Here is a 115343-nt window from a genome sequence, read left to right as displayed (position 1 = left end):
CGGCATTTGTGTTACTTACCGCCTAAGCCTTTCTTCGCCAGTTCTTCTTTAAAGTTATCGCGGGTAATCAGCACCACATCCGTCACTTCAGTAAACGCCGGTGGCTCTGCACCTTTCGTTACCCAGTTGTAGAGCATCTCACTTGATTTGTAGCCGTGAACGTCCGGGCTTGGCAGGAGTGAACCGTAGAACCCGGTCGCTTCGCCTTTGGAGAGTTCGCTCACGGCATCAACGCCGTTGATGCCGATACCAATCACATTCGGCGCTTTGAAGCCTTGCCCTTCGGTCGCACGTACGCCGCCCAGCACGGTGTTGTCGTTCATGCCGACAATCAGCCAGTGTTTGACTTCAGGGTGCTGAACCAGCATGGAGTTAGCGGCATCGAATGCCCCGGGGATGTCATTCGATTTAGTGGGGACCTGGTAGATCTGTTTTTCCGGGAAGCCTGCGGCTTTAAGCGCTTCCATTGAACCCGATGTACGGCGACGCGCGGTATCGAGTTCATTCGCCGTAATGGCCATTACGGCTGTGGATTTCACATCCCAACCGCGCTTTTGCATCTCCTTATACAGCTCCTGGCCCTGGCGCTCACCAATTTTGGTTGCAGCCATCATCACCAGCGGCACGGTATCCATCGGCTTACCTTTGGCGTTAGCAAACTGGTCGTCGACGGCAATGACTTTCATATCGTAGCCACGCGCCTTGGCCATAATGGCAGGCCCGAGTTTGGGGTCCGGCGTACAAATCACAAACCCTTTTGCGCCACTTGCAGCCAGGCTGTCGATGGCGTTAAGGGTCTTCTCACCATCCGGGACGGCAATTTTAATCACCTCAAAGCCAAGGTCTTTACCGGCTTTATCGGCAAATTTCCATTCAGTCTGGAACCACGGTTCTTCCGGTTGTTTGACCAGGAAACCGAGCTTCATGGATTCAGCGATAGCGGATTGTGACATAATGGCAGCCAGACCGATGGCAGCCAGCGCTTTAGTGAATTTGTGCATGGTTAACTCCAGCTTTAACGTTCTTTTATGTAGGGTAAAATCAGACGATTTTTTGTAATTCGGACGTAAAACAAGGCATTACCTTTTAGTGATAAGATCAATGCCAGTGCTGAGAGTAGTTTTAGCGGGAAATTGATTCTCCATAAGAGAGCGGCATCACACCACAGAATTACAGTAATTGCGTACATAAATTCAGCGGGAAATGACATAAAAAAACGCGGTTTTGTCGACGGGAAAAAAGAGGGATAGCAGATTAATCCATAACATCAGCTAACGAATCCTTGTTCCCGAATACCGAAGCATTCGGGAACATGATTACCATCGGTAATAAATGTGGTCAGCGTGATCGCGAACCGGAATGTCATCTCCCAGCAGGCGCGCCGCAAGCGTCAACGCAAAATCGAAAATATGCCCTAATCCTTTGCCGCTAATCAGATTGCCATCTTCAACAACCGGCGCATCGATATATTCCCCTTCCGTGACGTTTTGCCACAGATCTCCTGAGCAAACATAGCGACGCCCCTTCAGCAGACCGTTGCCGCCCAACACGCGCGCGGCCGCAGAACATACCGGGCAAATGAGCTTTCCTGCCTGATCATGACGAGATACAAACTGGATGACCGCCTCACTGGCGGCAAGATTAACGCTGCCCTGCGGCCCGCCTGGCAATACGACGGCATCGTAGAGATACGTCTGGCGCGCGGCCAACGTGCTATCCATCACCATCGGTACGTCATGATAACTCACCACCGCACGTGACTCTGCGCAGGCCAGGGTTTCGACTTCGATATTCAGGCGACGCAGAATATCAAGGGTAACAATCGCCTCCGCCTCTTCAAAACCGGGTGCCAGCAGCACCGCAACCTTCTTCATATGTAACTCCTTGCTTAATCCACATAAACGAAACAATTAATGACGACCAGTGCAGACTGTTAAATTTCTCAATTTGATTAAAACTGATCTGGCGCAAAAAATTAGCCATCAGATAATTTGTACTACTCCATCCCGATCGTGAAATTGCCTTTCAACTTGGGCAGATAATCATCAGATGCCAGACAATACCTTATTGTGGAATTTAATTTTGTGACATGAAACACCATTTCATTATCATGAAAATCATTTAATAACATAAATTTCAACCTCTTACATTCATGTCATCTATATGCCAAAACAGCAGAAGCATGAATACTGTTATGACAATATGTAAAAAAACATAAATACGCAGATTTAAGGATTTTCTTATACCAGGGCAAGCGTTATGCTGAATCTCGATCGGAGCGAATATAATTCGTGATCACTAAAGGACCGGCGGAACGGATTTATTCTGCTAACAGCTTTAATTGTACGTAGAGGTGAAGTGCAGCGGCAGCCCGCTGTACTGGCGTGAGTAACGTACATCCCCCTTTCTGGAAATAAGGATATTGATATGGCTGCAGTTGGAATTGTTCATAAACTCAATACACAAATGAATCTCGAGTTCTACGCCTCGAATCTTTACCTGCATCTCAGCGAATGGTGCTACGAGCATAGCCTGACAGGTACAGCCACGTTTCTACGCACGCAGGCGCAGGGTAACGTGACTCAAATGATGCGTATGTTCAATTTTATGAAAAGTGCCGGGGCTAATCCCATCGTCAAGGCCATGGATGTGCCGGGTGATGAACTGAGTTCCCTTGAAGAATTGTTTCAGAAAACGTTGGATGAATATCAGCAGCGTTCGAGTAAGCTCTCGCGTTTAACCAATGAAGCTGAAGCATTAAACGATGCGCCAACCATTGATTTTCTTCACGATCTGGAAAAAGAGCAGCAGCAGGATGGCGTGCTGTTACAGACGATTCTTGATGAAGTCCGCAGCGCCAAACGCGCGGGGTTGTGCATGGCGCAAACCGATAAGCACTTGCTCAACGTCGTTAACTACCAGCATCACTAATCTTCAGTTTTCATCGCGTTAATGCCGGATAACGATGCTGCGCACCTTATCCGGTCAACCTCTGATTTTCCCTGGCACGCGCCTCCCATTCTGCGAGGCGCAAAAAAACCTTTCTAAAACCTGAAACAACGGTTTATTTTAGTGGGATTCATTCTGCGGCGTGAATTTCAACTCGATCAAGGCAACCGCTTTTTGTATTGCGCGCATAGTGACCGGATCGGCCCCTGCAGGATGGCTGGAAAAATCGATGTTTTTCAGTTGGCTGGACATTTTTTCCCGAACTTCTACCGGGGCAATAACATCAAGAACATCAAGAATTTGCTTGATAACCAGCTGACAGGCAACAACGTCCGAGAGCAGTTCCTGATCGGCATTCAATGTTTGGGACATAGTGAGCTCCTTATAGAAAGGTCGTCATAGTACCTATTCAGCGATCGAAACGATAGCCGCGCACACATTACAAATGCGCTGAAAATAAAAAAGGTCCAGTCAGTTTCTTTTGAGATGGCAAGCACAACATGAGTGAACAGTTAGCGGTTGAGAACCAACGCGGTCTTTCCCCGGCAGCATTACTTGTTGCCGGGGCTTTCTTTATGGAATTTATTGACGGCACGGTGATTGCCACAGCCCTACCCGACATGGCCAAAAGCTTTGGCGTACAGGCGGTAGACCTGAACATTGGTATCAGCGCCTACTTGATCACCCTCGCGGTGCTTATCCCCGCCAGCGGCTGGATTGCGGATCGCTTCGGCGCCCGAAAAGTGTTTACCCTGGCGCTGGCGATTTTTACTCTCGCTTCGGTTTTATGCGGTTTGTCCGAAAGCCTTGAGAGCTTTGTAGCAATGCGAATTTTACAGGGTGTGGGTGGTGCGCTAATGGTTCCTGTTGGCCGTCTCGCGGTACTGCGCACCACGCCTAAACATCAGTTGATCACCGCCATAGCGACCCTGACCTGGCCCGCGTTAGTCGCGCCTATCATCGGACCACCGCTTGGAGGATTCATTACCAGCTATGCTAACTGGCGTTGGATCTTCTTTATTAACGTACCGCTGGGAATTTTGGCGATCGCGCTGGCGCTACGTTTCATCCCGGATATTCATGACGACGAGCGCCGTCCATTTGATATAGCGGGTTTTATCGCGACCTCAGTTGCGATGGTTAGCCTGGTGTATGCCATGGAGTTACTGGGAACCCAGCAGCCGCAGGGCTGGCTAACCGCCGGGCTGCTGGCGCTAGGAACCGTGACCTTTCTGTTTGCCCTGCATCATTTTCGTCGCACTACCTGGCCGATGATTCGTCTTGATGCCATGAGCGTCCCTACTTTTCGCGTCACCCTGTACGGCGGGTCACTATTTCGTGCCTCTATTAGCGCTGTACCATTTCTGCTGCCGTTAATGTTCCAGGTCGGTTTTGGCATGAACGCTTTTCACGCGGGTTCGCTGGTTCTGGCGGTGTTTGTGGGCAATCTGACGATAAAACCTGCCACCACGCCGTTGATACGCTGGCTGGGCTTTAAGAAACTACTGTTAATCAACGGTGCGCTAAACGTCCTGGCGCTGTTGGCCTGTGCATTAATTACGCCGCAGACCCCGGTGTGGGTTATTTTGTTGGTGTTGTATCTGGGCGGCGTGTTCCGCTCAATTCAGTTTACCGGCATCAGCACGCTTGCCTTTGCGGACGTCCCCGGGCCACAAATGAGCTACGCCAATACGCTGTTCAGTACGGCAACACAATTAGCGGTAGGCTTGGGCATTTCATTGGCCGCTATCGGGATCCGTATCGGCGATGAGGTGAGTGAATGGCTGGCGTTAGGCAATATTCCGGGGATCAGTTTCCGGCTGGCCTTTGTCGCTATTGCGATTATTTGTCTGGTAGGTATGGTTGATACGCTGCGGCTTGCCCATGATGCTGGAAGCGCGGTATCTAGCAAGAACAAATAGCCCGGCAGGCGAACACCGCCGGGCCAACAGGATTTAGCCAACTATCTCGCGTACAAACGCTTCGATCGCTTTGTCCTGGCAGTTTTCAAAGAAGCACTGCTGGAAGCGCGGACCAGATACGGCGGTTTTTACCAGTTCAGGATCGATAGCGCGCAGAGTGTCCAGATAGTTTTCTTTTACCACCGCCGCTTTCACCTGGTTCAGGATCCCCGCGTTACGCACCTGCGGCTCTTTACGCTCTGGTGGATACCCTTCGCCGTTACGACCAGTGAATGCTTTTTCAAACATATAGCGCACATTCAGCTCAGCACCCCAGCCAAAACCTTTGGCGAATGCCAGAGAAAGCGCATTCCCGTTGTTGATCTGAGAGAACAAGAATGCGTCTGCCGGATCGAGACAGTAACCACACACCACGCCCGGATGAATATTCAGTGACATCATTGCCCCCTGACCCGTACCGCAACCCGTAACCACAAAATCCACGGCTTTGGAATTGAGCAGGATGCTGGCCATAATCCCTAAATGGATGTAGGTCAGATGATGGTCATTTTCGTCGCTCATCCCGACGTTATACACTGGAAAACCTTTCTCATCCGCAACGGCTTTAAGCTCGTTATGAATGATGGCATTTTTGCTTGCCTGGCTGTTTTCCATCATCAATGCAATTTTCATTCTGTAATCTCCTGAATGCGCTGCGGAGGCCCGCTGAAAGTCATAACATTCAGGCCACATTACTATTTTGCAAACTCACTTTCAAATTTAATGAAATTTTGTTTTATAAAATAATGAGGTGCTCACATTTTTCCTGAGACAGCTCAGAATAGCCTCAATAAAATGACGTCGTTGCGATTAATCGCAGGTGATCTTCGGGCTATTCAAGCCATTGATGCGCCACCACATATGCCATGATAGCCTATCTCCGAACTTTCAGAGCGATCACATGAAGACCTTTATCCTTGCCCTTTTGCCGCTCGTGCTGACAGGATGCACTATTACTAAACAGGCGCAGGTCAGCGAAGCCAGTGCCATCACCGGCGTCGTTCGCCTGACCTACAACCAGGCCATGCTACAAACGGCGCGTACCGATGACTACCTTACCCAAGGCACAGCCACCAAAGAGTGTCAGCGCCTGGGCTATGCCAACGCAATGGCGTTTGGTCAGCCGGTATCTACCTGTAGCGTATATGCCGGTTCTCTGTGCTTAAATACCAAAATCACGCTCGCCTGGCAGTGTCACGGCGTTGCGGTATCCCAATCGCCTTCCTTCAATTATTAATATTTTCGACCAGCACATTATTGCTGGTCTTCTGCCTTTTCATTATTTATATTCTCCGCTTAATAGCGTTAATGCGTTTTATTCCCATTCGCATTTTTAATAAATAAATTTATTATTTTACCTTTTGCAAATAATTAAATAACAAATTATAGTGACGCCACGCTAATATATAATAACGTTTGTGGAGCACAACCATGCTGAAAACAGAAATGATCGACCAACTGAATGAGCAAATGAACCTTGAATTATATTCATCTCTGCTCTACCAACAGATGAGCGCGTGGTGCAGCTATCACAGCTTTGAAGGTGCCGCCGCGTTCCTGCGCCGTCACGCCCAGGAAGAGATGACGCATATGCAGCGTCTGTTTGACTACCTGACCGATACCGGCAGCTTGCCGTGTATTAACACCGTTCCTTCCCCCTTTGCTGAATATGCGTCTCTGGACGAACTGTTCCGTGTTACTTACGAACACGAGCAGTTGATCACCCAGAAAATTAATGAGCTGGCACACGCGGCAATGACCCACCAGGATTATCCGACGTTTAATTTCCTGCAATGGTATGTTGCCGAGCAGCATGAAGAAGAGAAATTATTTAAATCTGTCATTGATAAGTTATCGCTGGCAGGGAAAAGTGGCGAAGGTCTTTATTTCATCGATAAAGAACTGGCTACGCTTGATACACAGAATTAATGTTGTGGGGTAATGAAGGCAACCCGCCATCATTACCCGCTAAAATCAGTGACGGCAGATCTTGCTTTCGTGCGTAGAGAAGCCGTCTTCTTTTGCAATAAATTTTCCCTTCGCCGCTAAAAACGCCACCAGCTCGGCTGCCGACATATCCGCCGCAGAACAGGTGTGAAAACGAGCCTGCTCGCCAAACCGTGCCGTAATCGCCGCTTCAAGGCTGGCATGTGAATACTGCTCGCCAGATTCAATTATCATGTTGAGCACTTCGTGACCGTGAATAGATTCCATACTACCTCCTCAATAAAGTCCGTAGCCTAATGTGAACGGCACGGCCTTGCTTTGCGCTAACGCAGGTTTACCCGCAGATAAATATCATTTGTGATACATCTTAACGCGCCAAACATCGTAAAGATTAATGTACATTCATTGTAACGGTGATTTGACGAAAATAGCGTTTTGCCTTAACCTGCGCCGCAGATATAACCGTTGATTATCTCTGGGACAGAGGAAAGCGTGAAAAACAGAACCCTGGGTAGTATTTTTATCGTGGCGGGAACCACGATTGGTGCCGGTATGTTGGCAATGCCGCTGGCCGCGGCAGGCGTGGGGTTTAGCGTCACGCTGGTATTGTTAGTGAGTCTTTGGGCGCTAATGTGCTACACCGCGCTGTTGCTGCTTGAAGTGTATCAACACGTACCGGCAGACACCGGGTTGGGTACGCTGGCAAAACGTTATCTTGGTCGTTACGGACAATGGGTAACGGGCTTTAGCATGATGTTTTTAATGTACGCGCTGACGGCGGCGTATATCAGTGGCGCTGGTGAGTTGCTGGCTTCCAGCATCAGCGACTGGACCGGGACAACGCTCTCCCCGACAACAGGCGTACTGCTGTTCACCTTTGTTGCCGGTGGCGTGGTTTGCGTTGGCACATCTTTGGTCGATCTGTTCAACCGTCTGTTGTTCAGTGCCAAGATAATCTTCCTGGTGGTGATGCTGGCCCTGTTAATGCCGCATATCCATAAAGTAAACCTGCTTACGTTACCGCTTCAGCAGGGGCTGGCACTGTCTGCAATCCCGGTTATCTTCACTTCGTTCGGTTTTCACGGCAGCGTCCCCAGTATCGTCAGCTATATGAACGGTAACATCCGTAAACTGCGTTGGGTGTTTATCACCGGTAGTGCCATTCCGCTAGTCGCCTATATCTTCTGGCAACTGGCCACGCTTGGCAGTATTAACTCCTCAACGTTCATGGGGCTGTTAGCCAACCACGCTGGTTTAAACGGTTTATTACAAGCATTACGTGAAGTCGTGGCTTCGCCGCACGTCGAACTGGCGGTGCATCTGTTTGCCGACCTTGCGCTGGCAACCTCTTTCCTCGGCGTCGCATTGGGATTATTTGACTACCTGGCCGACCTCTTCCAGCGCCGCAATACCGTAGCAGGAAGAATGCAAACCGGCGTGGTGACCTTCCTGCCGCCGCTGGCATTCGCGCTGTTCTATCCGCGTGGTTTCGTCATGGCCCTGGGGTATGCGGGCGTTGCCCTGGCGGTGCTGGCGCTGCTCATTCCCTCGATGCTGGCATGGCAGAGCAGAAAAAAGAATCCACAGGCTAACTACCGCGTGGCAGGGGGTGCTCCGGCGCTGGCGCTGGTATTTTTGTGCGGCATTGTGGTGATAGCCGTACAGTTTTCAATTGCAGCAGGATTACTACCGGAAGTGGGTTAAAACAAAAGGGGCTTAACGCCCCTTTTTCTTAATGCAAACAGCACTGCTTATATTTTTTACCGCTACCGCACGGACAAGGGTCATTGCGCCCTACCTTGGCATCCACTTTGACCGGTACTTTAATCGGCGTTTCCTGAGGATGCGCCATCCAGTAAGCATGCAGATCCAGCGCCGCCAGGCGGATGGCATCCACGCTCTCTTCGAACGCTTCTGGCGTCATTTTCTCAACGACCGCAAAGTTTTCTTCCGTACCGTGCAGCGCAATAGCCTCGAGCGCCGGTTTTAACGAGTCTGGTAACGCGGACCAGTCCGACAGCGCGACGCCGCGCATATAACCAAAACACCACTCTTCAACGATGGTCAGTTCATGCTCGTCAATTTCACGCAAACCAAACAGCGGCTCAAACTGCTCAGGATATTCATCCAGGCGATCGGCCGTATCCGCCATATGTTGAAACGCCAGGTTCATGAAACGCGTCATTTCTTTTTCGGAGGACCAGCGAGGAACATATTGCGCGCCGCCCCAAATAGCGACCAGCCACTGCTCCGGTTCAATTTCATACGGTGAACTCAGTACCGCCGTCAGTAAACCATCCAGTTCTGACACATCCAGAATAGCCTTATCTGTATTGTACTTAGTCAGTACATCATCCAGCCATTCCAGTTCGCTCTCGTTTAATGGTCCCGTTTTCATAACGCTTTTCCTTAGTCAAAAAATCTTGCCTGTGATCATCCTACATGGCTGGAGGGATAACAGATATAAATGGGCATTTGCGGCTTACAGCAGCCGCCTGTTCAGGTTAACAGGAAAAGAGGGGAATTCCGGTAGTTAACGCACAAAAGAGAACACTAAGCCGCCGGGCATCATACCGGGAAAACACAATAAAACCACCCGCAGGTGGTTTACTGTTGTTCAATACGGTTGAGCGTTGCGGTATAGCCCGTTTTCGCTACTGCGTTAAGTAGAGTATCGGTTGGGAAACCTTCTGGCACGATGGCTTCTGCCTGCCGGGTTTTGAGAGAGGATTTTGCTTTAATCACGCCGTCGGTTTCACGTAGCGCCTGATTGACCGAAATAACGCATAACGAGCAGGTCATATTTTGTATATCCAGCACCACTTTTTGATTGGCCGCCTGAGCCCACAGCGGCAACAGCAAGCATGCAACTAACGCGAAGATCTTCATTCAAATACCTCATAAAACCAGGCAACAAGCGTTGGGTAAAATAGCACCGGTAAAATCAATGCCAGCGCGCACCAGTAGAGAACGCGCGCTTGCTTCAGAGTTAACCACCCGGAGCACCACAACCGTTTGGAAAAATAGAGCCGCCAGAAGACACGCAGTAATAATCCCAGGGACAGCAGTACCAGAGGAGTTCGCAAAAACTCAAACCGGGTGAAAACGGCGAAGCTCGCCGCCGAAATACCAAACAGCAGGTAAAGTAGCGGTCCAACACAGCATAAGCCAGCGGTGACGGCGGCCGCAGCAGCCGTCAACAGGGTAATCCCCGCACCTTTAGCGTTGTTCTGTGGCGACATAGCTGTAGGAGAACGCTTTAGGATCATAAAAATTGATCGGGTCGCCATCGACTTCAGCGTAAGGATAACCAAAGTTATTCATGGCCCCCTGCTCCGTTGCCGGATACAACTCGAAATCACGTCCGTAGTTGAATCCAACCCAGTTCATTTCCCAGTTACCAAACAGGTAAGCGTTAACCGCCTGGACATCGGCATCCTGATGCGTTTTTTTCTCTGCCAGACGCATTTTGGTCACGTCAGCAGGATCGCACGGTAACCAACCGTAACCTGCCAGATAGAACTCAGCACGGCAGTGTTGACCGCCGCTCACATTGGCAACGCCTGCACTGTCGGCTGTGCCAAAAGCACTTTTCGAGTAACGTTCGAGCTTATTGGCCTTGCCCAGACGGATGCCAAACAGTTCGCGCGCCGGAATACCGCTGGCCCGCGCCAGAGCAACAAAAACGGAGCTCATGTCGGTGCATTTTCCTTTGAGCTTACCGCTTTTTAATATCTCCGCCACATCCCCCGTGCCGCAGCCAATAACGTCGTTGTCACGCTCCATATGGCTGCTGACCCATTCGTAAATCAGGCGCGCTTTTTTCAGCGGATCCTGCTCATTACCGGTGATTTTACGCGCGGTTTCCAGGACCAGTCCATCAACTGGGGTATGTGCCGTCGGCCACAGATACGGTTTTACATCCAGCGGATAAATAATCTGCTCAGGTGCCTGCCAGTTTTTCAGCGCGTCCTGCTTCAGCGGTTCCCAGTCGGCGGTTTCAATGTCGATATCAACGTTAACCAACAATTCACCCTGCGAGTCAGCCCAGGTGGCAAACAGCGTTTTCGCGCCATAGGTATTATTGGTGGTGACGTACGCCTGCTTATAGTTTCCGCTAAAGGCAAGCGCCGTCATTTGTTGAAACGCGGTATCCACCGGTAGCGGGATCCACAGTTTCACCACGCCGCTCGATCCCTTAGGAGGATTAAGTTTATACGTTTGAGATAAGACAAAGCGTCGACGAGCTATTGTCGCAACGGATGGCTCCGCGGCACGTACCGTCTGGCTAATGACTGCAGGGCCGACTAATCCGGCGGCGGAAAGGAGAACGCTATTTTTGAGAAACTGACGACGTTGCATTGCTGTCTGTCCAGGTTGTAAGAGTTGAGCTACGGCTAAAGGGGAAACCGTACGCGATCATCACAGCAGACAGAGGCTGGCATAAAAAGGCGAGTCGATGGAGATTATTCATCAATAACAGACCTGTTAACTGTGAATGAAGTGAGAAACTGCAAGGTCGCTATTAAGCCATTTACAGCCAAAAAAGTACAGCAGCGGAGATACGTTCAGACTATATACACAGTCGTTGCCAGTTTGCGGGCTAACCCTCTTGCCCCCTCGCGCATGACCGTATTGTGATTCCAGCGAAATACAGGTGCTGCAAGCGGGGCGAGATAATTCATCCAGCGGATCGTGGTACGCACATTCCAGTCATATCTGACAATAGTCGCTGTACCATTGGCAGTAAAAGACCATACCCCTCGCCCTTCCACCGCGCCGCTGGCTTGTCCTTCAAGCAATGTGCAAGGCCGTATTTTCAACACATTGATATCAAAGGTTAAGCGATAAGGAAGCGCCCCTTTCCAGGTATAACGATGCAACGCCCCAATACCCCGTAAATCCCCTTTCCTTATCTCAACGATGCGTTCCAGACTTCCCCACCATTCAGGCCACCTGTCCGGATGGGAAAAAACATCCCATACCTCCTGAACTGAAGCCTCAACCCGCCAGATTGTGGAAAACTGATAGTCAGCCATAGTGCAGGCTCCCTCAAGGCGTGAAAAAATTGACGGGGAAACGGGTGTTAATAACCATAGCATCCAGAAGAACAGTTTCTAATCGCTGCCCATCTGGCGCATAGCTGATCACTTTGGCAGGGAGTCCGTGATAATTATCCAGCCAGATGTCGTAGCGGTGAACGCAACTCGCGGAGAAAATGAGACGCGCATAACCGCCCTCTGTATCGGTACTATCTGCAAACTGGAGTCATCAGCTGTCGACTGTTTTTATTATAGTTCTTAATTGCGCGGCACTCCTCTCCCGGCCCCTCAGACTCTGTACAGGCAACAGGCTTAAACTGTTCATTTTCTATTCAGATGAGATGACGACATAAGACTATACTTTAATAGCCATACTTTTAATGGGTATTAATCATGAAACTGCCACCGGTATTTTCATGCGCCGTCCTCGTATTGCTGCTGGCGTCATCGTCTGCCGCAGCCAGCGCGTTACAAAACCAGGCCGCAAGAGAGCAAGAGTTAAGCGCGGCACTTCTTGCAGGACATGGCGTCATCATCATTAGCGAGGCGGATGATTTCGCTTTCACATTCAGGGCACGTAACCGAATCCACAGACATTTGGCGATTCAGGATGGCATTGGCGATCCCATAATGATGAATGGTTTTCAGGACCACAACTATAATCCCGCCCGGGATGGCTTTATCAACAACCCTGCCCGGGGAAGGTTTATGTTTAATGCACCGATTCGTCGATAGATTGATTGGCAATGGGGAGTGTGTAGCGGGCGGCTTAACGTATCTGGCAGGCTTACTTGACGCAAAATATCTATGGTTCGTCAAAAGCCGGCACAAAAAAACCACCCGTAGGTGGTTTCGCGACACTGCTTATTGCTTTGATTGTTCTATTCTTTCCCATGGTACCGGTGTGGGATTTGCCCCCACACAGCACGAACGCCGAGCAGTTCAGGATATTTTTCAAGAAGTTAATATGTAACTTACTTCTGCGTAAACACCTTTGTTAATCAGATATGCGGGATCGGAAGTCCGGCAACAGAAAACTGGTGATTCGATTATTTTTAACCTGCGTGGTTAAGCTTGTTGCAGACCGTTCAAATCGTTAAGCATCCGCTTGAGACATTTGATTTTATTCTTATCGCGAACTGATTGCGAAAGCTTACTGAGTTGAAAAAACGTTTTGTCACCAAACCCGTCAATGACTTTGAAGCGATAATCCTGACGCTCGCTATCCCAGGCATAAACAATGTTTTTACAATGCAGGGAGTTAATAATGACTTTGGTGCTGACAAACCATGCTAAAAAAGCATTCAACTTCTGCAATTTGCTGTCATCGAGTTCTTTTTTGAGAGCAAGCTGATAAAGAGTTTGAGCAAGGTTGCCATGCTCATCGCACTCCTTCACAGTGATCTGCCCTAGACCTTTATTTGTTTCAACAAGACCTTCGATCTTTTGCATATAAAGAGAGTCTGTTTGATGGCCAGGCTTGCATTCTTTGAGGTCCCGGAAGACTTCCCGTAACTTGCTTTTATAGTTCGCAATATCTGAAATAACGATTTTGATCAGCAGGTTACTATCCTGTGGATGCTGAAAGACGTAACGATCGTTACCTCGTGCAAGTAAGTCTTCATCTGTCAATACAAGCTCTTGTTTCATGATAGTTTTTGACTCTTACCCTAAGGGAAATGAAATTGCCTCAACTGACCTGCATCGGTAAGTTCTGCTAATCAAAAACTATTATGTATATATTTATTTCAATAATTGATAAACGAAATGCATTCGGAGTGAGACAAATGTCTCTTCAGGCAAGTGGGCAGGCTAATGAACCTGTTTTGATCCCCCGCAAATACGCTTCTCCAGTCGTGAACGAGGGTTATCAGCAAAGAGCAGGCACCGGTATGAAGTCAACAGGCACCCGATAATATTAAGCGGAAAGATTACTTAACCCGTTTCCCTGTTTCGTCAATGACCTTTTCGCCATCCTCTTTGGTAAAAGAGCCTTTCTGAGCTTCAGGTAAAATATCCAGCACAATTTCTGAGGGACGACAAAGACGCGTGCCAAGCGGCGTCACTACAATCGGCCGATTAATCAGGATCGGATGCTGAATCATAAAATCGATCAACTGCTCATCAGAAAACTTATCTTCATCAAGACCAAGCTGCTCATAAGGTTCAACGTTCTTCCGCAGCAATGCGCGTACTGAAATGCCCATATCTGAAATCAGTTTGGTCAGTTCATCACGAGTCGGGGGCGTATCGAGATAATAAATAATAGTTGGTTCGTTACCGCTGTTACGGATCATCTCCAGCGTGTTACGTGAGGTGCCACAGGCCGGGTTGTGATAGATGGTAATGTTGCTCATATCAATATCTCATTACAAAGTGACAGAGAGCCGCCACGCCAGCGCGGCCAGAGTGACGAATAGCACGGGCAGAGTCATGATAATGCCGGTGCGGAAGTAATATCCCCAGGTGATGGTCATATTTTTCTGTGCCAACACATGAAGCCACAGCAGAGTTGCCAGACTGCCTATCGGGGTGATTTTAGGCCCTAAATCGCAGCCAATCACATTGGCATAAATCATCGCCTCTTTGACGACGCCGGTCGCAGCACTCCCGTCAATGGACAATGCACCAATCAGCACCGTCGGCATATTGTTCATCACAGACGACAGGAAGGCAGTCAGGAAGCCGGTACCGAACGTGGCAGCCCATAAACCTTTGTCTGCCAGCATATTGAGTACGGCAGAAAGATACTCAGTGAGTCCTGCATTACGCAGGCCGTAGACGACCATATACATACCCAGCGAGAAAATCACGATCTGCCAGGGCGCCCCGCGCAGCACTTTTCCGGTATTAATAGCGTGGCCACGCTTGGCTACCACGAACAGCACCGCAGCCCCAACTGCTGCTATCGCGCTTACAGGGATCCCCAGCGGCTCCAGAACAAAGAAACCGACCAGCAGGAACAGCAGAACAATCCAGCCCGCCCTGAACGTCGCCGGATCTTTAATCGCACTGGCAGGCATCTTGAGCAGTGAAACGTCATATCTGGCCGGGATGTCGCGGCGGAAGAAGAGATGGAGCATGACCAGCGTGGCAGCAATGGCCGCCAGGTTCACAGGAACCATCACGGAGGCATACTGTGTAAAGCCCAGGCCGAAGAAATCCGCCGAGACAATATTGACCAGGTTAGAGACAATCAGCGGCAGGCTGGCTGTATCTGCGATAAATCCTGCAGCCATGACAAAGGCCAGCGTCGTCGCCTGGCTGAACCCCAGGGCGAGTAGCATCGCAATCACAATCGGCGTCAGTATCAGTGCTGCACCGTCGTTAGCAAACAGCGCAGCAACAGCAGCGCCAAGCAGTATTATCCAGGTAAACAGCAGGCGACCACGCCCGTTACCCCAGCGGGAGACATGCAGCGCGGCCCATTCAAAGAAACCGGACTCATCGAGCAGCAGGCTGATGATAATCACCGCGATGAATGCCGCTGTTGCGTTCCAGACGATATTCCAGACTACGGGAATATCATCAATGTGGATGACCCCCGTCCCCAGTGCCAGTAAGGCTCCGATACTTGCGCTCCAGCCAATGCTGAGACCTCTGGGCTGCCAGATGACCAGGACCAGCGTCAGTATAAAAATACTCCCTGCCAAAAGCATTTTAGATTCCTTTATATATGATTATGTGTATGTAAAAAATTCTCTCAACAGGATGTGCAGGCTGATTTTTTCAGCCATTCACCCACATCTTTCCTCAGACACTGCCAGGACGTCGTGATCGTCTCAGCGGCCCACGCTGGCATGTGGGGAGACAGACGGTAGTGAATCCATTTGCCTTCCCGGCGGTCAAGCACCAGCTCTGCTTCACGCAGAATAGCCATGTGGCGAGAAATTTTAGGCTGTGATTCAGAGGTCGCCGCGCATATATCGCACACGCACAGTTCGCCGGATTCCCGGAGAAGCATAACAATGGCGAGACGGGTTTCATCCGACAGGATTTTAAAAAGCTGAACTGGCTGTAGCATTTTTTACTCCGTTCCCTTTAGAATACATATATGATAAATCATATGTGTTTAATTTGAAATCACAGAACCTCCCGGAGGAGTAGAAAATGGAACACTTTCCTGCACTGAATGCTGATTGCTTCGATCAGCAGATTGCTGAACGCCTGCAGCTCCAGGAGCCGCCACGCATACTGATCCTGTATGGCTCGGTAAGAGAGCGTTCTTACAGTCGTTTTGCCGCAGAAGAAGCAGGACGCCTGCTGACGGCGATGGGAGCGGAAGTAAGACTGTTTAATCCCTCAGGTTTACCCCTGCCGGATGATGCCCCAGATACGCACCCAAAAGTCACCGAGCTGCGCGAGCTGGTCAGATGGTGTGATGGGATGGTGTGGAGTTCCCCGGAGCGGCATGGGGCAATGAGTGCGGTGATGAAGGCACAGATCGACTGGATACCCTTAAGCGAAGGGGCCGTTCGCCCTTCACAGGGAAAAACACTGGCGGTGATGCAGGTCTGCGGCGGGTCTCAATCTTTTAACGCCGTGAACCAGATGCGTATCCTTGGGCGCTGGATGAGGATGTTCACGATCCCTAACCAGTCCTCAATAGCCAAAGCCTGGCAAGAATTCGATGAGAACGGGCGAATGAAACCTTCGTCCTGGTATGATCGTATCGTCGATGTCGCCGAGGAGTTGTTTAAAATCACGCTGCTGCTCAAGGGGCAAACCGATTACCTTGCCGATCGCTACAGCGAACGAAAAGAGAGCCATCAGGAGCTTTCATCCCGCGTCAATCAAGCGAAAATATAACGTCCTTTTTTACTGAGCTCAAAAACGTCCGCTTTTTGCTGGGCGTTCAACGCTGGATGCAACAATGTTAATTCTTTGCTGGCTGCGAACCGATAAGCCAGCTCCTTTTGGAAAATACTGTCTGAGCAATCTGTTCATATTTTCATATGAACCACGCAGCCAGGGAGATTGAGGATTACAGAAATAAATTTGGGAAGCCGCCCTTATCATCAGGCTCTTTGCGATACCTTTTCTTTATATTTACATATCCAAAACATCATAAAGTTAAGATTTTTTGGACAAATTAGGGTATGGTTGAAGTTCATCCACTCAAGGAAAAGCCTATGTCAGAACGTAAAGACTCTAAATCACGCCGCAACTATCTTGTCAAATGCACCTGCCCAAACTGTACCCAACAATCTGAACACAGTTTTTCAAGAGTTCAAAAAGGTTCTCTTTTAATCTGTCCTCATTGCAATAAAGTATTCCAGACAAACCAAAAAGAAGCAGCCTGAATCCGTTTTAGACTCTATTTCTGGAACAGAATCAACACATCTGTATTTTAAGATTTATCAAGCTACAGATAATAGAAAACCCGCTGGCTGCGGGTTTAGTATTTTCATATTTAAAAATAAAAAATATGGTGATATCTGGGAAAAGCTATCTTCTTGCGTATGTTGTCGTGCAAAGCAAGTGGTTAGACTTTTCGTGCAGCGAACCTACACGTACTCACAATGGTCAGCATACTTTCTCATGCAAAAGAGAGATGAAATATGCTGACCGTTGCCCTGAATGCCGGATCAGTAACATTTCATCTCTACTGACCCAACAATACATCCATTGCTTCTGTCAGTATGTCTACTCAGGCTTTAGCCTTCTTCGTTATCGCATACAGACAATAAAGGATTTACTCTGTAATAACTACATTGCCAGCAACCGGACCTTTAGTACCATTCTCAATGGAGTATGAGACTTTTTGCCCTTCAAACAAGGTGCGGAAATTATCGCTCTGGATAGCAGAAAAATGTACAAATAAATCTTTACTACCGTCAACAGGAGAAATAAAACCGAATCCCTTATCGGCATTAAACCATTTTACTAAACCATTCATCTTTTTTGACATTTTGTATTCCTTAATTTGGCCTTCCGGCGAACATGGTTTTATTACAGAAACTACTTAGTGCTTAGTGGGGAGACTCAAAGAAGGGATAAATATAAAACACCTGAAATGAGAACTGCTTTAGTAAACTACTTTGTATTTTGTCTGTTCTTCAAACCGACGCGACCATTAACGCACGGGCGTATATAATAATCAATGTTTATTTTAGCTATCCAGATCTCACGATTGCTGAAAAATATTTCTGGCATTATCCAGGGGTATGTGTATAGTGCAACACGTTATTAGCTTTAAGGAATTTTTTTGTCTCGTAAAATGACAGGAATTGTCAAAGCCTTTGACTGCAAGAGCGGTAAAGGCCTTATCTCCCCCTCCGATGGTCGCAAAGATGTACAGCTTCACATTTCAGCCTTAAGTCTCCGTGACTCAGAAGTACTCATCCCCGGATTACGCGTTGAGTTTTGTCGAATAAATGGTCTTCGAGGCCCCTCGGCTGCGAACGTTTATCTCTCATGACCTGTAGCCGCCCCTCCTGACTTGGAATCATAAAAGAGAATTTCAAAACAGGGAGAGTTTCATATGTATCAGAAAATCTATCTCAACGACTGGCTGACAGGCCTTAAGAGCTCATGCTGCACGCTGATAGTGACTCTGCTTGTTTTCATCTAACCTGTTAGTTCACCGCATACTGATGGTGCAAATAGACCGGTAAGAGTTGCAATAGCGTTGGCGTATCTGTGTTGCGCCCGTCAGGGTGATATGCTTGCGTTACACCCCAAATGCCTGTGATGCACAAAGGATGAAAGCCAGGGGATTTCTGATCTTGAAGGTTCGCTGAGCGAGAAGCGGGAAATTTCAGGCACAAAAAAACCACCCGTAGGTGGTTTCACGACACTGCTTATTGCTTTGATTATTCTTTTCTTTCCCATGGTACCCGGAGTGGGACTTGAACCCACACAGCGCGAACGCCGAGGGATTTTAAATCCCTTGTGTCTACCGATTCCACCATCCGGGCTCGGGAAGAAATTGGAGGCGCGTTCCGGAGTCGAACCGGACTAGACGGATTTGCAATCCGCTACATAACCGCTTTGCTAACGCGCCGAAATCTTCTGGCTTTTCAGCCGACATCCGCTATTGCCGATGTCTTTAATTTGGAGCGGGAAACGAGACTCGAACTCGCGACCCCGACCTTGGCAAGGTCGTGCTCTACCAACTGAGCTATTCCCGCATCACCAAGTAACTTTGTTAATCACTTGATTTTGTTATCGTCTGGCAATCAGTGCTGCCGTTCGATGCGTTGCATTCTACTTACCTGACGCAATGAGTCAACGATATTTTTCACCACTGACGATCGTTTGCTGAAATTTGCGCCGAAACGATCACTGTTCAAGCAAATCTCCCCACGCAGCGCTCAAATACTGGAACATTGACCACAACGTCAGTATCGCGGCAACGAAGAAAAGTGCGATCCCGGCGTACTCTACCCAAATATTTGGACGCCACAGCAGCCATGCGAGCGCGGCCATTTGCGAAGTGGTTTTCACTTTGCCGATCCAGGACACCGCCACACTGCTACGTTTACCCAGTTCAGCCATCCACTCACGCAGCGCAGAGATAATAATTTCACGCGCGATCATCGTGGCGGCAGGAAGCGTTACCCACCAGCTGTGATAGTGCTCGGTCACCAGCACCATCGCGATAGCCACCAGTACCTTATCAGCGACCGGATCGAGGAAGGCGCCAAAACGCGTGCTTTGGTTCCAGCGACGCGCCAGATAGCCGTCAAACCAGTCGGTGACCGCCGCAATACAGAAGATCAGCGCACAAACGAAGGGAGCCCAGGTGAATGGCAGATAAAAAGCCAATACAAAGAATGGGATCAGGATGACGCGAAACAGCGTGAGCAACGTAGGGATATTAAATTGCATATGACGGATAACTATCTGTTGTCAGTAAAATTACCCCTATGTTGCTACAGAGGGCCTAATGTTTCAACGAGTAGAAGATCTTTTCTGCCAGAGCTTGCGAAATACCCGGCACTTTTGCAATTTCTTCAATACTCGCGTTACGAAGACCTTGCAAACCGCCCATATATTTCAACAACATCTGCCGACGCTTCGGCCCGACACCTTCAATAGTCTCCAGCGTGCTGGTACTTTTCACCTTCGCCCGTTTTTTACGGTGCCCGCTAATCGCATGATCGTGAGATTCATCGCGGATATGCTGGATAACGTGCAATGCAGGCGAATCCGGCGGAAGGCTAAAGCCCTCACCTTCCGGCTCAAAGAACAGCGTTTCCAGACCAGCTTTACGATCGGCCCCTTTTGCCACGCCCAACAAAAGCGGGTGCTGTTTGTCCCAGGGAACGTCCAGCTCAGCAAAAACGGCTTTCGCCTGCCCCAGTTGACCTTTCCCGCCGTCGATCAATATGACGTCCGGAATCTTACTTTCTTCAATCGCCTTACCGTAGCGCCGACGGAGAACCTGATTCATTGCCGCATAATCATCACCAGGCGTAATACCCGTGATGTTATAGCGGCGATACTCGGCGCGCAGTGGTCCATTGGCATCGAATACCACGCAGGAGGCTACCGTCTGCTCGCCCATCGTGTGGCTGATATCAAAGCACTCCATGCGTTTCACTGCGGGTAACTTGAGTACTGATGCCAGCGCCGTCAGGCGTTGAGTAATGGTCGACTGCTGGGAAAGTTTTGTGGTTAACGCCACCGCCGCGTTGGTACGCGCCAGCTTCAGATACCGCGCGCGATCGCCTCGCGGTTTCGTCTGAACGTTGATCTTCCGCCCGGCCAGCTCAGACAAAGAGTCCGCCAGCAGGGTTTTATCACTAAGATTAAAATCGAGCAGGATCTCACCGGGTAAGGTGCGCATCTGACTTCCCTGCAGATAAAACTGTCCGACAAAGGTTTCAACGACCTCGCCGAGTTCTGTTCCACCTGGGACTTTCGGGAAATAGCTACGACTGCCTAACACTTTACCCTGGCGAATAAACAGCACGTGCACACAGGCCATGCCGGCGTCAAACGCCACGCCGATGACATCCAGATCGTCTCCGGTATTAGAGACAAACTGTTTTTCGGTCACGCGGCGTACGGCCTGAATTTGGTCACGAATGCGTGCAGCCTCTTCAAACTCGAGATTTTGGCTGGCCTTTTCCATCCGGGCGATCAGTTGCGTTAATACCTGATCGTCTTTTCCGGACAGGAACAGACGAACGTAATCAACCTGCTGCGCATACTCTTCCTCACTCACCAGGCCCGCCACACACGGACCGAGGCAGCGGCCAATCTGATATTGCAGACAGGGCCGCGAGCGATTGCGATAAACACTATTTTCGCACTGACGAATAGGGAAGATTTTCTGCAGCAACGCCAACGTTTCGCGTACGGCGTAGCCGTTAGGAAACGGTCCAAAGTACTCGCCTTTGGCATGCCTGGCCCCGCGATGCATTGCCAGGCGAGGATGGGTATCGCCGCTGAGGAAAATAAAAGGATAGGATTTATCGTCGCGCAGCAAAACGTTATAACGCGGCTGATACAGCTTGATGTAGTTGTGCTCAAGCAATAACGCCTCGGTTTCGGTGTGCGTTACCGTGACATCAATCTGCTGTATTTGCGCGACCAGTGCTTCGGTCTTACGCGATGCGAGGTTGCTACGGAAGTAGCTGGAAAGCCTTTTTTTCAGGTCTTTCGCTTTCCCGACGTAGATGACCGTCCCGGCGTCATCATACATACGATAAACGCCGGGCTGACTGGTCACGGTTTTCAGGAACGCTTTGGCATCAAACTGATCGGTCACTGGCTTGTTAATGTCTCCGCATTACACAGGCCATGGCGAATTGCCAGGTGAGTCAGCTCAACATCGCCGTGAATGTTTAATTTACTGAACATTCGATAGCGATAGCTGTTCACCGTTTTAGGACTAAGATTCAGTTGCTCTGAGATCTCATTGACCTTCTGACCTTTGGTGATCATCAGCATAATCTGCAACTCACGTTCAGACAAACTGGCAAACGGGGTTTCCGTTTTCTCAGGCTCAATCTGGCTAAGCGCCATCTGCTGAGCGATATCGGAGGCAATATAACGTTGGCCAGAATAAACCGAACGAATCGCACTCACGACCTCCTGGGGCGCAGCCCCCTTACTGAGATAGCCCGCGGCTCCCGCCTGCATGACTTTTGCAGGTAACGGGTTTTCGGTATGGACAGTCAGCATGATCACTTTAATGTCAGCCGTTGAACGCGCAATTTTACGCGTTGCCTCAAGGCCACCAATACCGGGCATATTCATGTCCATCAGCACAACGTCAACGGAATTTGAGCGGCACCATTTTACCGCATCTTCACCGCAGCACGCCTCACCGACAACTTTAATGCCTTTTATATCTTCAAGAATGCGTCGTATCCCTGCGCGCACCAGTTCGTGGTCATCAACAAGAAAAACGTTGATCAAAGGAATATCTCCAGAATAGGGATAACGCTACCGATAGTTAATCGGTCCTATGTTAACGGGTTTTATCTCAACTTTGAAATGTAAAAATCGCCGTCTTTCGATTTTGCTCTCGTTTTTGGAAATTAGAAGGTACGACGAGTGGAAACTTTCTGTTATGGCAACCTTTTGCCACGGTTATATCTGCATAGCTGTTTCAGAATAGTGACAAAAAATTCATATTCGTCCGTTGAATGCAAAATAGGCAGCTAAAGTTGTAACAATAATTAACGAGTAAAATACTCGAAATAAACAACAGATGGAGAAAATATATGCAGTGCAACATGTTGTTTATTTTAATGTCCGCGGCTTATGTTTGCGCAGAAAACAACCGCTGATATTTTTAGCCTCGCTTATGGTATACTCCGGCGCCTTAAGATTTGACATCGCACTTTTTCATTGAAACATAACGAGGAAAATAAATGAGTACGCCTGACTTTTCCACTGCTGAGAATAACCAGGAACTGGCCAACGAAGTCACCTGCCTGAAAGCCATGTTAACGCTGATGCTGCAGGCAATGGGCCAAGCCGATGCAGGGCGCGTGATTCTTAAAATGGAAAAACAGATCGCGCTGATTGAAGATCAATCACAGGCTGCGGTATTTTCCAGCACTGTTAAGCAAATTAAACAGGCCTACCGCCAGTAATAAGAACCCGGCTGACAGCGATGCTCTCAGCCGGGTTTGCGTCTGACACTCAGAACGATAATTTACTCAGATCAGCCCGGTTGCCGCGGCATAACAGGCGATCTGCGTTTTGTTGGGTGCATTAAATTTCTTTTGCATATTTTTCTGGTGAAAGTTAACGGTATTTTCAGAAATCGACAGAATTATCGCTATCTCTGAAGAGGTTTTCCCCTCTGCCGTCCATTTCAATATCTCTTTTTCCCGCTTGCTAAAGCGCATCTCTGGCGCCATGACCATGTCATCTTGCAGCCGCGTCAGTACCGACAAGCTTTCCCGCACCAGCAGTTGCATCCTGAGCTCTACCTCATCGTTTGCAAAGCGACTATTACGGACACTCGCACGCGATACCGATAAAAAACCCAACGCCCGATTAGGCAACATTAAGCATTGCGTCATCCCTTTACGTAAACCGTGATTGCGCGCGGCATCCCACAGGGGCTGTGCATCGCGAAATAAGGTATCGTTCCAGGGTAAATGCCCCTGACTGAAGTTTTCAGGCTTCAGCACCGGATCAATAGCGAAATAATTCTCGGACTGATAATGCGCCACCCATGCTTTGGGATAGGTCGTGTGAAGCGACGTTTTAGGTCGGGTAAAAGGTACGGGATGACGAACACAGAGCGCGTAAAAATCGAACTCTAAATGCTGCGTCTGTTGTTGTAATTCATTATAGACATCCTCTGCCGTCGCCATTTCCTGAAAGCGTAACAGCATACTCCGTCGCCAGGTGAAGAAATCATGACCCTGCATACAAAGTGGTAATACCCCTGAGATTGATAATCATCCAAACATATGAAACAAGCTAACACATAAATGTATTTTATATATGCAAATTATCGGACAAATGGTCAATTACTTGAGCATTACTCAACGACGGCAGGAAGTAAAAGTATTGGGAGTTAATAATAAAGCAATAATTATAAATAGTTATGCGAACAGCACTCGTCAAAAAACAATTTCGACGAGTGCTGCATGCACTATTTATTGCATCAGAAACTTTTCAAGAAACTGACGGGTTCGCGGTTGCTGCGGATGCGTGAATAAGGATTTAGCGGGCCCCTGCTCCACTATCCGTCCTTGATCCATAAATATCGCCCGATCGGCAACGTCGCGCGCAAAGCTCATTTCATGCGTCACAATCACCATGGTGCGTTTTTCCTGCGCCAGTTGGCGGATGGTGTTAAGTACCTCACCAACCAGTTCAGGATCAAGCGCGGAGGTAGGCTCATCAAAAAGAATAACCTCAGGTCGCATCGCCAACGCCCGGGCAATAGCCACGCGCTGCTGCTGCCCGCCGGACAAACGCCGCGGATAGCTGGTTTCTTTACCAGCTAACCCGACTTTCGCCAGCAGTTCGCGCGCTCGGGCTGTCGCTTCGGCTTTCGGTTCGCCTTTAACAATCACCGGACCTTCAATAATGTTTTCCAGCACCGTGCGATGCGGGAACAAATTAAAGTTCTGGAACACAAAGCCCACGTGCTGGCGCAACTGACGAATCAGACCTTTCTGCTGAGTTAACGAACGCGCGGTATCAATGGTAATCTCACCCACCTTAATGGTGCCCGCCTCCGGTTGCTCCAGCAAATTAATGCTGCGCAGCAGCGTCGTTTTGCCCGAACCGCTCGGCCCGATAATCGCCACAACTTCACCGGGTTTGACGTCAAGATCGATCCCATGCAGCACCGTTTGCCCATGGAATTTTTTGACCAGGTTTCTGACTTCGATAGCACTCATTTCGGCTCTCTCTCCTGGCGATTCAGTTGCTCTTCAAAATAGTTTTGCAGTGCAGAAAGCACCGTCGCCATCACCCAATAAATCAACGAGGCTGCCAGATACATCGTGAATACCTCCAGCGTACGCGAGGTAATCAACTGCGCCTGACGGAACAGTTCCGGTACCTGAATAGTCGCGGCCAGAGAGGTGTCCTTCACCAGGCTGATAAAGCTGTTACTCAGCGGCGGGAGCGCAACCCGCGCAGCCTGCGGCAGGATTGCCCGGCGCATGGTTTGCCACCGCGTCATACCAATACTGGCACCCGCTTCCCACTGCCCTTTGTCGATGGAGGAGATTGCCGCACGCAGCGTTTCCGCAGCGTAGGCCGCCGTATTAAGCGATAAGCCAATCATCGCCGCCGGAATAGGATCAAGCTCAATACCAAACTGCGGCAGACCGTAATAGATCATGAACAGCTGGGCAATCAACGGCGTTCCGCGAAAGATAGAGATATAAAAGCGCGCCAGCCAGCGCACAGGCAGCAGCGGCGACAGACGCATCAGCGCCAGGATAAAACCCAGCACGAGACCAAAGAACATCCCACCGATACTCAGTTGCAGCGTAAAAACTGCGCCCTTGAGCAGATACGGCAGAGAATCAATCACCAGTTGGATACTTTCATGCATTAGCGTTTTTCTACCTGGTCGTTACACGTGAGGATGGTAGGCAAACAGCGCAGGCGCCCCACCAGTATGAATAAAGAGAATTGGCCCTTCATCTTTGAAGCGCTTCTGGCTAATGCCATCAATCAGACCCGCCATCGCCTTGCCGGTATACACCGGATCTAACAAAATGCCTTCCAGACGCGCCAGCAGTTTTACCGCCTCCATGCCCTCTTCGTTTGGCGTACCGTAGCCCGGCGCATAATAATCGTCCCATAACAGGATTTCCGCTGAGGCCGTCAGTTCCAGCTCCCGGGCAATATCCTGCTGCAGTGCAACAACTTTGGGCTTTTGATCCGCCACGCTGCGTGAGACGGTCACGCCGATGAGTTCGACGTCTGGCATCAATTGTTCCAGGCCCACGGCCAGTCCGGCATGGGTTCCCGCACTGCCCGAGGCCACCACTACGGAAGAGAGCGAAACGGCCCCTTCACACTGTTGGGCAATTTCCAGCGCACTTTCCACATAGCCCAGCGCACCCAGTGCATTGGAACCCCCAACCGGGATCACATACGGGCGAAACCCTTGCGCTTCAATCCGCGTCGCCAGCGCCTGCAGCTGTGCATTCGGATCGGTCAGCGCATCGCACATTTCAATTTGCGTATTAAACAGGTCCAGCAGCAGACGGTTGCCATTGGTGAGATAGTTTTCGGCAGTGGTGCCTATCGGATTTTCCAACAACGCCACGCAGTGCAGGCCTAGCTTAGCGGCGACCGCCGCCGTCTGGCGAACATGGTTAGACTGAATCGCACCCGCGGTTATCAGCGTATCCGCGCCTTCACGCAGCGCGTCTGCGGCCAGAAACTCCAGCTTACGCAGCTTATTGCCGCCCATAGCCATCGGCGTGACGTCATCGCGTTTAATGAAAATATCGCGCCCGAGATAATCTGAGAGGCGCGGAAGATATTCGAGTGGCGTTGGCGCGCCAATAAATTCCAGACGTGGAAAGCGCGTTAAATTATGCAGCGGCATACAGCCTCCGGTATTCGTTGTTGTGATGTTCTTTTATTATGCACGTTCAGGCGCAATGAAATAAAAAAAGGCGCTGTTAAAGGCGCCTTTTTTCATCAGATGACGATTATTTCGTCACATCTGCTCCAAACCATTTTTCAGACAGGGCTTTCAGCGAACCGTCTTTCTGCATTTCAGCAATGGCTGCATCCACCGCTTTCAGCAGATCTTCATTGCCTTTACGCAGCGCCACGCCGGACTCCTGGCGGGAGAATGCTTCACCGGTAACGGCCAGCGTATCCTTGGTTTTTTTCACCAGATCCAGCGCGGCCAGACGGTCAACCAGGATGGCGTCGATACGACCTACGCGCAGATCCTGATATTTGGTCGGGTCATCATCATAGGTACGAATATCCACGCCCTGCACGTTCTGGCGCAGCCACTCTTCATAGTTGGTTCCCAGACCCACGCCGACTTTTTTACCTTTCAGATCGGCAGCAGTCTTAATAACGCCTTCATTGCCTTTCTTCACCAGCGCCTGGATACCAGAGACCGTATACGGGGTAGAGAAATCGTATTTTTTCTTACGTTCATCAGAGATAGTCACCTGGTTGATGACCACGTCAATGCGTTTGGAATCAAGAGAAGCCAGCATACCGTCCCATTTGGTCGGCTTCAGCGTGGCTTTCACTCCAAGATGCTTGGCCAGTTCCTCGGCAAACTCCACTTCGAAACCGGTCAGCTTGCCGTCATCGCCCTGAAAACTAAACGGGGGATAGGTCCCTTCCAGGCCCACCAGCAGCGTGCCGCGCTCTTTAACTTTATTTAACAGACCTTCATCTGCATAAGTCTTCACGCTCATTCCGGCGACAAGTGCAACAGCCATTACACCCATCAGAGCCTGACGTCCCAGAAGTGCTAATTTCATAGTTACCCCGAATATTGTCATTAGTGACTATCATTTATGACTACAGTGTAAAGCGTTTGCCGTGATCCACAAACACGACTCTGTTACACCTTATTCGTTTTTAATATATATCAGAACTGGCTGTCCAGGAGGATTTCTGCATATGTCCCATATGCGTATGGGCTTTAAACTGCTCATACTTACGCAAGGCGATGCGGTAATTGTTGGTGCTGGTTTCCGGTAGCCACGGGGCAAGGTTTTCGTCGAGAAACCCTTCCTGCAGCAGGTCGTGAGAGATATTTTGTTCGGTCAGATGATTCCCGAGGCGACGCAGGCGCACAACGTATTCGCGTACCGTGCCGTGACTCATTTCGGTCTGCTCGAATAAAAATTGCTTGAAGCCGATAATGTCAAAAAAGTCGCTCTGCTCTTTGCAGTGCAAATCACCACAAAAACGACACAGCGCCACCCACTCTTTTTTCTCCTGTTCCCACTCTGCTTCATTCAGCAACGTGTCCAGTCGGGCGATGGCGATTTTATTCACAATTTGCCCGCGGCGAACCAGCGTGATCCTGTCGAGCAACTTAAAGCAATGGGCGCAATGCGTCTGGCTGTGTTTGAAATCTTTGAGGTAGCGGCTTAGGGGCCGTCTTTTTGATTGCTGCACCGTCATGAGAACTCCTGGTAGTCAATTCGTAATGCGGCATTGTTCAGGGGTAATGATGTACCCCTATAGCTTACCCAGCTTGGTGCGTAGACGTTTGATGGCCTGACTGTGCAACTGGCTTACCCGTGACTCCCCCACTTCCAGTACCGCGCCAATCTCTTTCAGATTCAGCTCTTCCTGGTAGTACAGCGTTAACACCAGCTTTTCGCGTTCCGGCAACGCTTCGATCGCGTCCATCACGCGCTGGCGGAGGTTACCCTCAAGTAGCTGCTGTAACGGGTTTTCCTGCTGATGTTCTTCCGTCACCAGCTCAATACTATCGCCATGCTCTTCCCGCCACTCGTCATAGGAGAAGAGTTGGCTATTATTGGTATCAAGCAACATCTGACGATACTCTTGCACAGGAATAGCCAGACGCTCCGCCACTTCGGTTTCCGTCGCGTTACGCCCTAATTCCTGCTCCAGTTGCCCCATCGCCTGTGCCACTTCGCGAGCATTGCGCCGAACGCTACGCGGCACCCAATCCCGGCTACGTAGTTCGTCCAGCATCGCTCCACGAATACGCTGCACTGCGTAAGTGGTAAATGCCGTTCCTTGCAAAGCGTCATATCGGTCGACTGCATTCAATAACCCGATGCCGCCCGCTTGTAGCAGGTCATCCAGTTCTACGCTCGCCGGCAAACGCACCTGAAGGCGCAATGCTTCGTGACGCACCAACGGTACATAACGCTGCCACAGCGAGTGTTTATCCATTACACCTTCAGCGGTATACAGTGAATTCACGATAAACAGCCCTGCGTTAAATGAGTTATCGGCATGATTATCCGTTTCTGCAGGGGGTTCTATCGGAGGAATAAGGCTATAAAAGAAGGGTTATTTCACTTATGTAGCTGATGGCGTTATTTCGAATAAGAAATAATCAAGAATAAATCAAATAGTTAGCCTGCGAGGGATGCGTTTTCACGCATCCCCGTTAAAATTATGTCAAGAGATGAATCATCGACAGGTCATCACCTGTTCTGACGGTCTCGATGTGCTTGTGGAAGTTCTCATGCACGGTAGGATTATGCTGACTTAGTGAATGGAAACTATAGACGATATTGATCGCATCTTCCTTCTCCAGGTACGTTCTTTCGTAGGCGCTCGCGGCGATCAATATTTTGATAAAATAATACTCAACGCAGATCATGTACAAGGTACGTAGTGGATCTACATTTTTTTGATTCGGGAAATTATTCTCCCAAATCTTATACAAAATGAAGTTTTTAAGATCGAATCCACTCTCACCTTGCTGTTCATAAACCTTCTGCCATGTGGACTCAAGTTTAGCGACCCACTCCCCAACAGAGTGATTTTCTTCTTGGGTCAATGTTCTCAGGAGACACTGGATATAATAGTTGAGCACTCCATTAGCACGGCTTACCGGAAGACTGCGGAAATAATCCTGAAGCAAGAGCACTAAAGTGACCTTAACATTGTTATCCGCTGAAAATGCCGAAAATTCTTCTTTTAACTCACCTGACTGAATCTGGGTCATAATCGCGTGATAAATTTGCTCAACTTCAGACAGCGCCACATTATCAATCTGATTAAACTTCTTAACGCATAAAGTAAGTTTAATAAGCGCATATAGCCCTACATTCACATCACTCCCTGCCTGTTCCACAAGGCTCAGACAGAAAAGATTAAGCAGTTTTTGTTGCTGAGAAAATACCGGTGCAGTATAAGCATTAGGAACAATTTTACTGCTCTCATACAGAACCATCGCATTGGGATCAGTCAGGACTAAACTCGCTACTTCCGGACACGACAGATTTAATGTTTTTCTCACATCGTTTTTGTAGATACGTTCACTTCGCGGAAATGTTTTACATGTCGTGCTTAATGCTTCGGCGCCAAGCGTTTTTTGGACCTGGCAAAGGCTGTCTTCGGTCAGATAAGGACAGTTCCCGCTAGCTTCATTAAGTTTGATTAATCCCCAGTTATCTATATCTTTTTTTAGGAGAATGATGTTCTCCTTTGCAATTCCCCTAATACTATCGTCTTTACTGGAAATATATTTTTTCACCGTTGACCTATCCAGAGTTATACGCCATGTTTTACAGCAATGATCGCGGCATTGTGTTCCAGAGCATTGGAAGGCCTTAACAAAAGCCGGTTCGGTAACGGTTATTTCTTGCATTATTCAGACTCCAGTATAGAAAAAAGGCAGCTTTCGCTGCCTTTATTGTCTCTGACTACTAAGTAACCCAATCGATGGATTAACGCAGTAAAGAGAGTACGTTTTGCGTGGTCTGGTTAGCCTGTGCCAGTACAGAAGTACCTGCCTGCTGCAGGATCTGCGCACGAGACATGTTAGACACTTCGGTCGCGTAGTCGGAGTCTTCGATACGGCTACGGGCAGAGGACAGGTTGTTGACAGTGTTACCCAGGTTGGTTACTGCAGATTCAAAACGGTTCTGCACCGCACCCAGAGAGCTACGGAATTTATCAACATCAGACAGCGCATCATCGATTTTCTTCAGCGGATCAAGGCTGATATCTGGAGTAACTGCCGCACCTTTAGTTACTGCGCCAGTTGTACCGTTAATGTTTGCAACAGTGTAAGCCCCAGCTGCGTCTTTAACGGCATACTTAGTTTGACCCGCATCTTTATACGAAATCATACTTTCACCAGCAGCCAGACCCGTAGTGACTACTGCGACATTCTTACCAACGGTCGCTGCTGCTGTTGCACCGGTAGCAGTACCTTTAGTGGTACTATCGAAAGTGACTTTACCAGTAGAATTGTCAAGCGTTGCGTCATAAACATCAGCACCAACTTTAACAAAATACTTGCCAGTGGTATCAGTAACCAGTGTCTGACCAGTAGTAATACCCCCCGCTTTCTTATCGACAATATCAGCTTCTGGTGGAGTAACTTGGACGTTAACTTTGGAACCATTAGCAACTGTCGTTGCAATTTTAGTTACATCCAGATCATCTAGTTTCAGTGTTTGGCTGTTGATTTTTTTCAAGTCAATAGTGATGGTTTCACCGTCTTTTGCACCAACCTGAATAGTCAACTGGCCGTCCTGGTTCAGAACTTTTTTACCGTTGAAGTCGGTCTGCTCTGAAACACGGTTGATTTCTGCCAGGCGCTGATTAATTTCGTCCTGGATAGAACTCAGGTCAGACTCGGAGTTGGAGCCGTTCGCTGCCTGTACGGACAGTTCACGAACACGCTGCAGGTTGTTGTTGATTTCAGACAGCGCGCCTTCAGTGGTCTGTGCAACGGAGATACCGTCGTTGGCGTTACGGGAAGCCTGAGTCAGACCTTTGATGTTAGCGGTGAAACGGTTTGCAATCGCCTGACCAGCAGCATCGTCTTTCGCGCTGTTGATACGCAGACCAGAAGACAGACGCTCGATAGCGGAGCCCAGAGCGGACTGAGATTTGTTCAGGTTGTTTTGGGTCAACAGCGACAGGCTGTTTGTATTGATGACTTGTGCCATGATCTTTTCCTTATCAATTACAACTTGATGTTATTGGGCTGTTGCCCACGGTTTCTCACCGTAACCCATGTATCGGCACCTTAATTTCGAACTTTAGAAAATTTTTACTTTCTGTCGTTTTTTTTCTTAGTCCGCGAAATACCCTCTATATGCACCACTATTCCGCGCATTATTTTGACAAAACTATCATTAAACTTTGCGCGCAGATTGCCGATAACCCGCATAACAATTGTTTGCAATCACAAGGAATCGGGCATGGCTTCATTTACATCATTAGGCGTAGGCTCAGGCTTACCACTGGACACGTTGCTAAACAACCTGACTATTGCTGAGAAAAAACGTCTAAATCCAATTACTCAGCAACAGACCGACAATACTGCCCGTCTGACGGCTTACGGTACGCTAAAGAGTGCGCTGGAAAAGTTCCAGACGGCCAATACCGCGTTAAATAAACCGGAGTTGTTCAGAAGCAGTAATGTGACGAGCAGTACTGAAGACCTAAAAGTCACCACCGAAGCAGGCGCGGCACCGGGTATTTATACCATCAGCGTCACGCAACTGGCACAGGCACAATCGCTGAGCACCACATCGGTGGCCTCAAATAAAGAGGCTCTGGGTGATGGCTCCGCCACGCGTACCATTAAAATTGAGCAGCCGGGCCGTAAAGAGCCGCTGGAGATTAAACTCTCCCAAGATAAGACCACGCTGGATGATATCAGCAAGGCAATTAACGATACCGATAGCGGTATCTCCGCCAGTATCGTGAAGGTGAAAGACGGCGAGTTCAAACTGGTGCTGACCGCAGCAGAAGGTATGGACAGCAAGATGACCATCTCTGTTGAGGGCGACAGCAAGCTTAACGATATGCTGGCTTACGACAGCACGACCGGTACAGGAAAAATGACTGAGCTGGTTCAGGCCCAGAACTCCAAGCTCACGATGAACGGTATCGATATTGAACGTCAAAGCAACAAAGTCACCGATGCCCCGCAGGGTGTTACGCTGGAACTGACCAAAAAAGTTACCGACGCGCGCGTAACGGTGACGAAAAGCAATGAGAAAGCCACGGAAGCGATTAAAGGTTGGGTGGATGCCTATAACTCACTGATCGATACCTTTAATACGCTGACCAAATATAAAGCCGTAGATGCAGGAGCGGAAGGTCAGGACAAAGACAACGGCGCGCTGGTCGGTGATAGCGTAGTACGTACGATTCAGACAGGCATTCGTGCACAGTTTGCTAACTCCGGTGCTGAAGGTGCCTTTAAGACACTGAATGAAATCGGCATCAAACAAGATGGCAAAACCGGCAAGATGTCCATCGATGATACCAAGCTGAAAAAAGCGCTGGATGAAAACACCGCCTCTGTTCGCGAACTGCTGGCTGGCGACGGTAAAGAAACCGGCATCACCACCAAAATTGCCGCTGAAGTAAAAAGCTATCTCGCCGATGACGGCATTATCGATAATGCGCAAGACAGCATTAACGCCACGCTGAAAAAACTGACCAAACAATATCTGTCAGTTAGCGCCAGCATTGACGACATGGTTGCGCGTTATACGGCGCAGTTTACCCAGCTTGATAGCATGATGAGCAAACTGAATAACACCAGTACCTATCTGGGCCAACAATTTACAGCGATGAATAAATCCTGATAACACGAGGTAAGCATGTATACCGCGAGCGGTACCAAAGCCTATGCACAGGTCAGCGTGGAAAGCGCCGTGATGAGCGCCAGCCCACATCAGCTGATTGAAATGTTGTTTGATGGCGCGAACAGCGCCCTGGTGCGCGCTCGCCTGTTTATGCAACAGGGTGATATCGTCGCCAAAGGTGAAGCGTTAAGTAAAGCCATTAATATTATCGACAATGGCCTGAAGGCAGGACTTGATCAAGAGAATGGCGGCGAAATCGCCACCAATCTGTCTTCTCTGTATGACTATATGATTCGCCGTTTACTGCAAGCTAACTTGCGTAATGATTGTCAGGCCATTGAAGAAGTCGAAGGGTTACTCGGCAACATTGCAGATGCCTGGAAACAGATCTCACCGAAAGCATCTTCCCAGGAGTCTCGTTAATGACCTCAGCCGTGGAGTTTATCAACCGTTGGCAGCGCATCGCGCTGCTCAGTCACTCACTGCTGGAACTGGCGCAGCGCGGTGAATGGGACCTTTTACTGGAACAGGAAGTTACCTATCTGCAAAGTATTGAAGTGGTCATGGAAGAGCAAACTCCACCAGGCATTACGCGAAGTATTCAGGATTTAGTGGCCGGGTACATTAAACAGACGCTGGATAACGAACAACTGCTCAAAACATTGTTGCAGCAGCGTCTGGATGAACTCAGCAATCTCATCGGTCAGTCGACGCGCCAAAAGACGCTAAATAACGCTTATGGCCGTCTTTCCGGCATGCTGTTAGTTCCCGACGCCCCCACTGCCCCACAATAATTTCCCGTCTCGTCTGAATAATCTTCCATACTCCAGAGGTCGGCCAAACGACTTCTGGAGCTCGGAAGATGAAAAATCCCACGTTATTGCAGTATTTTCACTGGTATTACCCCGAGGGCGGTCAACTCTGGCCAGAACTTGCCGAACGCGCAGGTGGACTCAATGACATCGGCATCAATATGGTGTGGTTACCTCCCGCTTATAAAGGCGCATCCGGCGGCTATTCCGTTGGCTACGACTCCTACGATCTGTTTGATCTGGGCGAATTCGACCAAAAGGGAACCATCGCTACCAAATATGGCGATAAAAACCAGCTGCTGGCGGCGATAGACGCGCTAAAACACAATGATATTGCCGTACTGCTCGACGTGGTGGTTAACCACAAAATGGGCGCAGATGAGAAAGAGAATATTCGTGTCCAGCGGGTTAACGCCGAGGATCGCACGCAAATAGACGATGAGATCGTCGAATGCGAAGGCTGGACGCGCTACACCTTCCCTGCCCGCGCAGGCAAGTACTCGCAATTCATTTGGGACTTTAAATGCTTCAGCGGTATTGACCATATCGAAAACCCAACCGAAGACGGCATTTTTAAAATCGTGAACGACTACACCGGCGAAGGCTGGAACGATCAGGTTGATGATGAGTTGGGTAATTTTGATTATCTGATGGGCGAAAACATCGATTTTCGCAATCACGCGGTCACCGAAGAGATCAAATACTGGGCGCGTTGGGTGATGGAGCAAACCCAGTGTGACGGCTTTCGTTTAGATGCCGTGAAACATATTCCGGCATGGTTTTATAAAGAGTGGATTGAGCATGTGCAGGAAGTCGCCCCCAAGCCGCTGTTTATCGTCGCGGAATACTGGTCGCATGAAGTCGACAAGCTGCAAACCTACATTAATCAGGTGGAGGGGAAAACTATGCTATTCGACGCCCCTTTACAGATGAAATTCCACGAAGCCTCCCGTCAGGGACGCGATTACGATATGAGTCAGATTTTCACCGACACCCTGGTGGAAGCCGATCCGTTTCATGCCGTCACGCTGGTGGCCAATCACGACACTCAGCCCTTGCAGGCGCTGGAAGCCCCTGTCGAAGCGTGGTTTAAGCCGCTGGCCTATGCGCTGATCCTGTTGCGCGAAAACGGCGTGCCGTCAGTGTTTTATCCTGACCTCTACGGAGCGCATTACGAAGACACCGGCGGCGATGGCGAAACCTATCCTATCGACATGCCGATCATTGAACAGCTTGATGAACTGATCCTCGCGCGCCAGCGCTTCGCACACGGGGTACAGACGCTCTTTTTCGATCACCCTAACTGTATCGCTTTTAGCCGCAGCGGAACGGACGACGATCCCGGCTGTGTGGTTGTTCTGTCTAACGGCGATGACGGGGAAAAGACCATCAATCTCGGTGCGAATTACGGGAATAAAACCTGGCGCGACTATCTGGGAAATCGCGAAGAAAGCGTGGTCACCGATGAAAACGGTGAAGCGACGTTTTATTGTAACGGCGGTAGCGTCAGCGTGTGGGTGATTGAAGACGTGTTATAAAGCTCAACCCCGGTGGCCGTTGGCTACCGGGGCGTATAGCTTATGGCAGTGGCGTGGCCAGCGGCGTTTTCTTTAACGCGTCAGCACATTCCTGCGTCGGGCGGTCGACCCGCTGCAGCGTCATACCGTCATATTCCAGCGTATTGCCTTCCCGCTCAATCTCATACAGCTCGCGTTTCACCGTCACGTTGGTGAGATCGCCAGAGATCATCGTCAGTTTCCCCGGCAGCGCGATCACTCGCTGCCACTGGCGACAATCCAGCGTGTCGCCCTCTTTTGTTACCACCAGGCTGGCAATCGCTTCCGGGCTCACCAGACTGCGTTGCGGACCTTTTGACTGCCAGTATCCTTCCAGACCGGCTGGCGCTGGCGTTTTCACCACGTCGTTATAATTTTCTACTTCGGCGCATCCGGTAAGCGCCAGAAATACAGCAACGATTGCTAATTTTTTCATCATTCATCCTGCATGCGAAGAAAATGGGATTGTGGCATTAAAGGCCTGATGTCGCCAGCCTTTCGGCAGTGTCGAGAAAGATTGATCCAGACGGTGTTACCTCTTATTACTCATAGTCAAAAATTCTGATCGGTGTAGTATCCACACTTCTTGTTACATACCTTCTGAGTTCAGAGGCACAACGCATGTCATGGCAACACTTCAAACAGGCCTGGTTAATTAAATTTTGGGCCCCCGCCCCTGCGGTCATCGCAGCGGGTATTCTCTCTACCTACTATTTCGGCATTACGGGAACCTTCTGGGCCGTTACCGGCGAATTCACTCGCTGGGGTGGTCAAATCCTGCAACTGTTTGGCGTTCACGCCGAAGAATGGGGATACTACAAGCTGATCCATCTCGAAGGCTCACCCCTGACCCGCATTGACGGCATGATGATCCTCGGTATGTTCGGGGGCTGTTTTGCTGCCGCATTGTGGGCAAACAACGTCAAATTACGCATGCCGCGCAGTCGGGTGCGCATTATGCAGGCGATAGTCGGCGGAATGATTGCCGGATTCGGCGCCCGGCTGGCAATGGGCTGTAACCTGGCCGCATTCTTCACCGGTATTCCACAGTTCTCGCTACACGCCTGGTTTTTCGCCCTGGCAACGGCTATTGGCTCATGGTTTGGCGCACGCTTTACCCTGCTGCCGATGTTTCGTATTCCGGTCAAAATGCAGAAAGTCTCCGCCGCTTCTCCGTTAACGCAAAAGCCGGATCAGGCCCGTCGCCGTTTCCGCCTCGGCATGCTGGTGTTTATCGCCATGATCGGCTGGGCGCTCCTCACTGCGATGGATAAGCCCAAACTTGGTTTGGCCATGCTGTTCGGCGTCGGGTTCGGACTGCTGATTGAACGGGCGCAAATCTGCTTCACCTCCGCCTTCCGCGATCTGTGGATTTCCGGTCGCACCCATATGGCGAAAGCGATCATCTTCGGGATGGCGGTCAGCGCCATTGGTATCTTTAGCTACGTGCAACTGGGCATCGAGCCTAAAATCATGTGGGCAGGTCCGAATGCGGTGATCGGCGGCTTGCTGTTCGGCTTCGGCATTGTTCTGGCGGGCGGGTGTGAAACGGGCTGGATGTACCGCGCCGTTGAAGGCCAGGTGCATTACTGGTGGGTGGGTCTGGGCAACGTTATTGGCTCGACCATTCTGGCCTACTACTGGGATGATTTTGCTCCCGCGCTTGCCACCAGTTGGGACAAAGTGAATCTGCTCAACACCTTCGGCCCGCTCGGTGGCCTGCTGGTAACCTATCTGCTGTTATTTACCGCGCTGATGCTCATCATCGGCTGGGAAAAACGCTTCTTCCGTCGCGCTGGGCTGACGCCTGCCAAGGAGTCTGTATGAAAAATATCGTGCCTGATTATCGCCTCGATATGGTCGGCGAGCCGTGTCCGTATCCGGCTGTCGCCACACTGGAAGCGATGCCGCAATTGAAGAAAGGTGAGATTCTGGAAGTGGTGAGCGATTGCCCGCAGTCAATCAACAATATTCCACTGGATGCGCGTAATCACGGCTATACGGTGCTGGATATTCAGCAGGATGGTCCAACGATTCGTTATTTAATTCAGAAGTAATGCGATTCTCCCGTTGCCCGACGCAGCGGGAGAATGTTCGGCTTGCTACACCTGCATCGACATCACTTCCTGATACGCCGACACCAGTTTGTTGCGCACCTGGATCCCCATCTGCATCGATACCGACGCTTTTTGCATATCGGTCATCACATCGTTCAGCGCAATACCCGGTTCACCGAGGGTAAATTTCTCAGCCTGCACACGGGACGCGGTTTGTACATCGCTGATCCTGTCTAACGCCGCATGCAGTTGACCGGCAAAGCTCACGGTCGGTTGTGGCTGCATATCCTGCATTTTTGCTGACATCGCCGTGGTCTGTAGCTGGCCGATGACCCCTTCAATCCCCTGTATTGCCGACATTCTGATCCCCTGGATAATTTTTTACGTAGTTGAGATTACCAGTTAGTCAATAAGATAAAGGCGTTAAATAACGATAAAAAACCACGGTTTTTAACGCATAGAAAAATTCGAAACCGCAAATAATGAGACCGTCAATTTTTCGAGTTTGCTGACCCGGGAGTGAGTCTTGTTCCACTTTGCAAAAAACGCCGTCCACGATAAGCCACGAGGTGCGAGATGAGTGCGACAGCATCGACTGCAACCCAGCTTAAACCTCTCGAGTGGTTAAACCGCCTGCGCGCGAATCCCAGAATTCCTCTGATTGTGGCGGGAGCCGCTGCCGTCGCGATCATCGTGGCGATGGTCCTGTGGGCCAAAGCGCCTGACTACCGCACGCTGTTCAGCAATCTTTCCGATCAGGATGGTGGCGCGATCGTCACCCAACTGACGCAGATGAACGTTCCCTACCGTTTTACTGAGGGAAGCGGCGCCATTGAAGTTCCTGCCGATAAAGTCCACGAACTGCGTTTACGTCTGGCGCAGCAAGGTCTGCCCAAAGGCGGCGCGGTGGGTTTTGAACTGCTGGATCAGGAAAAGTTTGGTATCAGCCAGTTTAGCGAGCAGGTCAACTACCAGCGCGCGCTGGAAGGTGAATTAGCCCGTACGATTGAAACGTTGGGACCGGTAAAACGCGCCCGCGTGCATCTGGCTATGCCGAAACCGTCGCTGTTTGTGCGTGAGCAAAAAGCGCCTTCAGCCTCCGTCACCGTCAACCTGGAGCCGGGTCGCGCGCTGGATGAAGGTCAGATCAGTGCGGTCACGCATCTGGTTTCCAGCGCTGTTGCAGGCTTGCCGCCGGGCAACGTTACGCTGGTCGACCAGGCGGGGCATCTGTTAACCCAGTCGAATACCAGTAGCCGCGATCTTAACGATGCGCAGCTGAAATACGCCAGCGACGTCGAAGGCCGCGTTCAGCGTCGTATCGAATCGATTCTGTCGCCGATTGTCGGCAACGGTAACGTACATGCGCAGGTTACCGCGCAGCTGGATTTTGCCAACAAAGAGCAAACCGAAGAACAGTACCGTCCAAACGGTGATGAGTCCCAGGCCGTGCTGCGTTCTCGTCAGTTGAACGTCAGTGAGCAGGTCGGTAGCGGAGCACCAGGCGGCGTCCCGGGCGCGTTGTCAAATCAGCCCGCTCCGGCAAATACTGCGCCAATCGCCACCCCACCCGCTAATCAGCAAAACGCGCAAAATACGCAAAACGCACAGACGGCGAATAACAGTAATAATGCCGGCCCGCGCAATACTCAGCGCAATGAAACCAGCAACTATGAAGTTGACCGCACCATTCGCCATACCAAAATGAACGTTGGCGATGTGCAGCGTCTCTCGGTGGCTGTCGTGGTCAACTACAAAACGTTACCAGACGGCAAACCGTTGCCGTTAACCGCCGAGCAGATGAAACAGATTGAGGATCTGACCCGCGAAGCGATGGGATTCTCCGACAAGCGTGGCGATACCCTGAACGTGGTGAACTCTCCCTTCACGGCGACCGACGATTCCATGGGCGAGCTACCGTTCTGGAAACAGCCGTTCTTTGTTGATCAGTTAATGTCCGCAGGTCGTTGGTTGCTGGTTCTGTTGGTGGCGTGGATCCTGTGGCGGAAAGCCGTTCGTCCGCAGTTGGTCCGTCGCAGTGAAGAAGCGAAAGCCGTACAAGAACAAACGCGTGTCCGTCAGGAAACCGAAGAAGCGGTAGAAGTTCGCCTCAGCAAAGACGAACAAACCCAGCAGCGTCGTACTAATCAGCGTCTGGGAGCAGAAGTCATGAGTCAGCGTATTCGTGAAATGTCAGATAACGATCCGCGCGTCGTGGCGCTGGTCATTCGCCAGTGGATGAGTAACGATCATGAGTAATCTTACCGGTACCGATAAAAGCGTCATCCTGCTGATGACCATTGGCGAAGATCGCGCGGCGGAGGTGTTTAAGCACCTTTCCACGCGCGAAGTTCAGGCGCTCAGTACGGCGATGGCCAACGTTCGCCAGATTTCCAACAAGCAGTTGACGGAAGTGCTGGCCGAATTTGAACAAGAAGCCGAACAGTTTGCCGCGCTGAATATCAACGCCAACGAATATCTGCGCTCCGTGCTGGTGAAAGCGCTGGGCGAGGAACGTGCCTCCAGTCTGCTGGAAGATATTCTGGAAACCCGCGATACCACCAGCGGCATTGAAACGCTTAACTTTATGGAGCCGCAAAGCGCCGCCGACCTTATCCGCGACGAGCATCCGCAGATTATCGCCACCATTCTGGTGCACCTCAAGCGGGGCCAGGCCGCCGATATTCTGGCACTGTTCGACGAGCGTTTACGTCACGACGTGATGCTGCGTATCGCCACCTTTGGCGGCGTACAGCCTGCCGCGCTGGCAGAACTGACCGAGGTTCTCAACGGCCTGCTCGATGGCCAGAACCTCAAGCGCAGCAAAATGGGCGGCGTGAGAACGGCGGCAGAAATTATCAACCTGATGAAAACCCAGCAGGAAGAAGCGGTTATTACCGCCGTACGCGAATTCGACGGCGAGCTGGCGCAGAAAATTATCGACGAGATGTTCCTGTTCGAGAACCTGGTGGATGTCGACGATCGCAGTATCCAGCGCCTGCTGCAGGAAGTGGATTCCGAATCGTTGCTGATTGCCCTGAAAGGTGCCGAACAGCCGCTGCGCGAGAAGTTCCTGCGCAACATGTCGCAACGTGCTGCCGATATTCTGCGCGACGACCTCGCCAACCGCGGTCCGGTGCGTTTGTCGCAGGTGGAAAACGAACAGAAAGCCATTCTGCTTATTGTGCGTCGTCTGGCGGAAACCGGCGAGATGGTGATAGGCAGCGGCGAGGATACCTATGTCTAACGAACTGCCGTGGAAAGTCTGGACCCCGGACGACCTCGCCCCACCGATAGCGGAGTTCGTACTGGCTGAGCACAGCGAAAACCCGCTGTCAGAAGAAACAGCAGAACCAGAGCTTTCCGCAGAGCAACAGCTTGAACAGCAGCTCGCACAGCTGCAACTGCAGGCCCATGAGCAAGGTTATAACGCGGGTCTGGCGGAAGGTCGACAAAAAGGCCACGAACAAGGTTATCAGGAAGGCCTGAGTCAGGGGCTGGAGCAAGGCCAGAACCAGGCGCGCGCTCAGCATGCGCCGATCCATGCCCGCATGCAGCAACTGGTGAGCGAGTTTCAGAATACGCTGGACGCACTGGACAGCGTAATTGCCTCGCGTCTGATGCAAATGGCGCTGGAAGCTGCGCGTCAGGTTATAGGTCAGACGCCTATTGTGGATAACGCTGCGCTGATTAAACAAATCCAACAGCTGTTGCAGCAAGAACCGCTGTTTAGCGGTAAGCCGCAGCTACGCGTACATCCGGACGATCTCCAGCGTGTGGAGGAGATGCTCGGTGCGACCCTCAGCCTGCACGGCTGGCGGCTGCGCGGTGATCCGACGCTGCATCACGGCGGCTGTAAAGTCTCTGCCGATGAAGGCGATCTGGATGCCAGCGTCGCCACGCGCTGGCAAGAACTCTGCCGTCTGGCAGCGCCGGGAGTCGTGTAATGACCACTCGCCTGACTCGCTGGCTCAACACGCTGGACAGCTTCGAAGAGAAAATGTCGCTGCTGCCTGCGGTGCGCCGTTACGGTCGCCTGACCCGCGCCACTGGGCTGGTGCTGGAGGCCACTGGATTACAGTTGCCTCTGGGCGCCACCTGCGTTATTGAACGCCAGGACGGCAACGAAACCCAGGAGGTCGAAAGTGAAGTCGTGGGCTTTAACGGTCAGCGTCTGTTTCTGATGCCCCTCGAAGAGGTTGAAGGCGTTCTGCCCGGCGCACGCGTGTACGCAAAAAACATTGCCGGAGAAGGTCTGCAAAGCGGGAAGCAATTACCGCTTGGCCCTGCATTGCTGGGTCGTGTGCTTGACGGTAGCGGAAAACCGCTCGACGGTCTGCCCGCCCCGGATACCACCGAAACCGGGGCGCTGATTACGCCGCCGTTTAACCCGCTACAACGCACCGCGATTGAACACGTCCTGGATACCGGCGTACGTCCCATCAACGCGTTGTTAACCGTCGGTCGCGGTCAGCGTATGGGACTTTTCGCGGGCTCCGGTGTCGGTAAAAGCGTTCTGCTCGGCATGATGGCGCGCTATACCCAGGCCGATGTTATCGTCGTGGGTCTGATTGGCGAACGTGGTCGCGAAGTTAAAGATTTTATTGAAAATATTCTCGGTACCGACGGTCGTGCACGCTCGGTGGTGATTGCCGCTCCCGCAGATGTCTCGCCGCTGTTACGTATGCAAGGCGCGGCCTATGCCACGCGTATCGCCGAAGATTTTCGCGATCGTGGACAGCACGTATTGCTGATTATGGATTCCCTCACCCGCTACGCGATGGCGCAACGTGAGATCGCCCTTGCGATCGGAGAGCCGCCGGCAACGAAAGGTTATCCCCCCTCAGTATTCGCCAAATTACCGGCGCTGGTCGAACGCGCCGGGAACGGTATTCACGGCGGCGGTTCCGTTACCGCGTTTTACACGGTACTGACCGAAGGTGACGACCAGCAGGACCCCATTGCGGATTCCGCGCGCGCGATTCTGGACGGCCACATTGTGCTGTCCCGTCATCTGGCCGAAGCGGGTCACTATCCGGCCATCGATATTGAAGCCTCGATCAGCCGCGCCATGACCGCGCTTATTAGTGAACAACACTATGCGCGGGTACGAAACTTTAAACAGCTGCTATCCAGCTTCCAGCGCAACCGCGATCTGGTCAGCGTGGGGGCGTATGCCAAAGGCAGCGATCCCATGCTGGATAAAGCCATCGCCCTATGGCCACAACTGGAAGCATTCTTACAGCAAGGCATTTTTGAACGGGCGGACTGGGAAGATTCTCTGCACGCGTTAGAACTGATTTTCCCTGGTGTGTGAGTAAGCAGGAGAGCATAGGTCATGGCACAACATGGTGCATTAGCCACACTGAAAGACCTGGCTGAAAAAGAGGTAGATGACGCCGCTGTCTTATTGGGAGAGATGCGTCGTGGCTGTCAGCAGGCGGAAGAGCAGTTGAAAATGCTGATCGATTATCAGCATGAGTATCGCAACAATCTGAACAGTGACATGGGTCAGGGGATTACCAGTAATCGCTGGATCAATTACCAACAATTTATTCAGACGCTGGAAAAAGCGATTGAGCAACACCGCCAACAGCTCAATCAGTGGACGCAGAAAGTAGACCAGGCATTGAACAGTTGGCGCGACAAAAAACAACGTTTACAGGCGTGGCAGACTCTGCAGGACAGACAAACCTCGGCGGCGTTACTGGCCGAAAACCGCCTGGATCAGAAAAAAATGGATGAATTTGCTCAGCGTGCAGCTATGAGGAAACCCGAATGATTACTTTACCCCAACTGATTACCACCGACACCAACGTAGCCGCAGGTCTTCAGTCAGGCAAAGCGGTTGATTCACCCGAGGATTTTTTAGCGCTGCTGGCGGGTGCATTAGGTGCGGACAACGCGCAGGGTAAAGACGCCCCGCTGTCGTTTGCCGACTTACAGGCGGCCGGTAGCAAACTGCAAAAAGGGTTACTGCAAAAAAATGGCGATTCAGCACCGTCGCTCAAGTTGACCGAACTACTGGCGCAAAAAGAGATGCACACTGATGCTTCTCTTGTCGACATGACAGACGCTCAGCAACTTTTGTCTGCCCTCACGCCCTCACTGAAAGTTAATGCCCTGACGACTCTGGGCAAAGTCGCTCAGCAGGATGAAAAAAACACCGCACTGAGCGATGAGGATCTCGCCAACCTGAGCGCGTTGTTCGCCATGCTGCCAGGACAACCGCAGACCACGCCTGCCGTCGACAGCGCGCCAGCCCCCGTTGATGCGACGCTTTCGGCGTTGTCACGAGGTTCGGTACACAGCGCTATCGCCGATAATGCTGGCGAATTGCTGCCAGGTGATGCCAAAAAAGGCAAAGCGGATATTGCAACGCCTGCCAGCAGCGTAGATCAGACAAACAATCCGACATTAACCCCGTTGACGGCAGCGGCGACGACCAGAGCAGAAATTGAAAGCTCCCCTTCGCCGACCAGCATTGGCATGACGACGGCGCCGTTAAGTGGCCCGCAGTCCCACGCTCAGCCGTTACCGACCGCCGCACCTGTGCTAAGCGCGCCATTGGGTAGCCAGGAATGGCAGCAATCACTGAGCCAGCACGTCACTCTGTTTACTCGCCAGGGCCAGCAAAGCGCAGAACTGCGTCTGCATCCACAGGATCTGGGCCAGGTGCACATTTCCCTCAAGCTGGATGACAACCTCGCGCAGTTGCAAATGGTATCGCCACACAGTCACGTGCGCGCTGCGCTGGAAGCTGCATTACCGATGCTGCGTACGCAGTTGGCTGAAAGCGGGATCCAGCTTGGGCAAAGCAGTATCAGCAGTGAAAGCTTTGCCGGTAATCAGCAGTCTTCCGGGCAGCAACAGCAGGCGGGTCGCGCTCAGGGACAAGACATTTTTGCCGCTGAAGATGACGCCGTACTGGCAGCGCCAGCCTCACTGCAAGCCGCAGCACGCGGTGATGGAGCAGTAGACATCTTCGCCTAACGCCAGAGGTAGCATGATTATCCGCGTCTTTTCCACGCTTTGTCGTGGACAGGACACGGGATAATCAGCCCATAAGCTGTACCGAAACAGGAAGCCCGTATCTGATGACTGACTCCGCGATTAACAAAAAAAGTAAACGCGCTATTTGGATCCCTCTGCTGGTATTGATTACCCTCGCCGCCTGCGCAACTGCGGGTTATAGCTACTGGCGCATGCAGCAGCAGCCGTCCGCCAGCGTCAAAGCGGAACCGGCTCCACCGCCAGCCCCGGTATTCTTTGCGCTGGATACCTTTACCGTCAATCTGGGTGATGCGGACCGTGTACTGTATATCGGTATCACGCTGCGCATGAAAGACGAGGCAACGCGTTCACGTCTTAACGAATATCTGCCGGAAGTGCGCAGCCGCTTGCTGCTGCTGTTCTCTCGTCAGAACGCGGCTACGCTCGCCACCGAAGAAGGTAAGCAACAGCTCATTGCCGCCATCAAAGAGACGCTCGCGACTCCGCTCGTTGTTGGGCAACCCAAACAGGTTGTCACCGACGTTCTTTATACAGCTTTTATTCTGCGGTAAAGACATGGGCGACAGTATTCTTTCTCAGGCTGAAATCGACGCATTGCTTAATGGCGATAGCGAAACTAAAGACGAACCCATTTCCGGTATCGCAAAAGAAAGCGATATTCGTCCTTACGATCCCAACACCCAGCGCCGCGTAGTACGTGAGCGTTTACAGGCGCTGGAGATCATTAACGAACGCTTCGCGCGCCAGTTCCGTATGGGATTATTTAACCTGTTGCGCCGTAGCCCGGATATTACCGTGGGTGCGATCCGTATCCAGCCATACCACGAGTTTGCGCGCAACTTACCGGTTCCGACCAACCTGAACTTAATCCACCTGAAGCCGCTGCGCGGTACGGGTCTGGTGGTGTTCTCACCGAGTCTGGTATTTATCGCCGTCGATAACCTCTTCGGCGGTGATGGCCGCTTCCCGACGAAAGTGGAAGGCCGTGAATTTACCCATACCGAACAGCGCGTTATCAACCGCATGCTGAAGCTGGCGCTGGAAAGCTACAGCGACGCGTGGAAGGCCATCAATCCGCTGGAAGTGGAATACGTTCGTTCCGAGATGCAGGTGAAATTTACCAATATCACCACGTCTCCTAACGACATCGTGGTCAATACCCCATTCCACGTTGAAATTGGCAACCTGACCGGTGAATTTAACATCTGTCTGCCATTCAGCATGATTGAACCGTTGCGTGAGCTGCTGGTGAACCCGCCGCTGGAAAACTCGCGTAATGAAGATCAGAACTGGCGCAATAATCTGGTGCGTCAGGTTCAGCATTCTGAGCTGGAGCTGGTGGCAAACTTTGCTGACATTCCGCTGCGGCTATCCCAGATTTTAAAACTGAAACCCGGCGATGTACTGCCGATTGAAAAACCCGACCGCATTATTGCTCATGTGGACGGCGTGCCTGTACTGACCAGCCAGTATGGCACGGTGAACGGTCAGTATGCGTTACGCGTAGAACATCTGATAAACCCGATTTTGAATTCGCTGAATGAGGAACAGCCCAAATGAGTGATATGAATAATCCGTCCGATGAGAACACTGGTGCATTGGACGATCTGTGGGCTGACGCGTTAAACGAGCAAAAAACCACGCCCACCAAAAGTGCGGCCGATGCGGTATTCCAGCAGTTAGGTGGCGGCGACGTCAGCGGTGCCTTGCAGGACATCGACCTGATCATGGACATTCCGGTCAAACTGACCGTCGAATTGGGCCGAACCCGCATGACCATCAAAGAGCTGCTGCGTCTGACGCAGGGTTCGGTCGTCGCGTTGGATGGGCTGGCGGGCGAGCCGCTGGATATCCTGATCAACGGTTACCTGATTGCCCAGGGTGAAGTGGTGGTTGTCGCAGACAAATACGGCGTACGTATCACCGACATTATTACCCCATCTGAACGCATGCGCCGTCTGAGCCGTTAATCATGAATACCCAGGCTACAGTTTCTCAGCCAGCCGCCGTACCCGGCTCACCGCTGGTTCAGGTAAGCGGCGCGCTGCTTGGGATCATCGTATTGATCCTGGCTGCAGCCTGGGTGATTAAGCGTATGGGGTTTGCCCCCAAAAGCGCCGGTACGCGCGGACTGAAAGTTGCGGCAAGTACCTCACTGGGTCCACGTGAGCGCGTGGTGATTGTTGAGGTTGAAGATGCGCGCCTGGTACTGGGCGTCACGGCCTCGCAAATTAACGTGCTGCACACCCTGCCCCCGGCGCCTGCTGATACAGAAGAAAAACCGGCCTCCCCCGCGGATTTCCAGGCCATGATGAAGAGTTTGCTTAAGCGTCCCGGGAGATCCTGATGCGCCGTTTGTTATCCATCACGCTGGCAGGCTTATGGCTTTTCAGCCCAGTAGCCCTCGCCCAGCTCCCGGGTCTGGTTAGCCAGCCGCTGCCTGGCGGCGGACAAAGCTGGTCTTTACCCGTGCAAACGCTGGTGTTTATCACCTCGCTGACGTTCCTGCCCGCCATTTTATTGATGATGACCAGCTTCACCCGCATCATCATCGTTTTCGGTCTGTTACGAAATGCGCTGGGAACCCCTTCGGCCCCCCCGAACCAGGTGCTACTGGGCCTGGCGCTATTTTTGACCTTTTTCATCATGTCGCCGGTAATCGACAAAATCTACGTCGACGCATATCAGCCGTTCAGCGAAGAGAAAATCTCTATGCAGGAAGCCATGGAGAAAGGCGCACAGCCGCTGCGCGAGTTTATGTTGCGCCAGACCCGTGAAGCCGATCTGGCACTCTTCGCGCGCTTAGCAAACAGCGGTCCCCTACAGGGACCAGAAGCCGTACCGATGCGGATTTTGCTTCCAGCCTATGTCACCAGCGAGCTGAAAACGGCATTCCAGATAGGCTTTACCATTTTTATTCCGTTTCTGATTATCGACCTGGTCATCGCCAGCGTGCTGATGGCGCTCGGGATGATGATGGTCCCCCCGGCCACGATCGCGCTACCGTTCAAGCTGATGCTGTTTGTGTTGGTAGACGGTTGGCAATTGCTTGTCGGCTCGCTAGCTCAAAGCTTTTACAGTTAGAGGCGCGAAATGACACCTGAATCGGTCATGATGATGGGCACAGAGGCGATGAAAGTCGCCCTGGCCCTTGCCGCACCTTTGCTGTTGGTCGCCCTCGTCACAGGTCTTATCATCAGTATTTTGCAGGCGGCGACCCAGATAAACGAAATGACGCTGTCCTTCATTCCCAAAATTGTCGCGGTTTTTATTGCCATCATTGTTGCCGGCCCGTGGATGCTTAACCTGCTGCTCGACTACGTACGTACGCTGTTCAGCAATATCCCCTACATCATCGGGTAGATGACATTATGCTGCAGGTGACCAGCGTTGAGTGGCTCCACTGGCTGAATCTTTACTTCTGGCCTTTGCTGCGCATCCTGGCGCTCATCTCAACGGCTCCAATTCTCAGCGAGCGCGCGATCCCCAAACGAGTAAAACTGGGGCTGGGGTTAATGATAACCGTCGTTATCGCTCCGTCGATTCCCCCGGTAGACGTCCCTATCTTTTCTATCGTGGCGCTATGGCAGGCAATGCAACAAATCCTGATCGGCATCGCTCTGGGCTTCACTATGCAGTTTGCGTTCGCGGCAGTACGTACCGCCGGGGAATTAATTGGTCTGCAAATGGGTCTCTCCTTCGCAACCTTCTTTGATCCCGGCAGCCGTCTGAATATGCCGGTACTGGCGAGACTGATCGACATGCTCGCCATGCTGTTATTCCTGACTTTTAACGGCCATTTGTGGCTTATTTCGCTGTTGGTGGATACATTTCATACCTTGCCAATCGGCGGCAATCCGGTGAACAGCAATGCGTTTCTCGCGCTGGCGCGGGCGGGTAGCCTGATTTTCCTCAACGGGCTAATGTTGGCCCTGCCGATAATGACGCTGCTACTCACCCTAAACCTCGCACTCGGTCTGTTGAATCGCATGGCTCCTCAGCTGTCGATTTTCGTCATCGGTTTTCCACTCACCCTCGCCGTGGGTATTTCATTAATGGCGGCCCTGATGCCATTAATTGCGCCATTTTGCGAGCGATTATTCAGCGAAATTTTTAATTTGTTGGCTGATATTGTCAGCGAAATGCCCGGAAAATAATAACCCTTAATTTTTATCCTGTTTTACTAAGGATTGTCCTAAATTTAAAAAGCGACAACATCCACCAGGATATCTCTGTCGCGGTTTATTTATTATTGACTCACTCACATAACGCAACATTTACTTTACTTTAAGATGTTTCCTGGCAAATTATACGCAACTTTACGGGATAGTAATTTCGCCTGAAAAACAGCGAAAGCGTCATCTTGGGTCGTTATTATTCCGTTTAGTTGTGATGAAAATAATCAGGTAAGGGGAATTATCGTTACGCATTGAGTGAGGGTATGCCATGTCAACGATTATTATGGATTTGTGCAGTTACACCCGGCTAGGGTTGACCGGATATCTGGTAAGTCGGGGGGTGAAGAAAAGGGAAATCAACAACATTTCCAACGTTGAGGAGCTCAGTCTCGCCTGTGTCTCTCAACAGCCCGCTGTGGTGTTTATTAATGAGGACTGCTTTATCCACGATCCTGCTAATAGCCAGCAAATAAAGCAAATCATTAATCAGCATCCCGGCACATTATTTATTGTGTTTATGGCAATTGCCAACGTGCATTTTGATGAGTATCTATTAGTCAGAAAAAATTTATTGATTAGTTCTAAGTCGATTAAACCCGATTCACTGGATGAACTCCTTGGCGATATTCTGAAAAAAGAAGTAGATTTTGTCATTGATGTGAATCTACCGACATTATCATTGAGCCGTACCGAGTCCAGCATGCTTCGCATGTGGATGGAGGGTCAGGGAACAATACAGATATCCGACCAAATGAATATCAAGGCCAAGACCGTGTCATCCCATAAGGGGAATATAAAACGAAAGATAAAAACGCATAATAAGCAAGTTATCTATCACGTTGTGAGACTCACCGATAACGTTACCAATGGTATCTTTGTGAATACGCGCTAACACGTTCTGACTGGTGGCGAATCCACCAGTCAGGATCATGCAGCAAAACTCACCTTATTCTACTTTTTCCACGAAGATACCATCCTGATGACCTGACTCATTAAAGAACCAGATACCGAGCGGGTAGTCTTCCAGCGAAACCAGGTACATGGTGCCTTCACTAAACTCTTCGATAGCCAGTACCACGCCCGGTCGACGAGGACCGCCGTCCGTTTTGACTGTGACCCGATCATTCACCTTCATAGTTTTCCTCCTGTGGCTTTGTGCCAGTGTAGAACAATTTCCTTTTTCTGGCAGCGCCCGCCTCGCGCGATTGCGGGTTTTATCGACGGTCTATACTTAAGTTGTGCGTATCTGATGTTTGGATGCGCTCCCCCGGTATCCTTAACGGTTGAGAGGTATGAGGATGAAAACCGCGAAAGAGTACAGCGATACGGCCAAACGTGAAGTCAGCGTCGATGTGGACGCGCTGCTGAAGGCAATCAACGAAATCTGCGAGAGTGAAATTCATCGAAGTCAGGATGACCCTGAACGCGTCAGCGTCGACGGACGTGATTACCACACGTGGCATGAACTGGCCGACGCGTTCGAGCTTGATATCCATGATTTTAGCGTGTCGGAGATCAATCGCTGACTGAGGGCGAAAAAAATCCCGGCCCTTATCGGGTCGGGATCAAGCTTGCTTATGCAAGAAGCACTTGAAAATTCGTTACACCAGGAAATCTGATGTGAAACAAACCTTATCTGCAATTTTTTTGCCTGACAAGTAAATAATTCTCACCAAAATGATAAATATAACTAATGATTGAAAGATCACCCGGTTACGCGCACCCCAGGTGTTCAGGCATCCTGGCAGAGCTTTCTTCGCTCGCCCGGCACCAGTTCATCTTCACGGAATGCTTCCCGTTTGACGCCAAAGCCGTCGTACCAGCGACACTCCACCATTCCGCTGGCATACCCGGTAACGATCATGCGTGGGCCACCCTCTTTGGAGGTGACTTCCTCACTGACAGAAAAGACCATACCTGCCTCCTGTATCAAGAGAAACCTTTACACCTTAGACGACAAAGAAGGGTTTTGCGTAATCAACCCTGCGACAATTAGTGCGAAACTCCGCGCACTCTGGCGACACCTTTCACCAGCAGCACCACTATTGCGCCAATGATAAAACCGAGCACCAGATTCAGCAGGGTCGGAAGCATCAGCGCAATCAATGCACTTTGCTGTTGGGCAAAATGTTCAATCGCATGATGCAGCGGTGTTATTCCGTGCACCACAATTCCGCCGCCAACCAAAAACATCGCCAGCGTGCCGACCACGGAAAGTGTTTTCATAAGCCAGGGGGCAACAACCAGCAACCCTTTACCCAGCGACTGGGCCAGCGTACTGCGCTTTTCTGCCAACCAGTATCCGATATCATCGAGCTTAACGATAATCCCGACCAGGCCGTAGACCCCCACGGTCACCACTAACGCGATGCCAGATAACACCAACACCTGATTCAACAATGGCGCATCCGCTACGATCCCCAGCGTAATCGCGACAATCTCAGCAGATAAAATAAAGTCGGTACGTATCGCCCCTTTAATTTTGTCTTTCTCAAAGGTGAGTGGATCTTGCGCTGCCAAAGATGTCAGACGCTGCTGACGCTCTTCCGGGGTTTCTTTGTGCTTACGCGCTTCCAGGGTATGGAGAACTTTTTCTACACCTTCAAAACAGAGGAACGCCCCGCCTACCATTAATAAGGGGGTGATCGCCCAGGGAATGAAGGCGCTTATCAATAGCGCCAACGGCACAAGGATAACTTTGTTAACAAACGATCCTTTCGCTACGCTCCAGACCACCGGGAGTTCGCGGTTCGCCCGCACACCCGACACCTGCTGCGCGTTAAGCGACAGATCATCGCCCAGCACACCCGCGGTTTTTTTCGCGGCCAGTTTTCCCATGACAGAGATATCATCCAGCAAAGTGGCGATATCATCGAGTAAGGTCAATAAGCTACTTCCTGCCAAAATTTTTACCCTCAATATTATTTTTTTGCAGTCATAAGTATGAAGTAAAACACGCAATGCTGAAACTGACCTTTCTGGTCAACAAATTTTTAACATCAGCACGTAATTATAAATCTCGCCAGCAAGATAGTTTTAACGTTTACTATGTTGCACCTTTTTATTTCCACCGTGAGGGATTATGCGTTTCAGGCAATTGCTACCGCTTTTCAGTGCGCTTTTCGCGCTGTACATCATTTGGGGTTCCACGTACTTCGTTATTCGCATTGGCGTTGAAAGCTGGCCGCCGTTGATGATGGCTGGCGTTCGTTTTCTCTCTGCGGGGATTTTATTAACAGCATTCTTACTTATCCGCGGACATAAGCTGCCGCCTCTGCGCGTGCTCCTGAACGCCGCGTTAATTGGTATCCTGCTGCTGGCTGTCGGTAACGGACTGGTCACCGTCGCAGAACATCAAAATGTGCCTTCCGGTATTGCCGCCGTAGTGGTCGCCACCGTCCCGCTGTTTACGCTGTGTTTTAGCCACTTTTTTGGCATCAAAACACGCAAACTTGAATGGATGGGGATCGCAATTGGACTCGCGGGGATCATCATGCTGAACAGCGGTGGTAATTTGAGTGGTAATCCATGGGGAGCAATTTTAATCCTGATAGGTTCGATAAGCTGGGCGTTTGGCTCAGTGTACGGCTCGCGCATAACGTTACCCGTTGGCATGATGGCCGGAGCCATTGAAATGTTAGCCGCCGGTATTGTGCTGATGTGCGCCTCGCTGATTTCCGGGGAAAAGTTGACCACTATGCCGACGTTTTCAGGCTTTATGGCGGTCGCCTATCTGGCCGTGTTTGGTTCTATTATTGCCATCAACGCGTATATGTACTTGATCCGCAACGTCAGCCCGGCATTAGCCACTAGCTATGCCTACGTTAATCCGGTTGTCGCCGTACTGTTAGGTACCGGCCTGGGAGGAGAAAGTCTGGCGCCCATCGAATGGCTGGCGCTTGGCGTGATTGTATTTGCGGTGGTACTGGTCACACTCGGTAAATACTTATTTCCCATTAAAGCGGACGCCGTTGCGACCCCGTCGGAAAAGACGTTACAGTAAATGGATACCGAGGGTGTCGATCTGCGCACTTGCGCCACCGCCGCAGATCCACTCGATGACGCGTTCGGACAACGCGTCATCCCCCAGCTTTTCGCGCCCACGCAGGGCGCACTCCCAGACAATCAGTACGCGCCAGCCCAGAGCCTGCAATTTTTCACAATCCCGCGCGTCACGCTGAACATTTTTGCCTATTTTTTCCAGCCAGAACGCTGTTCGTGTGGCGGGGACTTTGAATAGATAGCAGTTGTGATGATGCCAGAAACAGCCGTGGGTAAAAATCACACAACGATAATCATCCACCACGAAATCGGGACGACCGGGTAACGTCGCATCCTGCACGCGAAACGTTACCCCCTGCTCTGCCAGTACGCTGGCAAGGCGTTTTTCAATTGCGGTATCGCGGGTTGCTATCGCCCGCATATTTTTACTGCGCGTCGCTTTATCGTGAACGTCTGCCATGCAGTTTCTCTTTCTCGCGAATAGCAACCGCCTGTTTGATTTTTGGCTCCAGCAGTCTGGCTACCGCCGCAAATGCCGGGACGACCACCGAATTACCAAACTGACGATAAGCCTGTGTGTCCGACACCGGGATCCTGAACTGATAGCCCTGAGGTGATTCAAATCCCATCAGGCGCGCGCACTCTCTGGGCGTCAGCCTGCGCGGACGGTATCGCTGATTGTGCGGATCATCAAAATCCTTTTCACCCTGCGCCATATCCCAACCGCGGTCGATCAAGATCTCCGCCCCATCTTTATAGTAACGCGCCGATAATGTGCGCGTTACGCAATCGGGATTGCCGGGATACACCATGCCATAGCCAAATCCATTGCCCCGTGCCTGATGCTTTTTCGCATAACGATACAGATATTTCCACAGCACCGGCGTGAGCACATATTTTGCATCGACGGTCGGCTCAAGTAGCTCCGCCAGCGTCGTACGCCGCTGAGGATAGCGGGAGACAATATCGCGCAACGTGAAGTCTGATTTCAGATTCAGATCGCGGCGAAAGCCGACGAGCACAATACGTTCGCGATGCTGGGGCAAAAAATGTTGCCCATCGATAATTTTCGGATCGTCCGGCCCGTTATCGTGTGCATCAGCCACGTCATAACCCAGCTCATCCAGCGTTTGCATAATGATGCGGAACGTTTTCCCCTGATCGTGACTCTTCAGGTTTTTGACGTTTTCGAGCACAAATATTGCCGGCCGACGTGCATCAATGATGCGCACCACGTCAAAAAAAAGTGTGCCTTGCGTATCGCAGGCGAAGCCATGAGCCCGCCCTAACGCGTTTTTCTTTGATACACCGGCCAGAGAGAATGGCTGACAAGGAAATCCCGCCAGCAGCACGTCATGCTGCGGAACATGCTGGCGGATATGTTCCGCCGCCTGCTGGTCACTCACCCCCTCATGATGACTGAGGGTGATATCGCGAATATCTTCATTAAAATGGTGCTGGTGAGGATCGCAGTAGTGATTCGCTTTGTAGGTGCGCACCGCATGCTTGTTCCACTCACTGGTAAACACGCAATGCCCGCCAATCGCCTCAAAGCCGCGACGAATGCCGCCAATACCGGCAAAAAGATCGATAAAGCGAAAAGCATAATGTGGATGATGCGCAGGCGGCCTCGGCAGCAAGTCGTTCAGATGAGCCAACTCACCGTCGCTGAGGCGATGCCACGTTTCATTGGCAACCACTCGCTTGAAGATGGCCGGACTCCAGCGGTTCTCGCCAACACCATTCAGATGAGCAACCAGCGTTTTCACGTCATATATTTCAAGCAACTTAGCCAAAATCACCTGTGCGGCGGCCTCGTTATCATCTGTCATCGGGTTCATGGAACCTGCTACTGAAAAATTATCCTGCATACATTTAACCGGCCGAAATGGATAGCTGACAGGTTAACATAAATTAGCGCGGTTGACGTTGCGGCTGTACTGGCGACTAACGCAGCTTAAAGGGTTGAATCGCGTCAAGATCCAGCATTTCATATTCTCCTTTTAACTCCGCACTCAGCTTCGCCATGTACGTCAGTAAGAAGTCAGCATTATGTTGCGCCAAATGCCGACCGTGTTCAGTTTGCATCGTCAGCGGCAGCGTCAACAATTTGGTCTGGAAGTGATCGAGTGCGTACTGTTTATCATCAAGGCTACGCTGTCGGGCAAACGGATCTTCCGCATCAAACAGCGCCACGCCTAACGCGCCGGACACGGCAAATACCCGTGCTAAACCAATTGCGCCCAACGCCTCAAGCCGGTCAGCATCCTGCACGATTTTGGCTTCAAGGGTTTCTGGTACGATTTTGGCGCTGAAACTGTGCGCCTCAATAGCATGGCACACGGCAGGTAATCGTTGTTGTGGAAAATCAGGGAAATCACGCTTCAAAACGCGACGCGTTTCCTGGGCTGCCAGTACCGACGAACGATGACGATCGGGATGATTCTTCGGCAAACTGACGAGATCGTGGAAGTAGCACGCCGTCAGCACCACCAGCCAGTCTACGGTCACATCCATGCTCAACTTTTGTGACGTCATCCAGACGCGACGAAAATGAAAGATGTCATGGGCAGCGTCGTGCCCGGAATGATTGTCACGTAACCAGGCTTCAAATTTCGACTGCCAGTACTGTAGTTCCATACTCTCGCTCTTCGCAGAAAGAAAACCACCTTAGCAACAATTCTCATGTCAGACTACCGCCGACGCTTTTTTATCACCAATACATATTATTCACTTAATAATTATCACTATCACGGATATATAAACCCATTATTCAATAACAAGCAGATTAATTATAATTACGCATACAAAATAAATAACAAATATCAATAATATACATTTAACAGGATAGAAAAACAAAAATCATAACTATATGATAAAAATACATTTATATAGATAATACCAATTCAAATGACATGCGATTTTAATTATATAAAAGCAATAATGAAACATTTTGAAATATCTTAAATACATTTGTTACATGTTATATTTAAAATTAAATGAACTTCATAGATAGTATTCAAATGTAGTCTTTCAGATAGCGCTACATATTCATTTTAATTATTATATAAAGGGAATACATAATGAAAAGAAAAGTACTGGCACTGCTTCTCCCTGCCTTATTCGCTGCAAGCGCAGCAAATGCGGCTGAAATTTATAATAAGAACGGCAATAAAATTGATTTTTACGGCAAGATGGTAGGCGAACGCATCTGGTCGAATACGGATAGCAGTAACAGTGAAAATGCTGACACCTCTTACGCCCGTTTTGGGGTGAAAGGTGAAACCCAGATCAGCAACGAGTTGACAGGTTTTGGTCAGTTTGAACACAACCTCGACGCCAGCAATGCGGAAGGCTCTCAGGGGCAAAAAACCCGTCTGGCCTTCGCGGGCCTGAAATATGCGGATTACGGCTCATTTGATTATGGTCGTAACTATGGCGTAGCCTACGATGCGGCAGCCTACACCGATATGCTGGTTGAATGGGGTGGCGATTCCTGGTCTGCGACGGATAATTTCATGACCGGTCGTACCAACGGCGTGGCGACCTACCGCAACACAGACTTCTTCGGCATGGTTGAGGGTCTTAATTTCGCGCTGCAGTACCAGGGCAAAAATGACGATCACGCTGTCACTAAAGCAAATGGCGACGGCTACAGCATGTCGGTGGACTATAACGTGGATGGCTTTGGTGTCGTCGCGGTGTATGGTAAATCCGACCGTGCGGACAAACAATCCATCGATGGCTATGGCAGCAACGCTGAAGTCTGGTCCCTGGCAGCAAAATATGACGCCAACAGCATTTATGCGGCAGCGATGTATGGCGAAACGCGTAATATGACCCGAACCGGAACCGATCAGGGTTTTGCAAACAAAACGCAAAACGTTGAAGCAGTCGTTCAATATCAGTTCGACTTTGGTCTGCGTCCATCCCTGGGTTACGTTTACTCGCAGGGTAAAGACCTGGCCGGCGGTGTTAACGCTGACCGCGTGAATTACGTCGAGCTTGGCACTTGGTACTACTTCAATAAAAATATGAACGTCTACACAGCGTATAAATTTAACCTGCTGGATAAAGAAGACGGCGCAATTACTGGCAACGCAGTTGATGATCAGTTTGCCATGGGCATTGTGTACCAGTTCTAATCTCCACAAACTCAAAAGCCCGCGCTGCGGGCTTTTTTTGTTCAACGAAGCGTATTTTTTACCACACGGGCATTACAACGATAAACTTGTGAGGATACTCAAAGAAAAAGACATCCATGAGAACTGTCGTTGAAAGCAAGGCGTGCAAGTGCTTGAAATGACGCGTGAAGACTATCTCGCCCTGCTCTCTGAAGAAGCTGAACGCGACATTCCATACGATCCAGACCCATCGGACGTTTCAACGTGGCACCTGCCATCAAAGTTCTGCTGCTGAGTGAACGTGATGAACAACTGCACCTTGACCCTGTACTTTGGGGATACGCCCGAGGTGGTGGGATAAACCGCTGCTAATTAACGCACGGTCTGAAACAATGGCCGACAAAGGACTGGTAGATATTTACGACAGACAACCGTTGGTAGTGCTACCAGTGCTACCGGAAGCCGCGCACGAATGGATGAAGCAGGATCTTGGAGGGAAAGAAGCAGCTGAAATTGCAACTGACTGTGTCGTGCCGGCTGATAAATTTATATGGCATGCCGTAACACGTGCCGTCGGAAATGTGAAAAATCAGGGAGCAGATTAAATTAAGCCTGTTACTTAACCCGGAGCAGGTCTTCATCGCGGGTGGTATATCGGGGTGACTGCATCTCTCTTTTAATTGCCCACTGTTGCTGGGTACCCTGACCGGCGAAATAAAGCGCTCCCCTTACTTCCTTTGCATTCATATGATCCAAAATCTCCATCAGCTTCTCGCTCCCCCTTGACATGAAAGAAAAAGCCTGCCTTTGACTTGTCGGTATTTTTACTGTCAGGCATGTTGCAAAACTTCCCCTTATCAAATACATTATTTGTAACAATAGTACAACAAACATCACAAAGTGGTAGGTATAACACAATCTGAATTTCGTCATGAAAGAGAAGGTCCACAAGAAAAACTAAACTCCTTTATTAAGGCATAGACACAGATCAAAATATCGTAGCTAAGCGTAAGTTAAAGTTACAAAAATAATTCAACAAAACAAAACGTTACTTAAAGGAAATTTATGATTAAATACATTATCGCCTTAAAATTCGTAATATTCGGGCGTTCACAAGAACTATTCTATTATTGGAAGAGTGAGATTATAAGGAGACCGTATTTTTCAATCATAAGATTACTACGCGAGAAAAAATTAAGACACAGAAATTTCCTTTTTTGGTGGCGCCTAGCCAATGAAATGTACAAAAATGGTGGGAAATACCAAAAAAGAGCAGCAATAAAGCTGAATAACAAAATAATTGAGAGATTTGGCTGTGAAATAGGATTGGGTGCAAATATAGGCAAAGGCTTATTGATCCCGCACCATTCAGGCATAGTTATTCACGGCTCTGTTGACATTGGGGATAATTTTATTATCAGACAAAACTGCGTAATAGGACAAATAGACAAGGATTGCAAATCTTTAAGGTTAACAATCGGTAATAATGTTGACATAGGTGCAAATACATGCATCATTGGTCTTTCTGTGAAAATTGGTGACAATGTCAAAATTGGTGCAATGTCATTTATTAAATCTAATATTCCATCTAACTGCACCTACGTCACAGAAAAAAAATCACGAATTATAGTTTCCCCCTCCTCATAGAGGGGGTATTAATATTTGTTCAGACAAACGTTCAGATGTAAGCAGGAAAAAAACCAGATAGAAAACTGCCGTGTACTTTTCATGATCTCAAAGCCAAGGGAATATCGGATTATGAAGGCTCGAGTAAGGACAAGCAACTATTCCCAGGTCACAAAACTGAAAGCCAGGTTGTGGTTTATGACAGAAAAGTGAAAATTTCTCCCACACTGGATCTTCCAGTATTGGGCAAATCAGAAGATGATGATGACGAGTTTTATACCAAGTGAATATACCAACACTATACCAAGTGTGACATGAGTCGTTGAAAGGAATTGTGCTAAGTGTTTGAATAGTGGCGGAGAGAGGGGGATTTGAACCCCCGGTAGAGTTACCCCTACTCCGGTTTTCGAGACCGGTCCATTCAGCCGCTCTGGCATCTCTCCGTTTTGGCGGTTGCCATGATGCCAGGTAATTTGGCATTTTAACAGACCCAGTTCCGTCAATTTCGTTCAAGTGACGAGTTTGCGAGCAAAACGATGATTAAGTGGCCCTGGAAAGAACAAGAAGCAACCCGGAGTGACGATTGGCCGTGGGACGACGCCCTGGCTATTCCCCTTTTGGTGAATCTCACCGAGCAAGAACAAGCCAGACTTATTGCCCTGGCCGAGCGCTTTTTACATCAAAAAAGATTAGTCGCTCTTCAGGGGTTTGAGCTGGACCCGCTAAAAAGTGCGCGCATTGCTCTGCTATTCTGTTTACCTGTTCTGGAAATGGGGATTGAGTGGCTTGACGGGTTTCATGAAGTTCTCATCTACCCTGCCCCATTTGTCGTAGACGATGAATGGGAAGACGATATTGGGCTGGTGCATAATCAACGCGTGGTACAGTCCGGGCAGAGTTGGCAACAAGGCCCGATAATCCTCAACTGGCTTGATATTCAGGATTCCTTTGATGCCTCCGGCTTTAATCTGATCATCCATGAAGTGGCGCACAAGCTTGATATGCGTAATGGCGATCGTGCCAGCGGTATTCCGGCGATTCCCCTGCGCGATATAGCCGGTTGGGAACACGACCTGCATGCTGCTATGAACAATATTCAGGATGAGATCGATCTGGTTGGAGAAACTGCGTGCAGTATAGATGCCTACGCAGCGACCGATCCTGCTGAATGCTTTGCCGTGCTATCCGAGTATTTTTTCAGTGCTCCTGAATTATTTGCTCCGCGTTTTCCTGCCTTATGGCAGCGTTTCATCCAGTTTTATCGCCAGAACCCCATGGAGCGGTTACGCGATACCCGGGGAGACGACGATTATCGCTCACCAAACACGCATTAACACTGAATTTGAAGATTAATTAACCAATTGAAATGACGCGCTAATTTTACTGTTGACACCTCATGATGAGGTCAGTAATATGCGCCTCGTTCACACGATTCCTCTGTAGTTCAGTCGGTAGAACGGCGGACTGTTAATCCGTATGTCACTGGTTCGAGTCCAGTCAGAGGAGCCATATTTCTGTTTTCATGCCGCCTCATTAATACCTATTTGGTTTTGATACAACGGCTTAGCGTGAAAACTCTTCCCGATGCATTTTGATTTTATCCTCCGCATCGGGAAAAATTGGTGGTCAGATTTGGGGTCAGATTGGTTCGATGACGGAGTGACCCCCAAATGTCTCTTAACGACTCAAAAATCCGCAACTTAAAACCATCAGTAAAATCCTTCAAAGTTTCCGATTCCCACGGTCTGTATCTCTTGGTTAACCCAGCCGGTTCACGTCTCTGGTATCTCAAATATCGTATCAATGGTAAAGAATCCCGCCTTGGCTTAGGTGCCTATCCCGATGTTTCTCTGGCTTACGCCCGACAGCAACGTGATGGCATACGCAAGCTGCTGACGCAGAATATCAATCCTGCACAGCAACGTATCGCAGAGAAAGCTGCCCGCTCTCCGGAAAAAACGTTTAAGCACGTTGCATTAAGCTGGCATAAAAGTAACAGAACATGGTCACAGAATACCGCCGACCGTATGCTTGCCAGCATGAACAACCATATCTTCCCTGTGATTGGACACCTGCCGGTAACTGAACTGAAGCCTCGTCACTTTATCGACCTGCTGAAAGGCATTGAGCAAAAAGGTCTGCTGGAAGTGGCGGCACGTACACGGCAGCAGATGTGCAATATCATGCGTTATGCTGTGCATAAGGAGTTAATAGAGAGCAATCCGGCGGCGAATCTGGACGGTATCATCGCCCCTCCGGTTAAACGCCACTACCCTGCCCTTCCACTGGAGCGATTGCCCGAGCTTTTGGCTCGCATTGGCGGATATCAGCAAGGACGAGAATTAACCCGACTGGCTGTATTACTCACCCTGCACCTGTTCATCCGTTCCAGCGAACTGCGCTTTGCCCGTTGGTCTGAGATTGATTTCAATCACAAAATCTGGACCATTCCGGCCACTCGCGAGGCCATCCCCGGTGTCCGCTATTCCGGACGTGGCGCGAAAATGCGTACACCGCATATCGTTCCCCTCTCCAGTCAATCCATCGATATTCTGAAACAGATCCGGGAAATATCCGGGCATCAGGAGCTGATTTTTCCCGGTGATCATAATCCGTATAAACCCATGTGCGAAAACACTGTCAACAAGGCGCTGCGCCTGACAGGATATGACACTAAAAATGAAATCTGCGGCCACGGATTCCGGGCAATGGCCTGCAGTGCCCTGATGGAGTCAGGCCGGTGGTCACAGGATGCCGTTGAACGTCAGATGAGCCACCAGGAACGCAATAGCGTTCGGGCGGCTTACATTCACAAAGCGGAATATCTGGAGGCCCGTAAAGCGATGATGCAGTGGTGGTCGGATTATCTTGATATTTGCCGAAAATCTTATGTACCACCCTATATTCTGAACAGAGAAAAAAACGACACTGCAGCCTGACGAATGAATTATCCATCCTGACAAATCAAAGCCGTATCAGTGCAGACTGATGCGGTTTTTTTCCTTCGCCAACAACACAGAGTTCCAACAAAAATCAGGAGTATTATTTTATTTTTTATAATAGAAAGTTTTTCTATAAACTCATAACTCCAACTATAGGGCAGGATCGTCTACCGGAACGGGGTCAGTCCACGATATTAACTCAGCAAAATGGCATGAAAAGTCAGCTGGTATATTTCTGTTATCTCCCCCGTACTGCATAACAGGTCTGGGCGTTATCTTCCCTGTTATTCACTCGTTATTTTCGGGTGCCGATAAGTTCAAGAATATCTTCTTTTATTTTGGCGCATGCATTGCTTGCCAACCTGGTACTATGCCAGCACAGAGATATTTCACGACTAAAATGCGGATATTCAATACGTGAAAACCTGAGCTTGCGCCCTTCCAATTCAGAATAGGTTGTATTCCACGGCAGAACGGTTACTCCCAGCTTCGCTTGCACTGCGGCAAATAATAACGTGATCGAACTGGCCTCAAATAAAATGTTGAAGGGTAATCCTTGTTGGCTCAAAGCGCGCTCGACGCGGGTTCGTATAGAGTTAGGAAAGCCAGGGAGTATCATAGGAAAACGAGCAAGCTCCGAAAGTGAGATCGCATCGAATGGCCATTCACATTCAGGCCACATTACCATATGCAGATCTTCAGAAAAGAGGTGGACTTTACTGACACCGGGCGATTCCACCGCATCAGCCGCAATAGCCAGATCAATACGTCCACTCTCAATCATTCCGGGCATATCGGCCGTCGGGATCTCAATGAGTTCGAGTGAAATACCGGGATAGCGCTCAACCACCCTCTGGGCCAAAGGAATAGCAAGCATTCTGGAAGAGCTCGAAGGGAGCCCGACGGATACTTTTCCCTGCGGAACGTCGGCATCCAGCTTTAACAGCTCGCGTGTTCTGTCCGCCTCACGCAACAACGCCTGCGCGTGCCGGTAAAGTGTTTTCCCTGCCGCTGTAGCAGTAACCCCATGAGAGCTTCTTTCCAGAAGCTGCATCCCCATTTCTTGCTCAAGGTTGCGTATCTGCTGGCTTACTGCGGGCTGAGCGATATGCAGCCCCTCACTCGCACGCGTGACATTGCCGAATTCAACAACCTTAACAAAGTACCGCAATTGACGTAGATCCATAGGTTACCCACACACCTTATCCATAAATAAAAACGATTGCTTCAGCGCAAATCCATATTTCAAATCTATGACGTTATTTCTTATGCTGAGTTCACTTAAGTACTACTGCGCTTTTTCTTACCCACAGCTCAGTGGCACTGACGCCCATGAGGCAAGCCCCTACTGCGCAACATATTTTATCGACTCGGCTAAGGAATTTGAAATGCGTACATTATTTTCTGAATCATCAGATATAACGCCCCGGAAGCTGGATGGCCTTACTATCATCGATTTCACTGCCGCCGTTGCAGGGCCACTTGCAACTCAACTACTCGCTGATAGCGGCGCCCGGGTAATTAAAATTGAGCCACCAAACGGGGATTTTCTCCGTAAGACCTGGCCTATCGGCGATACGGAGCCCTCTTATTATTTTGTCAGCGTGAACCGGGGTAAAGAAAGCGTATGTCTTGACCTGAAAAATGCAGAGGACCTTGATTTTGCAAAAAAATTAATTCGTCACGCAGACGTGCTGGTTGAAAATTTCCGTCCCGGAGTGATGAACAGACTGGGGCTTGGCTATGATGCAGTGAAACAGCTCAACCCCGAGATTATTTATGCTTCATTAAGTGGTTTTGGGCAGACGGGGCCAAATCACGATCACGCATGTTTTGATCTGGTCGCACAAGCCTATTCGGGGTTGATGCAAACAAATGGCAACAATAATACGGGCCCAAACCGTGTCGGCTTTTCAATAGCAGACGTTGCCACAGCAATGTGGGGTTACATGGCAATAACTACCGCCCTTTTCGCTCGTGAACGCTACGGAGAGGGAGATCACATTGATGTAGCAATGGTTGATTCCCTGTTTGCTATGCAAATTGCGCCGGTAGCGGCATATACCTCACTGAATAAAGAGCCTGAGAATGACGGCAACCGTAGTGGTGCCGCTGCACCATTTGGCACGCTGCCAACCCGGGACGGTCATATTGTGGTTGCCGTTGTTAGTGAAAAACAATGGCAGATATTTTGTAAGACGATCGATGCGCCTGAACTTGCGCAAAATGAACTGTTTGCGTCCCCCTCCCTGAGGCTGAAAAATCGCGATTATATGCGTGAAATTCTGCACCCACTGTTTATTCAGAGAACAAGTGCTGAATGGCTGGACATTCTACAGGTCGGAGGTATTCCTTCAGGTCCGATTAACACGATGGAGCAAATTTGCCATTCTGCTCAAATTAAAGAGCGCAACATGCTGGTTACTGTCGGGAACATCAAAGTTGCAGGTAACCCTATGAAGTTTTTGAAACAAAGCTATGCCAGCCACTATGCTCCTGTTCCTGAAGCAGGTGAACATACTGCTGCAGTGAAACAAGAGTTCTGCCAAAAGGAGAGCAAATGATGACTCACTATATCAATATTAATGTTGAATACACTGCTGATATTTGTACGATTCGTTTCAATCGTGACCACAAGTGCAATGCATTTTCAAATGCGATGTCCGAAGAGGTACTCTCTGCGATACGGGCAGCGGAGAAGAACTGCAGGGCTATTGTGCTTACAGCAAACCCTGATATTAAAGTCTGGTCGTCAGGGCATGATTTATCTGAGATCCATGACGTAAAAGAGTTAATTCACGATCCGATGTTTGACCTGTTTAATGGTATTATTAATAGCCCTGTACCTATTATCTGCGCCATTGACGGTGATGTCTATGCAGGAGGTTTCCTGATCGCGCTTTTCGCAGATATTGTCCTTGCTACGGAACGCTCGCATTTTTGTATGACGGTCAATAAGATGGGTATTCCTCTGCCGGAATATTGCTATGCATTTGCCATCAGTGTTCTGGGCGCGCGAAAAGCAAAAGAAATGTTTCTATGCAGCAAGCCCATTGATGCTGTCGATGGATATGCACAGGGCCTCGTGAACTATGTCGTCACCACTCCTGCTCAACTTGAAGAGCGTCTGTCAACGTTACTCGAAGGCATCTGTCTTTGCATGCCCGAAGGTTTAGCCTATACCAAAGCGGTATTTAACTCTCTGACACATGGGATGGTAGACAATCTCAGGCACACCCCAGGGATACGACAGCAGTACCGCAACCTTGTGGCAAACCCCGAGGTGGTACATCGCGTCAATGCGCTGATAAGCAAACTAAGCCGACGGTAGTCAAAGCCTGCACCATGAAAACTTAATCGCGAAATAGCACCAATTGCATTCAATGGGTGGTTTTCAGGACAAAATTTCTCAGCGCCGGTGAAGTGTCTCCGCGTCGGTATGCGAGGGCCAGTTTCGCACCGGGGATCTGGTCAGCAATCGGGCGATATACTACTCCCATGACATTAACTTGCCTCATTGAAGCGGGAACCACTGATACGCCGAGTTCTGCGGAAACAAGGTTTATAACGGAAGTAATTTGCGGTACCAGTTGCCCGATTTTCGGCTCAAAACCGGCGTGACGACATGCCGCAATCACCGAATCATACAGTGACAAACCGATCTCGCGAGGGAAAAGCAAAAATGCTTCATCCTTAAGGGTATGGAGTGCTATCCGGTCACACGCTGCTTGCGGATGCGTTTCTGCCAACACAATAACCATCGGTTCTTCAGGAAACAGTCTGAGATGAAAACGCTCACTACCGCCAAAGCCCGGTCTCAAAAAAGCCACATCCAACGATCCCTCATTCAACCCATCAGCCAGTCTCGTCGTATTTCCCTCTTCCAGCTGTAGACATACGTCTGGGTATGCTCGTTTGAAAGTACGGATTGCATCAGGAACGACACTATTAAATGCTGCAGAGGCGGTAAACCCCACCCTTAACACTCCTGATTCCCCCCTTGCGATCCGCTGTGCCGCCTGAGTGGCTCTCTCCGCGGCGACAGGAATACCTTTAACGACTTCGTAGAATGCTATCCCCGCTTCAGTCAATTCTGCACCGTGCGGCACTCTTCGAAACAGGAGTGTACCCAGCTCTCTTTCCAAATCCTTAATCTGCTGGCTAAGGGGTGGCTGCCCTATCCCTAATTTCGCAGCAGCCCGCGTGAAATGCCGTTCATCAGCAACAGCCAGAAAATAGCGGATATGCCGTAGCTCCATCATCATCTCCAAAAGCAATTAAGGTTGTCATTATCATATATTGGAAGAATGAAGCTGGCGAGCGCATGATGATTTTAACAGGAGGTACAACATGTCAAATTCCCTTAATTACCCAACACGCAGCTGGCTTTTTACCCCAGCAACCCGACCTGAACGCTTCGCCAAAGCATCTGAAAGCGGTACTGATGTCTCCATTATCGATCTTGAAGATTCCGTTACCCTCAATGACAAGGCGGATGCTCGACAGAACGCGATGAATTTACTCTCTTCACGCCCATCCACATCTCTGAAACTGGCACTAAGAATCAACGGGCTGGACACTCATGCTGGTATCGAAGACCTCTATACGCTACTGGAATGTAATGTATTTCCTGACTACATCATTCTTCCTAAAACAGAGTCAGCTGCACACCTGCAGATTCTGGATCATCTTTTGACGATGACAGGCTCTGACACACGCCTTATTGGCATTATAGAGTCCGTGACTGCTCTCAATGCCGTAGAGTCCATTGTCAGTGCCACTCCCAGACTCAGTGGACTGATGTTTGGAGCCGCAGATATGGCTGCGGATCTTGGCGCGGCACTCGCCTGGGAACCCCTGGTCCAGGTACGTGCTCGGATAGTAGCAGCGTGCGCCATGAAGAGTATTCTTGCGATAGATGCCCCTTTCTTTGGTATACACGATTTTTCAGGTTTACAGGATGAAACTCTTCGCGCATCTAATTTCGGATTTTCTGCAAAATCGGCCATTCATCCCACACAAATCAGCTTAATCAACACAACCTTTACTCCCACAACAGCAGAAATTAATCGCGCCCGCTCAGTCGTGGCAGAGAACGTCAAAGGCGTTGGAACCGTTAATGGCGTAATGATAGATGAAGCGGTTGCACGCCAGGCCCGACGGTTACTTGCCCGGGCAGGGATCGTTGACTGATTTCTTTTTGTTAATAATAGAGGAAATAATTATGGACACTCTACTGCCTGCCTATAAAGCGCTTGGCAAAAGGCACTACCGCGAAATCTCGGGTCTGTACTGGGAGGATTTCAACCCTGGAGATGTATTTGAGCATCGCCCCGGACGCACGATACTGGATGCAGATAACGTGTGGTTCACTCTTCTTACACTCAATGTACAGCAAGTCCATTTCGATGCAGCTTATGCGAGTAAAACGGAATGGAAAAAGTTATTAGTTGACTCAACGTTCACGCTGGCTCTTTTAACCGGCATGAGTGTCCGTACAGTCAGTGCCAAAGTCGTGGCTAATCTTGGATGGGATAAGGTGAAAGCGGTCCACCCTGTGTTCGCGGGCGATACTCTTTATGCTGAAAGCACCGTGCAGAACAAACGCCTGTCAAAAAGCCGTCAGGGACAAGGCATCGTTACCGTAAGCACGCGTGGTATTAATCAGGATGGCATTGAAGTAATGAGTTTCGAACGCACAATGCTGGTTTATTGCCGAGGCTGCTCACCTGAAGAAGACGCTGGTTATTGAAGAATAATAGTGAGGTTTATAACAATCATGAATATTAATCAATTGTATGCTGAAAAATGCGTCACAGCTGAAGAGGCGGTTTCCTCTATTGCCTCCGGCAGTCGCCTCTCCATGGGGATGTTTGCTGCAGAGCCCCCCGCACTATTGAATGCTCTGGCAAAGCGGGCAGAAAAAGGTGAAATCAACAATCTGCGGGTTTACTGTTACGAAACGGCAAAAATTGCCGGTGATACCATTTTCCGCTATGAGCTAAGTAACCGTATCCAGCTCTACAGTATGTTCATTACGAGCGTGGAACGAGCACTTATACGACAGGGTATCGAGCATACCGGACGTAAAGTTGTCAATTATGTCCCCTCCAATTTTCATCAGGCATCGCGGTTACTAACTGAAGAGATCGGTATCGATACCTTTGTACATACCGTTTCCTCCATGGATAATCATGGCTATTTTAGTTTCGGGACAGGAAACGACTATTCTACCCAAGTGGCGAGATCAGCCAAAAAACTTATCGTTGAAGTTAACCGATACATGCCACGCGTCCTGGGAGAAGGTACAGCGGTTCATATCTCTGAAATTGATGCAATTGTTGAAAACCATGTACCTTTGATTGAGCTACCGCTACGTTCCGCAGTGGCTGAAGATTATGCCATCAGCCAGATTATTGCACCTCTCATACCTGATGGAGCCTGCTTGCAGATGGGGGTAGGCGCATTGCCAAATCTAATTTGTAATGCGCTCAGGGAACACAATGATCTGGGGATTCATACAGAAGCACTAAACCCTGGCCTGGTCGATTTGATTCGACGAGGTGTAGTCACTAATCAGCGTAAAAATTTAGATCGGGGAAAATCAGTTTTTACTTTTGCTATGGGTCAAAAAGACATGTACGACTATATCAACGATAACCCTTCATTTTTTAGCAGGCCTGTCGATTATGTTAATGACCCGAGAATCATTGCACAAAATGACAATGTTGTGTCCATTAACGCAACCTTACAAATTGACCTTACAGGTGCCTGTAATTCTGAACATATGCTTGGTCATCAATACAGCGCTTCAGGAGGGCAACTGGACTTTGTCAGAGGAGCATATGCCTCTAAAGGTGGCCGATCTATTATCACTGCACGCTCAACAGCTGCAAAAGGCACCCTTTCTCGTATTGTTCCCCGTCTTGATGGACCGGTAACAACACCACGCACAGATACGCACTATATTGTCACTGAGTTTGGTGCAGTCAATCTGAAAGGGCTGTCATCAACTGAACGTGCGCTAAGCATCATTGAACTAGCACATCCAGAATTTCGAGATGAATTAACCGAGCACGCCAGAAAATTGCATCTGATTTAAAAAGTAGCACCGAGCTACAGGCAGTACTCCGAACGTTTATTAGCAGCCTAAATTTATATTAGTAAAACCATATATTCAGTTTACTGAAAGGGGCTGTCGCTGTAGGCAGCCCTATGACAACGCCGAGTAAGTAGTTGTGGTCGTCAAATTATCTGGATACTGCCGCATATCTTATGTACTCCCTATATTCTGGGCAGAGAAAAAGCGACACTTCAACGTGACTAATGACCTGACAAATCAAAGCCGTATCAGTGCAAACTGATGCGGCTTTTTTTGTTGTCACTGACCCTAAACCACCTCCCAGGGAGGTGGTGATTGATCCTGTAAGGCTACGATCCTGAAACGGCTGATGCATCTGAAGGGAAATCTGGAGGCGATGTTTATAACAAAACACCCCCGACCATCAAGGCCGAGGGCGGTTAAGGTGTCAAATATCCGCTATCCCGTTAACCGTAATGCGTCACCGATTAAGTGAACGGCATTGCCCTTACAGGGGCATTCTTAGAAGGTGGCTTTTACTTTATCCGGCCACACGGGAAGCCGTGGTGGCTATACGGTGCAAAAGACCCACATTTCCGGATGAAAAATACTTTACAAATTTAATGAAAATGAAAACCCCTCCCTGTCAGAATTGACAGTTTTATTTTATGTCCAGAAGCGTTTAATAGCTTGAAGTTTTTGAGGGTACTGTGAAAAAATGAAAAATATCAAATTATACACACATAAGAAAAATGCAGGCGAGATATTCATTACAAATACCTCACGAGTTTCTGATAATCATTTTCAGGCTGATTTCAAATTAGTTCCGGACCATCACTTTTACTCTGATTGTCTCACCTGCTCAAACAGGATAAACCCATTATTTTTACTGGAATGTGCAAGACAGGCTGAAACATATTTGTCACATGCTGAATTTGGTATCGCGCTGGACAATAAATTCTTGCTCGATAATTGGTCCATAACATATTACCCATCAAGATCAGGAATTACGGAAAATCTTAAAGCTGATATTTACACAAAACACCCGACCATTAATAAAACAATCAAAAATGAATTTGAAATTACTTTCAAATTAAACGGGACGATTATAGGAACCGTAACAATAGAGGTAAGATACATAACAAGTCATTGTTATACGCTCATTCGTAGAACACCCGATATAAGCCCCCCGACAAGAGTCGTATTGCCACTTACTCCTGACTGTGTTTGTTACACAAAACCAGAGAATGCTATTCTGGCAGATCTGAATGATAAGGGGCCGTATGTCAATGCAATAATTAATATTGATAAAAGTAACAAATCGCTTAATGATCATGAGCAGGATCATATCACTGGTATGAACCTGACTGAGGCAGCAAAACAAATATGTTATAGCTACCTGTCGATATATATGCATGAAAAAATCGAAAGATTTATTCTGGTAGAACTTGACGGGCATTTTTTCAGTTATGTGGGAAAGAATATCCCTACAATAGTAATAATTAAAAAAGTTGAATTACAAAATGGTATTTATTCCTTTGACGTTGATGTAACCCAGAATGAAAAAACGCTGGCAACCGTAAATCTGAAACTGAGAGGTGAATATGAATAAGTTGAGAAGTTTACTCACAGATGTATTTGGTATTTCTGAAAACGACATTCGGAATGACAGATCTCTTGAGAACATGGGGCTGGACTCTATATGCATAGTGGAGTTTCAGATTGAAATTGAAAGGGCCTGTAATATTGATGAAGGTCGGCTTGCTCTGGTCAATACGGATACTTTGCAAAGCATTATGGAAAGGGTCAGAGAATTGCAGCATGCAGAATTAAAAGGTGCATGAAGATGAAAAGTAAAGTCGTGGTTACAGGCATGGGAATTATCTCCTCAGCCGGGCACACTCCGGAAGCATGCCGTTCGACGCTGCTTGAAGGAAAAGGTATGGCCAAACCCGATCCCCGCCTGAGCAGTCTTGACATCTCATGGTCATGCCCCATTCAGGATTTCATACCTGACCAACATATGAGTAAATCATTGATCTGGCGGTGTGACCCTTTTATTCAGTATGCGTTATATGCCGCCCACAGTGCTGTCGAAGATGCGGGTTTAGACCAGGCTCACAGAGGACTGAAAACAGGTATCGTGATGGGCAATTCCCTTGCGGGTATAACCTCTCTGGAAGCGTTAAATAAAAGAGCCTTTCAGGAAGGAGCGGGAACAATTGGATCGCTTTATCTCTTGTCCACAATGGGAAGTATGGCAACCGGTAATATTGCTATTGAACTCGGTATTCATGGTCCAGCATACCTTACGGGTACAGCATGCTCATCCGGTACCGATGCAATTGGAACAGCCAAAAACCTTATCGAAAGCGGAGAATGCGACATTGTTCTAGCTGGAGGCAGCGAGGCTCCGATCACACCACTGGTTGTATCCTCGTTCACAAAAATCGGTGCACTTTCAAAAAATACAGACCTGCCGCATGCGTCACGTCCCTTTGATAAAGAAAGGGACGGTTTTGTCATCTCCGAAGGTGCAGCGGTCATGGTATTAGAAAATGAAAAAACTGCGCTAGATCGCGGAGCCAGGATCTATGCAACCTTATCCGGATATGGTTCTGCAAATGATGCATATCATATAACCTCGCCAGCCCCCGATGGTGCCGGGTTATCTCAATCAATTTACAAGGCTCTGGAAGATGCTTCATTATCTCCGGGTGATGTTCAGTGCATTAATGCACACGGCTCATCAACACCATTAAATGATCGCCTTGAGGGGAGTGTTTTCTCCGTTATATTCGGCGGCCATCCCTGGGTGACATCCACAAAAGGGGTTGCCGGGCACAGTCTCGCCGCAACGGGTGCCATGGAAGCCGTTTTTTCTGTATTGACAATATTGCATGATGAAATTCCTCCTGTTGCCGGTTTAAAACACATTGATGAAGAAATTAAAATCAATATTGCAACTGATATCATCCGGGGAGCAGGTATTAAAAATGTACTCAGTACATCTCTGGGATTTGGAGGGCAAAATGCTGCCCTGATATTTTCCCAATACCAACAAGGATAATAGATATGAATCTCAAAAAAATAAAATTATTTGCGATCGACAGTGACGGTGTCGTCCTGAATGACACCTACAGCCCGGCAATTAAATTTTTTGTTGAATCGCTTGGTGTGAACTATTCACCACTAATCGAACGCAGCGTCTGGGGTTCGCCACAAGTGACCGCTGGCCATAATCTCGCGCTCGCCTGTAAACTTCCCTATTCAGGTGAAAAAGTCATTAAAGATTTTTTTAAAACCAGAGAGAATTACCTGAAACTACACCCGGTTGAGGTCCTTCCGGGTATAGAATCAACTCTGGCGTTACTATGTAGCACAGGAGCACGTATTACATGCTATGGGGGACGACATAAGGACTATAGCTTCGATAAGTTTTTAAAACCCTATGAAAATTATTTTGATAAAAAGATGCCATATATTGACATCAATTATTTTCGCCCCGGAATGTATGAAATTGTAAAAGAGAAATTTGACCTAAATTTTGATGAAGTCGTTTTTATTGACGACATCAACCGGGTTGCTGAGGTATGTAAATCTCTGGGCGCAGGATTTATTGGTGTTCCCGCATCTATGCCACATAACTACCAGCGCGAAGAAATGATTGCTACCGGTGTTAAGTATATGGTGAACAGATTTACAGATATTACTGAAAAACTCATACATAGGGTCGACGATCATCTGTTCTCTGCAAACCTCTGGAAATAAATAAGGTACAGCATGGAAAAACTTAGCAACTTAGTAGTAATTTATCTTATACCTATAATATGCGGCTTTACCGCAGCCAATATGTATTACGTCCAACCACTGACTCCTGTGATCAGTAGTGAACTTATGGTTTCTTATGAGAAAGCATCCATGCTGTATTCATTCTCTCTGGCTGGCAATGCATTATCCTTATTTTTTATCATCCCTTTGGGGGATTTCTATAGTAAGAGAAAGTTAATTACATTCCTGTACTCAGTTTCGACTATAGCTTTACTGATCTTTTTCATAACAGACAGATATTACGTTTTATCTGCCACAGCATTCTTAATCGGAATAGGTACGTCTGTCATTCCTTTGATTACTGCCGGGTTGAGCAAACAAAAAGACGGGACTAAATATATAGGAAGAATAATGGCTGGTGTATTAACTGGCATACTTTTTTCCCGTTTTCTGTCAAGTATGCTTAGTGAGCTTTGGGGCTGGAAGTCGGTATATGCTATAGCTGCACTGCTGATGTTCTTATCCGGTCTATTACTATTTATCAATTATCCAGCATCCGAAAACAAGGATAAGAAAGATAAAAAATCTTATAGCCATATTTTATATCAGAACATCAACGGAATCTCACAGAATGCTGTCATAAGACATTATTGCCTGAACGCATTTGCCATTATGTACCTGTTCTCCGCATTCTGGAGCAACGTATCGATGTACCTGACAACAGCTTTCCATCTTAGTCAGTTACAAGTTGGGATTTTTTCCCTTACAGGGGTTTCCGGGGCCACATCCGCCCTATTCTCTTCCCGGATACTGAAAAGCATAAATTACAAAAACAATGCACTGTACTTTTTAATTGTAGCAAGTCTTTTGGTGATGGGATTTTGCGGGAATATTTTAATTATTACTATCATAGGTGCACTGCTGATTGATGCATTTATTCAGCTAATACACGTCAATAACCAGCGAGGGTTATTTCTTTCCTGTATGGGAAACGAAGCACGGGCCGCAAGTTGCTACATGTCGAGTTTTATTACCGGAGGTGCGACTGGTGGATTTATATCTTCTTATCTGTATACCAAATATGGATGGAGTGTGGTGCTGATTAGCTGCGCAATCATTACTTTAATTCCGATGTTTATAAAATTGCGAGAAAAAGTTAATGGACAATACTGATACTGCACGAAGTAAAAGAGATATTCTGAATCATTATTTATCATTGATGACGGGAGATGAAAAACATGCACCTTCGTCTATTTCCACGCTTGATATCATCCAGGTGCTGTATGAAAAAGTCCTGAATTGTTCCCCCGAAAAAGTACTGGATAAATACCGGGATCGCTTCTTTTTATCTAAAGGCCATGGCCCCATGGCCTTTTACGCCGTGTTGACATTAAAGGGTTTTATTTCTCCGGAACTCCTGGAAACCTACGGTGAATACAGCAGCAAACTTGGATACCACCCGGACCGGACTAAACTGGATTGCGTTGAAATTTCCAGCGGCTCGTTAGGACACGGCTTACCTCTGGCTATTGGCTCAGCTCTGGCCCTGCGGGCCAGAGGAATTACAGGCCCAAAACATTGGGTTCTTATGGGGGATGCGGAGCTCGATGAAGGTTCAAATTTTGAGGCTATTCCTTTTGCAGGCAGACATGGGCTGTCAGAGTTGAATGTCGTGGTCATAGACAATGACTCATCCACTCTCGGCTGGCCGGGAGGAATATCGCATCGTTTTTCAATTGAGGGCTGGGAGGTCTCCCGTGTTAATGGCAGAGATCATGAAGAACTCTACAGGGCGTTTTCAAGAGAGCATCCCCATAAACCTCACGCCATTATTGCAACAGTAGAAACCAAATCAGGTAAACCTCGTAGACAATTTTAGGAGAAAAAAATGAAAAAAGTTTTAACCTGGGATCAACGGTTTGCCGAAATAAACGCGATGAGACAGCGCTTTGCTGCCGTCATGTCGGACTTGATCAGAGAAAACGACAAGGTTGCCCTGGTACTTGCTGATATTACTGCAGAGAGATTCACCGACGTTTTAAGAGATTTTCCTGACCGGGTTATCAATGCCGGGATCAGGGAACAACTGATGATTGATATTACGGGTGGTCTGGCACTATCAGGCATGCGTCCATTTGCGCATACATTTGCCAGCTTCCTGATAGAACGCCCCTTCGAGCAAATTAAAATTGCGCTGAATCATCAGAATGTCGGCGCGATACTGGTCAGCGCAGGAGCCTCCTATGATTTATCGGTGGATGGAAGAACGCATCAATCACCGGCAGATGTTGCTCTGCTGAATACACTGGCAGACTGGAAAATCATCGTTCCAGGAAATGCCGAGGAAGCAGAATACGCGCTTCGTCTGGCCGCAAACGATACTGGCCTGTATTACATCCGGTTATCAACGGAAACAAACGAGCAGACATACTGGTCCGGTGAAAACAGCTTTACGGTACTGAGAACGGGTCATCAGGGCACAGTGATCGCAGTCGGACCTGTTGCTGAAAGAGTATTAGCTGCCACAGAGGATATTGACATAACAGTATTGTACGCACCCGTTATCACTCCTTTCGACAGCATAACATTGCGTAATACTCTTTCAGTTCCGAATATTGCAATCGTTGAGCCGTATCTAGAAGGAACTACAACTCATGCCATTGCTGAGACATTGTCCGATATATCTCACAGAATATTATCTATTGGCGTGAAGCGACAGGAACTCAGACAATTTGGGACACCGGAAGAACACATCCAGGCGCATGGACTTGATATACACGGCCTGAGAGAACGTCTTTCAGAATTCTATCGTTACTGATATATGATCTGACGGGGAAACCCCTTGTCAGATCAAACCTTCGGAGGTCGCTTTAAAGATCGCATAACGAACAGATGTAACATTCAATTTACTGAGAACATTATTGATATGAAATCGGACGGTCCTTTCAGTCACACCAAGAATCAACGCTATCTCCATATAAGTCTTTCCAATCTTCAGTAAATTCATAACTTCCTTTTCACGTTCTGTGAACGCATGCTTTGGTATTTGCTCATAATGGGTCTCAAAAAGACTCATAACGTCAAACAATATTTGATGCTTTTCGCTGGCATATAACTTAACAAAAGCATCATCATCGTCGTTAAAATAAATAGTGAAAATCACCACATCATATTTTATTTTTATTACAAACGTCACTCCACTGCGAATACCATACTTATCGGACAAAATTTTAATGTCCTTATTATCGGTATTTACAGAAGACCATTTAAAGGGGGTAATTTTATCTTTAGCTTCCAATACAATATTGCTTCGAAGATGCAATTTTCTTTTGAGGAAATCTTGCTCCCAACAATGTGGCAGGTTCGATATAATCAAAACATCATCAAGAGCATTGATGATGAGGATTGAGTATCTCTTTATGAATATCTGATTAAGATATTCTTCTATGAATTTTTTAATCATCATTACACCTTGCATGTTAGATTTCACACAGTTAATGACGAGTGATTGATATCCGCCCGTATTAAGCAATGCTATTATATCACATGTATATGGTTGCATAATTGATTAATCACAAACAATAATTATAACAGTATACTTTCTCATAAGCCAACTCTTCACCCACCCGATGAAATAATAAAAAAGAAAACATGACTCACTTTACAAGTAGGCATCGATGTTTTTTAATTATGATATTCAGCATATTTAATAATCATTAATTGTCACTTTAACCTTGAGTAAACTGAGTATTATAGCTTTGAATGACATTACCACTTCATAGTGTTTTATTCATACATAAGAAGTTAACTCTGTATATGTTTTATATCTCTGGTCATCTGCCCTCCCGAACAATTCATTGCCAGATAAATTGCACATCTGCGCTGATGCATAAAAACAAACGTCCCTTAACTGACCCGATAATATACAGAAAGAGGTAATATTATGCCAAAGCACACCCCATCATTAGCTACAGATAATAAAATGCCCGTCTGGGTTACTATATCAGAAGCCGTTGAGATTGCGACAGAACTGGCAAAACAAAAGATTAACCCCAGCGACATTTATCGTCATGCCTTTAGGGGTGATATTTTTCTGTCCATTTATTTTCAGTCACCCGTAATACTTAAAAAAACACTAGTTATCAATGAGAAATTAAAATTCAGACAATTCGAAGGAGGATTAATTGAAAAACTTTGCTTACTTGACCCGCAAGCATTTCTCTATGGAAAAAAATATATTCTTAGTACTGAGGATAAATACACTTATCCTATACAACAGATTATTGATACGACGCTAAAGGGTTATGAATATTTTTTACTCCAACGAATACTGGCACATGAACTCAAATTTCCTCTTCCAGTTTCAGGTGCAAAAACAGTCAACTACGGCATAACTGTTGAGCTTTCAGGAGCGACCTATCAGGTCTTTGAGAAAATGACCTGGTTAACTCGGGCGAAAAAACAAATTGCTCAATTACCTGAAGATATTTCGCATGACATTATAGCTCAACTCTCTGCCGAATGTTACAGCAAATATCAGCAAAATGGATATTTCCCTCTCTATGACTTACCGCCGGATGCTTGCTTTATCATCCGTTATTCAGAGGTTGAAAAGTTAATTAATTTATATGCAAAAAACAAAATACCACTTAACTCATCAACACGTATGACTACTCCTTTATCCCGCCTGCTGTGGCTGGCTTGCAAGCACAATGATGCTATCAGCTCATTGCTGAAACATCCCTATAAGCTTCTCTCCATCTTTGAATTATGGGCTTCAGATGATGGCATCACGGAAGCGCTAAGCGCCGAAACTCTCAAAAATGCACTGGAACGTGGTGCTCCTCCCTTAACATCCTTATCCCGCTAATATCATTCTCACCCGATACAACTTAAAACCTTAGTAAGGATCACGCCCCCTTATTAAGGGCTCATCTGCTTTCCTGCAAGTGAACCTTATGTTTTTTTATAAACGACGAGGCTATTCGTCTATTTAAGCCAGAGGAGGAAGATATGACACCCCATCGTCTATTACGTCTCAAACAGGTTGAAGGAAAAACAGGTCTAAAACGATCTCAGATCTACCTGTATATGAAAAATGGAATGTTCCCGCGTTCCATAAAGATCGGTCTGGCTAGTGTGGCCTGGCTCGAATCAGAAATTGATGAATGGATAGACCAGAAACTAACTGAACGTCAAGTCAGCTGAAGAACTCCATTTATTTTTATCTATTCAATTTACGCCCTGAAATACAGAGTGAGGAGAAGACAGGATGATCTCGTCAATTAATTACGCCATCCTGACTGATGCGTTGCACGCGTTGAGGGAAGGCAATATTCGTCACTGCGAATACCTCGGATTCACTTTTGACGAAATTAATACTCTCAATCAGCTATCACTTGATGAACTATTTACCGTTAGCCGGGCAGCATCTCCCTTTGTTTCGGTAAGTATACGCCATGATGTTCTGCAATATGTATTGGTGCAGGCTCGTCAGGAATACCGGCTACAGCAGCAGATTAGCCGGGCTATCCGGCTGGGTGGTTCGATTGCGTTGCTCAACCATTATTTTGGCCTGACCTCCAATGAGATCTGCCTTCGCCGACGGTTGCTGGGCGTCAACGTACCCTATGGTCGTACACCTGAACCGGACGAAGAGACCGATGTAGCTATCTGGCAGCAATGGCAAACATACCGGGTTGAAAACCTCGAATCACCTGAGGCACTGATTGCCATGATGCAGGTAGCGGAAAACTTGCTGCCGAAGGCCAAAGTCCTTTCACTCACCACAGTCTGGAAGTGCATTGCACTTTGCGAGCAGCAAGCTTCTGCTGACAGGAGGAAACCACATGCCGGATGAGATCGATCGAGATCAGGAATTTAATGAACAGCGGCTCGAGGACATGATTGAACAGAACCGTTTTAAACCGGGAGCAACACCATCATTATTCAAGTGCCGTGTGTGTGGTAAGCCCATTCCTGAAAAGCGACGACAGACACTGCCAGGCATAACAACCTGCACGGAATGCCAGAAAAAACTTGAGCATTGCATACGCTAATCATAAAGACGTGCTGAGATGTTATTTCCCAGCACGTCTTTAAAATCACTTATGGATTAAAACAATTGCCCATTGGTTTTACATCCTTTTCCCACCCACTGCTTATTAAATTCCCAACTAATTTATCTCTCTTATTTTTGTTTTGAATTTATCGTTTATATCTCGCACCAGACATCTGATTATTAATAACGCTATTACGACATAACTTCCTTGGTGGACTTTAATTCATCCAGGCCAGGCATTGCTCTTTAACAAAATGGACCGGGCTATCACGTAACCATAATTCAGGGTGCCGCTGAATGTTCTCGCTGCCTCGTTAAAACCGGAATGCAGGATTGGGATGTGATCTGTTTATTTAACTCACATTTGTTCTCACTAAAGGAAATTCCATGCGAAAACCCCTTTATCACGTGTTTGTCACTCAGGAAAGCCAACCCGACCCGCAGGGCGAAAAAAACACCTGGTGGACGAAGGTTGGCGTGGCCTTCGCCCATCACGGCAAACCCGGTTTAAACATTGTGCTGACGCCAGGTATTGCCGTTTCCGGCAAGCTGGTGCTCCTCGAGCCTAGGGATGACAGTGACACATCACAGGAAGCCCAGCCCGCTTAACCGGTCCTTTCCCTTTTCCCGGCACCGTGTCGCCTTATGGCATTACGCGTTGCCCGGTTTATCGTTCCGAGGCCACCATGCTTTCCACCTCCGCATTTCTGACGGTGGCTATGCAATGTGCCGCCAGCGTTCATCCGACCACCGCGCTCGATATCGCGCGGGTTGAATCCGATTTGAGTCCGTATGCCATTGCTGAAATTGTGCCCGGTGGTAAAGGTGTGATTTCACATTTTCCCGCCAGCCGGGATGAGGCGGTCAGCCTCACCGGACGGCTCGCGGCACAAGGCCGACGTTATTCGGTCGGGCTGATGCAAATCACCAGTACCAATTTCCATCACTACGGAGTGACAGCCACCGACCTGTTAACCCCCTGCGTCAATCTGTCGGTCTTTGAGCGTATCCTCACCGATTGCTACCGGCGCGGCGGCACTCTGAAGCGTGCGCTCAGTTGCTACTACTCCGGCAATTTCCAGACAGGTCAACGACCGGAACCGGCCTTTAACCAGACCAGCTACGTCCAGCGTATCGGCTATGTTGTGCCTTCAACGCGGGAAGATAGACAATCCCGTCCCCCCGAACGGGCAAAACCGGAAATCCATTACCCCACCACCGTCCTGCGCGGTGACATCCCCGTCAACTCTGCATCCCCGCCACTCCCCCTACGCTATCCCAGCACCGTGATCCGTGGCGCATTACCCGTCCCTGTCACTCAAGAGGAAAAATGATGATGCGAAAACTGAATTACTGGCCCGTCCTCTCTTCCATATTCATGACAACCCCGGCGCTGGCGACGGACAGTGGATTTAATAAAGCCAATGACACGCTGAGCAATACCTCCACCGGCCTGCTCGGATTGGCCGCCGTTACCATTACGTTAGCCACCATGTGGGTGGGATACAAAGTGCTGTTTGACGGCAAGAGCCTGCAAGACATGCGCAACGTCATCATCGGCGCAATCCTCATCGTCGGCGCATCCGGTTTCGGTGCCTACTGGGCGTCATAAGGGAGGCCGCAATGGCTACGCTAAACAAAGCTCTGACGCGGCCTGCCGCCATAGCCGGTATTCCCCTTGTGCCGTTCGTGATAGTTAGCGGGGCCATCGTACTGCTGGCGGTCTACCTCAGCTATTACCTGGTGTTGCTGCTCATCCCGGCCTGGCTAGAGATGAAGGCAAAGGCCAGAACGGATATCCATTATTTCGGGCTGCTCTGGCTGGGCTTTAAGACCCGGGGCCGGTTTGCCACCAATAAATATTTCGGAGCCAATGCCATGCTGGCAAACCGCTATGACGCCGTCGATATTTCGGAGTTTATTGAGAAAATGAAATTAAACGAGCGCGTTACGCTGGATAAACATATTCCGTACTCCTCCCATATTCACCCGCACGTCATCAGAAACCGCCACGGTGATTTAGTGTCCACCTGGGAGTTGGACGGTACGGTATTTGAATGCGAGGATGAACATCACCTGACATTAATGGCAACCCATCTTAATAACGTGATCCGTTCGTATGAGGGCTTGCCGGTAACCTTTTATCTTCACCGCATTCGGGAAAAATACCAGGATGCCTTCGCGGCAAATTCAGGCATTCCCTTTTCGGACGACGTCACAGCGCTTTATTATCAACCGATAAAGGAAAAACCGCTCTGGCGGCACCGGCTGTTTCTCACTCTGTGCTATGCGCCGTTCTCCCGCCTTGAGAAAAAGGCCATGAAGGCACGGCCGTCCGGTAAGCGCACAGCGGCGCTGGATAACGCCCTGCACGTAATGCTGGAACACAGAGAAGCGCTGGCTTCTGCCCTGTCCCGCTATACGGCAACCCCGCTGAAAGCGTATGAAGAAAGCGGGCGTGTTTACTCCTCCCAGCTTTCCTTTTATCACCGCCTGCTCACCGGCCAGTGGCAGAAGGTGGCGGTCACGCGCTCGCCGTTTTACGACACACTCAGTACCCCGGATGTGTTTTTCACCTCCGACACAGCCGAATGCCAGACGGTCAGCGGCTCACGCTTCTTTCGCAGTCTGGAAATCAAGGACTACTCGCCGGAAACAGCGACCGGCCTGCTGGATGCGTTGCTATACGCGGAAAGCGAGTACGTGATGACGCAGTCGTTCACCTGCATGGCGCGGGATGAAGCGCAGAACCATATCCGTCTGGCGGAAAAGCGGCTGAACTCGGCGGACGACGACTCCCTATCACAGCGTGAAGAGCTGATTGTGCTGCTCGACCTGCTCCAGTCCGGGCATGTATCCTGCGGGAAATTCCACTTTTCCCTGTTGGTATCCTCAGACAACGCCGACCAGGTGGTGAAGGACACCAACGCACTGGCGCACCCCTTCGCCGACCTCGGCATCATGACCACCCTGTCCACGCTGTCGCTTCCTGCCGCGTACCTGGCACAGTTACCGGGTGTGTATACGCTGCGCCCCCGACTGGTGGCCGTCAGCAGCCAGAACTTTGCCGATATGGCGGGCCTGCATAACTTTCATCCCCACAAGCGCAACGGCAATCCGTGGGGCGAGGCCATTGTCATCATGACCTCCCCTGGCGGCGGCGGTTATTACCTGAATTTGCACGATAGTCAGACCGGACGGGATGACTTCAACGAAAAAACACCCGGAAATACGGCGATTATCGGGAAAACCGGCTCAGGAAAAACGATACTGATGACCGTGATGCAGCAGTTGATGCAGAAGTACCGCAACCCAACAACGTTCTCAGAATCGGCCCCCCACAAGCGGCTGACCACCGTGTATTTCGACAAGGACCGGGCGGCGGAGATGGCGATACGCCAGATGGGTGGGCGCTACTTTCGCATTCGTACCGGTGTCCCCACCGGGTTTAATCCGTTTTCACTTGCGCCGAGCAAACGGAACATCAACTTTATCAAGCGGCTGGTGCGGATGTTGTGCCGTCGAAATAGTAAACCGCTCGATCCGCGTGATGAGGAACGCATCAGCACCGCCGTGGACACTATCATGCTGGACTACCCACCGGAGTATCGCCGCTACGGCATCACGCGGCTGCTGGAAGTGCTGCCGGAGCCGCCAACGAAAGAGGCCCGCACCAATGGGTTACGCATTCGTCTGAAACAGTGGGCGCAGGGCGGTGAGTTCGGCTGGGTATTCGATAACGAGAAGGACACGTTCGATATCAGCGACGTGGATAATTTTGGCATCGACGGCACGGAGTTTCTGGATGATGACGACATTCGCGGTCCTATCACCTTCTATCTATTGTACCGAGTTACCAGCCTGCTGGACGGTCGCCGGCTGGTGATGTTCATGGACGAGTTCTGGAAGTGGCTGGCCGATGTGGAGTTTTCCCGCTTCTCGCTCAATATGCTCAAAGTCATCCGCAAGCTGAACGGCATCTTTGTCCCCGCCACCCAGTCGCCCGATGAAATCGTCAAGCATCCCATCGCCCCGGCGATTATTGAACAGTGCGGCACACAGATTTTTCTCGCCAACCCGAAGGCCAGCCGTGCCGATTACGTGGAAAAAATGAAGGTGCCGGACAGCGTGTATGACATCGTCAGAAGCCTTGACCCGGGCGAGCGTTATATGGTGGTCCTGAAAACGCCCCTGCGGGCCGGTGAAACCCGGCCTTTTGTGTCGATGGCGAAAATGGATCTGTCCGGCCTCGGGAAAATAACCCGAATTCTGAGCGGGAGCGAAGACAACCTGAAACTGTTTGACGCCCTTTATCAGGAAGGGATGCAACCTGATGACTGGAAAGACGCATTCCTTGAGCAAGCCCTGTAATAGCCATGACTGAGGTAATGAAAATGCGGACCCGCCATATCATACTGGCATTATCGTTGTTTATTTCAATCCAGGCGTTCAGTGCCGGAATACCGGTATTCGACGCCGTGCAAAATGTCGAATCTATCAATCAGTGGGTTCAAAAACTCCAGCAATGGGAAGATACCGTCACCCATTATAAAAGCGAGCTTAGCGCCTATAAACAGCAATTAGCCACCGCGACGGGCGTGCGGAATATCCAGAGATTTCTCAGCGATGCCAGAAACCTTAAAACTGATATTGATAATCTCCGCAAAAACGGTATTTCACTGGATGACCTGTTAACCAATCATAACGGCTCGTACTCTTCAGAACTTCAACATCTTTACAGTAAATACAAATCCTTCAGCGTGTGCAGCACGGAACAGGAGGGAATAAAATCGCAAGCGCTAACAGAAAGTTGCAAACAAATGATCCTGAATCAGGCAATGGCGATAGAAAATACCACTGAGGTTGAAAACAAGATCACCGGCACACTCGGCGATATATCAGATTTATCCGACCGTATTTCTGACGCGCAGGACTCGAAAGAGTCACAAGACCTGGCTAACACCATCGCGGCAAAAAGCGTACAGTTAAATGCGCTGACAAATCAGTGGGAGATGTCTGTCAAACAGGCTGAACAGCGAACAACGCTACTGGAACAGCAAAGACAGAAAGCCTTTGAGCAGCAACAGTTAACTGCGCCTGTTGCTGACCTTAATAATATATAAGGAGGCCAAACGTGTTCAAACCCATAATAACCTTATGCGTAATATCAGGTGCGACATTGCTGCCAGGCTGTAAGGAATCGAAATCCGAAGCCTGGTATAAGCAGCATCCCGATGAAACCTATAAGGTCTATACGCAATGCATCAAAGATGGGGAAGCAAGCGATAACTGTGAGTTTGCCCACCGGGCGGCCCTTATGTTTGCACAAACAGGCAAGCCAGGCATTAAACAGAAATTCGAAACGGTTTTTCAGCAGGAAGCTGAAAAAAGAAAAACGGCCACTCAGTAATACCTCCTCCGTCATAAACAGGGATTCTTCCCTGTTTTTCTATTCCCCACCTCTTACCATCTCAAGTGAGGCACCATGTCCGGTGGTATGTTTGTTGGTATGGACAAAAGCATCATGGAGGGTCTCAACGCCGTTTTAGAAGGTCAGTCTTCCACCTACGGCACCATGATCAGCGTGATTATCGTCAGTTCCTTCACATTGTTTATTATGTATCGCGGCTATCAGACGCTGGGCGGAAAACTCCAGACGCCGGTTGAAGATGTTGTCTGGGATGTGGGACGTATGTTGCTGATCACCACTTTTGTTTTAAACCGCGACGGCTGGCTGGATGCAAGCATTGCTGCTATTGAAGGGCTCAAAGACGGGATTAGCGGCGATGATAATGTCTGGGTGCTGCTCGATACCGTCTGGGAAAAGGCACAGGCGCTGGGGCAAATGCTGTTTAATCTGGATACTTCCACTTACGTCAAACTCAACGGTGGCTTTGCCGAGGTCCTGGTATGGGGTGGTGCAATCGTTCTGTTACTGGCCGCCACGTTTGTCAACCTCCTCGCCGAAATCACTATTCTGTTAATGACAACCACCGCCCCGATATTTATTTTCTGCCTGTTGTATGGCTTTATTAAGCCCATGTTTGATAACTGGCTGAAAACAATTTTCACAGCAATATTAACGATTATGTTTTCCGCCCTGTCTGTCCGCATCGCCATCAACTACCTGAATAAAATACTGGATGCCGCAACAGCAACATCTGCTGAAAGCAATATGGTCACCCTGGCGGCGCAATGTTTGCTGGTCGGGATTGCAGCGGGTGTCGTGGTGTATTTTTCCGCGAAGATCGCCAATGCACTCAGCGGTGCCGCCGTGCAGGCCGTATTACAGGGCGCTGCCATGAGTGGCCTGAGCGGGCTGGCGAGCAAGTCCACCGACGCGGTCAGACCGGGCATGAAGGCCGGAGCCACCGGTGCCCGGATGACGGCCAAAGGGGGGGTGGTAGCTGCAGCAGTAGCTGGCAGACTCATCGCCGCCGGAACCGGCAAGGCTGTAACAGCATGGCAAAAACGTGCCGCCGCCATCGAAAGCATGAAACGCTTCAATCAGCAGCGTAACCGCTGATCCCTCCCGATCGTCAATTTCACCTACCTATCTCATTGCTGCCTGCGTCCATCGGAGCGGCATTCCTGCATCCATTACATAAGGGGTCTGGTATGAAATTCAGCATCTTCCTTCTGATGCTGTGCGTGCTTGTAGGCTGCGCACAGCATAAAAGCAATCTCACGCCGGTATCCGGCTCCCCGCAGCCGGTTAATTCCCCCGCCATCATCCAGGAGCTGACCCCCAATGCCTGACGTTCAGAAAATCATCAATGTATCCCGCTCATTTGAATCCATCATGTTGGAAAAGGAGGAGCGTGCTAGGAAAAATGCATGGGCAATGGCGGCGGTCGGATTTACTCTGGCCGGACTGGCTATAGCCGCCGTGATTATTCTGCTGCCGCTGAAAACCACTGAAATCGAATTATGGTCAGTGGATAAGCAGACCGGGCGCTACGAATACATGACCCGTATTAAAGAGCGGGATATTTCCGCTGAGAAGGCGCTGGCGCATTCACTGGCGGCGCATTACGTCACCCTGCGTGAAGGGTATAACTATTTTTCTCTTCAGCGCGATTACGATGACGTGCAGTTATTCAACAGCGACAGCGTCAATAAAGAGTATCTGGATGGATTTAACGGTGACCAGGCACCGGATGTCATTTTCAACAAGGCGGACTATGTCGTCTCTGTCGACATTATTTCCAACGTCCATGCTCCCGCAACGGCTCCCGATAGTCTTGCCACCCTGCGTATTAAGCGCACCCTTCGCCGCATTGCAGATAATTCGGTAAAAACGGATTTCTGGAATATCCGCCTGACCTGGCGCTACCTCCCCCGCAAACAACTGACGGACAGCCAGCGCGAAGTGAACCCCCTGGGATTCATCGTCACCAGTTACCAGCGCGATAAAGAACTGAGGAGCGAATAATGCTGAAAATCATGTTTTCCCTCGCGCTTATTCTCGCGTCATGTACGGTATGGGGCGCGGCCACGCCGCACGGCAGCACGTATGACAGCCGGATGCAGAACGTCCCTTACAACAGCCAGAACGCCACCGTGGTGAATACCCGGCCCGGCTACGTCACCACGCTGCTGTTTGACGACGATGAAGTGGTGATTGACGCGCAGGCCGGTTTCCCCAAAGGCTGGACGATAACCAAAAGCGATAACCGGGTCGGCGTCAGCCCGAACCCGATAACGCAGCCGGTCACGGACGCCAGCGGCAACAACGTCAGTCAGGTTTTCCTGCCGACCGCACAAGACTGGAAAACCAACCTCTTTGTGGTGACGTCAAAGCGCGATTACAGCCTGGAGCTGAACGTGCTGGACCACGATTCGCCCGCGCAGGCGTTCGTTATCCGCTACCACTATCCGGCTGAAGTCCGTCAGCTATCCGACGCCGCCAGTGCCACACGCCTGAACAGGCTGCAGGAAGCGCAGGAAAAGCAGCGGATAGCGGCGGCATTCAGGCAGACCACCGCGCCGCGCAACTGGCGTTATACCAAACGGGTGGCCGCCGGTTCGGCGTCGATTGCGCCTGATTTCACTTACGACGATGGCCGCTTTACTTACCTTGGTTTTTCCCCCACCAAAATCCTGCCCTCCACCTTCCTTGTCATTAACGGTCAAGAACACGCGGTAACGCCGCAGATTGTCAGTCAGGGAAATTACACCGTGATGGTGGTCCGCGCGCTGTCGCCAGACCTGGTGCTGCGCTACGGCCCTACTGTGGTAGGAATTGAAAACGCGACCTTCGGGAGAATGGCGGTCGCCAGCGGTGACACCGTCTCCCCTAACGTCACGCTGGAGGCAAAATGACAGCAACTCCTTCCCCGGAAGAACCGGAAAAGACCACGGCAGAGCGTGAAGCGGAGGCCCGCAAACGCGCCCGCGCGGAGATGGCCCGACGCGAGCCGGAACCGCCGCACCAGCCCGGCCAGCCTGAGGTGACTCGTTTTCGAAAATCCTCCGGTCGCCGCACGCTAATCGTCACCCTACTGAGCCTGGTCCTGCTGATTGCGCTGGCGCTCGGCGGCGATCGCCTTCTGCTGGCGTTGAAACGAGGTGATGGCAAAGCGGCCGACACCGCGCCGCCGCCGTCAAACGGCGCGGTACAGCATGAGCGCAAAAACCTCGGTATGGACAGCAACCCGTTCGGCCTGTTCGGCCAGCACAAGCCGGAAGCGACAACAGACCGGGCAAGTCAGGCCCCCGCCGCTGCGTCATCATCACCGGAACCGCCCCTGTTGAATAAGGCGGCGGCGCTGGCTGCCGGGCTAAACGGCACGGCCAGTACGACTCAGGAGAGCAACGTGCGGACGGGTCAAAACACACCAAGCAGTAGCTCTGTGTCAACCGGCAGTCCGCCAGCTGACACATATGCCCCGTGTACGTCAGTGATGATCAAAGGTAAAGATGGCCAGTTGCGCTGCCCGTACGCCGGAAATCCAACTCACGGGTCGGCTGCGAATGCTGAAATCGCCAGTCCGGGCGTAGCGAAAGTGACCGGCGTCAGGCGGCTGGGGCTCGATCCCGATCTGTATATTCCCGTTGACCGCTATATTCCCTGCTCAATGATGCGGCGCTTCGTTTCCGACGTGGGCGGCCATATCTCCTGCCTGATCAGTGAGGATGTCTACAGCGCCAGCAATCACGTGAAACTTCTGCCGGCGGGTACCGTCGCAAGGGGTATTTACCGCACCGGGGCGCTGCAGCATGGTCGCAGCCGGATGTTTGTGCTGTGGACAGAGCTGCGCACGCCCGAGCCCGGCAGCCTGCAAATCCCGCTGACTGATACAGACGCCACCGGCCCGTTGGGTGAGGCGGGGATCGCAGGCTGGATTGATAGCCATTTCTGGGAACGGTTCGGCAATGCGCTGATGCTGAGCACCGTGCAGGACGTGGCCGCAGCAGCGGCGGATGCGGCTCCGGGAAAAGACCGCAATACCGACTATACCGAAAACACCCGCGCCGCCACGGCCGAAATGGCGAAAACGACGCTGGACAACAGCATCAATATCCCGCCCACGATGTATCTGAATCAGGGTGACGTTATCGGCATCATGACCGGCACCGATATTGATTTCTCGTCCGTCTGGCAACTGCGACTGAAAAAGAGGTGGTATGAACGCTGAAAACCTGTCGCTGGATTTTATGAAAAATCAGCTGTTCGGTGCTTTTTTGCCGACTGAGGGGCTCACTGAAATCGCGATTAATCGACCGGGTGAACTTCATACCAAAATTAAGGGCAAATGGCAGAAGCATGATGTTCCTGTCACGCTGCGCCAGTGTTACGCCTTTGCCAAAGCGCTGGCGTCATGGCAGGAGGATAACATTGATGATACGTCCCCTGTTCTGTCCGCCACGCTTGAGTCCGGCGAACGTATTCAGGCCATCATGCCCCCGGCCTGTGAGCGTAACACGGTGTCCATTACGCTGCGCAAACCGTCATTTGAACAGAAAACGCATCAGTCGTGGATTGATGCCGGGTTTTATAACCGGATATCCGGTAAGGAGCAGGCTGAAAGTAAAGATGCTGAACTGGCCCGGTGCTACCACAGCGGGGATATTCCCAGCTTTATGGAAAAGGCGGTGGAGTATGGCAAGACGATTTTTATCGTCGGTGAAACGGGCTCCGGTAAAACCACCTATATGAAAACGCTGCTGCACTATATTCCGCCGCATCTCAGGCTAACCACCATCGAGGATAACCCCGAAATCCGGTTTTACCACCACGCCAATTATGTTCATCTGTTTTACCCGGCGGATGCTGGCGATAATGCCATTGTTACCCCCGGCAGACTGATCCGGGCGAATTACCGTATGAACCCCGACCGTATTCTGCTGGCGGAAATTCGCGGGCGGGAGGCGTGGGATGCGCTGAAAATCGTCGGTTCCGGTCATGAGGGGCTGATTACCTCGATGCACGCGGGCAGCCCGGAAGAATGTATTGAGGGCATTATTGACCGCAGCTATGAAAACCCGAACTGCCAGAACATTCCGTTTGAGGTGCTGTTACGCAAAGTGCTTAAAAGCGTTGACGTTATCGTCAGCATTGATATTCACGGGGATGTACGCCGAATGGGCGATATTTATTTTAAGCCACTCCATCTGAATAAAATGAAGGAGATATTCAAATAGCCCTCTCCGCACACCCTACAGATAAACACCTCTCTTTTATTAATGCATGAAAATCCCAACCACGCATTTATCCATAATGGTGACTGATATGAACAAGGTAATAAAATCCGTATTGTTGATTTGCAGTATCGCAATATTCTCATCCTCGGTGAGGGCAACCGATGCCTGTGAAGTGGTTTTATGCCTGTACGGTAAAACAATGGGTAACAGAGGCGGCGACGAATGTCATTCTGCTGAGCAATCTTTCTTTAAAATTGTCAAAAAGAACAGGCACGGCTTTCTGCCTGACCATACCGCTGACGCAAGAAAATCATTTTTACGCGAATGCTCGTCGGCTGACCCTGACATTATCAGCCAGATCATCAGTAAATTTGGTCATATCCGTGGCGGATAGAAGAAGATTATCATCATGACGAAGCCCGGATTTATTCAACATCCCTGGTCACATCAGCGTGGCGATTCCCTTCGTGCCTCCAGCGTTATTCAACGGATTGAAAAAGAGGCCATGCGCGGATGTGGACTTTATTACGAGATTTATCACTACCACGTCATTACTCAACTATTCCAACTATTAAATAAATTGAACACTACTGACCAACAACTCCTGATAACTGAGGCTGCCAGACGCGGATTTAAGATTGATAAAGCCAGTATTGAAGAGAGTCGCCAGAGTTATCAGGACACGCTGGCTGAAATTCGTCGTAGCGAATATTGAACATAAAACATTCCTCCCCCAACATAATACCCTGCCCATAAATACAAACCGAAAACTCACCTGTATTTAGCAAAGGATGGCGAAGCCGCCCCCAGAGGCGAGGGCAAATCTCGCAGGGAATTTTGGCAAATCTGGCACAGGGCAAAGCGGTGTTTAGGCTTTTTAATTCATGCGCTCAGCAGGAATTAAAAAGTGGCGTGAGGCGAGTAAATTCCATCTCGAAGAAATGGCTAATTTGCGTCACCGAACCCACCGGCGAGCGTTCACCCCTAGGTGAACCGAGCTGGCCGGGGGGAGCCGAATAAATTTCGCCGCCCCAGCGAGCGAAAAGCTATCGCCCACGATAGCGGTTTATTTGGGGGGCACAGCCCCGCACACCGTCGCGGCTAAGTCTCCGGCCAAAAGCCGGTAGCGTGGCGCGACCAACCCCTTTAAAGGTCAGCTTCCCTTTTATTCACGCTGCGAGGAACGAGCAAAGGGAATAAAAAGGCGAAAGCGACCGTCTTAAAGGGGTTGGTCGCGCGTAGCGTGCGACGGTGTGCCGCCTTTGACGTTGGGGGTTTTGGCGCGGCGTCCAGCCGCGACATTACCCCCATGCGGAAGGCAATAAGGGCGTCCAGCCCGCATGTACTGGCGCACGCCGTTTCGTACCGGGAAGCATGCTTTCCGGCACATGGCCGCACAGCGGTCACCTTCTTCGTCCCTTACGTTCGCCCCGCCTTTTCGCCCGACACCGTGGGGCGAATTGATGGGTCGAACGTAAGGGACGAATCGCTGACGAAGGAGGCATCATGATTTTAAATAAGCTTGCCGCTTCACTGTCACCGATAGTGAACGGGATGCTGGCGCTGCTCGCTTTTGTGCAACAGCAACAACTGATACTGGCGTTATTAGCGGGGCTGACGATGCCGTTTTTTGCATCAATGAAAAGCGATGAACGGCAGAAAGCGCCGCTCTGGAAAAAGCTGATTATGGCTTTTTCCATGGTGTGTTTCCTCTCTGGCACACTGGCCCCGGTCGTTATCGGCTTTTTTCAGTGGCTGTATAAGACCAGACTCACCAGTGATTATACAGTACTGGCCTGGTCAGTACGGAGTGCTTTCACTGTAACCGGGATTATTTTTCATATTATGCTTCGCCGGATATTCACGCCGGAACTGGACAAAATAAAGAAACGCCTTGTTAAAAAGACCACCCTTGAACGGGAATTGCGCACCGATGTCCGCACCGTAAAGTCCTTGTTGCCGGAAACACTGCATTATGATCCACTGGATTATATCGACCTGAATAAAGGTATTTTTACTGGCATGGGCAGGGAGAACGAACCGATGTATCTCCCGTTAAAAGACTGGCAGAGACAACACGCGGATATTATCGGCACCACCGGGGCCGGTAAAGGGGTTGCCGCTGGCATATTGCTTTATCAAAGCATTCTGGCCGGTGAAGGTGTCTTTGTTATGGACCCCAAGGATGATGAATGGGCACCCCACCTTTACCGCAAAGCCTGCGAGGATGCAGGCAAGCCTTTTGCCTTAATTGACCTGCGGAAACAACAATACCAGTTAAACCTGATTGAAGATATCACGCCAGATGAACTGGAAGAACTGTTTGTTGCAGGGTTCAGCCTGGCGGAAAAAGGACAGGAATCGGACTTCTATCGTATTGATGACCGAAAAGCCGCGCGTATGGCCGCGCAATTTGTCAGTGATAACCCATCGGCAACTCTCCGTGATGTTTATAACGGTGACTACGTTCAGAGCATTGCCGAAAAAATCAAAGCTTTTTTCGGTAAGATTGAAGAGCTGGCATTACTCAATGCGATTAATTCACCGGAAGGCTTTTCACTTAAACACATGTTTGATGAAGGCGGCTGTTGTTATGTTATCGGCTCCATGCGAAACAGCAAAATTATTACCGCCCAGCGCATGTTACTGGTTCGCCTGTACCAGTTAGCAGAAAGGCGCGACCGTGTAACAGACGTACCGCGCCCGATTGCTATTTATCTTTCGGAACTGAAATACCATTTATCCAGATCAGCACTGGAGGGATTAGGTGCGGCGCGGGATAAAGGCGTACATATTATTATGGATCACCAGTCCATTGCCGATTTAAAAGACTGCCCGGCAGATTTGAAAGGTGACGCCGTTGTCGGTGCGGTCGTTGAAAATGCCAAATTCAAACTGGTTTACCGGGTTATGGACCCGGATACAGCGGAATGGGTGGCGAGAATGTCAGGCACGATTCTGGTGGATGACGAACTCCGTAAGGCTAAGACGGATAATATGCTGACGGAAACCATCGACAGTGAGCGCACAATCCGCCAGGCCGAACGTTTCTTTATTGACAGCAATATGATCCTGAACCTGCCCGATTTTGTCAGCTTTATCTTTACGACAAAAACGCTACCTTCTGCTTCACTGATCTCGCCGATAAAGGTCAGAAAGCGTCAGCTAAAAATCTTTTCGGTTTCCCCTGATATTGCCGCAACGGCAGCCACGGTGAAGATAATGCTGGATTTTGGCGAGGATGATAAACCAGCCATGCCGGATGTGATGACAACGCACCCGACTCTTTTCTTCGACGAAATCGAAGTAAAACCGGTAAAGCCGAAACCTGATGATGAAGAACACCTGTCCCCGCTGGATTTTTAAGGAGCGGTTATGCTGATTTCGTCCTTTCACGAACGCCAGACTCGTAACCACGAAAAAATAAAACAACTGCTGAACTTCCTGAAAGAAGAAACCTACAGTGATTTTAAAACGCTGATGCAGTTATTTGGTTTCCGGGATCATAAGTCGCTTTATTCGCTGCTGGCAAAAACGGAGCGAATGGGGTTAATCCAGAAGCATGTGCTTGAATCACGGACAATCAGGATTTCATTATGGGGGATCACCAGCGACGGCCTGGCGGTGGTGTTAACCCCGGATGATAAAATCTTTCCTGCGCGGTTTGAACCATCAAAAATCACCGGCTGGACGCTGGAGCACCATCTTGATAATCAGGCCGCCAGGCTTATTCTGGAGAAGAAAGGCGCTTCGGGATGGATTAACGGCGACCGGACCACTTTTATCAGCCAGTATCAGGTGAAACATCGCCCGGACGGGTTACTGACCCTGCCTGACGGTAACGTTATTGCCATTGAAACCGAGCGCCGCCTGAAAACCCGAGCCCGTTATCAGTCGATCATGGCAAGCCACCTGCTGGCACGTACCCGCAAGCACTGGATTTATGTTTTTTATGTCATGCCCGATCCGCAGAAGAAGCGTGCGCTTGAACTGCTGTTTGACAGCATCAGGCATGTCATCATCAACCATCAGCAGGTCCCGCTGGAAGAACGCCACCGTCGGGTGTTTCGCATTTATACCTTTGATGAACTGAAACACCTGTCATTAGGCAGCTATACGTAAGATTTTACTCAGGCCATCGTGATGGCCTCACCGGCCTGGCGGCGATACCGCCAGGCCGGAATTTTTTTATTCCACTGCGAGGCGCAGACTGTTCGGTACTCGCTGTGCTGCGTTCCGCCTCAGTCTGCGCCTTGCAGCGTTGCCGGTTAAAAACCATGTAACCGCATTCCCTTGCGGTTGTCTGATTTCGGTCTCAGAGTTTATCCATCAGGTAACGATGTGCTTTAGCGGCGGCGCTGGCCGCTTTGAAAATATAACGCTTGTCGTTTTTCAGCGCTTTCAGCCAGGAAGCAATATAGCTTTCATGTTGTACCTCTCCCTCAATTCCCAGATCCGCCATCAGAAAGGCACTTCCCAGCTCCGCCACCAGTTCTTCCTCTGCATAATCTGCACTGCCAAACTTCCCTTTCATTTCACGGTTCAGGCGTTTTTTGTCACCACTCCAGTGAACCAGCTCATGCAGGCCGGTAGCGTAGAAATTCGCCGCATCTGAAAACAGATGGCGCTCCGGTAGCCAGACTTCATCTGTTGATGGGCTGAAAAAAGCATTTTGTCCTTTCTCGATGATGTTTGCACCGCTCTTATTGAACAGATTTTCAGCCTGCGGTAACGGGGCAAATGTCGCTTCCGGGCTGACCGTTTCAGTTGTCAGGGGCAAACCGTCGATTTGCTGAACGTTAAACACGGTGAAAGTTTTCAGCATCGGGATATAGTCAATTTCTCCGGCGTCGTTTTCCTTCTCCAGGGTGGTGTAGAAAATGGCTGTTGTGCCATGTTCACGTGTGCGAACCTGTCCACCTGCTGCCTGAGCCTGTTTGTAGGTCAACCAGCGTGAATCGCTGAAACCCTGTTTAGATGCGCTGCACCACAACATCATGATATTCATCCCGCTGTAGGCTGCTCCGGTTGCGTAATTAGATGGCAGACCAGACATGCCCGATACGCGTTGCCACGGACAGGACCACGGTTTTACACCGCTTTCAAGTGCTGCAACGATGTTGTCGGTGACGGTCTGATAAATATCCGTTCTGGTTTTAGACAATTTCGTTTTTGAGGAGCCTGACGGGTCCAGCGGGGATACGCTGGTCGCCGCTGCGGTGTTAGGGGCGCTTGTCCGGGTGGTATGCAGGGAAATCGTCATTGTTTTTTCTCCGTCAGTGTGTGATTTTCGTCTTCGTATCGCCTGACGGTTCGCTTTCCCGGCATCGTTCTGTCCTGCAAGGGCGCAGCATGCGTGCCATTTACCCTTGCAGGACGGGTTGTGTTGGGAAACGATTAACCGGAAGCAGATATGGAGAACGGAAAGCACACGGGAGAAAAACTTGCCCCTATATAGCCGGGCTTAGCGCCCCTCAGTTGCAGCGGTGAAATGGGTTTGGGATTTTAGATATAGTATAAGCATGACTGGCAGAGATTAATATATTGTTCCTAAGGAGGAAATAATGAACTGTAGGTAATTATTTTTACAACCAGCCTTTAAAAGGCATTCTAAAATGTGAAAATATTTTAGTTGATAGCAAATTCCCTTGAAATTCCAATTTTTCAGTTAGAATAATCAATTTAAAACCACCGCTATAGTTATATGGTGTTATTATAAATTGACTCTGATCTTATAATTAATTGCATTACATTAAAAATAATTCCGTTCCGCATGAATGAGTGTGGCTTGAATCTTCGCTATATGCCACCTTCCCTTTGTATTTGCCTCACCGAGGCGACTCCACACTGCCGTTTAACTATCTAATAAACTAGGATTTTTGGTGGAAAACTAATCTTCGCCATCATCACTTTTTAGAGCATGACTTAATTTAAAAATGGTGTTATAATCTTCTGTTAAAAGATTACAAATAATTGAGAGAAAGGGGTGTGAAAATCGTGGTTGACTACAGAGATCTGAATCTTAACCGAGAAAACCTTGATCTCAATATCCAGAACTTTCTGGAATCTCACGGCTATCAGCTTGATGGAGATATACAAACATTTCCCAAAAGGAAAAGGGTGGTTTTTGGCTCTACTGGGTCGGAATTCTCAACTGTTGATTTTCACCTCAACCATACAGGTACAACTACGATTCAGTGGAAATTAGGTAGAAATCAACCAGTTGGTGAAACACTTGCTTCATATTTAAGGGATACAATCGACCCAGCAGAATTTGAAAACGTCAATTATTCATTGAAAGGAATAACTACAGAATCATTCGATCCTATATTAGAATGCGTTTTGGAGGCTGGTGATATTGAACTCAATCTCTTACGTGATGAGGACAACTGTAAGCAGGTAACGCTGAAAAGTATTGCACATCAAGACCACTTAACTCTCACTCACCATCGACGGACAAGAGTTTTACAAATACAGGGTAAACCTTTGTCATGTTATCGTCGTGTTATTTTCATGCTTACAGATTTACTGGATCTCAAAGGATTAGAACAAGTCTTATATCGTAAAGATAACAGTAGCGCTGAGATAGTTAGAAAGGAGATGGCCGATGACTATATAAAAACGGCATTTCCTAGAAGCTATGAACTCTTACCTGAATCAGTAAAAAAACTGCTAATCTCTAGCTGTTGTGTGAAATTAGCCTCACCACAGTTACCAGATTATTGCCTATTACTCTATCCGGACCTACGGGCTCTCGAAGGAGTGCTGAAAGAGCAGATGTGCATTTACAATATGTCTGTTGAAGATGCAGAACATGGTTTTGGCGACTTTTTTGATATCAATCGTGGCTTATGTACTTTAAAACCTCAATACAGTGCAATGGTTAGAAATGTAGGTATGCAGGATGCTTTGAATAACGGCTATACATTCTATAGGAAACATCGTCATACACTTTTCCATATGGAAGAGTTTGCAGATGGCAGTCGCATGATAGATACCCTTGAAAAGGCAATAAGTTTATCTAAAAACACATATTCTGCGATCGATAGCTTATATACAGCGAGAATGTGAAAATTATGATTCAAAAAATACGCATTATTGGTGAAATAGCTGTTATAACTGCCACAGCGGATTTTCACCCTTTGCGTCAATTAAAAGGTCTGGCAATTGAACTCGATCAACTTGGTTTTGAGGGTGTAGTGCTGTTTGACCTATTAGCTGTAAATGGCTTAGCAGAAAACCGCTTTGCATCTATGAAATTTACCAATAGAAAATTTGTTCGTTCCTCGTTCGTGCTAGAATCCAATGTAAATCCAAGTATCAAAAATGAACAGGATGCTTTTGCTAAACAAGATCAGACATTTCTACTTGGGAGCGTACTCTCATCCACTGAGATTGAAAAGTTCACACACTAATCCAGCCGTTTTTTCCTGATCACCTCGCATAGATTCTTCAATACTTACAAAAATAAAAAACATAACATTTTCAATACAATAGAGAAACACAGATTATTAAATCTTTTATGTTAGACCGCTAATCAATGCCCCCACCAGAAGACCAATGCTAAAACTATGGAAGTAAGAAAATTTTTATGTCCATTGTGATGAAAGTAACCTGCAAGTATTATAAACTGTACATTAACTAACTGAATTAGAAGATTAAGGTAAGGCATTGAAATCAGTTAAGTGTAAGAGCAATGGAGAGAAAGCCCCAGTAGCACAAGCCTTTACCCCAGAGGCTAGCTTAAAACGCAAAATACGCTCACATTTTACACAGCTGGGGTTTCAAAAAGGGCCGGATGGAACACTAGTTCGTCCTGAGTCAGGAAAAGAATCAATCCGTCAACTGCACAGCGCTCAACGTGAAGAACGTCTACGCTCCTCTGAGCAATTTATATCTGAATTCTTGCCAAGTGCCATACCATATTTTGCCAACGGAAATGAGATTGATCCAACTAAGATTCGCTTATCATTGATAAAAGTTTCTGCGAATTCGTTCGAATCCAAACTCTTTAGGGCAGCATCTTTAACCTGGTCTGTTCCAGTATCAAATGGTTACGGTCGCCGCATGCGGTACCTCGTGTGGGACAGAGGGCATGACCGACTTGCTGGAATATTTGCATTAGGAGATCCAGTTTTTAACTTATCTGTACGTGATAATTTAATCGGATGGACATCTAATGATCGGTCAAGTCGGCTAGTTAACATACTTGATGCTTACGTTCTTGGAGCGGTTCCCCCCTACAATATGCTTTTAGGCGGTAAAGCGATTGCCTGTTTAATCCGCTCACGAGAAGTTTATGACGATTTCCTACGAAACTATGGTTCAACGACGGGCATCATTTCTGGTAAAGATAAATACGCTCACTTACTAGCAGTGACAACAAGTTCTTCCATGGGGCGTTCATCACTTTATAATCGACTGAAGCTAGATAGCATAAGTTATTTTGAACCAATCGGTTATACCGTCGGCTGGGGGCATTTTCATATTACCGATGAGTTATTTGGGGAGATGCGTGAATATCTTCGGCTCGCAGAGCACCCGTATGCCGATCAACATTGCTTTGGCGAAGGCTCAAATTGGCGGCTCAGAACTATCAAAGCTGCCCTGAAACAACTCGGGATTAACCAAGCTGTTTTACGTCATGGAATCCAAAGAGAGGTATTTTTCTGCCAGCTCGCTGAAAATGCAAAAGAAATTCTCGCGACTGGTAGGGGTACACCCGACCTTTCAACCTTAAAAACTATTGATGAAATATCTGAACTTGCGCGTAAGAGATGGATTGAACCGCGAGCTCTAAGGCAGGGTTATTATAAGAACTGGAGACGGGACGATATATCCTTACTAATTAAAGGATTAAAACTGGACGTAATAACTAGTAAAACTGCCTAAAGGAGTTGGGAGGAAGAGAAGTGAATCTAGCAGAACTTCAAGAGAGGCTATGCCAGCATTATTCTCGATTACGTGATCTGCGGACTACCGAAAATTATCCCGTTTATGCGATCGAGCATGGTCTGAGCGAAGCAGAGATTTCTACTGCTCAATCGCTTCTCAATGCCAACTTGAATACAACAAAACGTGCTACTCGCACTTTTTGGCTGGTATGGATCGCTGCCGCTGCTGAGATAGGTTACACATATGACGGAACCGAATATTGGGATTCCTTCGCTATAGCCTTTCCCTCCTGGCCTAAGTTTGGAGACCGTGATCAAATCCGCATATGGTATAGACGATTTACTACTGATTTTAATAGTGTCACCCCCTCCGGGTCATGGGCACAGCAGTTTCCTATTATTTCTTGGCCAATCACGCAAGCCATTCTGCCAAGATATCTACAACGTTTTTTTGCCGATCACCTATACAATCTTCGCCATTTACTGACTAGAAGTGATGAGCTTACATTAGAAGAAATAGGTGAACTACTAAGCGATGAATATCATGGTGGTTCATCTCGGTTCGAGGGTTTCTTACAACAAAAAACTCTAACAGCACGAATTGTAATGGCGATGCGTCTTGAAGATGTCGTTGATGTTATCTCCCCCATTGAGAAAAGCACATTACGCCGCATCATAGACGACTTCGATAAGCTTGGTTCATTTGGTACTCGCCTAAAGGAAGTAAGACGAGTACTCCGTGAGGCTCGTTTCGTCAATTTGTATAGTACAAGCTTTATATCTTCTTCAAAAAATATCCAAGAAAATGTAACTCTCTCGAAAACTTGTACAGTAAAACCTCGGCTAATTGCACGGCAAAGAGGTTTAACAGAGTGGAACCTAAGGCTCGTAATTCCCGACATTGCAACATCTCTTCGTCAGGCCGGACTATCCCCGCTTGATTTAGAACACTCTCATATGCGCTTTCGTTATTATGGTGGAGGCAATGCATGGATGCCGGGCCGGGCATTATTTTCTTACACCGGAGGAACAGAAGAACCACTCTCGGCATACCCAACTGATAATCATTCTGTTTTCGAATTCGATCGCCCTTTTGAAAAAGTTACAGCCTCGTTGCAGGAAAGGCTGCTTTTCCCTGCAACGACTTTACGACTACTAAAGGTACGTACAGATGGTACGGCTGTTGAAGTCACGGGACGGCATGTAAAAGCTAACCAAGCTTATTTACTTGTCTGTTCGAATACAGTGCCCACTGAAGTTATCGATAGTCTATCGCTTACTCCTGTTCAGTCACAGACAACTGGAGCCGACGTTTGGCAATTTTCAATTCCTACGAAAGTAGATGCTGGAAAAATAGCAGCATTATCGTCGATTGGTCTTGGATATAAGTTAGGCATACGAGCCGAATCAATAGGTATGACTGCCCGATGGAACAATGTAGATGACGCGCTGGAGTTTCTTGACACAGAAGTTGTCATGTTTTACCTAGCATCGGATGTTGAAGCCGACGAATTACAGATCATTATTAATAAATATCCTCCTATACATCTGCGTCCGGAACCCAACGGAAAAACGTTCATTTCGCTCGGTAAGCTTCCAATAGGTTTGTATTATGTATCTTTATCTGCACTCGGCGTAGCTACCGGTAGCAACATAATAAGCGAAGAAATCCTCATTAGGGTGCGTTTAGCGGCACCTTGGCAAAAGACTGTCTCAGGAAAAGCAGGGGTTAGCCTCAAGCTTGAACCGCAGGGAGCCACATTAGAGCAGTTTCTTGACCACGCAGCCACCCTGAGGTGTATGGCTCCTGCCGGGCGTATTGTTAAACTGGAAATCCGTTTCTTCAACGCAGACGGCACGCTTTTTCATATAGAGCCGATTGGCAATTACAAGGCTCCTGTTGACGATGAGAGAATATCTAAACTTATCGTACAGAAACTGACAGCAGACAACTACATTGAACATGTTGATCGTTCCGCGTGTATAGAATTGCTCATATCGTTGGACGAATATGGCCTAGAGAGCGTGCGATTCGACAAGAAAGCAGAACCTTTACGGTGGCTACGTTTAGACAAACGTACTATCCGACTCACCGATGATACAGAGGAAACAAGTCTGCCTTCTGTAAAGAGATATGATTTGAACGCTGTTGAAATTGGTCACGAAGTGGACTATGAACAGGCTCTGTCCGGACTAGAGCTTCGTGGTAAGGGCGGTTTGTTTGTTGCAAGCATCAATGATCAAACTTACGAAGTGATCGCTATGGCTTCGCAGCGCCAAATTTCTGATTTTCGAGATCTGAATATTCTGACTCATGTGTCCGCAGAAGAACCACAGCCACTAACCATTATCAATGCTCTGGAATATTGGCAGGGAGCTCGGAGGCTGATAGGACCAATGGCTTTTTGGGCTCGGCGCAACGCTATTCTCACACTTGAAAAAGAACTTGAACGATATCTATGCGGTAATGACTGGGCAGAAGATATAAACAAGGTTCAAACTGGTAAAAGGGACATTGGATTTCTTTATAGGCGAGTTTATTATTCACAAGGATTCGCTTCAGGCTTATTGAGCGCACAAGATTGGCAATATGATCATGATGCAGAAACTGCTGAACTAGAATTCTTCCGACTGGCTCATGCTTATAAAATTCCGGAAACAGACATCCTCTATCGTCTTGCACTGAAATTGGCATTTCAACCGCATACCGTGAAACCCTCGGACCTCGCATCACCAAATGCATTCGATATGCTACGGAAAAACTCTGCACTAATCCGCGGAGCGTATTTTGCGCGTCTAGTGGCACACTGCCAGAAAACGAGCTCTAAGACGGAGGTCTTATGAACAATATTAAAATACTTAGCCGAGCTGATTGCCTTAAGTATTCATCTCGCTCATTAGGACTTCCTGACTTGCAAAAACTTGATAATGCATTAATCGCTCAAGCGTTGCGGAGAACCGTTTTCATTGAAGCTCCTTGTTCGATTCGGACAGTATGCTCACTCGTAATGAATTCCCTATGTCCATTAACTGACGAGCCTGAGAACTTAAAGACACACATCTACGATATTATTGACGACCTTGTCAACTTGGGTGATCTTCTTGAAATGCGGGACGAAATCGCGGGGGAAACGAACCTCATTTTGCGCCCTGCTCCACCGGCGTTTGTGCTTCGAAGCGATGGGACATTCATTATAGTGGGAGTGGCTGGTGATGATGTCACTCCGCCACAGGTAAATGACTTTAATCTCGTTTATTACCCGAGTGGTTTAAGAATACTCACACCAAGCAATACGCAATCATGTCGGCAAACACTTATCGATCTAGGACTTATTGAGTTACCTATGATTACATGGCTACGTGCACCAGTTTCGATTACAGCCGACAAACTTGTAAAATCCTGGATCAGCAGACTCCCCAACGATATACACCCGGAAAAAATAGAGAATTTTGAGATAATTGATATTAGCAATACAACTTCATACTATAAAGGCAGATGGCAGTCACTAAACGAACAACATGCTGGAATTTATATTGCCCGACGCCCACAACGCTACGGGGCAAGACTGTGGTGCATTGCCGAAATTCGGGACGGATTAGTCCAACGCTTCGTTGATATTCATTCAGGAGATGCGCGCTTTCGAGATTGTGATGAAGCGTGGCGATTACTCGCTGCGATGGATGCACTTTCTGGCTCTCCGCAACAGGTCAGAGTTGTTTATGAAAAGGAGATAACTGTGCTGTCCTTTACATCTCCTCTTCCTTCTTGGGCGATTAGGCGTCTTAGTCTGATCGGTGAACGTTTAAAGCCTCATCGCGCCTTGCTGCAATTTTCACTGCCTTTACATAATAGTGAAGAAGAACTTCATTGGCTAGAGGAATCCCTCTGGCTAACTCGGGATTAGTATGGGAGCACTAAATGAAAACAGCCACAATACAACAAACAATTGACGAATTACGGCAGAGCCTGACGCATTATATCGAGGCGACATATCACATCGGCCACCCTTCCATAGTCAAACAGCGTCGTGAGCTATTGAATCAGATCGGTGGCATCTATCAGGCTCCATATCTGGAATCGACTCCCCGCTATAAGAGCGCCAGTCCTTATAATGAGATTGATAGTTTGCCACCAGCAGCACTTGAAGCATTGAGAGTTCTTTCTGACAAAAAATCAGGAAAACCAGTAATTTACCCTTCCCCTTATACCCATCAATTGGAGGCCCTACAAGAGATTCTCAACAATAATCGAAACCTTATGATTATGACGGGAACAGGTTCTGGCAAAACTGAATCATTCCTCTTACCGATATTAGGCAAGTTCGCAATTGAAGCCTGCGAGAACCCAGAGCGCTTTAAAAAATATAATGCTGTTCGCGCATTAGTGCTTTATCCTATGAACGCCCTCGTGAACGACCAATTAAGTCGATTGCGAACAATGTTTGGTTCCCCTCAAACCGTTGCTCTATTCGAAAAATGGGCTAAGCGTCCCGTCCTCTTCGCGCGTTATACTAGCCGTACCCCATATGCGGGCCTGCGCACACCTAATAAAGATAGTAAACGACTAGCATCTATTGGTGAATTTTTCGGTGAGATCGAGGATGCGAAACGACGCTATGAACATTCCCCTTCCGACGGGGAAGAATACCGCGCGGCTAAACTCTTTGATACCTTAAAGGTACGGGGAAAATGGCCATCCAAAGAAAGTGTTTCCGACTGGTTGGGTAAAGCGCCTGTGCCTTGGGCGAAGCGAGCAATCTGCCGTCCACACGATTCTGAACTAATTACACGCCATGAAGTTCATGCATCTCCACCCGATCTTCTCATTACAAACTATTCGATGCTTGAATATATGATGATGCGTCCCATTGAGCGTGGCATATTTGACGCAACAAAAGAATGGTTGGACGCTTGCCCGGACGAGAAATTTCTTATCGTTCTTGATGAAGCTCATCTTTACAGAGGAGCACAAGGTGCTGAAGTCGGATTATTGATACGTAGACTAAGAGAACGTCTTGGTATACCAGCCGAGAGGTTCCAAGTCATATGCTCGACCGCAAGCTTCAGTGATGAGGGTAAGAAAAATGCTGGTGTATTCGGCGCACAGCTTTCCGGAGTATCGGCCGAATCATTCGTGTCAATAGTAGGAGAACTACAGTTACGTTCTCCTGAAGACCGTGGATCAATGGTCGATATAAGCACCCTTGCTGCTGTTAATCTTAAACAGTTCTATTCAGCAGACCATAGTCAACAATTGGCAGCGATTGAGAGCTTTCTAAAGTTTCGAGGGGTATCAGTCAAAGATGTAAGTGATGTGGACGCTAAACTTTATCTGGCGCTGTACGATTACGCGCCATTTAATCGACTTGTAAATGAGACTATGACTGCTGCGGTATCGCTCTCCAAACTACCAGAAATAATCTTTGACGATACAATACCATCGAATCTTTTGGAAAAAGCCACAACGGTATTACTCGCGCTTGGGAGTCGCGCGAAAAAAACACCAAACGAAGCTAGCCTTCTTCCATGCAGAATACATTCATTCTTCCGTGGACTTCCTGGCTTATGGATATGCATGGATCCCAATTGCCCCGATGCCCTCAGAGACAGGCGAAGCCCTGCCGGAAGATTGTTTTCGCAACCACACGAGCGATGCAGTTGCGGCGCTCCGGTTTTGGAATATTATACTTGCCGTCATTGTGGCACTTCATATGCCAGGGCCTATACAAATGATGTTGCGCAGCCACGCTATTTATGGTCCAAAGAAGGTGAAAGAATTGAGACTGCTTCAGGGCTTATAGAGGCTCTTCATCCTCTTGATCTTCTTATTGAAGAACCGCCATCAGATGATAAAGCCAAAGCCGCTTACTATGATCTTGTATCGGGCCAGCTAAATCCAGATGTACTAGGAGAGAAATATCGAACCGTCTTCCTTGCTCCTGCAAAGCCCGTAACAGATAGCTCGAAAGATACCACCCGTGGAGCAGGTCCAGGGCAATTCGCTCCTTGTGCATGTTGCAACCAGATGGCAGGTCATGGACAATCTAGCGTTCAAGATCATCAGACCAAGGGCGATCAACCGTTTCAGGCTTTATTGGGATCACAGCTAAGAATACAGCCCCCTGGTCCACAGCATCAAACTTCTTTTGCGCCACTTCGTGGGCGTAAGGTTCTAATCTTCTCTGATTCTCGCCAAGTAGCCGCTCGTCTGGCTGGCACACTTCAGAACTATTCCTTACGTGATGCTGTGCGGGCACTTCTTCCGTTGGGTTATAAGATTCTTAGCCGCGATCCGGACTTCTCCAAAACTCTTGTGCTCAACCATGCGTACTTATCAGTTTTAGTGGCTGCCCATAAGTTAGGCGTTCGACTAAGGCCCCAACTTGGTGATGCAGAAACACTTTCAGAGGTAGAAGGACCAAGTCCAGGCCCATCTCCCGCAGGTATACAGCTCTTTCAACTCCTCAGTTCGTTGTCCCGATGCCCTCAGCGTCTTATGCAGGCAATCTCCGATACGTTTAAACATACGAACATGGGACTTGATCTGGAGGCCTTGGCGATCGCCACGATTGGCGAGCCCCCACAAATCTCGTCCAAGATTGTAAAACTTCCCGATCTACCAGGAGTCGCCGAAACCGAGGAGGCTAAATTGACAGTCTGTCGAGCTTGGCTGCGATGCTGGACGCTTGATCCGGGAATCTGGTTTTCAGACATGCCTGACTCTTGGTGGAATGAACGAGTGAGATCCCATCAAGGGGTATTTACTGCCATGAACCGAGTTCTTGTATCGAAGCAATCGAAATCAATATTCAAAAAGAATTGGCTTCCAACTCTTCTGACCATTTTTACCGAGCAAACAATGGGAGGGGGACATCGTTTAGTTGCTTCGAAGCTTTCTCTTCATTTAAATGGTCAGTGGCAGCGATGCAATAGTTGCAAATCTGTTCATCGCCCAGTCGGAACTCTCAGTAGATGTATTGACTGTGAAAGTTCTGATGTGAGCAACTTTGATCCCGCTTTAGATGAGGTTTACAAGGCACGTCGTGGTTTTTATCGCGACCCTATCGCTTCAGCACTTGATGTTGAAGATCCCCAACTAATGACCATTATTGCAGCAGAGCACACAGCTCAACTTGGAGCGGCACAGCCGGATGAAGCCTTCTCTCACTCTGAGCGACACGAAATAAGATTTCAGGATATCGATGTCGCCTGGAGAGATAAGGACCGCCCTGGTGAACCCGCTATTGATGTGCTTTCAAGCACCACGACTATGGAAGTAGGTATTGATATCGGTGATCTTTCAGGCGTGGCACTTCGTAATATGCCTCCAACCCGCGCCAATTATCAGCAGCGTGCTGGCCGAGCAGGCCGACGTGCTAATGCAGTTGCGACTGTTGTAGCATTTGGCAGCTCGGACAGCCATGACGACCATTATTTTACGGATCCAGAGGAAATGATACGGGGTAATGTAATTGATCCACGCCTTACGTTAGAAAATCCGGAAATAACGCGACGCCATCTTCGCGCCTATCTGCTTCAGCGCTATCATGAAGACCGTATTCCTAGATTAATCCCAGGTGCCGATCCTAATTTGTTTTCCGTTTTGGGCAAAGTTGGTGATTTCAAAACTCGGGGACCTTTGCTCAATCGTTATGATTTTGCTAAATGGCTGGAAGATAATGCACAAGACCTCGCTAACGCGGCTGATCGCTGGCTACCCACTGAGTTGTCGCCAGATGATCGCCATAGGTTGATTGCTGAAATGATGGTTGACGCGACAGATACGATTGACGAAGCCATAGATTTTATTCAATCAGAGAACCAAGATGTCAACGCCGCCCTAGAAAAAAGTAAGGACGACTCTGATGATCAAACCGAGAATGAGATAATGACCGAGTCGGAGGATAACGTACATATTGTTGATCCCGCCACGGATAAACTACTTGACCGTCTCCTTTACCGGGGAGTAGTTCCACGGTATGCGTTTCCAACCGATGTTGTGGCATTTCACGTTTTCAATCAAGAGAGATCAACCCCGTTTACATCGGTTATAGATTATGCTCCCGCTCAGGGGCTTGCACTGGCTCTATCTCAATACGCACCAAACAAGCAACTCTGGATAAACGGCAAACAGTATACATCCAAAGCTATATATTCTCCTTATCCAGCCGAACGACGGGACGCTTGGGGAAAACGAAAACTCTACTTCGAGTGCAGCACTTGCTCCCATGCAAGGACTGACGATTACTTAAAAGAGAGGGAGAACACGACAGAGACTTGTCCAGCCTGCAACACACCCAACTCTTTCGGCCCGGCAAGGGTCTGGTTCCGTCCTGTCGGCTTTGCGCACCCAATCGATACACCGCCGGAAACTGAGCCAGACTCACCAAACGAGACCGCAAGAGCGACGCGCGCCAAGTTAGTTATGCAAACGCCGAATCCTGACAAGAGCTGGATTCAGGTATCCGAGCGGGTGCGTGCTTTCAAAGTGAGAGAATTTCTCTTAGTATCAAATACTGGTGTCGATAAAGATGGCTACGATTATTGTCTCGCCTGTGGTCGAATCGAGTCATCGGCGGCTCCTGAGGAACTACTCTCCCAACCACACGCTACACCATTCCGCAGTGAAGAAGGCTCCATCTGCCCAGGAGGAGCGGCAAAACGTCACGTAATTCTTGGGACTGATTTCAAAACTGACATTGCATTATTTTCATTCCCGCTAACAGAGCCGTTCCAACTCTTGCCCGGCAGTATAGAAGCTGATTCTGTACTTAGAACACTATGCGAAGCTATGGCCAAGGCTGCGTGTCAAACACTAGATATTGAACCGGGAGAAGTTCTAGCCGAATACCGCCCAGCTTTGACAGAAAAAGGCGCAAGCGGTAACGAAGTTGAAATTTTCCTATATGACACATTGGCAGGAGGTGCAGGGTTTTCGACCGAACTTGTGAATCGGGCAAGAGAATTGTTTGAGCACACGCGAAATCTTCTAGCAAGTTGTCCAGAAAACTGCGACACATCCTGCTATCGCTGCCTGCAAAGTTTCCGCAATCGAATGGACCACTCGCTCCTAGATCGCAAACTCGGCATTCAGTTTATTGAACATGCGTTTGATGGTGGATATCCGCCTTATCCTGCCGAGCGTACTCGACGATCGCTTGATCTTCTCGCCCGTGATCTGATTCGGCAGTATGGAACCGAATTTTCTTTCTCTCGTGAAGTTCAACGATATGACAATGAAGCTGGAGCTATAGTAATTCCAATTGTTGCTACACGCCTGGCTACGGGCGCAGAAACTTGGATATCACTCAGTTCGCCACTAGCCCCGGCGATTCCGACAGATCATAAACTCCAGAAACTTAGTCCTCAAGGGTCAGAAAAAATGGAGTGCGCAGATGACCTTATTATTCGTAGACATTTACCAGAGGCAAGTTTGCAACTTCGAGGAAAACTGAGATAAGACCATAGTGAATTTACACTTGGCGGCGACGGAGTCCTCGCCGCCCATTTACGAAATTGTTCATTAAAAGAAAATATTGATAATGTACTAGTCATTTATTCTAATTACTGGCTATTCTAGCCAGTAATTATTGTTAATACATATCAATTAACTATTGCTACTCCCTCCAGTCTTTCGTATAGAGTAGATCGTTATCGCTCAACTTGAGAACGGTATGAATACGCAACAATCGTTCAACTTTGGCACCGAATTTTGCGGCTTCATCAAATAAAGAAAAAGATCTACGGAACGCGGGAAGAAGCCCGCAGCGATATTTTTGATTACATCGAAATGTTTTATAACAGTAAGCGTCGGCATGGTTCTAGCGATCAGATGTCACCGACAGAATATGAAAACCAGTATTATCAACGACTTGGAAGTGTCTGGATTATCCGTGGCGATTCATTCATAATATCTAAAGAGTAAAATGAACAAGTCGATATCTATTACTGTTTGTCAGTCAACTTTGCCCATAAAGGTAATGGGAAAAGAGAATTGATCGGATATGGATTAGCCTCATCTCGACTAAGACGCTTCTGTTGATGTATTTTACTGTTCACGAATTCAACCTTAGAATAAGGCTTGAGGTAACAAGGTAATTTTTTAAACCTCTCGAGCATTGGCCCAATCTCTTGTTCAGCCCAAACTTTCATCAGCGACAATTCTGGTGACGTGTTTTCCTCTACGTCAGGAATACCTGAAAAATAGTCTTCTACGCTTTGATAGCGATGAAGCGATGAATTCTGGAGTTCATAAGAAACGCCCATGTTGAACAGAGTGTGACGAATAATACCTGTTACTAATTTTGCATAATCCCGAGTGGTCAGTTTAGTGTTAAAATTTTTCATATTAATAAGGCCAAACCCTTCTGACCCCATACCTATCTCGTACCGCAGGTCAAAATCTAATAAAGAAGCTACGAGTCTAGGAACCTGCTCCATTTTTTTTATTAATCCTGTATTAACACTTTTATACCAGTTACTTAGAGCATCTATCACTCCGGCAGAATGTTTGTGTTCTTGTCGCCCCCAAAGATCAACAGTCGATGATTTATTATATGCCTCAAGGATCTCTGCCTTTATAGCCTCCATTACGCTATCAATCTGCCCAAGATTAATCATGTTATTGAGCATATCCGCATTAAAATCCATACGGAACTGATGTTTATCCTTTATCGAAGTGCACATCTCTTTGAAGAGTGAAACTGGTTCAGAATTCATCTGAGTAGGCCAGATCAACTGATCAAAAGTCGCTTTCAAATGCTTACCAATCTTTTTCGCCAAACGACCTTTAACTTCAGATTGAAATGCTGCCGTATCTTCGTCGTTATTTCTCTTTTCAATGAGATCAGTTAACTCGTCAAGGCTCAGGTTACTATTAAATAATGGGTTATCTGTCTCAAATATCAGAAAGGGACTTTTGTTTATATCTTGCCAAGTTTGGACGATGTATGTAGACAAAGATAAATTATCGAAAGCAAGCAGAGGATGAAAAACAGATAGAGGATCACGCAGAATAGTATACATCGCATAATAAGAATAAGGGTGAACTTCATTATCAGAAGCAAAAGCAATTCCCTTTTTCTCAATCTCTTGCAGCAGTGATATGCGCCCCATCCTCTCGTCTTTCAACAGCATACCCACAATCTCATTACTTCCCTTCCCCTCCGCTAATAATTTCAGTACATCATCACACACGTTCTCATATTTTTTAGCTTCATGCACAAGTTGAATACGATTTTTAAACCCCTGGGCACCATGGCTTATGTATTGTTGTCTGCTATAGATAGCCAGCAAAAGCACCTGTTCCCAAGCCATTTTCTGGATGTTCTGTGTGGCACTAATTAATGCTTTCACATCTATACCAAAAACATTCTTATATTTTTGATTATTTTTAATTTTTATCACTCCTCTGCTTATGTCGCCAAACCTAGTCGAAAAAAAGATAACAACACCCAATTCATATCATAAAACAACCAATATCTACAGTAAAGTAAAAAACACCAAGAATAGGGTATGGAAATCCAAACAAAAAACAAAAAACCTTACCCTAAACTAGTAGTTATAGTATTTTTTCTATAAAAAAATAGACATTGCATACCCAGATAGAGCTGATATTGTAGGAGATACTCAGTAGCGAGTATCTATCGTTATCGAGCATTGAATCCGTTTACTATGGTTTTTACGAAGCATGGTGACACCATCGGAGTTGCTATTTATAGCATACGCCGCAAAGAATCAGCCGAGGAGGCTTACATGGCAAACGATGTAAATCCCAACCCCCAAAATTTGCCCAGCACTTCAGTTGCGGATATTCCCCAACTTGTAGCGCAAGCTAATGAGATACATGCTGGTGCAACTAAAATTAGCGCTCAAAAGATCGTATTCGATAACGGAACGATCTATCAAGATAATGGTACTAGCCATATTGTGGCTGGAAACGGTGGGATTGTTGAAGTAACTGAGAAAACTACAACGGTTACGATTGCTAATCCAGGGATTTCGTTGAAAGAAGCACTACCCACGGTAGTTGAAACGTATACGCAAGAAGTAGCCGCAGCATTTGCAAACACATCGCAACCATCAGTATCAGTACAACTTAATCCCCCCGATAAAAAATAAGAGGGGTCCTACGGCGAGTACTCCCTGCTAATCTCCTTAACGGGATAGTAGGCTCGCCTGTACGTTGCTGATGAAGAAATTACTAATATCGGGTGTATAAATCAGCGGGGGCAGGTCACTGTTGGTACAGAGCAGACTACCCTTGTAGATATAACCATCGTTACGACTGCCAAGTTCAAATCAATTTATGTAACCCGGCCTATTGGTGGTCATTCTGGTGGTCTTGACAGGATGAATATTCCGGTTTAGCTTAATTATTAGCCACTTGCTGGCAAAGGCGATCCCAGTCAGAGGAGCCAAATTTAAGAAGCCCGCTTAAGGAAACTTAAGCGGGCTTTTTGCTTTTAACGTCTGTGTAAAAGCTGCCTCTATAAGCGCTCAGTCTGCCATAACTCCCCATTCCATGCCGCATCACATCGTTGATTAAAGTTGTGTAAATGTAAATCGTTTAAACTTTGCAATTATTGTAAGTGCTAGTGATTATCATTTATTGTACGCGAGCCAAAAGAACGAGCCCCGACTCGGTTCACTGTATGTTCCAATTACTCTGGGATAAAAACGATGAATGCTCTGACTCGCACCGGATTGCGCCGTATCACGCTTGCCTCTGCCCTCCTCTTCTCTGTCAGCCTGCCGGCTTTCGCTCAGGAAACGCTAACGCTTTACACCACCCGTGAACCGGGCCTGATCCAGCCTTTACTTGATAGCTGGACTAAAACCAGCGGTATCAAAGTAAGTACGGTCTATATCAAAGACGGTATGCTTGAGCGTGTTAAGGCGGAAGGCAAAAACTCCCCTGCCGACCTGCTGATGACCGTCGATGCCGGAAATCTCATCGATTTGGTTGAAGCTGGCGTCACCCAGCCGGTAGAGTCAGAAGCGCTGAAAGCCGCCATTCCGGCGAATCTGCGCGGCGCGGATAATCAGTGGTTTGCGCTTTCTATGCGCGCCCGCGTACTGTATGCCGAGAAGTCGCTGCCAATCGATAACTGGCATTACGAACAGCTCGCCAGCCCAGAATACAAAGGTAAAGTTTGTATTCGTTCCGGTCAGCACCCCTACAACACGGCGCTGATCGCCGCGATGATTGCCCATCATGGTGAAGCTAAAACCGAAGAATGGCTACGCGGTGTCAAGGCTAACCTGGCGCGTAAAGCCACCGGCGGCGATCGCGATGTTGCCCGCGATATCCTCGGTGGAATTTGTGATATTGGTCTGGCCAACTCCTATTATGTCGGCCATATGAAAAACGCCAAAGAAGGCAGCGATGCTCGTCAGTGGGGCGATGCCATTAAAGTCGTTAAACCAACCTTTGAAAATGGCGGTACGCACGTCAACATCAGCGGCGCTGCCGTTGCCCGCTATGCGCCAAATAAAACCGATGCCGTTAAGCTGATGGAATATCTGGTTTCCGCGCCTGCCCAGCAGCAGTATGCGAAAGCGAACTTCGAATATCCGGTACTGAAAGGCGTAACGCTTGACCCGGTCATTAGCGCCACAATCGGTGAAATCGACGTCGATAAAACGCCGCTCACCGAGATCGTGAAGTATCGTAAACAAGCTAGCTTGCTGGTAGATAAAGTTGGATTCGATCAATAAATCGCTGCAGTTTCCGACGTTACGCGGCCTGGTTTCCGGGCCGCAGTCATTATTAACGCCGTTGCATCTTGGCGCGTTGTGCGTCGCGCTTGGCGTCCTGACCCCCATCGTTGCGCTGATCTGGCAGGCCACCCAGGCTGATTTATCCCACTGGGATAATCTTATGACATATGTACTGCCTTCAGCGCTCAAAAACACCGTGCTGTTGCTAACGGGTGTCGCGATAATGGTTGGCGTCATTGGCGTAGGCAGCGCATGGGCGGTAACGGCATGGGATTTCCCTGGGCGAAAAATTCTCAGTTGGGCGCTGCTGTTGCCGCTGGCAATGCCGACCTACATCGTTGCCTTCGCATGGCTCGATCTGCTGCATCCGATTGGCCCCCTGCAAACCTTTATCCGTTTCTTACTGGGCTTTGACAGCCCGCGACAGTTCCGCCTGCCCGATTTACGTTCCCTTTCCGGCGCAATAATCTTGCTCGGATTAGTACTTTATCCTTACGTGTACCTGACAACCCGCGCCATGTTTATCAGCCAGCCGGCCCATCTATTGGAAGCAGCGCGTACGCTGGGATGCAGCGCAACCGGGACCTTTTTTCGTGTTGCACTCCCCATGGCACGCCCGGCACTGGCCGTCGGGATCAGTCTGGCGCTGCTGGAGACGCTTAACGATATTGGCGCGTCGGAATTTCTCGGGGTACAAACGTTAACCGTTACCGTATACACCACATGGATCTCTCGCTCTGATTTATCTGCCGCAGCGCAAATCGCCTGCATGATGCTGATGTTTATATTCTTTATTCTGACGCTGGAATTTTATGGCCGCAGAAAACAGGGATTCAGCAGCCGTAGCCTGCGGGAAATTCAACCCACCCGCGTGCAAGGCTGGCGTGGCTGGCTACTCGGTGTCGTTATTTCGCTGCCGGTTGTGCTGGGCTTTCTGGCCCCGGTGCTGTTTTTAATCTGGGAAAGCGCCAAACGTATAGGTGACGAGAGCCCTATATCCTCCTCGTTACTGTCTGCATTACAAAATACGTTATCACTGGCCGCGGGAACCACGTTGGTGGTGGTTTGCGTCAGTATGTTGGTAGCCTGGAGCGCGCGGCATAGCGCCGCAGACAACGCGATGCCAGGATTTCGCCGTGGTGTAATGCGTCTGGCTTCTTTAGGCTACGCGGTTCCCGGTACAATTCTGGCAATTGGTTTTTTAACCCCCGCCATGGCAGTCGACCGCTGGCTGGCAGATTTACTGGATGTTCGCGGCCTGCCGCTGATGTCCGCCGGGATCCTGCTGGTAATTTGTTGTGCCATGCGTTTCCAGGCGATTGCTATCGGCGCACTGGATTCCGGCTTGGGCCGCATTCCGCCTTCGCTGGAGCAGGCTTCTCGTCTGTTGGGTGAGAATGGTGCGGGCACATTTGCACGGGTTCATTTCCCATTGCTGCGCCCGGCGTTAGTGAGTAGCGCCCTGCTGGTTTTTGCCGATGCCATGAAAGAACTGCCAACAACGTTGCTGTTGCGCCCGGTAAACTTCGAAACGCTGGCAACGTTGCTGTATGCAGAAGCCGCCCGTGGAACCTATGAAGAAGGTGCTATCGCCGCGCTAATGATTGTTTTAGCTGGCACGCTACCGGTTATTTTGTTGGTGCGTCACCAGATGACTCGCCGTGGTTAAGAGAGTAACAATGTCAGAAATTGCATTACGACTCCAGGATGTGCATGTTGCCTACGGCAACAGTCAGCAATCGGTGCTGAGCGGGTTTTCAATGTCGGTACGTAAAGGAGAGATCGCCTGTCTACTGGGCGCTTCAGGTTGCGGAAAAACCACCGTGTTACGCGCAGTTGCCGGATTTGAACGGCTGCGAAGCGGAGAGATCTATGTGTCGCAGCGCCGCGTTGCCGGTTCCGGTGTTCATCTGCCGCCGGAAAAACGGCATGTCGGCATGGTCTTTCAGGAATATGCGTTATTCCCTCACCTGACCGCGCAACAAAACGTGGCCTTTGGGTTACGACGTATGCCGCGTGAGCAGCAGCAGGTCCGGGTGGCGGAGCTGTTAAAAATGGTTGAGTTGCACAGTCATGCCGGCCGTTATCCGCATGAACTGTCCGGCGGTCAACAGCAGCGTATCGCTCTTGCGCGCGCGCTGGCGCCGCATCCGGAAATCCTGCTGCTCGATGAGCCTTTCTCCAGCCTTGATAAGCGCACGCGCGAGCGTCTTGGCAACGAGGTGCGGGATATTTTGCGTGCCGCCGGGCAAACGGCACTGCTGGTTACACACAGCGAACACGAGGCGCAGCTAATGGCAGACCATATTGGCGTGGTAAAAATGGGACAATATCAAATTAAAAAAGCGACCCACCCAGGCTGAAGGTCACAGGGTCGCCTTGAAAATTAGTAATGGGTCTGAATCAGACTGATATTCACCGGCATGCCGGAGCGTCTTTCCAGTGCCTGATTTCCGCGACTCATATCCACGTCATTCCCGCTGATGAAGGTGCGCAGCGCGGGGGTGACTGGCAAGGGAACTTTTCTGTCAGACTCGTATTCCGACCGGTTTCGTGACAGTGGTTCATGCACTTCCACCCAGCGACTACCGTCCGGCTCTACGCTGTATTTCACCGGTCGGTCTATCAGTTGCACACGCGTCCCTACCGGTACGGTATCAAACAGATATTTAATGTCGTCATTACGTAAACGGATACACCCCTGACTTACCCGCAGACCAATACCGAAATTCGCATTTGTGCCATGAATGGCATAAAGCCTGCCGATATAAATCGCATACAGTCCCATCGGGTTATCAGGCCCGGCAGGAACAAACGCCGGCAGGCTTTCCCCACGTGCTGCGTATTCGCGCCGGGTATTCGGCGTAGGCGTCCAGCTTGGTGCTTCCTGCTTACGTTCTACCGCCGTCACCCAGTTACGCGGCGTTTCTCTACCCGCCTGGCCAATGCCAATGGGTAAAACCTCAACCGTATTGCTGCCAGCGGGATAATAGTAAAGGCGCATTTCTGCGACGTTGATTACGATCCCCTCGCGTACAGTATCCGGTAATATCAGTTGCTGTGGCACAACCAGCGTCGAGCCAGACTTAGGCAGAAAAACATCCACGCCGGGATTGGCCTCCAGCATATTGCTCAACCCCTGTCCGTACTGCGCGGCAAAAGCTTCCAACGGCTGAGTGTTTCCTGAAGGTACCGTAATGGTCAAAGGGCTCCCCACCAGGCGACTGCCTTCAGGCGGGAGCGGATAACTCACCGCCTGCGCGCTCTGACTCACGAGCAGCATAATGAGTGAACAAAGCAGTTTTACACGACGCATCTTTTTCCTTTCCTTCGCCGCAGCAGATATCCGTTAATTATAGCTTTTATTATCTGTTTTAGTGGGTTACGCCTAAAATCCGCATAAAAAAGCCGCCTGAAGCTAATGCAGTTCAGTTAACGCCTCTGTATCAGAAAGCATCACCTGTGTTGGCAGAAGTTATGAATATGCTATCTCACGGTAAGGGTTCCGTTCACCTCATGTGCATCGTTTCTCTGAAACACCGATTCCTGTGAACGTGTAAAGGGCGTTCTCCGCCACGCCCTTTACAATCCCGGCTCCTGGCGGGAAAATTGCCACTCCGCGGTCCCCTCCGTTTATTCCTCCAGGCTACCGGGCCGGGCGCGAGGTAGCCTCCCTGCAAAACGCGCCCTGAACCCGCATCCCTGCGGGTTCTCCCGGCCTTACGGAAACACGTCGGCAATTTTCAGCCGG

121 protein-coding genes, 5 tRNA genes and 5 pseudogenes are annotated in these 115343 nt (G+C 48.9%); 84 read left to right on the top strand and 47 right to left on the bottom strand.

The genetic code is table 11. The features are described 5' to 3' along the window. Positions 1-11 precede the first annotated feature (11 nt). Positions 12-1001, bottom strand: a complete 990-nt coding sequence (locus tag OGV93_RS17010) for an arabinose ABC transporter substrate-binding protein (protein WP_003034602.1) — start codon at positions 999-1001, stop codon at positions 12-14. A gap of 315 nt (positions 1002-1316) precedes the next feature. After that, on the bottom strand, positions 1317-1874 hold the full coding sequence (locus OGV93_RS17005; protein ID WP_053389501.1) for a DJ-1/PfpI family protein: 558 nt from the start codon (positions 1872-1874) through the stop codon (positions 1317-1319). Between the two features lie 553 nt (positions 1875-2427). On the opposite strand from OGV93_RS17005, the gene OGV93_RS17000 reads away from it, so the two are divergent. Next, entirely contained in the window at positions 2428-2931 is a 504-nt protein-coding gene (locus tag OGV93_RS17000) for a non-heme ferritin-like protein (RefSeq protein ID WP_016153451.1), read from the top strand. A 138-nt stretch (positions 2932-3069) separates the two neighbouring features. On the opposite strand, the gene OGV93_RS16995 is transcribed toward OGV93_RS17000, so the two are convergent. Next, positions 3070-3321: a DUF2766 family protein gene (locus tag OGV93_RS16995; RefSeq protein WP_016153452.1), complete on the bottom strand. Its 252-nt coding sequence runs from the start codon at positions 3319-3321 to the stop codon at positions 3070-3072. Between the two features lie 128 nt (positions 3322-3449). On the opposite strand from OGV93_RS16995, the gene OGV93_RS16990 reads away from it, so the two are divergent. Further along, a complete protein-coding gene (locus OGV93_RS16990) occupies positions 3450-4871 on the top strand; it encodes an MFS transporter (RefSeq protein WP_065554699.1) in 1422 nt (473 codons plus the stop codon). Positions 4872-4904: 33 nt separating this feature from the next. Here OGV93_RS16990 and OGV93_RS16985 read toward each other — a convergent pair whose 3' ends face one another. After that, the gene (locus OGV93_RS16985; RefSeq protein ID WP_016153454.1) at positions 4905-5543 is read right to left on the bottom strand and encodes an RpiB/LacA/LacB family sugar-phosphate isomerase; all 639 of its coding nucleotides are present in this window, start codon (positions 5541-5543) and stop codon (positions 4905-4907) included. Positions 5544-5811: 268 nt separating this feature from the next. Between OGV93_RS16985 and yecR the strand changes: the two genes are divergently transcribed. Continuing rightward, complete coding sequence (gene yecR, locus OGV93_RS16980; RefSeq protein ID WP_080858829.1) at positions 5812-6147, top strand: YecR family lipoprotein; 336 nt, start codon at positions 5812-5814, stop codon at positions 6145-6147. Between the two features lie 194 nt (positions 6148-6341). Then, positions 6342-6839, top strand: a complete 498-nt coding sequence (gene ftnA, locus OGV93_RS16975; protein ID WP_016153456.1) for a non-heme ferritin — start codon at positions 6342-6344, stop codon at positions 6837-6839. A gap of 45 nt (positions 6840-6884) precedes the next feature. Here the strand turns inward: ftnA and OGV93_RS16970 are convergent, their stop codons facing one another. Next, positions 6885-7124, bottom strand: coding sequence for a YecH family metal-binding protein (locus tag OGV93_RS16970; RefSeq protein WP_287109857.1), 240 nt, complete (start codon positions 7122-7124; stop codon positions 6885-6887). 225 nt (positions 7125-7349) lie between these two features. Here OGV93_RS16970 and tyrP point away from each other — a divergent pair, with 225 nt between their 5' ends. Beyond that, positions 7350-8561, top strand: a complete 1212-nt coding sequence (tyrP, locus tag OGV93_RS16965) for a tyrosine transporter TyrP (RefSeq protein ID WP_200084414.1) — start codon at positions 7350-7352, stop codon at positions 8559-8561. 28 nt (positions 8562-8589) lie between these two features. Here tyrP and OGV93_RS16960 read toward each other — a convergent pair whose 3' ends face one another. The 5 genes from OGV93_RS16960 to OGV93_RS16940 all read right to left on the bottom strand — a co-directional run bounded on the left by OGV93_RS16960 (position 8590) and on the right by OGV93_RS16940 (position 11896). Beyond that, positions 8590-9255 carry a YecA/YgfB family protein gene (locus tag OGV93_RS16960; RefSeq protein ID WP_016153459.1) on the bottom strand — a complete coding sequence of 222 codons (666 nt, stop codon included), beginning with the start codon at positions 9253-9255 and terminating at the stop codon, positions 8590-8592. A gap of 209 nt (positions 9256-9464) precedes the next feature. Then, positions 9465-9746 (bottom strand): heavy-metal-associated domain-containing protein, encoded by a 282-nt coding sequence (locus tag OGV93_RS16955; protein WP_016153460.1) that lies wholly within the window; start codon positions 9744-9746, stop codon positions 9465-9467. Continuing rightward, positions 9743-10099 carry a mercuric transporter MerT family protein gene (locus OGV93_RS16950; protein ID WP_047416569.1) on the bottom strand — a complete coding sequence of 119 codons (357 nt, stop codon included), beginning with the start codon at positions 10097-10099 and terminating at the stop codon, positions 9743-9745. Before OGV93_RS16950 ends, OGV93_RS16955 begins: the two co-directional genes overlap by 4 nt. Then, positions 10077-11219 carry a transglutaminase-like domain-containing protein gene (locus tag OGV93_RS16945; protein WP_131379527.1) on the bottom strand — a complete coding sequence of 381 codons (1143 nt, stop codon included), beginning with the start codon at positions 11217-11219 and terminating at the stop codon, positions 10077-10079. Before OGV93_RS16945 ends, OGV93_RS16950 begins: the two co-directional genes overlap by 23 nt. 206 nt (positions 11220-11425) lie before the next feature. Continuing rightward, on the bottom strand, positions 11426-11896 hold the full coding sequence (locus OGV93_RS16940) for an SRPBCC family protein (protein ID WP_047416565.1): 471 nt from the start codon (positions 11894-11896) through the stop codon (positions 11426-11428). Positions 11897-12292: 396 nt separating this feature from the next. On the opposite strand from OGV93_RS16940, the gene OGV93_RS16935 reads away from it, so the two are divergent. Further along, positions 12293-12634, top strand: coding sequence for a hypothetical protein (locus tag OGV93_RS16935; RefSeq protein WP_047502096.1), 342 nt, complete (start codon positions 12293-12295; stop codon positions 12632-12634). A 333-nt stretch (positions 12635-12967) separates the two neighbouring features. Here the strand turns inward: OGV93_RS16935 and OGV93_RS16930 are convergent, their stop codons facing one another. From OGV93_RS16930 to OGV93_RS16915, 4 genes are all read right to left on the bottom strand, one after another. Next, the gene (locus OGV93_RS16930; protein WP_016156828.1) at positions 12968-13549 is read right to left on the bottom strand and encodes a YrbL family protein; all 582 of its coding nucleotides are present in this window, start codon (positions 13547-13549) and stop codon (positions 12968-12970) included. A 281-nt stretch (positions 13550-13830) separates the two neighbouring features. Beyond that, the gene (gene arsC / locus OGV93_RS16925) at positions 13831-14256 is read right to left on the bottom strand and encodes a glutaredoxin-dependent arsenate reductase (protein WP_016153466.1); all 426 of its coding nucleotides are present in this window, start codon (positions 14254-14256) and stop codon (positions 13831-13833) included. Between the two features lie 12 nt (positions 14257-14268). Then, complete coding sequence (locus tag OGV93_RS16920; protein ID WP_047502092.1) at positions 14269-15558, bottom strand: arsenic transporter; 1290 nt, start codon at positions 15556-15558, stop codon at positions 14269-14271. Positions 15559-15602: 44 nt separating this feature from the next. Beyond that, positions 15603-15923 (bottom strand): transcriptional regulator, encoded by a 321-nt coding sequence (locus OGV93_RS16915; protein ID WP_016153468.1) that lies wholly within the window; start codon positions 15921-15923, stop codon positions 15603-15605. Between the two features lie 86 nt (positions 15924-16009). On the opposite strand from OGV93_RS16915, the gene arsH reads away from it, so the two are divergent. Beyond that, positions 16010-16708: an arsenical resistance protein ArsH gene (gene arsH / locus OGV93_RS16910; RefSeq protein ID WP_016156832.1), complete on the top strand. Its 699-nt coding sequence runs from the start codon at positions 16010-16012 to the stop codon at positions 16706-16708. Between the two features lie 18 nt (positions 16709-16726). Here the strand turns inward: arsH and OGV93_RS16905 are convergent. Next, positions 16727-16900 (bottom strand): annotated as a pseudogene (locus OGV93_RS16905) (IS30 family transposase); the annotation flags it as partial. Positions 16901-17031: 131 nt separating this feature from the next. On the opposite strand from OGV93_RS16905, the gene OGV93_RS16900 reads away from it, so the two are divergent. Continuing rightward, entirely contained in the window at positions 17032-17202 is a 171-nt protein-coding gene (locus tag OGV93_RS16900; RefSeq protein WP_162835200.1) for a YnfU family zinc-binding protein, read from the top strand. A gap of 392 nt (positions 17203-17594) precedes the next feature. On the opposite strand, the gene cspA is transcribed toward OGV93_RS16900, so the two are convergent. After that, positions 17595-17810, bottom strand: coding sequence for an RNA chaperone/antiterminator CspA (gene cspA, locus OGV93_RS16895; RefSeq protein ID WP_016153470.1), 216 nt, complete (start codon positions 17808-17810; stop codon positions 17595-17597). A gap of 297 nt (positions 17811-18107) precedes the next feature. Between cspA and cspH the strand changes: the two genes are divergently transcribed. Next, positions 18108-18320: a cold shock-like protein CspH gene (cspH, locus tag OGV93_RS16890; protein ID WP_049040548.1), complete on the top strand. Its 213-nt coding sequence runs from the start codon at positions 18108-18110 to the stop codon at positions 18318-18320. A 63-nt stretch (positions 18321-18383) separates the two neighbouring features. Continuing rightward, on the top strand, positions 18384-18473 hold the full coding sequence (locus tag OGV93_RS23940; RefSeq protein ID WP_016153471.1) for a hypothetical protein: 90 nt from the start codon (positions 18384-18386) through the stop codon (positions 18471-18473). Between the two features lie 259 nt (positions 18474-18732). On the opposite strand, the gene OGV93_RS16885 is transcribed toward OGV93_RS23940, so the two are convergent. From OGV93_RS16885 to uvrY, 6 genes are all read right to left on the bottom strand, one after another. After that, positions 18733-18819: transfer RNA gene (locus tag OGV93_RS16885), tRNA-Leu, on the bottom strand. 12 nt (positions 18820-18831) lie between these two features. Continuing rightward, positions 18832-18905, bottom strand: a tRNA-Cys gene (locus OGV93_RS16880). Positions 18906-18956: 51 nt separating this feature from the next. Continuing rightward, positions 18957-19032, bottom strand: a tRNA-Gly gene (locus tag OGV93_RS16875). Positions 19033-19183: 151 nt separating this feature from the next. After that, positions 19184-19732 (bottom strand): CDP-diacylglycerol--glycerol-3-phosphate 3-phosphatidyltransferase, encoded by a 549-nt coding sequence (gene pgsA, locus OGV93_RS16870; protein WP_016153472.1) that lies wholly within the window; start codon positions 19730-19732, stop codon positions 19184-19186. Between the two features lie 55 nt (positions 19733-19787). Beyond that, entirely contained in the window at positions 19788-21620 is a 1833-nt protein-coding gene (uvrC, locus tag OGV93_RS16865; protein WP_046274973.1) for an excinuclease ABC subunit UvrC, read from the bottom strand. Then, entirely contained in the window at positions 21617-22273 is a 657-nt protein-coding gene (gene uvrY, locus OGV93_RS16860) for a UvrY/SirA/GacA family response regulator transcription factor (RefSeq protein WP_006684079.1), read from the bottom strand. The genes uvrC and uvrY overlap by 4 nt, the downstream gene beginning before the upstream one ends. Positions 22274-22568: 295 nt before the next feature. On the opposite strand from uvrY, the gene OGV93_RS23935 reads away from it, so the two are divergent. Both OGV93_RS23935 and OGV93_RS16855 read left to right on the top strand, forming a co-directional pair. Beyond that, positions 22569-22712 carry a hypothetical protein gene (locus OGV93_RS23935; RefSeq protein WP_418135068.1) on the top strand — a complete coding sequence of 48 codons (144 nt, stop codon included), beginning with the start codon at positions 22569-22571 and terminating at the stop codon, positions 22710-22712. Positions 22713-22731: 19 nt separating this feature from the next. Beyond that, on the top strand, positions 22732-22956 hold the full coding sequence (locus tag OGV93_RS16855; protein WP_016153474.1) for a DUF2594 family protein: 225 nt from the start codon (positions 22732-22734) through the stop codon (positions 22954-22956). Between the two features lie 66 nt (positions 22957-23022). Here the strand turns inward: OGV93_RS16855 and sdiA are convergent, their stop codons facing one another. From sdiA to OGV93_RS16810, 9 genes are all read right to left on the bottom strand, one after another. Beyond that, entirely contained in the window at positions 23023-23745 is a 723-nt protein-coding gene (gene sdiA, locus OGV93_RS16850) for a quorum-sensing transcriptional regulator SdiA (RefSeq protein ID WP_016156833.1), read from the bottom strand. A gap of 231 nt (positions 23746-23976) precedes the next feature. After that, positions 23977-24729: an L-cystine ABC transporter ATP-binding protein TcyN gene (gene tcyN, locus OGV93_RS16845; protein WP_003030477.1), complete on the bottom strand. Its 753-nt coding sequence runs from the start codon at positions 24727-24729 to the stop codon at positions 23977-23979. Beyond that, positions 24726-25394, bottom strand: a complete 669-nt coding sequence (gene tcyL / locus OGV93_RS16840) for a cystine ABC transporter permease (protein WP_003030474.1) — start codon at positions 25392-25394, stop codon at positions 24726-24728. Before tcyL ends, tcyN begins: the two co-directional genes overlap by 4 nt. Before the next feature lie 21 nt (positions 25395-25415). Next, positions 25416-26402 carry a D-cysteine desulfhydrase gene (gene dcyD / locus OGV93_RS16835; protein WP_016153476.1) on the bottom strand — a complete coding sequence of 329 codons (987 nt, stop codon included), beginning with the start codon at positions 26400-26402 and terminating at the stop codon, positions 25416-25418. A 106-nt stretch (positions 26403-26508) separates the two neighbouring features. Continuing rightward, complete coding sequence (gene tcyJ, locus OGV93_RS16830) at positions 26509-27309, bottom strand: cystine ABC transporter substrate-binding protein (protein ID WP_109018200.1); 801 nt, start codon at positions 27307-27309, stop codon at positions 26509-26511. Between the two features lie 100 nt (positions 27310-27409). Continuing rightward, positions 27410-27961, bottom strand: coding sequence for a flagella biosynthesis regulatory protein FliZ (gene fliZ, locus OGV93_RS16825; protein WP_016153478.1), 552 nt, complete (start codon positions 27959-27961; stop codon positions 27410-27412). Positions 27962-28018: 57 nt separating this feature from the next. Then, entirely contained in the window at positions 28019-28738 is a 720-nt protein-coding gene (fliA, locus tag OGV93_RS16820; protein ID WP_016153479.1) for an RNA polymerase sigma factor FliA, read from the bottom strand. Between the two features lie 196 nt (positions 28739-28934). Beyond that, positions 28935-30137: a flagellin lysine-N-methylase gene (fliB, locus tag OGV93_RS16815; protein ID WP_232584802.1), complete on the bottom strand. Its 1203-nt coding sequence runs from the start codon at positions 30135-30137 to the stop codon at positions 28935-28937. Positions 30138-30216: 79 nt separating this feature from the next. After that, positions 30217-31449, bottom strand: a complete 1233-nt coding sequence (locus OGV93_RS16810; protein ID WP_232584801.1) for a FliC/FljB family flagellin — start codon at positions 31447-31449, stop codon at positions 30217-30219. A 255-nt stretch (positions 31450-31704) separates the two neighbouring features. Between OGV93_RS16810 and fliD the strand changes: the two genes are divergently transcribed. From fliD to amyA, 4 genes are all read left to right on the top strand, one after another. Continuing rightward, positions 31705-33105, top strand: a complete 1401-nt coding sequence (fliD, locus tag OGV93_RS16805; protein ID WP_103928336.1) for a flagellar filament capping protein FliD — start codon at positions 31705-31707, stop codon at positions 33103-33105. A gap of 15 nt (positions 33106-33120) precedes the next feature. Next, positions 33121-33528 (top strand): flagellar export chaperone FliS, encoded by a 408-nt coding sequence (gene fliS / locus OGV93_RS16800; RefSeq protein WP_046669996.1) that lies wholly within the window; start codon positions 33121-33123, stop codon positions 33526-33528. Continuing rightward, the gene (fliT, locus tag OGV93_RS16795) at positions 33528-33899 is read left to right on the top strand and encodes a flagella biosynthesis regulatory protein FliT (protein ID WP_003030458.1); all 372 of its coding nucleotides are present in this window, start codon (positions 33528-33530) and stop codon (positions 33897-33899) included. The genes fliS and fliT overlap by 1 nt, the downstream gene beginning before the upstream one ends. Before the next feature lie 68 nt (positions 33900-33967). Beyond that, positions 33968-35455, top strand: a complete 1488-nt coding sequence (gene amyA, locus OGV93_RS16790) for an alpha-amylase (protein ID WP_202195361.1) — start codon at positions 33968-33970, stop codon at positions 35453-35455. Between the two features lie 40 nt (positions 35456-35495). Here the strand turns inward: amyA and yedD are convergent, their stop codons facing one another. After that, entirely contained in the window at positions 35496-35909 is a 414-nt protein-coding gene (gene yedD / locus OGV93_RS16785) for a lipoprotein YedD (RefSeq protein WP_016153484.1), read from the bottom strand. Positions 35910-36037: 128 nt separating this feature from the next. On the opposite strand from yedD, the gene yedE reads away from it, so the two are divergent. After that, positions 36038-37300 carry a selenium metabolism membrane protein YedE/FdhT gene (gene yedE, locus OGV93_RS16780; RefSeq protein ID WP_346267514.1) on the top strand — a complete coding sequence of 421 codons (1263 nt, stop codon included), beginning with the start codon at positions 36038-36040 and terminating at the stop codon, positions 37298-37300. After that, entirely contained in the window at positions 37297-37530 is a 234-nt protein-coding gene (yedF, locus tag OGV93_RS16775) for a sulfurtransferase-like selenium metabolism protein YedF (protein WP_000790504.1), read from the top strand. The genes yedE and yedF overlap by 4 nt, the downstream gene beginning before the upstream one ends. Before the next feature lie 45 nt (positions 37531-37575). Here yedF and fliE read toward each other — a convergent pair whose 3' ends face one another. Continuing rightward, a complete protein-coding gene (fliE, locus tag OGV93_RS16770) occupies positions 37576-37890 on the bottom strand; it encodes a flagellar hook-basal body complex protein FliE (RefSeq protein WP_094169300.1) in 315 nt (104 codons plus the stop codon). A 216-nt stretch (positions 37891-38106) separates the two neighbouring features. Here fliE and fliF point away from each other — a divergent pair, with 216 nt between their 5' ends. The 14 genes from fliF (at position 38107) to rcsA (ending at position 49614) form a co-directional block, all read left to right on the top strand. After that, on the top strand, positions 38107-39789 hold the full coding sequence (gene fliF, locus OGV93_RS16765; protein WP_287109853.1) for a flagellar basal-body MS-ring/collar protein FliF: 1683 nt from the start codon (positions 38107-38109) through the stop codon (positions 39787-39789). Then, entirely contained in the window at positions 39782-40777 is a 996-nt protein-coding gene (fliG, locus tag OGV93_RS16760) for a flagellar motor switch protein FliG (protein WP_016153488.1), read from the top strand. Before fliF ends, fliG begins: the two co-directional genes overlap by 8 nt. Continuing rightward, positions 40770-41477, top strand: coding sequence for a flagellar assembly protein FliH (gene fliH / locus OGV93_RS16755; RefSeq protein ID WP_287109851.1), 708 nt, complete (start codon positions 40770-40772; stop codon positions 41475-41477). The genes fliG and fliH overlap by 8 nt, the downstream gene beginning before the upstream one ends. After that, positions 41477-42847: a flagellar protein export ATPase FliI gene (gene fliI / locus OGV93_RS16750; protein WP_016153490.1), complete on the top strand. Its 1371-nt coding sequence runs from the start codon at positions 41477-41479 to the stop codon at positions 42845-42847. Before fliH ends, fliI begins: the two co-directional genes overlap by 1 nt. Positions 42848-42868: 21 nt before the next feature. Continuing rightward, complete coding sequence (gene fliJ, locus OGV93_RS16745) at positions 42869-43312, top strand: flagellar export protein FliJ (protein ID WP_016153491.1); 444 nt, start codon at positions 42869-42871, stop codon at positions 43310-43312. Beyond that, on the top strand, positions 43309-44523 hold the full coding sequence (gene fliK / locus OGV93_RS16740; RefSeq protein WP_200084592.1) for a flagellar hook length control protein FliK: 1215 nt from the start codon (positions 43309-43311) through the stop codon (positions 44521-44523). The genes fliJ and fliK overlap by 4 nt, the downstream gene beginning before the upstream one ends. A 104-nt stretch (positions 44524-44627) precedes the next feature. Then, on the top strand, positions 44628-45095 hold the full coding sequence (gene fliL / locus OGV93_RS16735) for a flagellar basal body-associated protein FliL (protein WP_016153493.1): 468 nt from the start codon (positions 44628-44630) through the stop codon (positions 45093-45095). 4 nt (positions 45096-45099) lie between these two features. After that, positions 45100-46104 carry a flagellar motor switch protein FliM gene (gene fliM, locus OGV93_RS16730; RefSeq protein WP_003030434.1) on the top strand — a complete coding sequence of 335 codons (1005 nt, stop codon included), beginning with the start codon at positions 45100-45102 and terminating at the stop codon, positions 46102-46104. Beyond that, positions 46101-46514, top strand: a complete 414-nt coding sequence (fliN, locus tag OGV93_RS16725) for a flagellar motor switch protein FliN (RefSeq protein ID WP_003030433.1) — start codon at positions 46101-46103, stop codon at positions 46512-46514. Before fliM ends, fliN begins: the two co-directional genes overlap by 4 nt. Further along, a complete protein-coding gene (gene fliO, locus OGV93_RS16720) occupies positions 46514-46891 on the top strand; it encodes a flagellar biosynthetic protein FliO (protein WP_103847937.1) in 378 nt (125 codons plus the stop codon). Before fliN ends, fliO begins: the two co-directional genes overlap by 1 nt. Further along, on the top strand, positions 46891-47628 hold the full coding sequence (gene fliP / locus OGV93_RS16715) for a flagellar type III secretion system pore protein FliP (RefSeq protein WP_006684053.1): 738 nt from the start codon (positions 46891-46893) through the stop codon (positions 47626-47628). Before fliO ends, fliP begins: the two co-directional genes overlap by 1 nt. A gap of 9 nt (positions 47629-47637) precedes the next feature. Then, the gene (gene fliQ, locus OGV93_RS16710) at positions 47638-47907 is read left to right on the top strand and encodes a flagellar biosynthesis protein FliQ (RefSeq protein ID WP_003030425.1); all 270 of its coding nucleotides are present in this window, start codon (positions 47638-47640) and stop codon (positions 47905-47907) included. A gap of 8 nt (positions 47908-47915) precedes the next feature. Beyond that, the gene (gene fliR, locus OGV93_RS16705) at positions 47916-48701 is read left to right on the top strand and encodes a flagellar biosynthetic protein FliR (protein WP_016153496.1); all 786 of its coding nucleotides are present in this window, start codon (positions 47916-47918) and stop codon (positions 48699-48701) included. Between the two features lie 289 nt (positions 48702-48990). Then, positions 48991-49614, top strand: a complete 624-nt coding sequence (rcsA, locus tag OGV93_RS16700; RefSeq protein ID WP_016153497.1) for a transcriptional regulator RcsA — start codon at positions 48991-48993, stop codon at positions 49612-49614. A 54-nt stretch (positions 49615-49668) separates the two neighbouring features. On the opposite strand, the gene dsrB is transcribed toward rcsA, so the two are convergent. Continuing rightward, a complete protein-coding gene (dsrB, locus tag OGV93_RS16695) occupies positions 49669-49857 on the bottom strand; it encodes a protein DsrB (RefSeq protein ID WP_003030419.1) in 189 nt (62 codons plus the stop codon). Between the two features lie 163 nt (positions 49858-50020). Between dsrB and yodD the strand changes: the two genes are divergently transcribed. Next, positions 50021-50248, top strand: a complete 228-nt coding sequence (gene yodD / locus OGV93_RS16690) for a YodD family peroxide/acid resistance protein (RefSeq protein WP_003030417.1) — start codon at positions 50021-50023, stop codon at positions 50246-50248. Between the two features lie 206 nt (positions 50249-50454). Here the strand turns inward: yodD and OGV93_RS16685 are convergent, their stop codons facing one another. Both OGV93_RS16685 and OGV93_RS16680 read right to left on the bottom strand, forming a co-directional pair. Continuing rightward, positions 50455-50637, bottom strand: a complete 183-nt coding sequence (locus tag OGV93_RS16685) for a YodC family protein (protein WP_016153498.1) — start codon at positions 50635-50637, stop codon at positions 50455-50457. A gap of 77 nt (positions 50638-50714) precedes the next feature. Then, complete coding sequence (locus tag OGV93_RS16680; RefSeq protein ID WP_016156847.1) at positions 50715-51626, bottom strand: DUF808 domain-containing protein; 912 nt, start codon at positions 51624-51626, stop codon at positions 50715-50717. A 178-nt stretch (positions 51627-51804) separates the two neighbouring features. Between OGV93_RS16680 and yedA the strand changes: the two genes are divergently transcribed. Next, positions 51805-52725, top strand: a complete 921-nt coding sequence (yedA, locus tag OGV93_RS16675) for a drug/metabolite exporter YedA (protein ID WP_016156848.1) — start codon at positions 51805-51807, stop codon at positions 52723-52725. Here yedA and OGV93_RS16670 read toward each other — a convergent pair. From OGV93_RS16670 to OGV93_RS16660, 3 genes are all read right to left on the bottom strand, one after another. Further along, a complete protein-coding gene (locus tag OGV93_RS16670; protein ID WP_047357991.1) occupies positions 52717-53184 on the bottom strand; it encodes a very short patch repair endonuclease in 468 nt (155 codons plus the stop codon). The genes yedA and OGV93_RS16670 overlap by 9 nt on opposite strands. Next, positions 53165-54595: a DNA cytosine methyltransferase gene (locus tag OGV93_RS16665; RefSeq protein ID WP_287109849.1), complete on the bottom strand. Its 1431-nt coding sequence runs from the start codon at positions 54593-54595 to the stop codon at positions 53165-53167. Before OGV93_RS16665 ends, OGV93_RS16670 begins: the two co-directional genes overlap by 20 nt. A 76-nt stretch (positions 54596-54671) precedes the next feature. Then, entirely contained in the window at positions 54672-55364 is a 693-nt protein-coding gene (locus tag OGV93_RS16660) for a phosphohydrolase (RefSeq protein ID WP_053389322.1), read from the bottom strand. Between the two features lie 443 nt (positions 55365-55807). Here OGV93_RS16660 and OGV93_RS16655 point away from each other — a divergent pair, with 443 nt between their 5' ends. After that, positions 55808-56869 (top strand): porin, encoded by a 1062-nt coding sequence (locus OGV93_RS16655; RefSeq protein ID WP_287109847.1) that lies wholly within the window; start codon positions 55808-55810, stop codon positions 56867-56869. A 157-nt stretch (positions 56870-57026) separates the two neighbouring features. Beyond that, positions 57027-57453 (top strand): annotated as a pseudogene (locus OGV93_RS16650) (SOS response-associated peptidase family protein). A 10-nt stretch (positions 57454-57463) separates the two neighbouring features. On the opposite strand, the pseudogene OGV93_RS16645 reads toward OGV93_RS16650, so the two are convergent. Then, a pseudogene (locus OGV93_RS16645) lies at positions 57464-57628 on the bottom strand (DUF4113 domain-containing protein); the annotation flags it as partial. A gap of 285 nt (positions 57629-57913) precedes the next feature. On the opposite strand from OGV93_RS16645, the gene OGV93_RS16640 reads away from it, so the two are divergent. Further along, the gene (locus tag OGV93_RS16640) at positions 57914-58495 is read left to right on the top strand and encodes a serine acetyltransferase (protein WP_047416060.1); all 582 of its coding nucleotides are present in this window, start codon (positions 57914-57916) and stop codon (positions 58493-58495) included. Positions 58496-58566: 71 nt separating this feature from the next. After that, a pseudogene (locus OGV93_RS16635) lies at positions 58567-58761 on the top strand (hypothetical protein); the annotation flags it as partial. A 66-nt stretch (positions 58762-58827) separates the two neighbouring features. Here OGV93_RS16635 and OGV93_RS16630 read toward each other — a convergent pair. Next, a tRNA-Ser gene (locus OGV93_RS16630) sits at positions 58828-58917 on the bottom strand. A 93-nt stretch (positions 58918-59010) separates the two neighbouring features. Between OGV93_RS16630 and mtfA the strand changes: the two genes are divergently transcribed. From mtfA to OGV93_RS16615, 3 genes are all read left to right on the top strand, one after another. Continuing rightward, entirely contained in the window at positions 59011-59808 is a 798-nt protein-coding gene (mtfA, locus tag OGV93_RS16625) for a DgsA anti-repressor MtfA (RefSeq protein WP_202195365.1), read from the top strand. A 99-nt stretch (positions 59809-59907) separates the two neighbouring features. Further along, positions 59908-59983: transfer RNA gene (locus tag OGV93_RS16620), tRNA-Asn, on the top strand. A gap of 161 nt (positions 59984-60144) precedes the next feature. Next, complete coding sequence (locus tag OGV93_RS16615; protein ID WP_287109844.1) at positions 60145-61413, top strand: tyrosine-type recombinase/integrase; 1269 nt, start codon at positions 60145-60147, stop codon at positions 61411-61413. Positions 61414-61711: 298 nt separating this feature from the next. Here OGV93_RS16615 and OGV93_RS16610 read toward each other — a convergent pair whose 3' ends face one another. Next, positions 61712-62602, bottom strand: a complete 891-nt coding sequence (locus OGV93_RS16610; RefSeq protein WP_287109842.1) for a LysR substrate-binding domain-containing protein — start codon at positions 62600-62602, stop codon at positions 61712-61714. A 202-nt stretch (positions 62603-62804) separates the two neighbouring features. Here OGV93_RS16610 and OGV93_RS16605 point away from each other — a divergent pair, with 202 nt between their 5' ends. Next, entirely contained in the window at positions 62805-63980 is a 1176-nt protein-coding gene (locus OGV93_RS16605) for a CaiB/BaiF CoA transferase family protein (RefSeq protein WP_287109840.1), read from the top strand. Beyond that, positions 63977-64747: an enoyl-CoA hydratase/isomerase family protein gene (locus OGV93_RS16600; RefSeq protein WP_287109838.1), complete on the top strand. Its 771-nt coding sequence runs from the start codon at positions 63977-63979 to the stop codon at positions 64745-64747. Before OGV93_RS16605 ends, OGV93_RS16600 begins: the two co-directional genes overlap by 4 nt. A 49-nt stretch (positions 64748-64796) precedes the next feature. On the opposite strand, the gene ripR is transcribed toward OGV93_RS16600, so the two are convergent. Next, positions 64797-65675, bottom strand: a complete 879-nt coding sequence (ripR, locus tag OGV93_RS16595) for an itaconate degradation transcriptional regulator RipR (RefSeq protein WP_287110141.1) — start codon at positions 65673-65675, stop codon at positions 64797-64799. A gap of 91 nt (positions 65676-65766) precedes the next feature. Here ripR and ripC point away from each other — a divergent pair, with 91 nt between their 5' ends. From ripC to OGV93_RS16545, 10 genes are all read left to right on the top strand, one after another. Continuing rightward, positions 65767-66609 (top strand): itaconate degradation C-C-lyase RipC, encoded by an 843-nt coding sequence (gene ripC, locus OGV93_RS16590; protein WP_287109836.1) that lies wholly within the window; start codon positions 65767-65769, stop codon positions 66607-66609. A gap of 31 nt (positions 66610-66640) precedes the next feature. Then, positions 66641-67168 (top strand): (R)-specific enoyl-CoA hydratase RipB/Ich, encoded by a 528-nt coding sequence (ripB, locus tag OGV93_RS16585; protein WP_287109835.1) that lies wholly within the window; start codon positions 66641-66643, stop codon positions 67166-67168. Between the two features lie 24 nt (positions 67169-67192). Further along, complete coding sequence (gene ripA, locus OGV93_RS16580; protein ID WP_287110139.1) at positions 67193-68518, top strand: itaconate CoA-transferase RipA/Ict; 1326 nt, start codon at positions 67193-67195, stop codon at positions 68516-68518. A 697-nt stretch (positions 68519-69215) separates the two neighbouring features. Beyond that, positions 69216-70109, top strand: coding sequence for an AfsA-related hotdog domain-containing protein (locus OGV93_RS16575; protein ID WP_287109834.1), 894 nt, complete (start codon positions 69216-69218; stop codon positions 70107-70109). After that, a complete protein-coding gene (locus OGV93_RS16570) occupies positions 70102-70341 on the top strand; it encodes an acyl carrier protein (RefSeq protein WP_287109832.1) in 240 nt (79 codons plus the stop codon). The genes OGV93_RS16575 and OGV93_RS16570 overlap by 8 nt, the downstream gene beginning before the upstream one ends. Positions 70342-70343: 2 nt before the next feature. Continuing rightward, the gene (locus OGV93_RS16565; RefSeq protein WP_287109830.1) at positions 70344-71567 is read left to right on the top strand and encodes a beta-ketoacyl-[acyl-carrier-protein] synthase family protein; all 1224 of its coding nucleotides are present in this window, start codon (positions 70344-70346) and stop codon (positions 71565-71567) included. A 5-nt stretch (positions 71568-71572) separates the two neighbouring features. Beyond that, on the top strand, positions 71573-72268 hold the full coding sequence (locus OGV93_RS16560) for an HAD family hydrolase (protein WP_287109828.1): 696 nt from the start codon (positions 71573-71575) through the stop codon (positions 72266-72268). A gap of 12 nt (positions 72269-72280) precedes the next feature. Then, positions 72281-73441, top strand: a complete 1161-nt coding sequence (locus tag OGV93_RS16555) for an MFS transporter (RefSeq protein ID WP_287109826.1) — start codon at positions 72281-72283, stop codon at positions 73439-73441. Continuing rightward, positions 73428-74147 (top strand): thiamine pyrophosphate-binding protein, encoded by a 720-nt coding sequence (locus OGV93_RS16550; RefSeq protein WP_287109824.1) that lies wholly within the window; start codon positions 73428-73430, stop codon positions 74145-74147. Before OGV93_RS16555 ends, OGV93_RS16550 begins: the two co-directional genes overlap by 14 nt. Positions 74148-74156: 9 nt before the next feature. Next, positions 74157-75086 (top strand): transketolase family protein, encoded by a 930-nt coding sequence (locus OGV93_RS16545; protein ID WP_287109823.1) that lies wholly within the window; start codon positions 74157-74159, stop codon positions 75084-75086. A 27-nt stretch (positions 75087-75113) separates the two neighbouring features. Here OGV93_RS16545 and OGV93_RS16540 read toward each other — a convergent pair whose 3' ends face one another. Further along, the gene (locus tag OGV93_RS16540; RefSeq protein WP_287109822.1) at positions 75114-75746 is read right to left on the bottom strand and encodes a helix-turn-helix transcriptional regulator; all 633 of its coding nucleotides are present in this window, start codon (positions 75744-75746) and stop codon (positions 75114-75116) included. 465 nt (positions 75747-76211) lie between these two features. On the opposite strand from OGV93_RS16540, the gene OGV93_RS16535 reads away from it, so the two are divergent. The 20 genes from OGV93_RS16535 to mobC all read left to right on the top strand — a co-directional run bounded on the left by OGV93_RS16535 (position 76212) and on the right by mobC (position 93098). After that, the gene (locus tag OGV93_RS16535; RefSeq protein ID WP_287109820.1) at positions 76212-77138 is read left to right on the top strand and encodes a hypothetical protein; all 927 of its coding nucleotides are present in this window, start codon (positions 76212-76214) and stop codon (positions 77136-77138) included. A gap of 143 nt (positions 77139-77281) precedes the next feature. Beyond that, positions 77282-77476, top strand: coding sequence for an AlpA family transcriptional regulator (locus tag OGV93_RS16530; RefSeq protein WP_287109818.1), 195 nt, complete (start codon positions 77282-77284; stop codon positions 77474-77476). A gap of 64 nt (positions 77477-77540) precedes the next feature. After that, the gene (locus OGV93_RS16525) at positions 77541-78128 is read left to right on the top strand and encodes a DUF2857 domain-containing protein (protein ID WP_287109816.1); all 588 of its coding nucleotides are present in this window, start codon (positions 77541-77543) and stop codon (positions 78126-78128) included. Further along, a complete protein-coding gene (locus OGV93_RS16520; protein ID WP_287109815.1) occupies positions 78118-78327 on the top strand; it encodes a TraR/DksA family transcriptional regulator in 210 nt (69 codons plus the stop codon). Before OGV93_RS16525 ends, OGV93_RS16520 begins: the two co-directional genes overlap by 11 nt. 389 nt (positions 78328-78716) lie before the next feature. After that, positions 78717-78938 carry a hypothetical protein gene (locus OGV93_RS16515; RefSeq protein ID WP_287109814.1) on the top strand — a complete coding sequence of 74 codons (222 nt, stop codon included), beginning with the start codon at positions 78717-78719 and terminating at the stop codon, positions 78936-78938. 77 nt (positions 78939-79015) lie between these two features. Next, the gene (locus OGV93_RS16510; RefSeq protein WP_287110137.1) at positions 79016-79663 is read left to right on the top strand and encodes a lytic transglycosylase domain-containing protein; all 648 of its coding nucleotides are present in this window, start codon (positions 79016-79018) and stop codon (positions 79661-79663) included. After that, a complete protein-coding gene (locus OGV93_RS16505; RefSeq protein ID WP_287109812.1) occupies positions 79660-79941 on the top strand; it encodes a TrbC/VirB2 family protein in 282 nt (93 codons plus the stop codon). Before OGV93_RS16510 ends, OGV93_RS16505 begins: the two co-directional genes overlap by 4 nt. Before the next feature lie 11 nt (positions 79942-79952). Further along, positions 79953-82700, top strand: coding sequence for a VirB4 family type IV secretion/conjugal transfer ATPase (locus tag OGV93_RS16500; protein WP_287109810.1), 2748 nt, complete (start codon positions 79953-79955; stop codon positions 82698-82700). A 23-nt stretch (positions 82701-82723) separates the two neighbouring features. Further along, positions 82724-83452: a TrbJ/VirB5 family protein gene (locus OGV93_RS16495; RefSeq protein ID WP_287109809.1), complete on the top strand. Its 729-nt coding sequence runs from the start codon at positions 82724-82726 to the stop codon at positions 83450-83452. Positions 83453-83463: 11 nt separating this feature from the next. Beyond that, positions 83464-83739, top strand: coding sequence for an EexN family lipoprotein (locus OGV93_RS16490; RefSeq protein ID WP_287109807.1), 276 nt, complete (start codon positions 83464-83466; stop codon positions 83737-83739). A gap of 75 nt (positions 83740-83814) precedes the next feature. Next, entirely contained in the window at positions 83815-84855 is a 1041-nt protein-coding gene (locus tag OGV93_RS16485) for a TrbL/VirB6 family protein (protein WP_287109806.1), read from the top strand. A 92-nt stretch (positions 84856-84947) separates the two neighbouring features. Continuing rightward, the gene (locus OGV93_RS16480; protein WP_287109805.1) at positions 84948-85088 is read left to right on the top strand and encodes a hypothetical protein; all 141 of its coding nucleotides are present in this window, start codon (positions 84948-84950) and stop codon (positions 85086-85088) included. After that, positions 85081-85764: a VirB8 family type IV secretion system protein gene (locus tag OGV93_RS16475; RefSeq protein ID WP_287109804.1), complete on the top strand. Its 684-nt coding sequence runs from the start codon at positions 85081-85083 to the stop codon at positions 85762-85764. Before OGV93_RS16480 ends, OGV93_RS16475 begins: the two co-directional genes overlap by 8 nt. Beyond that, positions 85764-86654 (top strand): P-type conjugative transfer protein VirB9, encoded by an 891-nt coding sequence (gene virB9, locus OGV93_RS16470; protein ID WP_287109803.1) that lies wholly within the window; start codon positions 85764-85766, stop codon positions 86652-86654. Before OGV93_RS16475 ends, virB9 begins: the two co-directional genes overlap by 1 nt. Then, positions 86651-87970, top strand: coding sequence for a VirB10/TraB/TrbI family type IV secretion system protein (gene virB10 / locus OGV93_RS16465; RefSeq protein WP_287109801.1), 1320 nt, complete (start codon positions 86651-86653; stop codon positions 87968-87970). Before virB9 ends, virB10 begins: the two co-directional genes overlap by 4 nt. Continuing rightward, entirely contained in the window at positions 87960-88976 is a 1017-nt protein-coding gene (virB11, locus tag OGV93_RS16460) for a P-type DNA transfer ATPase VirB11 (RefSeq protein ID WP_287109799.1), read from the top strand. Before virB10 ends, virB11 begins: the two co-directional genes overlap by 11 nt. A gap of 88 nt (positions 88977-89064) precedes the next feature. Then, positions 89065-89370 carry a TrbM/KikA/MpfK family conjugal transfer protein gene (locus OGV93_RS16455; protein ID WP_287109798.1) on the top strand — a complete coding sequence of 102 codons (306 nt, stop codon included), beginning with the start codon at positions 89065-89067 and terminating at the stop codon, positions 89368-89370. 15 nt (positions 89371-89385) lie between these two features. Then, positions 89386-89691, top strand: a complete 306-nt coding sequence (locus OGV93_RS16450; RefSeq protein WP_287109796.1) for a hypothetical protein — start codon at positions 89386-89388, stop codon at positions 89689-89691. Positions 89692-90482: 791 nt separating this feature from the next. Then, entirely contained in the window at positions 90483-92342 is a 1860-nt protein-coding gene (locus tag OGV93_RS16445) for a type IV secretory system conjugative DNA transfer family protein (RefSeq protein ID WP_287109794.1), read from the top strand. Positions 92343-92351: 9 nt separating this feature from the next. Further along, positions 92352-93098, top strand: coding sequence for a MobC family replication-relaxation protein (mobC, locus tag OGV93_RS16440; protein WP_095282513.1), 747 nt, complete (start codon positions 92352-92354; stop codon positions 93096-93098). Between the two features lie 193 nt (positions 93099-93291). Here mobC and OGV93_RS16435 read toward each other — a convergent pair whose 3' ends face one another. Then, complete coding sequence (locus tag OGV93_RS16435) at positions 93292-94239, bottom strand: ArdC family protein (RefSeq protein ID WP_287109792.1); 948 nt, start codon at positions 94237-94239, stop codon at positions 93292-93294. A gap of 725 nt (positions 94240-94964) precedes the next feature. Between OGV93_RS16435 and OGV93_RS16430 the strand changes: the two genes are divergently transcribed. From OGV93_RS16430 to OGV93_RS16400, 7 genes and pseudogenes are all read left to right on the top strand, one after another. After that, the gene (locus tag OGV93_RS16430; RefSeq protein ID WP_287109790.1) at positions 94965-96047 is read left to right on the top strand and encodes a type II toxin-antitoxin system RnlA family toxin; all 1083 of its coding nucleotides are present in this window, start codon (positions 94965-94967) and stop codon (positions 96045-96047) included. A gap of 5 nt (positions 96048-96052) precedes the next feature. Next, the gene (locus OGV93_RS16425; RefSeq protein WP_060854645.1) at positions 96053-96391 is read left to right on the top strand and encodes a type II toxin-antitoxin system RnlB family antitoxin; all 339 of its coding nucleotides are present in this window, start codon (positions 96053-96055) and stop codon (positions 96389-96391) included. A 256-nt stretch (positions 96392-96647) separates the two neighbouring features. Beyond that, positions 96648-97868, top strand: a complete 1221-nt coding sequence (locus tag OGV93_RS16420) for a Druantia anti-phage system protein DruA (RefSeq protein WP_095282515.1) — start codon at positions 96648-96650, stop codon at positions 97866-97868. 20 nt (positions 97869-97888) lie between these two features. After that, positions 97889-100714 carry a hypothetical protein gene (locus tag OGV93_RS16415; protein ID WP_287109785.1) on the top strand — a complete coding sequence of 942 codons (2826 nt, stop codon included), beginning with the start codon at positions 97889-97891 and terminating at the stop codon, positions 100712-100714. Continuing rightward, positions 100711-101775 (top strand): Druantia-type antiviral defence protein DruD, encoded by a 1065-nt coding sequence (druD, locus tag OGV93_RS16410; protein WP_095282518.1) that lies wholly within the window; start codon positions 100711-100713, stop codon positions 101773-101775. Before OGV93_RS16415 ends, druD begins: the two co-directional genes overlap by 4 nt. Before the next feature lie 14 nt (positions 101776-101789). Further along, entirely contained in the window at positions 101790-107330 is a 5541-nt protein-coding gene (locus tag OGV93_RS16405) for a DEAD/DEAH box helicase family protein (RefSeq protein ID WP_189088905.1), read from the top strand. A gap of 261 nt (positions 107331-107591) precedes the next feature. After that, a pseudogene (locus OGV93_RS16400) lies at positions 107592-107795 on the top strand (IS3 family transposase); the annotation flags it as partial. A gap of 20 nt (positions 107796-107815) precedes the next feature. On the opposite strand, the gene OGV93_RS16395 reads toward OGV93_RS16400, so the two are convergent. Beyond that, positions 107816-109276 (bottom strand): hypothetical protein, encoded by a 1461-nt coding sequence (locus tag OGV93_RS16395; protein WP_095282521.1) that lies wholly within the window; start codon positions 109274-109276, stop codon positions 107816-107818. A 348-nt stretch (positions 109277-109624) separates the two neighbouring features. Between OGV93_RS16395 and OGV93_RS16390 the strand changes: the two genes are divergently transcribed. The 4 genes from OGV93_RS16390 (at position 109625) to OGV93_RS16375 (ending at position 113955) form a co-directional block, all read left to right on the top strand. Further along, the gene (locus OGV93_RS16390) at positions 109625-109990 is read left to right on the top strand and encodes a hypothetical protein (RefSeq protein WP_095282522.1); all 366 of its coding nucleotides are present in this window, start codon (positions 109625-109627) and stop codon (positions 109988-109990) included. Positions 109991-110551: 561 nt separating this feature from the next. Then, the gene (locus tag OGV93_RS16385; RefSeq protein ID WP_047416058.1) at positions 110552-111589 is read left to right on the top strand and encodes an extracellular solute-binding protein; all 1038 of its coding nucleotides are present in this window, start codon (positions 110552-110554) and stop codon (positions 111587-111589) included. Next, positions 111573-113261 carry an ABC transporter permease gene (locus OGV93_RS16380; protein WP_200010676.1) on the top strand — a complete coding sequence of 563 codons (1689 nt, stop codon included), beginning with the start codon at positions 111573-111575 and terminating at the stop codon, positions 113259-113261. Before OGV93_RS16385 ends, OGV93_RS16380 begins: the two co-directional genes overlap by 17 nt. A gap of 10 nt (positions 113262-113271) precedes the next feature. Further along, positions 113272-113955, top strand: a complete 684-nt coding sequence (locus OGV93_RS16375; RefSeq protein WP_049270582.1) for an ABC transporter ATP-binding protein — start codon at positions 113272-113274, stop codon at positions 113953-113955. A gap of 23 nt (positions 113956-113978) precedes the next feature. Here OGV93_RS16375 and ldtA read toward each other — a convergent pair whose 3' ends face one another. After that, positions 113979-114908: a L,D-transpeptidase gene (gene ldtA, locus OGV93_RS16370; RefSeq protein WP_016153509.1), complete on the bottom strand. Its 930-nt coding sequence runs from the start codon at positions 114906-114908 to the stop codon at positions 113979-113981. Positions 114909-115343 lie beyond the last annotated feature (435 nt).

It is taken from the genome of Citrobacter sp. Cb031, from assembly GCF_030336725.1.
Classification (GTDB): domain Bacteria; phylum Pseudomonadota; class Gammaproteobacteria; order Enterobacterales; family Enterobacteriaceae; genus Citrobacter; species Citrobacter braakii.
This window is presented reverse-complemented; position numbering and strand designations above follow the sequence as displayed.

Coding starts and splice junctions, on each gene's coding strand:
- OGV93_RS17010 (WP_003034602.1), bottom strand. CDS start 1,001: ATGCACAAATTCACTAAAGCGCTGGCTGCCATCGGTCTGGCTGCCATT.
- OGV93_RS17005 (WP_053389501.1), bottom strand. CDS start 1,874: ATGAAGAAGGTTGCGGTGCTGCTGGCACCCGGTTTTGAAGAGGCGGAG.
- OGV93_RS17000 (WP_016153451.1), top strand. CDS start 2,428: ATGGCTGCAGTTGGAATTGTTCATAAACTCAATACACAAATGAATCTC.
- OGV93_RS16995 (WP_016153452.1), bottom strand. CDS start 3,321: ATGTCCCAAACATTGAATGCCGATCAGGAACTGCTCTCGGACGTTGTT.
- OGV93_RS16990 (WP_065554699.1), top strand. CDS start 3,450: ATGAGTGAACAGTTAGCGGTTGAGAACCAACGCGGTCTTTCCCCGGCA.
- OGV93_RS16985 (WP_016153454.1), bottom strand. CDS start 5,543: ATGAAAATTGCATTGATGATGGAAAACAGCCAGGCAAGCAAAAATGCC.
- yecR (WP_080858829.1), top strand. CDS start 5,812: ATGAAGACCTTTATCCTTGCCCTTTTGCCGCTCGTGCTGACAGGATGC.
- ftnA (WP_016153456.1), top strand. CDS start 6,342: ATGCTGAAAACAGAAATGATCGACCAACTGAATGAGCAAATGAACCTT.
- OGV93_RS16970 (WP_287109857.1), bottom strand. CDS start 7,124: ATGGAATCTATTCACGGTCACGAAGTGCTCAACATGATAATTGAATCT.
- OGV93_RS16960 (WP_016153459.1), bottom strand. CDS start 9,255: ATGAAAACGGGACCATTAAACGAGAGCGAACTGGAATGGCTGGATGAT.
- OGV93_RS16955 (WP_016153460.1), bottom strand. CDS start 9,746: ATGAAGATCTTCGCGTTAGTTGCATGCTTGCTGTTGCCGCTGTGGGCT.
- OGV93_RS16950 (WP_047416569.1), bottom strand. CDS start 10,099: ATGTCGCCACAGAACAACGCTAAAGGTGCGGGGATTACCCTGTTGACG.
- OGV93_RS16945 (WP_131379527.1), bottom strand. CDS start 11,219: ATGCAACGTCGTCAGTTTCTCAAAAATAGCGTTCTCCTTTCCGCCGCC.
- OGV93_RS16940 (WP_047416565.1), bottom strand. CDS start 11,896: ATGGCTGACTATCAGTTTTCCACAATCTGGCGGGTTGAGGCTTCAGTT.
- OGV93_RS16935 (WP_047502096.1), top strand. CDS start 12,293: ATGAAACTGCCACCGGTATTTTCATGCGCCGTCCTCGTATTGCTGCTG.
- OGV93_RS16930 (WP_016156828.1), bottom strand. CDS start 13,549: ATGAAACAAGAGCTTGTATTGACAGATGAAGACTTACTTGCACGAGGT.
- arsC (WP_016153466.1), bottom strand. CDS start 14,256: ATGAGCAACATTACCATCTATCACAACCCGGCCTGTGGCACCTCACGT.
- OGV93_RS16920 (WP_047502092.1), bottom strand. CDS start 15,558: ATGCTTTTGGCAGGGAGTATTTTTATACTGACGCTGGTCCTGGTCATC.
- OGV93_RS16915 (WP_016153468.1), bottom strand. CDS start 15,923: ATGCTACAGCCAGTTCAGCTTTTTAAAATCCTGTCGGATGAAACCCGT.
- arsH (WP_016156832.1), top strand. CDS start 16,010: ATGGAACACTTTCCTGCACTGAATGCTGATTGCTTCGATCAGCAGATT.
- OGV93_RS16900 (WP_162835200.1), top strand. CDS start 17,032: ATGTCAGAACGTAAAGACTCTAAATCACGCCGCAACTATCTTGTCAAA.
- cspA (WP_016153470.1), bottom strand. CDS start 17,810: ATGTCAAAAAAGATGAATGGTTTAGTAAAATGGTTTAATGCCGATAAG.
- OGV93_RS23940 (WP_016153471.1), top strand. CDS start 18,384: ATGTATCAGAAAATCTATCTCAACGACTGGCTGACAGGCCTTAAGAGC.
- pgsA (WP_016153472.1), bottom strand. CDS start 19,732: ATGCAATTTAATATCCCTACGTTGCTCACGCTGTTTCGCGTCATCCTG.
- OGV93_RS23935 (WP_418135068.1), top strand. CDS start 22,569: ATGGAGAAAATATATGCAGTGCAACATGTTGTTTATTTTAATGTCCGC.
- OGV93_RS16855 (WP_016153474.1), top strand. CDS start 22,732: ATGAGTACGCCTGACTTTTCCACTGCTGAGAATAACCAGGAACTGGCC.
- sdiA (WP_016156833.1), bottom strand. CDS start 23,745: ATGCAGGGTCATGATTTCTTCACCTGGCGACGGAGTATGCTGTTACGC.
- tcyN (WP_003030477.1), bottom strand. CDS start 24,729: ATGAGTGCTATCGAAGTCAGAAACCTGGTCAAAAAATTCCATGGGCAA.
- tcyL (WP_003030474.1), bottom strand. CDS start 25,394: ATGCATGAAAGTATCCAACTGGTGATTGATTCTCTGCCGTATCTGCTC.
- dcyD (WP_016153476.1), bottom strand. CDS start 26,402: ATGCCGCTGCATAATTTAACGCGCTTTCCACGTCTGGAATTTATTGGC.
- tcyJ (WP_109018200.1), bottom strand. CDS start 27,309: ATGAAATTAGCACTTCTGGGACGTCAGGCTCTGATGGGTGTAATGGCT.
- fliZ (WP_016153478.1), bottom strand. CDS start 27,961: ATGACGGTGCAGCAATCAAAAAGACGGCCCCTAAGCCGCTACCTCAAA.
- fliB (WP_232584802.1), bottom strand. CDS start 30,137: ATGCAAGAAATAACCGTTACCGAACCGGCTTTTGTTAAGGCCTTCCAA.
- OGV93_RS16810 (WP_232584801.1), bottom strand. CDS start 31,449: ATGGCACAAGTCATCAATACAAACAGCCTGTCGCTGTTGACCCAAAAC.
- fliD (WP_103928336.1), top strand. CDS start 31,705: ATGGCTTCATTTACATCATTAGGCGTAGGCTCAGGCTTACCACTGGAC.
- fliS (WP_046669996.1), top strand. CDS start 33,121: ATGTATACCGCGAGCGGTACCAAAGCCTATGCACAGGTCAGCGTGGAA.
- fliT (WP_003030458.1), top strand. CDS start 33,528: ATGACCTCAGCCGTGGAGTTTATCAACCGTTGGCAGCGCATCGCGCTG.
- amyA (WP_202195361.1), top strand. CDS start 33,968: ATGAAAAATCCCACGTTATTGCAGTATTTTCACTGGTATTACCCCGAG.
- yedD (WP_016153484.1), bottom strand. CDS start 35,909: ATGAAAAAATTAGCAATCGTTGCTGTATTTCTGGCGCTTACCGGATGC.
- yedF (WP_000790504.1), top strand. CDS start 37,297: ATGAAAAATATCGTGCCTGATTATCGCCTCGATATGGTCGGCGAGCCG.
- fliE (WP_094169300.1), bottom strand. CDS start 37,890: ATGTCGGCAATACAGGGGATTGAAGGGGTCATCGGCCAGCTACAGACC.
- fliF (WP_287109853.1), top strand. CDS start 38,107: ATGAGTGCGACAGCATCGACTGCAACCCAGCTTAAACCTCTCGAGTGG.
- fliG (WP_016153488.1), top strand. CDS start 39,782: ATGAGTAATCTTACCGGTACCGATAAAAGCGTCATCCTGCTGATGACC.
- fliH (WP_287109851.1), top strand. CDS start 40,770: ATGTCTAACGAACTGCCGTGGAAAGTCTGGACCCCGGACGACCTCGCC.
- fliI (WP_016153490.1), top strand. CDS start 41,477: ATGACCACTCGCCTGACTCGCTGGCTCAACACGCTGGACAGCTTCGAA.
- fliJ (WP_016153491.1), top strand. CDS start 42,869: ATGGCACAACATGGTGCATTAGCCACACTGAAAGACCTGGCTGAAAAA.
- fliK (WP_200084592.1), top strand. CDS start 43,309: ATGATTACTTTACCCCAACTGATTACCACCGACACCAACGTAGCCGCA.
- fliL (WP_016153493.1), top strand. CDS start 44,628: ATGACTGACTCCGCGATTAACAAAAAAAGTAAACGCGCTATTTGGATC.
- fliM (WP_003030434.1), top strand. CDS start 45,100: ATGGGCGACAGTATTCTTTCTCAGGCTGAAATCGACGCATTGCTTAAT.
- fliN (WP_003030433.1), top strand. CDS start 46,101: ATGAGTGATATGAATAATCCGTCCGATGAGAACACTGGTGCATTGGAC.
- fliP (WP_006684053.1), top strand. CDS start 46,891: ATGCGCCGTTTGTTATCCATCACGCTGGCAGGCTTATGGCTTTTCAGC.
- fliQ (WP_003030425.1), top strand. CDS start 47,638: ATGACACCTGAATCGGTCATGATGATGGGCACAGAGGCGATGAAAGTC.
- fliR (WP_016153496.1), top strand. CDS start 47,916: ATGCTGCAGGTGACCAGCGTTGAGTGGCTCCACTGGCTGAATCTTTAC.
- rcsA (WP_016153497.1), top strand. CDS start 48,991: ATGTCAACGATTATTATGGATTTGTGCAGTTACACCCGGCTAGGGTTG.
- dsrB (WP_003030419.1), bottom strand. CDS start 49,857: ATGAAGGTGAATGATCGGGTCACAGTCAAAACGGACGGCGGTCCTCGT.
- yodD (WP_003030417.1), top strand. CDS start 50,021: ATGAAAACCGCGAAAGAGTACAGCGATACGGCCAAACGTGAAGTCAGC.
- OGV93_RS16685 (WP_016153498.1), bottom strand. CDS start 50,637: ATGGTCTTTTCTGTCAGTGAGGAAGTCACCTCCAAAGAGGGTGGCCCA.
- yedA (WP_016156848.1), top strand. CDS start 51,805: ATGCGTTTCAGGCAATTGCTACCGCTTTTCAGTGCGCTTTTCGCGCTG.
- OGV93_RS16670 (WP_047357991.1), bottom strand. CDS start 53,184: ATGGCAGACGTTCACGATAAAGCGACGCGCAGTAAAAATATGCGGGCG.
- OGV93_RS16665 (WP_287109849.1), bottom strand. CDS start 54,595: ATGCAGGATAATTTTTCAGTAGCAGGTTCCATGAACCCGATGACAGAT.
- OGV93_RS16660 (WP_053389322.1), bottom strand. CDS start 55,364: ATGGAACTACAGTACTGGCAGTCGAAATTTGAAGCCTGGTTACGTGAC.
- OGV93_RS16655 (WP_287109847.1), top strand. CDS start 55,808: ATGAAAAGAAAAGTACTGGCACTGCTTCTCCCTGCCTTATTCGCTGCA.
- OGV93_RS16640 (WP_047416060.1), top strand. CDS start 57,914: ATGATTAAATACATTATCGCCTTAAAATTCGTAATATTCGGGCGTTCA.
- mtfA (WP_202195365.1), top strand. CDS start 59,011: ATGATTAAGTGGCCCTGGAAAGAACAAGAAGCAACCCGGAGTGACGAT.
- OGV93_RS16615 (WP_287109844.1), top strand. CDS start 60,145: ATGTCTCTTAACGACTCAAAAATCCGCAACTTAAAACCATCAGTAAAA.
- OGV93_RS16610 (WP_287109842.1), bottom strand. CDS start 62,602: ATGGATCTACGTCAATTGCGGTACTTTGTTAAGGTTGTTGAATTCGGC.
- OGV93_RS16605 (WP_287109840.1), top strand. CDS start 62,805: ATGCGTACATTATTTTCTGAATCATCAGATATAACGCCCCGGAAGCTG.
- OGV93_RS16600 (WP_287109838.1), top strand. CDS start 63,977: ATGATGACTCACTATATCAATATTAATGTTGAATACACTGCTGATATT.
- ripR (WP_287110141.1), bottom strand. CDS start 65,675: ATGGAGCTACGGCATATCCGCTATTTTCTGGCTGTTGCTGATGAACGG.
- ripC (WP_287109836.1), top strand. CDS start 65,767: ATGTCAAATTCCCTTAATTACCCAACACGCAGCTGGCTTTTTACCCCA.
- ripB (WP_287109835.1), top strand. CDS start 66,641: ATGGACACTCTACTGCCTGCCTATAAAGCGCTTGGCAAAAGGCACTAC.
- OGV93_RS16575 (WP_287109834.1), top strand. CDS start 69,216: ATGAAAAATATCAAATTATACACACATAAGAAAAATGCAGGCGAGATA.
- OGV93_RS16570 (WP_287109832.1), top strand. CDS start 70,102: ATGAATAAGTTGAGAAGTTTACTCACAGATGTATTTGGTATTTCTGAA.
- OGV93_RS16565 (WP_287109830.1), top strand. CDS start 70,344: ATGAAAAGTAAAGTCGTGGTTACAGGCATGGGAATTATCTCCTCAGCC.
- OGV93_RS16560 (WP_287109828.1), top strand. CDS start 71,573: ATGAATCTCAAAAAAATAAAATTATTTGCGATCGACAGTGACGGTGTC.
- OGV93_RS16555 (WP_287109826.1), top strand. CDS start 72,281: ATGGAAAAACTTAGCAACTTAGTAGTAATTTATCTTATACCTATAATA.
- OGV93_RS16550 (WP_287109824.1), top strand. CDS start 73,428: ATGGACAATACTGATACTGCACGAAGTAAAAGAGATATTCTGAATCAT.
- OGV93_RS16545 (WP_287109823.1), top strand. CDS start 74,157: ATGAAAAAAGTTTTAACCTGGGATCAACGGTTTGCCGAAATAAACGCG.
- OGV93_RS16540 (WP_287109822.1), bottom strand. CDS start 75,746: ATGCAAGGTGTAATGATGATTAAAAAATTCATAGAAGAATATCTTAAT.
- OGV93_RS16535 (WP_287109820.1), top strand. CDS start 76,212: ATGCCAAAGCACACCCCATCATTAGCTACAGATAATAAAATGCCCGTC.
- OGV93_RS16530 (WP_287109818.1), top strand. CDS start 77,282: ATGACACCCCATCGTCTATTACGTCTCAAACAGGTTGAAGGAAAAACA.
- OGV93_RS16525 (WP_287109816.1), top strand. CDS start 77,541: ATGATCTCGTCAATTAATTACGCCATCCTGACTGATGCGTTGCACGCG.
- OGV93_RS16520 (WP_287109815.1), top strand. CDS start 78,118: ATGCCGGATGAGATCGATCGAGATCAGGAATTTAATGAACAGCGGCTC.
- OGV93_RS16515 (WP_287109814.1), top strand. CDS start 78,717: ATGCGAAAACCCCTTTATCACGTGTTTGTCACTCAGGAAAGCCAACCC.
- OGV93_RS16510 (WP_287110137.1), top strand. CDS start 79,016: ATGCTTTCCACCTCCGCATTTCTGACGGTGGCTATGCAATGTGCCGCC.
- OGV93_RS16505 (WP_287109812.1), top strand. CDS start 79,660: ATGATGATGCGAAAACTGAATTACTGGCCCGTCCTCTCTTCCATATTC.
- OGV93_RS16500 (WP_287109810.1), top strand. CDS start 79,953: ATGGCTACGCTAAACAAAGCTCTGACGCGGCCTGCCGCCATAGCCGGT.
- OGV93_RS16495 (WP_287109809.1), top strand. CDS start 82,724: ATGCGGACCCGCCATATCATACTGGCATTATCGTTGTTTATTTCAATC.
- OGV93_RS16485 (WP_287109806.1), top strand. CDS start 83,815: ATGTCCGGTGGTATGTTTGTTGGTATGGACAAAAGCATCATGGAGGGT.
- OGV93_RS16480 (WP_287109805.1), top strand. CDS start 84,948: ATGAAATTCAGCATCTTCCTTCTGATGCTGTGCGTGCTTGTAGGCTGC.
- OGV93_RS16475 (WP_287109804.1), top strand. CDS start 85,081: ATGCCTGACGTTCAGAAAATCATCAATGTATCCCGCTCATTTGAATCC.
- virB9 (WP_287109803.1), top strand. CDS start 85,764: ATGCTGAAAATCATGTTTTCCCTCGCGCTTATTCTCGCGTCATGTACG.
- virB10 (WP_287109801.1), top strand. CDS start 86,651: ATGACAGCAACTCCTTCCCCGGAAGAACCGGAAAAGACCACGGCAGAG.
- virB11 (WP_287109799.1), top strand. CDS start 87,960: ATGAACGCTGAAAACCTGTCGCTGGATTTTATGAAAAATCAGCTGTTC.
- OGV93_RS16455 (WP_287109798.1), top strand. CDS start 89,065: ATGAACAAGGTAATAAAATCCGTATTGTTGATTTGCAGTATCGCAATA.
- OGV93_RS16450 (WP_287109796.1), top strand. CDS start 89,386: ATGACGAAGCCCGGATTTATTCAACATCCCTGGTCACATCAGCGTGGC.
- OGV93_RS16445 (WP_287109794.1), top strand. CDS start 90,483: ATGATTTTAAATAAGCTTGCCGCTTCACTGTCACCGATAGTGAACGGG.
- mobC (WP_095282513.1), top strand. CDS start 92,352: ATGCTGATTTCGTCCTTTCACGAACGCCAGACTCGTAACCACGAAAAA.
- OGV93_RS16435 (WP_287109792.1), bottom strand. CDS start 94,239: ATGACGATTTCCCTGCATACCACCCGGACAAGCGCCCCTAACACCGCA.
- OGV93_RS16425 (WP_060854645.1), top strand. CDS start 96,053: ATGATTCAAAAAATACGCATTATTGGTGAAATAGCTGTTATAACTGCC.
- druD (WP_095282518.1), top strand. CDS start 100,711: ATGAACAATATTAAAATACTTAGCCGAGCTGATTGCCTTAAGTATTCA.
- OGV93_RS16405 (WP_189088905.1), top strand. CDS start 101,790: ATGAAAACAGCCACAATACAACAAACAATTGACGAATTACGGCAGAGC.
- OGV93_RS16390 (WP_095282522.1), top strand. CDS start 109,625: ATGGCAAACGATGTAAATCCCAACCCCCAAAATTTGCCCAGCACTTCA.
- OGV93_RS16385 (WP_047416058.1), top strand. CDS start 110,552: ATGAATGCTCTGACTCGCACCGGATTGCGCCGTATCACGCTTGCCTCT.
- OGV93_RS16375 (WP_049270582.1), top strand. CDS start 113,272: ATGTCAGAAATTGCATTACGACTCCAGGATGTGCATGTTGCCTACGGC.
- ldtA (WP_016153509.1), bottom strand. CDS start 114,908: ATGCGTCGTGTAAAACTGCTTTGTTCACTCATTATGCTGCTCGTGAGT.